Source organism: Nocardia sp. CDC153 (assembly GCF_035818515.1).
Classification (GTDB): Bacteria; Actinomycetota; Actinomycetes; order Mycobacteriales; family Mycobacteriaceae; genus Nocardia.
This window is the reverse complement of record NZ_JAYKYU010000003.1, coordinates 400,963-516,305: the sequence shown is the minus strand read 5'-3', so window position 1 is coordinate 516,305 and position 115,343 is coordinate 400,963. Positions and strand designations below refer to the sequence as shown.

The window sequence follows — 115,343 nt, the reverse complement described above, 5'->3', positions numbered from 1 at the left end:
CGCGGCCGGAGCTGATCCCGCTGTCCTACGCGCAGCAGCGCATGTGGTTCCTCAACCGCCTGGACACCGAGTCGGCCACCTACAACCTGCCCATCGCCCTGCGCATCACCGGTCCGCTGGACGTGTCCGCCCTGCGCGACGCCGTCGCCGATCTGGTGGCGCGGCACGAGGTGCTGCGCACCATCTACCCCGAGCACCGGGGTGTCGGGCACCAGGTGGTGCTGCCCGTCGACGCCGCCGACGCCATGCCGACGCTGCTGGTCGCCGAGGTCACCGAGGCCGAAGTGGCGCAGGTGGTTTCGGAGGTCGCCTTCGCGCCCTTCGATGTGACGGCGGCCCCGCCGCTGCGGCTGCGGCTGCTGAGCCTGGGCGCGCAGGACCACGTGCTGGTGTGCGTGGTCCACCACATCGCCGGTGACGGTTTCTCCGCCGGGCCGCTCACCCGCGACCTCATCACCGCCTACCTGGGCCGCCTGCAGGGTCGCGCACCCGACTGGTCGCCGCTGCCGGTGCAGTACGCCGACTACGCGCTGTGGCAGCGCGAAAGCCTCGGCGACGAGCGCGATTCCGGCTCCGTGCTGGCCCGCCAGTTCGACTACTGGCGCGCCACCCTGGCCGGGCTGCCCGATCAGCTGGAGCTGCCCACCGACCGGCCCCGCCCGGCGGTGGCCTCCGGCCGCGGCGCGGTGCACACCTTCGATATCGACCCGCACGTGCACGCCGCGCTGAACCGTGTTGCGCAGCAGCACAATACGACCCTGTTCATGGTGCTGCACGCCGCCTTCGCGGTGCTGCTGGCACGGGTGTCCGGCACCCGCGACATCGCCATCGGCGCACCCATCGCCGGTCGCGGCGAGGCCGCCCTGGACGAGCTCATCGGCATGTTCGTCAACACCCTGGTGCTGCGCACCGAGGTGGACCCGCAGGCCAGCTTCACCGAACTGCTGGCGGCCGTGCGGCGGACCGACCTGGCCGCCTTCGAACACGCCGACGCCCCGTTCGAACGCATTGTGGAACTGCTGGATCCGCCGCGCTCGCAGGCCCGGCACCCGCTGTTCCAGGTATCCATGACGCTGCAGAACATGGCCCCGGCGGTCTTCGAACTGCCCGGCGTCACCGTCTCCGACGTCGACCTGACCGTGCCGGTGGCCAAGTTCGACCTGGATCTGACCCTGGTCGAGCGCACCACCGCCGACGGTGTGGCACAGGGCATTTCGGCCGGGTTCACCTACGCCACCGACCTGTTCGACGCCGACTCCATGGACCGGCTGGCCGAGCGCCTGCGCCGGACCCTGGTCGCGGTCGCCACCCATCCCGAGCGGGCCGTCGGCGACTTCGACCTGCTGGCCGTGGACGAACGCCAGCGCGTGCTCTCCGACTGGAACGCCACCACCGTCGACATCGCCGCCGGGCTGCCGCGCGCCGCCACCTCGACGCTGGTGTCGCTGTTCGAGATCCAGGCCCTGCGCACCCCCGACGCGGTCGCGCTGATCAGCGGTGGGGAGCGGCTCACCTACGCCGAGTTCGCCGCCCGCGTGCACCGGCTGGCCCGCCGCCTCATCGCCGCCGGCGTCGGCCCGGAATCACTGGTGGCCGTGCACATTCGGCGCTCGGTCGACTTCGTGACCGCCATCTACGCCGTGGTGACCGCCGGTGGCGCGTACGTGCCGGTGGATCCCGATCAGCCCGCCGAGCGACTCGCGCACGTGCTCGACACCGCGAACCCGGTGTGCGTGCTGACCACCTCGCGCGATGCCTTCGACGCCGGGGACTACCCGGTGCTCGAGGTCGACACCGCCATCCTGGCGGGCTTCTCCGACCACCCGGTCAGCGATGTGGAACGCCGCGCGCCGCTGCACCCGCAGCATCCGGCGTACGTCATCTTCACCTCCGGTTCGACCGGAAAGCCCAAGGGCGTCAGCGTCTCCCACGCCGCCATCGTCAATCAGATGACGTGGATGCAGGCCGAGTACCAGCTCACGCCCGCGGACGTCTACCTGCAGAAGACCCCCAGCACCTTCGACGTCTCGCTGTGGGGCTACTTCATGCCGCTGCGGGTCGGCGCGACGCTGCTGCTCGCCTCCCCGGACGGGCATCGGGATCCGGCCTACCTCACCGATCTCATCGAGCAGTACGGCGTCACCGTCACCGATTTCGTGCCCTCGATGCTGAGTGTCTTCGCCGCGCAGGGCAATCCGGAGCGGCTGCGCACCGCGCTGCGGTCGCTGCGGCAGGTGTACGTGATCGGCGAGGCGCTGCCCGCCGAGACCGTGCGCGCCTACGGTGCGGTCAGCGACGCGGAACTGCACAATCTCTACGGCCCCACCGAGGCCGCGGTGTCCATCACCTTCCGCGAGGTCACCGGCGAAGTCGACCGCATCGTCATGCCGATCGGCGCCCCGGAGTGGAACAGCCGGGTCTACGTACTGGATTCGCGCCTGCACCCGACACCGCCGGGTGTGGCGGGCGAGCTCTACCTGGCCGGAGTGCAGTTGGCGCGCGGCTATGTGGCGCGCCCGGACCTGACCGCGGATCGTTTCGTGGCCAACCCGTTCGGCCGCCGCGGCGAGCGCATGTACCGCACCGGCGACCTGGTGCGCTGGGACCACAGCGGCGACACCGCCGAACTGGTGTACCTGGGCCGCACCGACTTCCAGGTGAAGTTCCGCGGCCAGCGCATCGAACTCAGCGAGATCGAGGCCGCGCTCACCGCGCACGACTCGGTCAGCCAGGCCGTGGTGGTGCTGCATTCGGCCGAGCACACCGGCGACATGCTGGCCGCCTACGTGGTGCCCGCCGCGGGCGAGGTGGACCGCGAGGCGCTGCGCGAACACCTGGCCGCACGATTGCCCTCGTACATGGTGCCGTCGGCGATCGTGGTGCTGGCGGAGTTCCCGCTCAACACCTCCGGCAAGCTGGATCGCAAGGCCCTGCCCGCACCGACGTTCGAGGCGCGGGCCTTCCGCGCCCCGGTCTCGGCCACCGAGCAGATCGTCGCGGCCGTCTTCACCGAGCTGCTCGGCCTCGGCCAGCCGGTCGGCCTGGACGACGACTTCTTCGCCCTCGGCGGCAATTCGCTGGTGGCCACCCAGGTGGTGGCCCGGCTCGGCGCGGCCCTCGACACCCGCGTCCCGGTGCGCCTGCTCTTCGACGCGCCGATGGTGCAGACCCTGGCCGCCGTGCTGGAATCGGCCACCGGCGGCGCCCGCGTCCCCGCCCTGGTGGCCGGTCCGCGCCCGGACCGGATTCCGTTGTCCTCGGCGCAGCAGCGCATGTGGTTCCTCAACCGCTTCGACACCGAATCGGCGGCCTACAACATTCCCGCCGCGGTCCGGCTCTCCGGCGCGCTGAACGTGGACGCGCTGCGCGCCGCCGTCGCGGATGTCGTTGCCCGCCACGAGATCCTGCGCACCATCTACCCCGAGGCCGACGGTGGTCCGGTCCAGGTGGTGCTCGCGGCCACCGACGCCACGCCCGAACTCGAGGTCCGGGAGGTCACCTCGGACGAGGTCGCGGGTGCGGTGCACGCGGTGGCATCGCAGCTGTTCGACGTCACCACCCAGGTGCCGCTGCGCATCACCCTGTTCGAGATCACCGACGCGCCTTCGGAATACGTGCTGGCCCTGGTGATCCACCACATCTCCGGCGACGGTTCCTCGGTCACCCCGCTGACCCGGGACCTCATGCTGGCCTACGCCGCCCGCTCGCTGGGCAGCGCGCCCGCCTGGCAGCCGCTGCCCGTGCAGTACGCCGACTACGCCATCTGGCAGCGCGCCCTGCTCGGCGACGAGCACGATCCGGAATCGTTGGCCGCCAAGCAGATCGGCTACTGGAAGCAGGCGCTGGCCGGGCTGCCCGACCAGCTCGACCTGCCCTCGGACCGGCCGCGCCCGGCCGTGCAGTCCTTCCACGGCGGGCGCGTCGACCTCGACATCGACGCCGAAACCCACCGCGCCCTGGCCGAACTGGCGCGCCGGGAGGGCGCGACCCTGTTCATGGTCGTGCACACCGCGTTGGCGGTGCTGCTGGCCCGGCTCTCGGGCACCGACGACATCGCCATCGGCACCCCGATCGCGGGCCGCGGCGAGGAACTGCTGGACGAGCTCATCGGCATGTTCGTCAACACCCTGGTCTTCCGGACCCGGGTGGACGCGGACGCGAGCTTCACCGACCTGCTGGCCCGGCAGCGCGAAACCGATCTCGCTGCCTTCGCGCACGCCGATGTCCCCTTCGAGCGGCTGGTCGAGGTGCTCAACCCGGTGCGCTCCACCGCCCGGCATCCGCTGTTCCAGGTCGGCCTGTCCTTCCAGAACCACAGCCAGGCGGCGCTCGAGCTGCCGGATCTGACCGTCGCGGGGCTGGAGATCGACACCGAACTGTCGCAGTTCGATCTGCACCTGATCGCGGCCGACCGGTACACCGAGACCGGTGAGCCCGCTGGCATCGTCGGCGGGTTCACCTATGCCACGGCACTGTTCGACAAGGCGACCGTCGAAGGCTTCGTGGCACGCTTCGTGCGCCTGCTCACCCGCGTGGCCGCCGCACCCGCCACCCCGGTCGGCGACGTCGAGCTGCTCGCCGTCGACGAGCGGGCCCGAATCCTCGGCACCTGGAACGAGACTCGCCACGACGTGGACACCCGCGCCACGCTGGCGACCCTGCTCGACCGGACCGTGCGCGACCACGGCGACCGGACCGCGGTGAGCGCGGACGGCGCGGGCGAACTCACCTACGCCGAACTCGACGCCCGCGTGAACCGGCTCGCCCGCGAGCTCATCGCGCGCGGCATCGGGCCGGAAGACCGGGTGGCCCTGGCCATTCGCCGCTCCACCGACCTGGTCGTGGCGATGTACGCGGTCACCAAGTCCGGTGCCGCCTATGTGCCGATCGACCCCGACCAGGCCGCCGAGCGGGTGGCCTACATCCTCGACACGGCCGCGCCCGCGTGCGTGCTCACCACCTCCCGCGACGGCTTCGAGATGCCGCCGCTCGAGGTGCTGCGCATCGACGAACTGGACCTGTCGGAGTTCCCGGCCGAGCCGGTCACCGATGCCGAGCGGGTGCGGGCGTTGACCGCCGCGAACACCGCGTATGTCATCTTCACCTCCGGTTCGACCGGTCGGCCCAAGGGTGTGGCCGTGCCACACGGCGCGGTGGTGAACCAGTTGCTGTGGAAGACCGCGGAATTCGGGCTCGGCGTCGACGACGCGGTGCTGCTGAAGACCGCCGCCACCTTCGACCTGTCGGTGTGGGAATTCTGGTCCGCCGCCGCGTGCGGCGGCCGACTGGTCATCGCCGAGGCCGACGGCCACCGCGACCCGGTGTACCTGAACGCGCTCATGGCGCGCGCCGCGGTGACCGTGCTGCACACCGTGCCCTCCATGCTGGACGCCCTACTGGCCGAATCGAATTCGGCCGCCGGGCTGGGCGCGCTGCGACGCGTGCTGGCCATCGGCGAGGCGCTGCCGGGCGCGCTGGCGCAGAAGTTCCGTGCCGCGCTCCCGACCGTCGAGCTGTTCAACCTGTACGGGCCCACCGAGGCCGCGGTGTCGATCACCAATCACGCGGTCACCGACGCCGACCGCCTCGCGGTGCCCATCGGCGCGCCCGAATGGAACAGCCGCGTCTACGTGCTCGACGCCCGGCTGCGGCCGGTGCCCGTCGGTGTGCCCGGCGAGCTGTACCTGTCCGGTGCGCAGTTGGCGCGCGGCTACTTCGGCCGCCCGGACCTCACCGCGGACCGCTTCGTGGCCGACCCGTTCGGCACCGGCGAGCGCATGTACCGCACCGGCGACCTGGTCGCGTGGAACGCCGACGGCGAGCTGGAATACCGGGGCCGCACCGACTTCCAGGTGAAGATCCGCGGCTTCCGCATCGAACTCGGCGAGATCGAGGCCGCGCTGTTGGCGCTGCCGCAGATCGCGCAGACCGCGGTGCTGGCCCGCTCCGACGAGCGCACCGGCGACCGGTTGGTCGCCTACCTGGTGCCGACGGGCGTGGATGTGGATGTGGCGCAGGTGAAGTCGGAGCTGTCGGCGGCACTGCCGTCCTACATGGTGCCGTCGGCGTTCGTGGTGCTGGCGGCCCTGCCGCTCAACGCCAATGGCAAACTGGACCGCGCCGCGTTGCCGGATCCCGAGTTCAAGGCCGCCGAATTCCGGTCCCCGGCAACGGATCTGGAGCAGACCGTGGCCGACGCCTTCGGTGACGTGCTCGGCGTCGACCGGGTCGGCGCGGACGACGACTTCTTCGCCCTCGGCGGCAATTCGCTGCTGGCCACCCAGGTCGCCAGCCGCCTGCGCGCGCTGACCGGCGCCGAGGTCCGGGTGGCGTGGTTCTTCACCGCGCCCACCGTCGCCGGACTGGCCACCCAGATCCTGGCCGCCCTCGAGGGCGAACACGACTACGACTCGAACTCCGAAGCGGGCCTGCAGGTCGTGCTGCCGATTCGGGCCACGGGCACCCGGACGCCGATCTTCTGCGCCCCGCCCATGTCCGGAATGTCGTGGACCTACGCCGGTTTGACGCGCTTCCTCCCCGAGGATCAGCCGCTGTACGGTCTGCAGTCGCCCGCCCTCACCGAGGCGGACTGGGACCCGAACTCGCTCGACGACATGGCGCGCCGCTATGCCGCCGAAATGCGGGCCATCCAACCCGAAGGCCCGTACCGGGTGCTCGGCTACTCGCTCGGCGGCAACCTGGCCCAGGCCATCGCCGCCGAACTGCAGGCCACCGGAGATCGCGTCGACCTGCTCGTCATCCTGGACGCCTACCCCGGCGCGGCGGCCGATTTCCGCACCGCCATCCTCGACGAGTTCGCCACCATCGGCGTCGGCCCCGAGGCATTCCCCGACGGCGACCTGCACAACCTCAGCGAGGAGGCGCTGGCCGCGCTGCACGCCGCCGTCCCGGCGGACCTGGGCGTGCTCACCCTGGACCGCCTGCGCCGCATCTACCGCGGCGCGGTGCGCAGCCTGGAGCTGGAAAACGAGTACCGGCCACGGCATTTCGACGGCCGGGTCGAGCTGTTCCGCGCCGAGTTCCGCAGTGCCGGTGTGCCGCAGGACAAGTCGGCCGCCGACTGGCGGCCCTACGTCGGCGGCACCGTCGAGGAATTCGCCGTCCCGGGCACACACCAGATGATGACCACCCCCGCCTCCCTCGCGATCATCGGACCGGTGCTGGCCACCCTCATCGACCGCGCCGACGCCGCCCCGGGCGACATGTCGGATTCGGCTGCCGCGCACCGCCTATCGGATACCGCCGTCAGCGGTGGGTCGATGCCCGCCGTCAGTGTGTCCGACCTCGACGAGAACGGTGCGATGAACGAACCCGGTGACACCCTGCCCGCGCTCATGGCCGCCGCCGTCGCGGCGAACCGGGACGGGGCGGCGATCGTGATTCGCGGTCGCGCCTTCACCTACGCGCAGCTGGACGGCGAATCCTCCCGACTGGCACGGCTGCTCATCGACCGCGGCGCGGGACCCGACACCCGGGTGGCGATCGTGCTGCCGCGGTCGGTGGCGCTGGTGCTCGCGGTCTGGGCGGTCGCCAAGTCCGGCGCGGCCATTGTCGCGGTGGATCCCGCGCACGCGGGCCGCGTCCGCGACAGCGGTGCCACACTGGGCCTGACCCTGAGCGCCGCCCTGGGCGCGCTGCCGCCGCTGACGGGCGGCAACGACTGGCTCGTGGTCGACGATCCGCGCATCGGCGCGGAGGTCGGATCCCTTTCCGACGCACCGATCACCGTCGCCGACCGCCGCGCACCCGTCACCTCCGACGGGCCGGCCTGGATCGACTTCCCGGCCGACCGGTACGGGGAAGTGGTGCTCAGCCACGCGGATCTGCACGCCATCGCCGCCCGGGCCCGCCGCTCCGGCATCACCCGCGCGGCACGCGCCCTGTACCTCGCGGCGGCCGACTCCGATCTGTCGCCGCTGGAACCGCTGCTGCCGCTCGGGTCGGCCGCCACCCTGGTGGTCGCCCAGCACCGGGCGTACACGACACCGGAACTCACCGACCTGATGACGCGCGAGGGCGTGACCCACGCCGTCATCACCGCCGACATCCGGGTCGGCCTGTACACCCCGGCCCTCCCGGCCGAGGTGATCGCCGCCGGGAACCTGACGGCCGAGCCCGTGATGGAGGTCGACTGGGCCACCACCCAGGTCCTGCCGGTCATCAAGCCCGAGGAGCTGGCGCGGGCCGTGAAACTGCACGACCCGGAGCCCGCCGCCGACCCCGAGCCGACCGAACCCGAGGCCGCGAGCTCGTGGCCGGATTCGTCCGTGGCTCAGTCGGATTCGGGTTCGGATTCGATTGCCGACCACCAGGGTGTGGTGGACGATATCGCAGGGTCCGGAACGGTCGACCCCGAGCCGGAACCGGAGCCCGCCGCGGCAGCCGAGTCTGCCGTTGCACCCGAGCCCTTCGGGGATCCGGTGCCGGTCGCCCCGGTGGAACCGCCTGCCGCGCACCGTGCCCCGGTGCTCCCGCTCGCGCAGGGCCCGAGACTCAGTGCCGTGGGCGAGGTTTCACCGCTGCCCGCCGGTGCCATGAGCCTGCTCGAGGTGGAGCCCTCCGGCATCTGGGTGCGCGCCATCACCCTCGATATCGCCGCGGGCATCTCCGGCACCCGGGTGCGTCGCTCGGTGGCCACCCTGCTGGACCGGCATCCCGGCCTGTGGGCCCGCCTGCGCCGCGACGGCGACTCGGTGGCCCTCGACATTCCGGCGCAGCAGCCGCGCGGCGCGGCCGTGGTGTGGCAGATCGACCCGAACGTGGAGGCCGTCGGCGACCCCATCGAGGCCGTGATCCACGCCGCCGCAGCCGAATTGGACCCCGAGAAGGGGTACAACATGCGCTTCGTGCTGGTCGAGAACGTGGCGGGCTCCGGTTCCGGCTCGGGGGCGGACGATCCGGAGGACCGTCCCGCGGCCGTGCTGGTGGTGGTCGCCAATGGTCTGGTGGTCGACGACACCTCGTGGCGCACCGTCATCGAGGACCTCACCGCCTCCTGGTCCGGCGGCCACGCCACCCCGCCCAGTGCCGACGCGCATCCGCTCGGCATTGCCCGCGCCCTGGCCGAACGCGCCCTCGACGCCGACACCGTCGACGAATTGGCCTGGTGGCGAAAGGCGCTCGCCGAGGTGTCGGAGGGCGTGTCCCCGGAGCGGGTGCTCGGCGCCGCCGATTCCGGTGGCCGCGGCCGCGTGTCGGTCTCCATCACCGGCGAGGGCGCGGCGGCCGTCGACGCCGTCGCCCGGCGCTACGGCGCGACCATCGACGATGTGCTGCTGGCGGCACTGGCCGCGACCCTGCTCGACCCGGACGCCGAATACCTGCGCGACACACTGGGTTCGGTGGTGCGCCTGAACGCCGACGGCCGCGTCGCCGGTGACCGGGCCGGGCTGCGCACCGTCGGCGCGTTCAGCACCGCCTACCCGTTCCCGCTGCGCCTCGAGGGTCTCGACCTCGCCGAGGTGCGCGGCGGCGGACCCGGCGCGGGCACGGTGATCGAACAGATCCGGGACCGGCTGCGCGAAGTGCCCTCGCAGGGTGTCGGTTTCGGTTTGCTGCGGCACCTGAATCCGGAGGCCGTCGCGGAGATCGCGGTGCTGCCGGTGGGCCGCATCGGTTTCCGCTACCGCGATCTGCGCCCGGCCCGGGTCTACCCGGAACCGGTCGCCGACGACCTGTACCTGGACGTCACCGTCGACACCAGCCAGGACGGGTTGATCGCCCGCTTCGATTTCGTCGGCGCGGTCCTCGGCCTCGAGCAGGTCAAACATCTCGTGGAGGGTTGGGTGCAAGCCCTGGGCGGGCTGGCCGAACACGGGCGCTGATCCGGCGACGCGCGGCGGGGCGCTGCTCTCGCCGCGCGACCGGGTCGTAACATTGACCGCTGTTGCGGCGACAGGATAGGCCGTATGGTCTGTCGGGGTTGGTATGCCACTGGAATATCCGGGCCGCGGGGTCGCCGACCAGCTGAATTCGACACGAGATGAAGGTGTGAGACATTGATTCGTCGACATGTCCGGAATGGGCGGCGCGGGGTGCGAGCCGCGGCCTTCCTCGCCGCCACCGCGGTTCTGACCGGCCTCATGACCGGAGTCGGCGGCGGTAGCGCCTCGGCCGACCCGATCATCGACGGGAAGAAGCTGCTGGCGGATCCGGTGTCGGCGGATGGTTCCAAGATCACCAAGGCCGAGATGAAGGACGAGCGGAACATTCGGCTCTACGTCTACTCCGCGGCCATGGGCGCCACCTACCCGGTCGATGTGCAGCGGCCCGCCGACGCCTCGGTCCCGCGCCCGACCCTCTACCTGCTCAATGGCGCGGGCGGCGGTCAGGACGACGCCTCCTGGGTCAAGAAGACCAATATCGTCAACGGCTTCCTCGGCGACAAGAACGTCAATGTCGTGCAGCCCATCGGCGGCAAGTGGTCCTACTACCAGGACTGGGACAATGACGATCCGGTCCTGGGCCGCAACAAGTGGACCACCTTCTTCACCGAGGAACTGCCCCCGCTGATCGACGCCGCCCTCGGCACCAATGGCGTCAACGCCACCGCGGGCATCTCCACCTCCGGCACCACCGTGCTGACCCTCGCCGAGGCCAAGCCGGATCTGTACAAGTCCGTCGCCGCCTACTCCGGCTGCGCGCAGATGGCCGACCCGCAGGGTCAGGAGTTCATGCGCCTGACCGTCGAGACCTGGGGCGGCGGCAAGCTCGAGAACATGTACGGTCCCTCGGATTCGCCGGAGTGGGCGGCCCACGACCCGGTCATCAATGCCGAGAAGCTGCGTGGCATCAACCTCTACATCTCCTCCGGCAGCGGTCTGCCCGGCCAGTACGACACCCTCAACGGTCCCTACGCCCTGCCCGGCGCGTACGGCCTGGCCAACCAGATCCTCATCGGCGGCGTGATCGAGGCGGGCACCAACTACTGCAGCCACAACCTCGCCAACAAGCTGAACTCCCTGGGCATCCCGGCCACCTACAACTTCCGGGCCACCGGCACCCACTCGTGGGGCTACTGGAACGACGAGTTCATCAACTCCTGGCCGGTCCTGGCCCAGGGCTTGGGCATCTAACCAAAAGTTCACGCGCGCAAAGCATGACGGCCCGGCACCGGAAAGGTGCCGGGCCGCTGCCGTTATGGGTAAGGTCACAGCTTGGTCGGTTGGGCTAAACAAAAAGTTTGGCCACCCGTAAACTTGAGGGGTGAGCACCAGCGTCGCCGAGAGAACCAGCCCGTTTCAGCGAGCGCGGTCGGCCACGCTCTTACTCGGGCCCGCCTTCGTCGCGGCCATCGCGTATGTCGATCCGGGCAATGTGGCGTCCAATATCAGCGCGGGCGCGCGGTACGGCTACCTGTTGGTGTGGGTCATCGTCATGGCCAACGTCATGGCCGGGCTGGTGCAGTTCCTGTCCGCGAAACTGGGCCTGGTCACCGGTAGGTCCCTGCCGGAAGTGGTGCGGGAGAAGGCGAGTCGGCCGATCCGGGTGGCCTATTGGGCCCAGGCCGAAACCGTCGCCGTGGCAACGGATCTGGCCGAGGTGGTCGGCGGCGCGATCGCACTGAACCTGCTGTTCGGACTGCCGCTCATGCTCGGCGGCGTCATCACCGGCATCGTCTCGCTGTTCCTGCTGATGATCCAGAACCGGCGCGGGCAGCAGCCCTTCGAACGCGTCATCACCGGGCTGCTCGGCGTGATCGCCATCGGATTCCTTGCCTCCGTGTTCATTTCACCGCCCTCGGCCTCGGGAGCCGTGGGTGGCCTGGTGCCGCGGTTCGAGGGTGCGGGCAGCGTGCTGTTGGCCGCCGCCATGATCGGCGCGACCGTCATGCCGCACGTCGTCTACCTGCACTCGGGCATGGCCCGCGACCGGCACGGGCATCCGGAGGCGGGCGCGCCGCGAAAGCGCCTGCTGCGCATCACCCGCTACGACGTCGGCCTGGCCATGCTGTTGGCGGGCGCGGTGAACCTGGCCATGCTGCTCATGGCCGCCAGCACGCTGCGCGGTCGCGACGGCGTGGACACCATCGAGGGCGCGCACGCGGCGGTGCAGCAGGTCCTCGGCCCGGTGGCCGGCCTGCTGCTCGCGGTCGGGCTGCTCGCCTCGGGGCTGGCGTCGACCTCGGTGGGCGCGTACGCGGGGGCCATGATCATGCAGGGCCTGCTGCACCGGCACATTCCGCTGGTGGTGCGCCGCGTCGTCACCCTGATCCCCGCGCTGGCGGTGCTGGCGCTGGGCGTCGATCCCACTCGCGCACTGATCATTTCGCAGGTGGTGCTGTCCTTCGGCATCCCGTTCGCGCTGATTCCACTGGTCCGCTTCACCAGCGACCGCGGCCTCATGGGCTCGAACGTCAACCACCGCATCACCACCGGCCTGGCCTGGCTGGTGGCCGCGGTCATCACCGCGCTCAATATCGTGCTGATCTACCTCACGGCCACCGGAAAGAGCTGAGCCGCCGGGTTATTCGGCGAAGACGGCCTTGCGCTTCTGCAGCATGGCCGCCGCGCCCTCGGCGAAATCGGCGGAGTCGAGCAGCTCGCACTGCCCCGTCTTCTCGGCGGCCAGGGTGAGGTCGAGCGTGGACAGCGACGCCACATTCAGCGCCCGCTTGGTCAGTTCCAGGGCGCGGCGCGGGCCGTGGGCGAGCTTGGCCGTGGCCGACTCCACCTTGGCGTCCAGGTCCGCGTCGGGGTAGACGCCCGCGATCAGGCCGTGCTCGAGGGCCTTTCGGGCCGGAAGCCGTTCGCCCAGCAGCGCCATCTCGGCCGCCAGCGGGCGACCGGCCGCCGCGGCCACCATGGCCGCCGCCCCGCCGTCGGGCATGAGACCGATATTGATGAAGGCCAGCAGCAGGTAGGAGTCCTCGGACAGATAGGTCAGGTCGGCGGCCAGCGCGATGGCCACCCCGATACCCGCGGCCGAACCCTTGACCCGGGCGATGACCGGGATCGGGGCGTCGACGATCGACTTGACCATGGCGTTGGCCCCGTCCAGGATCATCTCGTTCGTGATGCCGCGTGCGTTGTAGTCGTCCGTGGCCGACAGATCCGCGCCCGTGCAGAAGTCGTTGCCCTCCCCGGTCACCACGATGACCCGGATGGCCGGGTTCGCCGAGGCCGCGCGGACGGTGTCGCCGAGGCCGACCATGGTGTCGTAGGTGATCGCGTTCTTGCGCTTGGGATTGGTGAGGGTAATCCGCAGCACCCGCCCGTCCACAATCGCGGTGTAACCGTCCGTGGTCGCGATGTCTGGCCCACCCGTCGCCCCACCACCGCCCCTGTTGGAATCGCTCCGCGATGCAGCATTCATTTGGGCTCCCAGATATATCTGCGGCGGCGATGCCGCGAACAATGTTTCGCATTGCGAATTGTGGTTAACTTAAGGTCGTTCGTCCGGCACTGTCAACAGCCGGTGTCATCGAGAAGGAGAAACTGTATGGTCGCCGATCGCAGCGAGGCAGCCCTCGCTTCCGTGCGACCGGACGGTCAATCCGCGTCCACCGACGGCGAGGCCGGTCCCCGGCGCCGCCCCAAGAACCGCAAGGCCCAAATCGTGCGGGTAGCGGCGCGAGCCTTCGCCGAACGCGGCTATCACCCGGTCGGTGTGGACGAGATCGCCGCCGAGGTCGGCATCTCCGGCCCGGCGCTCTACCGCCACTTCACCAATAAGTACGCGCTGCTGGTGGCCGCCGCCGAAATGGGCGCACAGCAGTTGCTGGACGCCGCCAAGGCCGCCGACAATCCCGAATTGGAACCGGAACCGCGACTCACCGCGCTGATCCGCGGCATTGCCGAGTACACCATCGACGTGCGCCGCGAGGGCGGGCTGTACCGGTGGGAGCGGCGGTATCTGGAGCGCGCGGACCGGGCCCGGATCCGCGTCGTCTACACCGAGCTGCACGACACCCTGGCCGCCGCCATCGCCGAGCTGTACCCGGACGCCGATCCGGCCGACACCCAGCTGCGCGCGGCCGCGGTGCTCAGCGCCATCGGCTCCATCACCGCCCACCGCACCGCGCTGTCCACCACCCGGCTGGTCAATCTGATCACCGAGATCTGCTGGGACATCCTGCGCACCGAGCTGCCGCCCGCGCCCGCACCCGTCACCGGGGACCCGATCGTGCGCGGCCTGCCGGTCATCTCCAAGCGGGAGCAGTTGCTCACCGAGGCCATTCGCATCTTCGGGCGGCAGGGCTACCACGAGGCCAGCATCGAGGAGATCGGCGCGGCCGCGGGCATCAACGCCTCGAGCGTGTACCGCTACTTCGCCAGCAAGGCCGACCTGCTGGCCGCCGCGTTCAACCGCACCGGCGAGCGGGTGGCCATCGCCAACAACGAGGCGCTGGCCGAGGCCACCAGCCGCGCGGACGCGGCCGTGCGCATCGCGGACCGCTTCTCCCGCATGACCTTCGCCATGCCGGAGATCCTGCCGGTCTACTTCTCCGAATTCTCCAATCTGCCCGCCTCCGAACAGCATCGGCTGCGCTCGGTCCAGCGGCAGAACGTCCTGGAGTGGGCCAACCTGCTCGACGGCGACCAGGTCGAGGCGCGCTTCCGCGTCCACGCCGCCATCGCCCAGGTCATCGACGTCGGCCGCCGCATCCGCTTCGACGGGCGTCCGGAGAACCTGGCCCGGGTCAGCGCGCTCATGCGTTCGGTGCTGCTGGGCGCGTCGGCCGCCGAATGATCCGGGGCGGCAGCGGGTTTCAGACCCGGTGCCGCAGGCGGAACAGAGCGCGGGCCACGCGCAGGCGGCGCGGGTGCTTGTCGAAGGTGCCCAGGGTGATCTGGTCGGGCGGGTGCTTCTCGGTAATCGTCTGGGGGCGGGCGAATTCGCGCAGGGTCTGCGGGTCGCGGATGCGGCCGGGGCCGTTGACGCCGTAGACCGGGGCCGAATTGACGGTGACGAGTTCGCTGCGCAACTGCGCGGCGAACGCCGGGACGCTGCGCACGTCGCGCGTGAAAACGGCTACGGTGCGCGGTTTTTCGGCGGCATTGACCCGCTCGGCGGCCTCGTCCATGGTGGCCACGCGATTGACCACCAGCACCGGGCCGACGGCCTCGCCGGTGACCGCGGTGCTCACCTCCGGGACCTCGGTGAGCACGATCGGCTCGATATAGGGCTCGCGAATCGACTCCAGGCTGCCGACCACGAGCCGACCGCCGCGGGTGACCGCATCGCGAACCTGGCGGCGCACCACATCGATTCGGCTGTCCAGGGTCATCGGTCCGTAGGAGGCGCGGCGATCCGCGCCCGGCCGCAGCCGCCGAGCCTGATCGGCGACCAGCTCGAGGAACGGCTCGTACACCGACTCGGCCACGTACACGCACTGCACGCCCGCGGGCTGCTGACCCGAATTCGCCATCGCGCCATAGACGGCCGCCGCCGCGGCCGCGTCGAGCTTGGCGTCGACCTGCACCACCATGGATCCGCGGCCGCCCGGCTCGACGACCAGGGGAGTGGACGATTGCGCGGCCAGCGCGGTCACCTCCCGCGCACCCGCGCGCGAGCCCGCGTAGGCCAGCTTGTCCACGTGGGCGCGGCACAGCGCGGCGGCGGTCGAGCTGTCGCCCGTGACCACCTGCAGCACAGGCTGATTCGGGGCCAGGTGGTTCCAGGTGTCGGCCAGCCACGCGCCGACGCCCGGGGTCAGCTCGCTGGGCTTGAACACCACCGCATTGCCCGAGGCCATCGCGCCCGCGATCGAATTCATCGGGGTGAGAACGGGATTGTGCCAGGGACCCAGCACGCCGACCACGCCCAGCGGCAGATAGCCGACGGTGCCGGTGGGCGCGCGGCGCAGCGTCGCGCTCAGGCGGCGGGTGCGGCCCAGCGTCCGCTCGGCATGGCGCGCAACCCAATCCAGGTGTTCCACCGCCAATGTCACCTCGAGCGCCGCGTCCAGGCGCGGCTTGCCGGTCTCGCTCGAGATCAGTTCGACCAGATCGCGGGTGCCGCGGGCCAGGCTGCGCTTCCAATCCAGCAGCCAGCGCTTGCGTCCGTCGAATCCCAGTGCGGCCCACCATTGTTCGGCGCTGCGCGCGGACCGGACGGTACGGGTCACCTCGCCCGCGCCCATGCTGGCGTACTCGCCCACGACCTCCCCGGTACGCGGATCGTAGGACGTCAACAACTTGGAACGGCCCGCGCCGGCGCGCCCTGTTGTCGGCTGCGCCGACTCGGCCATGGTCAACCTCTCGTGGCCTGTGAATATCTCTCCCCGCCAAAAGACTATGGTTCGAGTCGCAGATGCGACAAGGTAGCGAAATCGCCGCATACCGGCCGGTCTGCGCCGGGAGCAGCGGCTATTCGGGAACCCATCGGTTTGTGACCAAGCGCACAGTTTGGAAATCGCTGCTTCGGCTAAGAAACACCCGCTCTTCGGATGCGCCGGTAACATCACGCCCGGCGGTGTGGATCATCCCTGCGGGCAATAGCAACCTTGTCCCGGAGATGTGGGGACCCGCCGCAATGGGGCGACATCGTTCAGCCCGACAGCCGATAGTGGAGAGTTGATGCCCAGCTTGGACAGACCGGAACCCGCAGCACCCGACGATCCGGCCGTTTACGTCGAAGACGTCCGCAAGTCCTTCGGCGACGTGCACGCGCTGCAGGGAATCAGCTTCACCGCCGCCCGCGGCCAGGTGCTCGGCATTCTCGGGCCCAACGGGGCGGGCAAGACCACCACGGTGAAGATCCTGTCCACCCTGCTGCGCCCCGACTCCGGCATCGCCCGCATCGCCGGACACGATGTCCGCGCCGATCCCGCCGCCGTCCGCCGGTCCATCATGATGACCGGCCAGTACGCGGCCCTCGACGAAAACCTCTCCGGCCGTGAGAACCTCGAGCTCTTCGGCCGCCTCATGGGCCTGCCCCGCAAGGCCGCCCGCCAGCGCGCCGACAACCTGCTCGAGGAATTCGACCTCACCGGCGCGGGCCGCCGCGCGGTGCGCCACTACTCCGGCGGCATGCGCCGCCGCGTCGACATCGCCTGCGGTCTGGTGGTCCGGCCCGAGGTGGTGTTCCTCGACGAACCCACCACCGGCCTGGATCCGCGTTCGCGCCAAGGCGTCTGGGACCTGGTCACCGCGCTCAAGAATCAGGGCATCACGGTCCTGCTGACCACGCAGTACCTCGAAGAGGCCGACGTCCTCAGCGACAACATCATCGTCATCGACAAGGGCACGGTCATCGCGGAGGGCACCGCGGACGCGCTCAAGGAGAAGACCGGCGGCAGCTACTGCGAGGTCGTGCCGCTGGACCCCAAGCAGCTGACCACCGCCGCCGACGCGCTCGGCGATCTGGTGCCCGAGGCGGTCCGCGCCGAACTCGCGGGCTCCGACCGGCTTTCGATCCCGGCCCCGGAGGGCGCGGTCACGCTGTCGGAGGCACTGCGCCGACTCGACAGCGCCGGGGTGCGGCTCGCCGACATCGGCCTGCGCCGCCCCTCGCTCGACGACGTGTTCCTCACCCTCACCGGACACTCCGGGACCAAGGAAACCGCGCAGCCGGAAGGCGCGGCATGACCGCCGCGGCCGAGGGCGTCGACCTCTTCGCCGGCGTACCGCCCGCCCGGCCCAACAACTTCGCGCAGTGGCGCGCGCTGACCGGACGCATCGTCTGGGTCATGGCCACCAAGGGCGAACTCGTCGTGGCGGTCATCGTGCCGCTGGTCTTCACCCTCGGCTTCTACCTGCCGCTGAAGTACGTCATGCAGTTCCAGGGCATCAACTACGCCCAGTTCGTCATGCCGATCATCGTGCTGCAGACCATGTCCTTCACCATGATGTCGAACGCGCAGCTGGCCGCGTTCGAGGCCATGACCGGACTCAACACCCGCATGCAGACCATGCCCATCGGCACCATGGTGCCGCTGCTGTCGCGGCTGTCCGCCGGATTCGTGCGCTCGGTCGTCTCGCTCATCGCGGCGCTGGGCTGGGGGCACCTGATCGGCTTCCGGTTCGTCGCCGGATGGGGACAGGCCGTGCTTTTCTGCGTGTTCTCCCTCGCCGTCGGCACCATTCTGGCCATCGGCGCGGACGGGCTCGGGTCACTGACCAAGAGCCCCGAATCCCTGAGCCAGGCGCTGACCCTGCCCACCCTCATCTTCGGCATGCTGTCGTGTGGCTTCGTGCCCGAGGCCGGATTCCCGGCGTGGGTGCGGCCCTTCGTGCGCAACCAGCCGATCTCGCAGTTCTCCTTCGCGCTGCGCGATATGGCCCAGCACGGGGTGAGCTGGCATGTGCTGTGGGTGCCGCTGGTGTGGTTGATCGGCGCGGCGGTCGTGTTCACACCGTTCGCGGTCTGGGCGAGTGTGAGGCGATCATGAGTGGCGCGGTGACGACCGAAGTGACCGAACGGGATTCGTGGGCGGGACATCAGCCGCTGCCGGTGGTGCAGGCGCGGTCGGAGCGCTCGTTCGCGGTCTGGGTGGAACAGAGCGGGATTCAGTGCAAGCGCATGCTCATGGGCTGGATGCGCGACCCCTCGACCACCATTCAGACGCTGGTCTACCCGGCGGCCACGCTGATCATGTTCCGGATCGTGCTCGGCGACTCCATCCACAAGGCCATCCAGGAGCCCGCGATCTACGGCTTCGTGCCCCTGGTCATGCTGGTGGCCGCCATGTCCGGATCCATCGTGAGCGCACTCGGATTCAAGGTCGAGAAGGCCAGCGGACTGCTCGGCCGGTTCCACACCATGCCGGTCCACCGCGCGGCCGGGCTGACCGGACGCCTGCTGGCCGAGGCCATCCGCGTGCTCATCACCTCGCTGTTCGTGCTCGTGGTCGGGCTGTGCCTGGGCTTCCGGTTCTGGTACGGGCCCGCCGCATCGATTGCCATGCTGGCGATTCCGATCCTGTTCGCCATCGGCTTCGCGGTCATGGTGACGGCGCTGGCCACGCTCACCGAGGGCGTCATGCTGGTGTCTATCATCGGCATCGTCAACACCCTGCTGATGTTCTTCAACTCCGGATTCGTGCCGGTCTTCGCCTACCCGGTGTGGCTGCAGAAGACGGTGCAGAACCAGCCCATGAGCACCGCCATCGACGCCATGAAGGGGCTGTCCTACGACGGGCCCATCGCGACGCCGCTGTGGAAGACGCTGGCCTGGAGCCTCGGCATGATCGTGGTGTTCGCCTATCCGGCGGTGCGCGGCTACCGGCGGGCGGCGGAAACCGGAGCGTAGCTCGGCCCGAAAATTCGCCTGGTGTGCGGGTTTTGGGTGGTTTGCCGAGCCCCGCTCGGGATGTGGTCCGGGTCACGTTAAGGTTGCCCCTATGGCTTACCTGGTTACCGGGGCAACTGGGTTCATCGGTCGATTTCTGGTTCCCGAACTCCTGAAACGCGGCGCGGACGTCCACGTGCTGGTGCGTCCCGGCGAGGACTCCGTGCTGCGCTTCAACCGCTGCCTGCGCGAATGGGGAGCGCCCGACCGGGTGCGCCCGGTGCGCGGCGACCTCGCCGCGCCCGGGCTCGGCATCGACTCGAGCTGGACTGCCGCACAGCGCGGTTCGATCGACCACGTCTTCCACCTGGCCGCCGGCTACGACAGCGTCGGCGCGGGCGGCGGGACGCGGCGGGTGGTGGAACTCGCGGCCGAGCTGGAAGCCGGACGGCTGCACCACGTTTCGACGGCGCGCATCGCCGGGGCGTGGGAGGGGCTGTTCACCGAGGACATGACCGACGTCGGGCAGCTGCTGCCCGCGCCCTACCAGCGCGCCATGCTGCGGGCCGAGAAGGACGTGCGCGAGCAGACCGCGGTGCCGTGGCGGATCTACCGGCCCTCGATCGTGATCGGCCACTCGCGCACCGGCGAGATCGACCGCATCGACGGGCCGTACTACTTCTTCCGGCTGCTGCGCATGGCCGCCCAACTGCCGCGCATCCTGCCGGTGGTCGCGCCCCGGCTCGGCGAAACCAATATGGTTCCGGTCGATTTCGTGGCCCGCGCGCTGGACCACATCGCCCACCGCCCCGGGGACGGGCCGTCCACCTATCACCTGGTCGATCCGCGCGAGCAGAGCGTCGCCGACGTGTTCAACCTCTTCGCTGACGAGGCCGGGGCGCCGCACCTCATCGAGGTCATGCCCAAACAGACCCTCGACGTGACGCTGCGCGTGCCCGGCATGGGATGGGCGCTACGGCAGGTCGGCATCCCCTCCGAGGTCATCGAGGACAGCGAATTCGCCTGCCGCTTCGACTCCCGCCACACCGCCGCCGCGCTCGCGGGCACCGATATCAAGGTGCCGCCGCTGGCCGCCTACGCCTCGATCATCTGGAAGTACTGGATCGAGAACTGGGTGTGATCTGGGTGTCGGGGCGCTCGTAATCCCAATCCAGCCAGCGGTTTCGGTTGGTCCAGCCGACCAGGTCGAAGCGCCAGCGGAAGGGCCAGGTGGTGGCGACCGTCATGAACAGGGCCGAACCCAGCGCCGAGTAGTCCTCGTGCGCGGACAGCAGGGCGCGCTGCTGGCGGGGCGGGCGGGTGAAGAACGCGTCGAACATGGCCTTGGACTGGGCGGTGGTCAACCGACCCAGACCGTAGACGCCGCGCATGCGCATCCAATGGACCAGCCGCGCCTGCCACGGCCACAGCGCCTCGATCGGATCGGTACCGTTCTGCACCGCAGCGAGCGCGGTGTCCACCAGCGACAGCGAATCGGCCACGCAGTACCCGGTGATCGGATGCATCATGCCGCCGCGCGAACCGAACGGAATCACCTGTCCGCGACCGGCTTTCGGCGGCAGCCCGTCCAGCGGATAGTGCGCCGCCTCGGTCGGCTCGTCGCCGCGCAGTCGAATCCCGTGCGCCGCCAGCCGATTCAGCGTGCGCCGCCGCAACTCGTGCTGCGGCATGCCGCCGCGCAGGCCGAGGCTGGTCTCCTCGAAGATCACCGTGCCGTCGCCCAGCGGCACCGAGTACAGGAACGACGGCGGCTCGTCCGGGCCCGCGCCGTTCTCGTCGCGCCAGTCCAGCAGCAGGCCCTCGCCCTCGGGCACCATGGGCGCGGCAATGTCCTCGTCCACGAAAATGCCGTGCGCGCTGGCGGTCCGCCGCGCTCCCGGCGCGGCCTGGCCGCGGGTGTCGAACACGGTCGCGGCCCGCAACTCGGTGCCGTCGGCCAACTCCACCCGATGCGCTTCCACGGTGCGCGCCCGACCGGTCACCACGGTGGCGTCGTCCAGCGGCAGCGCATCGAACAACCCCTGCTTCGACAGCACGCAATACGGCCGCGGAATCCGGTGCTCGGCCGACGTCCACACCGCCGGCGCCTCGATCCGGCTGGCAATCGCGCCCGGCCCCAACCATTCCGGCAGCTCGTCCACCCAGCACGAATAGGTCGGCCCCCACAGCCGCTTGGGCCGCGGATCCACCGCCACCACCCGCATCCCCGCCACCATCGCCCGATGCGCCAACGCCCGCCCCGTGGGCCCGAGCCCCACCACACACACGTCGGCGGCCCCGCCGACCTCCCGGCCACTCATACGTCGCATTCAAACAGCCCCGCCCACCCCACACCAGGCCGCGTCCCGCTTCGCTCCGCGGTGGTCCGCGGGCCCGTGCGCGGATACGTAGCTGGCTCGCGGCCGAAATCAGCTGTCGCGGGCGGCCGATCAGTAGGATTCTGTGAATTCGCGGCCGGGAACGGGTCGAGCCAGGAGGAGTCGATGAGCCAATTCGGGGCTCCGGGACAGCCACCCATGCGGCCCGCGCACATTCCCGGCGGCACGCCGCGCGACGACCGCCGCTACTGGTGGGTGCCCGCCACCGTCTCCACCGGCCTGTCCATCCTGGGCCTGATGGTGTGCTTCGCGGCCATGGTGCTCAGCGCCTTCGCGACCGACTCGTGCAACGGGCGCGATACCTGCCCGCAGACCTACGGTCACCTCGATACCGCCGAGCTGCTGGTGCTGTTCGGGGCGTTGGCGATGGTGGGGCAGTGGGTGCCCGCCTACTGGTCGCCGTGGGTGGTGCGGATCGGGCTGGCGATCCTGCCGATCGTGCTGATCATCGCCGCGGTGGCGACGTTCCTCACCACTCCGGCGGGTAGTTGATGACGGCAAGTCCGCTGCGCGGCAACGGACTTGCCGTTCTATGAGAACTAGGTAGGTCGGAACTCACTTGGTCGGCGGGGTGGCCGAGGGGGACGCGGGCGGGGTGCCGTTGGCTGAATTCGGCTGTGTCGCATCGGGCTTGGTGTGATCGCGGGCGTGCAGGATGCGGGTCGCGGTGATGGTGCCGTTGGATTCCTGGCCCTGCACCATGATCTGGTCGCCGACGGCGAACTGGGCGGCGGTCTCGCTCTTGGCCTTGGTACCGAATTCCGTTGTGGGGGAGATGGTCACGGTCTCGGTCCTGCCGTCCCGCTTGGTGATCATCCAGGAACCGGAGCCCTCGGTGGTGATCGTGCCGCCGACGCCCCGCGCGCCGTCGGCCCGATGCCCGCCCGGCCCCTGCTCCTGGTCGCCCTTGGCGGCGTGCTCACTCGACGAACCGCAGGCCACCAGGCCCAACGTGGCCGCGATGCCCAGCGCCGAGCCCACCAGGGCGAGGGTGAGGCGACCGGGCCGACGCCGCCCACGAGAGGGTTGGGAACCGTCCGCGGCAGGTATTGAATCTGTCATGGCGGCAACGCTATTGACGGTAGCTGTGAGGTCCCTCGGTGTCGGCTGGTGAGTCACTTCCAGCCCGGTGTGACCATCCGGTCCGTATCTACTTGGGTGTCACCCACGTGGTGATGTCGGCGTGCACGACCTCCACCCCGTCCTTGTCGTAGATCGAGACCGGCACCACCAGGTCCCGGCCCTCGGTGATCTGCTCGAAGTCGGGCACCTCCGGCAGCTTCGCGACCGCGCGCAGCCCCGAATTCGCCTTGGCCAGGTACTGCACGTTCATCGCCTTGGGAATCCACCGATGCGTCTGCGGCACGGTCGCCTCCGACAGCATCCCCATCGCCACCTCGGCCAGATTGCACGCCGCGATCGCGTGGAACGTGCCCAGGTGATTGTGAATCCCGAACCACTTCGGCGCGGTCACCTCGCACAACCCCGGCTCCAGCCGCACCACACTCGGCAACACCGTCCCGAAGTACGGCACCCGAGCCACCATCCCGAGCGAAAACAACGTATGCCCGATCCGATTGTCGGGAAGCTTCTTCCACCCGCGATACGTAGCGGTCTCTTTACCCATGCCCGCTATCTTACTCAGAAGTAAGTTCGCTGGAACAGAGGCCGGGCCGCTCGTACGGATCGGTCGGCGAATCGGTCATGACCTCGACTCGGCGCGCAAAACCAACCGGTTGCTTGTTAAATCGAACGGCTGCGCCGGGGGCGTGGCTGGGGGTCGGCGCCACACTTGTCGGCGGTCGGGGAAATCAGGAGTTCTCGAAATCATGCGTATTCGCACCGCGGTGGCCACCGTCGGCATCGCACTCGCGGGGGCGGCCGCCGCCACCGTGTCGGCCGGTTCCGCCGCTGCCATCCAGCCCGTCGTGGCACCGCAGAACGGCACCTACTTCGGCGTGGTGCTCAACCACGGCGAGACCCAGGCGCTGGCCAACAGCCCGATCCCGGGCTGGCTCGACCCGATCTACGAATCGAACGGCTGCAATATCCTCGACGTCGATTCGCGGCTGCCGCAGGACGACAACTACGTCTACGCCACCCTGCCGGACATCGTGAACGAGGCCGCTCGTGACCGCGGCGGCGTGATCGGCATGGCATGGGTCGCGCCCACCCGTCACTGCGGCGGCTCGTTCCTGGTGGTCGAGGGACTCAGCTGAACCTCGGCGCTCTTCGAATGGCCGGTGTGCGAGATCACTTCGCGCATCGGCCATCGCGCTGTTCACGCCCGGGTTGTCCGGGTCCGCGTCACCCGCTGTGAGCTGGGCCATCGGGTCCGGGGGTGGGGGAGGGGGCGATTTGAACTGCCCCCATGGCTCGAGGCATACTGTTCGGGTTGCCCACACCGGGTTGCGTCTTTTCCGTTGGATCAGCGCAGGTCGTGGGTGAGCAAGACCCAATTTTGCACCCCGCTGGATTGCGGCGTGGGTGCGTCCGGAACAATGTTCCGAGGCTTACAGGATTTTGGTCCGGGCCGAGGAATGAGCGGCGAGGCGACACGCCCGACCGCGTGGACCGGATGAACCATGACAGATGAACAGCGGCGATGGATCGGGCCCGAGGTGGGCCGGTCGTGTGGTGGCTGATGCGTCTTCGTGTGTTCGGGCTGTGCAAATGAGGGTGGTGTGAGAGCGAAAGCTCTTGGACCACAACGTAAGCGGAGAAAAGGACACTCAGCGTGGCGGGACAGAAGATCCGCATCAGGCTCAAGGCCTACGACCATGAGGCGATCGACGCGTCTGCGCGCAAGATCGTCGAGACGGTGACCCGTACCGGTGCCCGCGTCGTCGGCCCGGTGCCGTTGCCCACCGAGAAGAACGTGTACTGCGTCATCCGTTCGCCGCACAAGTACAAGGACTCGCGCGAACACTTCGAGATGCGTACCCACAAGCGGCTCATCGACATCCTCGACCCGACGCCGAAGACGGTTGACGCCCTGATGCGCATCGACCTGCCGGCCAGCGTCGACGTCAACATTCAGTGACGGGGACTTCGAATATGACTGACAACAAGACTCGTCCGGCCGCGGGCATCCTGGGCACCAAGCTCGGCATGACCCAGGTCTTCGACGAAAAGAACCGCGTCGTTCCCGTGACCGTCGTCAAGGCGGGCCCGAACGTCGTTACCCAGATCCGCACCCAGGAGCGCGACGGCTACGCCGCCATCCAGGTCGCCTACGGCGCCATCGACCCGCGCAAGGTGAACAAGCCGGTCTCCGGCCAGTTCGCCAAGGCCGGTGTCACCCCGCGCCGCCACATCGCCGAGCTGCGCGTCGCCGACGCCGCCGCCTTCGAGGTCGGCCAGGAGATCAACGCCGATGTCTTCGAGGCGGGCTCCTACGTCGACGTGACCGGCACCTCCAAGGGCAAGGGCTTCGCGGGCACCATGAAGCGCCACGGCTTCCGTGGCCAGGGTGCCTCGCACGGTGCGCAGGCCGTGCACCGCCGCCCGGGTTCCATCGGTGGTTGCTCCACCCCGGGCCGTGTCTTCAAGGGCATGCGCATGTCGGGCCGCATGGGTAACGACCGCGTCACCACGCAGAACCTCTCGGTCCACAAGGTGGACGCCGAGAACGGCCTGCTGCTGATCAAGGGCGCGATCCCGGGCCGCACCGGCGGCATCGTGATCGTCAAGAGTGCAGTGAAGGGTGGTGCCCGGGCATGAGCACCGAGACCAAGACCAACCTGACCCTCACGGTCAAGGCCGCTGGCGGCAAGACCGAGGGCACCGTCGAGCTCCCCGCGGAGATCTTCGACGTGACCGCGAACATCGCGCTGATGCACCAGGTCGTCGTGGCCCAGCAGGCCGCGGCTCGCCAGGGCACGCACGCCACCAAGACCCGGGGCATGGTCTCCGGCGGTGGCAAGAAGCCGTACCGCCAGAAGGGCACCGGCCGCGCGCGTCAGGGTTCGACCCGTGCGCCGCAGTTCGCCGGTGGTGGCACCGTCCACGGCCCGCAGCCGCGTGACTACTCGCAGCGTCTGCCCAAGAAGATGAAGGTCGCCGCGCTGCGTGGCGCCCTGTCGGACCGGGCTCGCAACGAGCGCATCCACGTGATCACCGAACTGGTCGCGGGCCAGACCCCGTCGACCAAGGTCGCCAAGTCGTTCCTCGCCGAGCTGTCGAACCGGAAGAACATCCTGGTCGTCGTCGGTCGCGAGGATGTCACCGCGTGGAAGAGCGTGGCGAACCTGCAGGGCGTGCACCCGATCGCCCCCGACCAGCTGAACACCTACGACGTCCTGAAGTCGGACGAGATCGTGTTCTCGGTCGAGGCGCTCAACGCCTTCGTGCACGGCCCGGCCGAAGCTGCACAGGAGGAGAGCAAGTGAGCACCATCGCCGATCCCCGCGACATCCTGCTCGCGCCGGTGATCTCCGAGAAGTCCTACGGGCTGATCGAAGAAGGCACCTACACCTTCCTGGTGCACCCGGATTCGAACAAGACGCAGATCAAGATCGCCGTTGAGAAGGTTTTCGGTGTCAAGGTCACCAGCGTCAACACCGCCAACCGTCAGGGCAAGCGCAAGCGGACCCGCTTCGGTTACGGCAAGCGCAAGGACACCAAGCGCGCGCTCGTGACCATCTCGGCCGACAGCAAGCCCATCGAGATCTTCGGAGGCCCGGTCGCGTAAGCGGCTGGAGCTCCAGAAAGCAGAGAAGAACTCATGGCAATCCGTAAGTACAAGCCGACGACCCCGGGTCGCCGCGGTGCTTCGGTCTCGGACTTCGCCGAGATCACCCGCTCGACCCCCGAGAAGTCGCTGCTGCGTCCGCTCACCAAGACCGGTGGCCGTAACGCGCAGGGCCGCATCACCACTCGTCACAAGGGTGGCGGCCACAAGCGCGCCTACCGTCTGATCGACTTCCGTCGACTGGACAAGGACGGCATCCCCGCCAAGGTCGCGCACATCGAGTACGACCCGAACCGCACCGCGAACATCGCGCTGCTGCACTTCGCGGACGGCGAGAAGCGCTACATCATCGCCCCCAAGGGCGTGACCCAGGGCACCCGCATCGAGTCGGGCCCGGGCGCGGACATCAAGCCGGGCAACAACCTGCCGCTGCGCTCCATCCCGACCGGTACCACCATTCACGCGGTGGAGCTGCGTCCGGGCGGCGGCGCCAAGCTGGCTCGTGCCGCGGGCATGTCCATCCAGCTGCTGGGTAAGGAAGGCGCCTACGCCGTCCTGCGTATGCCCTCCGGCGAGATCCGTCGCGTCGACGTGCGCTGCCGCGCCACCGTCGGCGAGGTCGGCAACGCCGAGCAGTCGAACATCAACTGGGGCAAGGCCGGCCGTATGCGGTGGAAGGGCGTTCGCCCGACCGTCCGTGGTGTGGTCATGAACCCGGTCGACCACCCGCACGGTGGTGGTGAGGGTAAGACCTCCGGTGGTCGCCACCCGGTCTCCCCGTGGGGCAAGCCCGAGGGCCGCACCCGTAAGCCCAACCGTCCGAGCGACAAGCTCATCGTCCGCCGCCGCGGCAAGAAGCGTTAAGGAGGAGGTCAGACATGCCACGCAGCCTCAAGAAGGGCCCGTTCGTCGACGAACACCTCCTCAAGAAGGTGGACGTCCAGAACGAGAAGGGCACGAAGCAGGTCATCAAGACCTGGTCGCGTCGTTCCACCATCATCCCGGATTTCATCGGTCACACGTTCTCGGTCCACGACGGCCGCAAGCACGTGCCGGTGTTCGTGTCCGAGAACATGGTTGGACACAAGCTCGGTGAATTCGCGCCGACTCGTACGTTCAAGAGCCACGTCAAGGAAGATCGGAAGAGCAAGCGGCGATGAGCACTGAAACTCAGAACCCGACCGCGCGCGCGACCGCGAAGCACGTTCGCGTGACCCCGATGAAGGCTCGCCGCGTCGTGGACATGGTCCGCGGCCAGCGAGTCGAGGACGCGCTGAACATCCTGAAGTTCGCGCCGCAGGCCGCCAGCGAGCCGGTCGCCAAGGTTGTCGCCTCGGCCGCCGCCAACGCGCAGAACAACCTGGGCCTGAACCCGGCGACCCTGGTCATCTCGACCGCGTTCGTCGACGAGGGCGCGACCATGAAGCGTTTCCAGCCGCGGGCCCAGGGCCGCGCGTTCCGGATTCGCAAGCGCACCAGCCACATCACCATCGAGGTCGAGAGCGTGCCCACCGCCGGCGCTGCCACTCGTAGCCGCCGGAAGGGAGGGGCAAAGTAAATGGGACAGAAGATCAATCCCCATGGCTTCCGCCTCGGTATCACCACCGACTGGAAGTCGCGTTGGTACGCGGACAAGCAGTACGCGGACTACGTGAAGGAAGACGTCGCGATCCGCAAGCTCCTCGCCAATGGCATGGAGCGGGCCGGCATCTCGAAGGTCGAGATCGAGCGCACCCGTGACCGTGTGCGTGTGGACATCCACACCGCGCGTCCGGGCATCGTGATCGGCCGTCGTGGCGCCGAGGCCGACCGCATTCGCGCCGAGCTGGAGAAGCTCACCAAGAAGCAGGTTCAGCTGAACATCCTCGAGGTCAAGAACCCCGAGTCGGACGCTCAGCTGGTTGCTCAGGGTGTTGCCGAGCAGCTGTCCAACCGTGTGGCGTTCCGTCGCGCGATGCGCAAGGCCATCCAGTCGGCCATGCGTTCGCCGAACGTCAAGGGCATCCGTGTGCAGTGCTCCGGCCGTCTCGGCGGCGCGGAAATGTCGCGCTCGGAGTTCTACCGTGAGGGTCGCGTGCCGCTGCACACGCTGCGCGCCGACATCGACTACGGCCTGTACGAGGCGAAGACCACCTTCGGCCGCATCGGCGTGAAGGTCTGGATCTACAAGGGCGACATCGTCGGCGGCAAGCGCGAGGTCACCGCGGTGGCCCCGTCCGGCCGCGACCGTGACGACCGCCCGCGTCGCGAGCGTCCGAGCCGTCCCCGTCGCAGCGGTGCCCAGGGCACCACCGCGACCAGCACTGAGGCCGGGCGTGCCGCGACTGCCGTCGCGGAGGCTCCGGCAGAGAACCAGGAGGGCTGACCTATGTTGATGCCCCGCAAGGTCAAGCACCGTAAGCAGCACCACCCGAAGCGCTCCGGTATGGCCAAGGGCGGCACCGCGGTTTCGTTCGGCGAGTACGGCATCCAGGCTCTGGAGCCCGCCTACGTGACCAACCGTCAGATCGAGTCCGCTCGTATCGCGATGACCCGCCACATCAAGCGTGGCGGCAAGGTCTGGATCAACATCTACCCGGACCGCCCGCTGACCAAGAAGCCGGCCGAAACCCGAATGGGTTCCGGTAAGGGTTCGCCCGAGTGGTGGATCGCGAACGTGAAGCCCGGTCGGGTCATGTTCGAGCTTTCGTACCCGAACGAGGAGACCGCTCGCGAGGCCCTGCGCCGCGCGATGCACAAGCTCCCGATGAAGTGCCGCATCGTGACCCGAGAGGAGCAGTTCTGATGGCTACCGCCAATCCGGCCGCAGAGCTCCGTGAGCTCGACAACGAGGCCCTCGTCGCGAAGCTGCGCGAATCCAAGGAAGAGCTGTTCAACCTGCGCTTCCAGATGGCGACCGGTCAGTTGCAGAACAACCGTCGCCTGCGTGTGGTCCGCCACGAGATCGCGCGCATCTACACGGTCATGCGCGAGCGCGAGCTCGGCCTGGCCTCCGGTCCTGAAGGCAAGGGAGACGCCGCATGAGCGACGTAAAGGGCCCGGCCAAGACGCCGGCCAAGCAGGAAGAGCGTGGCTCGCGCAAGGTGCGCATCGGCTACGTCGTTTCCGACAAGATGAACAAGACCATCGTGGTCGAGCTGGAAGATCGTGTGAAGCACCCGCTTTACGGCAAGATCATCCGCACCACCTCGAAGGTGAAGGCCCACGACGAGAACGAGATCGCCGGTGTCGGCGACCGCGTGCAGCTGATGGAGACCCGTCCGCTGTCCGCCACCAAGCGGTGGCGTCTCGTGGAGGTCCTGGAGAAGGCCAAGTAAGCCCGCTCCATGACTTGATCAAGTCATAGAACATTGGCCCGCTTCCCAGTAGGGAAGCGGGCCAATGTGTTTGAGGGGTAGAGGCTACCCGCTTCCCGATTGGGAAGCGGGCCTTTCCTATTTCTGAGTGTTTTTCTGTGGGTCGGTAGTCGCTATGCGGGTAACTGGACGAGTGTGATCAAACCGAAACACTGTATATCCAAAGGGAATTGGCGTGTCGCCCCGGTCAAGCGCTAACTTTGATGAGCTATGAGGGATGCTGCAACGACTTCTGGTGCCTGGCGTACGAATTCCGATGAGACGGTGACCTTCCGCGACGCTTCCGTCGCGTGGGCACTGGCCGCACATGAGGTGCTGGCCGAAACTGCTTCCGGCTACGGCCATTTCGTCACGGTGAACGAACTCGCCGAGCAGATCCAGGAGATGTCCGGCATCCGGACCAACGCTCCCACGCGCACCTGGATGGACGCCATCCTGCGCAAGGTGGCGCGGCGTTGCCACAATGCGGGCGAGCCCCCACTGACCGCCCTGTGCGTCAAGCAGAACCACAAGGTCAGCGAAAGCTACAAGTACGTCCTGGAATTGGCGCATCTGCCCATCCCCGCCGACCTCGAGGTGCACGCCGCCTACGCCCGCTGGCAGTGCTACGCCGCCTACGGCGCGGATATCCCCTCCGACGGCGGCATCCCGCCGCTGATCCCCCGGGGTGGCGGCGCGCCCCGCCGCGTCACCGCCGCCGGACCGGTCTCCACCCCCAAGCCGGACCCCGAGGCCCGCAAGGCCGTGTGCAGCTCGTGCTTCACCGAGCTGCCCGCCAACGGCGTCTGCTACTACTGCTGACGCTCACGCGTCCTTGTGACAGACGGCTTCGAGCATGATCCCATCGAAGCCGTTCCAGAACGTCGCGTAGTAGGGCGGCGGATACTGCGGGAATTCCCGTGGCGCGTGCAGGATTTCGTCCCCGCGCCCCGCCGCCCACGCGTGCACCCGCTCCACCGCCGCCCGGGTTCGCACCATGAACGCCAGATGCTGCAATCCCGGCAGCGCCCGTGCGTACCCGGGCGATTCCGCGGGATAGAAGAACACATACGTCCCGATCTTCCCGCCCGCGGGCCGATACGCGAACTGCGTCTCATCCGCCAGCAGCGGCTCGTAATCCAGCAGCGGCATCAATTCGTCGTAGTACTTCCGCGCACCCGCCAGATCGCTGACATTGATCCCGAGATGTCCGAGAGGCATCCCCCGAACCTATCGATTCGGGCCACCCGGCGCGAGCGCCCGAGACCCGTCGATCTCGGGGGCATCCGTGAATCAGCTACGCGCACCGAGGGATTCGACGGTGCGGACCAGGGGCGCTAGTTCGGGGTTGTGGGAGGCGGCCGCGAGGGCTTCGCGGAGTGCGGTGTCATTGGTGGGCCGGGCGGCTTCGAGCAGGGCGTGGCCGGCGTCGGTGACCTGGGTGTAGATGCCGCGGCGGTCGTCGGGGCACAGGTAGCGGGAGAGCAGGCCGCGGTCCTCGAGGCGGGTCACCAGGCGGGTGGTGGCGGATTGGGACAGGACGATGGCGTCGGCCACCTGCTTCATCTGGAGCATGCCGCCCTTGCCGTCGTGCTGGCGGGAGAGCACGTCGAGCAGGGAGTACTCGCGGACGCTGAGGCCGTGGGCCGACTGGAGGGCGCGCTCGACATGGGCCTCGATCTTGCCGTGCAGCAGGGACAGCGCGCACCAGCCGTGGGCGAGGGCGGTCATGGCGGGATCGGTGGCGGTCATCGCGTTTCCTCTGGTCGGAGGGGGACTCACACCAGGATAGACCACTTCCGCGATAGCCCGCGCTTGCAAGTAATCGGCGTCTGCAATTATTGTGGACGCACGTAATGCGCTCTTGCAACTCTTCTGCTCGGAAGGTGTACCCATGCCACTCGCGCTACTCGCCCTCGCCATCGGGGCCTTCGGGATCGGGACCACGGAATTCGTCATCATGGGCGTGCTGCCCGAGGTCGCGGGGGACTTCGGGGTGTCCATCCCGACGGCGGGCTGGTTGGTCACCGGCTACGCGCTGGGGGTCATGCTCGGTGCGCCGGTCATGACCGCGCTCGGCACCAAGGTCTCGCGCAAGCGGATGCTCATGCTGCTGATGGGCCTGTTCATCGCGGGGAATCTGTTGTCCGCGCTCGCTCCGGTGTTCGGGGTCATGCTGCTCGGGCGGATCGTGGCCTCGCTGGCGCACGGTGCGTTCTTCGGGATCGGGTCGGTGGTGGCCGCGGATCTGGTCGCGCCCGACAAGAAGGCCGGGGCCATCGCCATGATGTTCACCGGGCTCACCGTCGCGAATGTGGTCGGCGTGCCGCTGGGCACCCTCGTGGGCCAAACCCTGGGCTGGCGAGTCACCTTCGCGCTGGTGGCCGCGCTCGGCGTGGCCGGGTTGGCCGGTGTCGCGAAGCTGGTGCCGGATCTACCGAAGCCGGAGGGCGTGCACCTGCGGCATGAACTGGCCGCGTTCCGCAACATTCAGGTGCTGCTGGCCATGGCGATGACGGTGCTCGGATTCGGCGGTGTGTTCGCGGCGATCACCTATATCGCCCCGATGATGACCGAGGCCGCCGGGTTCGCGGACGGGTCGGTCACCTGGCTGCTGGTGTTGTTCGGCGTGGGCATGGTGGTGGGAAATCTGGTGGGCGGCAAGTACGCCGACCGTGCGCCCCTGCTCATGCTGGTCGCGCCGTTGGCCGGTTTGGCGGTGGCGCTGGGGCTGTTCACGGTGACCGCGCACGACAAGGTGGCCGCGACGGTGACGATCTTCGCCATCGGGGTGCTGGGTTTCGCGACCGTGCCGTCGCTGCAGAAGCGGGTGCTGGATCAGGCGCACGCCGCACCGACGCTGGCCTCCGCCATGAATATCGGTGCGTTCAATCTCGGGAACGCGATCGCGGCGTGGTTGGGCGGTGTGGTTATCGCGGCGGGATTCGGGTACACCTCCGCCAATTGGGTCGGTGCGGCGCTCGCGGTTTCGGCCCTGCTGCTGGCGTTCCTGGCGGAGGCGCTGCGGCGTCGGTCGGACAATGTTGCTGTGAATCCCGTTCCAGCAAACAATCTTTCGACAATTCCGACGAACGAGGCGTACCGTACCGTCCATTCTTGAGCGCTTGTCGGGCCCGCGCTAACCTCGGCGAAGTGTCCGGATTCGGGCACGGCTAATCGAGCGCGATCGGTGAGTTTGCATGCTCGACAACGTATTACGGCTCGCCATTATTGGAATGGGACCCCGGGGTCTGAATGTCTTCGAACGTGTTTGCGCCAATGCCCGACAGTTAGGATTCACGGCCGGTGTCGAGCTGGTCGTCATCGACTCCACCCGCGTCGGTACCGGCGCGGTCTGGCGTACCGGGCAATCCCCGCACCTGCTCATGAACACGGTCGCGGAGCAGGTCACCATATTCACCGATGACACCGTGGAGATGGCCGGGCCCGTGGAGCGCGGGCCCAGTCTCTACGAATGGTCGAATTTCCTGGCGAAAATCGGCAATTTCGCGGGGCTGCCGTCCGAGGCATTTCAGCAGGCGCTGCGCATCGCCCCGGAAACCTATCCGCCACGCGGCTACTACGGCCATTACCTGCGCTGGGCGTTCGAGCGCACCCGGGACCGCTACGCCGAATGGGTCCGGGTGCGCGAAATCGTGGCAACCGTCCTGGATGTCAGGGATGGTCCCGGCGGATTCCAGGAATTGGACCTCAGCACCGGCGAACGCCTGCGCGGCCTGCACGCGGTGGTCCTCACCCAGGGGCACCTGGCCGAGACACCGCCCGCGACCGCCGGTTCCCTCGCCGAGACCGCACATCGCCTGGGGCTGGCCTATATTCCGCCGGGCAATGCCGCCGACGTCGACGTGGACCGCATTCCCGAGCGCGAGCCGGTGCTCATTCGCGGGCTGGGTCTGACCTTCTTCGACTATCTGGCGCTGCTGACCGCGGGTCGCGGGGGCCGCTTCAAGGAGTCCGACAGCGGCCTGGAGTACATTCCGTCCGGCCGTGAACCGTTCATCGTCACCGGTTGTCGCCGTGGCGTACCGCATCACGCGCGCGGCGAACATCAGAAGGGCGTGGCCGGCCGCTACGAGCCGCTGCTGCTCACCGGCGATCGCATCGCCCGATTGCGCGAGCGCGCAAGGAGATTCGGCGATGTCTCCTTCCGCCGCGATGTCTGGCCCTATATCGCGAAGGAAGTCGAGTCGGTCTACTACACCCGCCTGCTCGCCGACCGGGTCAGCCCGCAGCGACTGACCTCCTTCCGCGACCGCTACCTCATCGCCCAACGCCCCGAGGACACCGAAGAACTGTTGAACCGCTTCGGTATTCCGCCCGCGGACCGCTGGGACTGGAACGCCCTGGCCGACCCCACCCGCGGCCGTTGCTTCACCGATCCCGCCGACTTCCACACCTGGCTGCTGGCCTACCTCGACGCCGACGTGCACCAGGCCCGCCTGGGCAATGTGCACGGCCCGATGAAGGCGGCCCTGGACGTGCTGCGCGATCTGCGCAACGAGGTCCGGCTGGTGGTCGACCACGGCGGCATCGCGGGCTCCTCCTACCGCGACGACCTGGATCGCTGGTACACGCCGATGAACGCCTTCCTGTCCATCGGCCCACCGGCGCACCGGATTTCGGAACTGGCGGCCCTCATTCGCGCGGGTGTGGTGCGGGTCGCCGGTCCGGGCATGCGGGTCCGGGCGGACGCCGGGCGCGAGTGCTTCGTGGCCGATTCGCCCCTGGTGGGCGATTCGGTGATGACGGCACGTTCCCTCATCGACGCCTGGGTGCCCGCACCGGACCTGCATCGCACCGCGGATCCCCTGCTGCGCAACCTGTTGCGCCGGGAGGAAGTGCGCGGCTACGTGATCGCCTCCCCGGACGGCACCCGCTACCGCACCGGCGGCCTGGCCATCGCGCCCGGCACCCATCACCCGGTGGACACGCTGGGGCGAATTCACCAGCGCCGCTACGTGTTCGGGGTGCCGACCGAGGCGGTGCGCTGGGTGACGGCGGCGGGTCCGCGTCCCGGCGTCAATTCGGTGACCCTGGCCGACGGTGACGCCATCGCCCGCGAGATCCTCACCGCCCACCGCTACGAGGGTCCCGCGACCGAACATCCCGGGGTGCAACGGCATTCCGAACTCGCCGATGAGTGTGAGAGGCACGTTATGACGCTGGAATGCGGCCTGTTGGCCCCGGTCGGGGTCGGCACACCGGTGGAGTCCCTGCTGGGCGACGACGCCTGGATCGAGGCCATGCTGGAGGTGGAGCTGGCGCTGGCGCGCGCCGAGGCGCGGCTGGGCATCGTGCCCGAGACCGTCACCGGCCATCTGGCGCTGGCGGTGCGCGAGCACGAGTTCGACGCCCGCGAGATCGCCCAGGCCTCGCGCGGGGCGGCCAACCCGGTGGTGACGGTGGTGGAACGCCTGCACGACGCGGTCGCGGACGTGGATCCGGTGAGCGCCAACTACGTTCACTACGGCTCCACCAGCCAGGACATCCTCGACACCGCGACCATGGTGATCGCCTCGCGGGTGCTGGCGGTGGTGATCGCCGACCTGGACACCATTGTCGGGTCGCTCGCCGAACTGGCCCGCCGCCACCGCACCACGCCCATCGCGGGCCGCACCCTGGCCATGCACGCGGTGCCGACGACCTTCGGTGCGAAGGTGGCGATCTGGATGCAGGGCCTGCTGGACGCGCGCGAGCGCCTGGCCCGCGTGCGCGCCACGCTCCCGGTGCAATTGGGCGGTGCCGCGGGGACTTTGGCGTCCTACATCGAATGCGCCCGCTGCGCCGATTCGGAGCTGTCGCAAGCGCCCGCCGGTGAGATCATGGAGCGCCTGACCGAAGAGTTCGCGCGGGAGCTCTCGCTCACCGTGAGCGCCACGCCCTGGCACACCGTCCGCACCCCGATCGCCGACCTGGCGTCCGCGCTGGCGCTGACCTCGGGCACGCTGGGCAAGCTGGCCGTCGACGTGATCTCCCAGTCCCGCAATGAAACCGCCGAACTGCTCGAACCCGCGGCCGCCGGGCGCGGCGAGTCCTCGGCCATGCCGCAGAAGCGAAACCCGGTGCTGAGCACCATGATTCGCGCGGCCGCTCTGCAGGTCCCGGCCCTGGCCTCGACCCTGTTCGGCGCGCTGCTGGCCGAGGACGAGCGCCCCGCCGGGGCCTGGCACGCCGAATGGCAGCCGCTGCGCGAATGCCTGCTGCTGGTCGGCGGCGCGGCCCACACCGCGGTCGAACTGGCCTCGGGCCTGATGGCCGACGCCGACCGCATGGCCGAGAACCTCGCCCTCACCGAGGGCCAGATCGTCTCCGAGCGCCTCTCGATCCGCCTGGCCCCGCTGCTGGGCAAGCCGATCGCCAAGAAGACCCTGCAAACGGCCTCCTTCGAGGCCCAATCCAGCACCCGCCCCTTGGTCGAGGTGCTGGCCGAATCCCCGGACATCGCCCTGCACCTGACCAAACCCGAACTGGCCGAACTCCTTCGCCCCGAAAACTACCTCGGCGCGGCCCCCGATCTCGTCGACCGCGTCCTGCGCAGGTTGTGAGGGAGGTGGTCTACTTGCCTTCGCCGAAGCGGTTCTTGGGCGGGCGGTTGGAGGCGGCGCGGCGGGCGGCTTCCTTCTCCTTGACCCGCTCGGCCTCCTTGCGCACCTCGACGAGGTTGTCGCGCTCGCGCAGCAGCCATTCCGGCGGGTCGGCCAGGAGGGTGTCGATCTCGGCGGCGGTGAGGGCGTCGGAGATGCCGTTGCGGGCCAGTCCCGAGTTGGAGATCCCGAGTTTGCGGGCCACCACGTCGCGCGGGAACGGACCGGTCTTGCGCAGTTCGGTCAGCCATTCCGGCGGATTCGTGCGCAGCTCTTCGAGCTGGGCGCGGGTGACGGGTGAGTTCCGGAATTCCTCGGGGGTTGCCGGGAGGTAGATGCCGAGTTTGTCGGCCGCGGTCAGCGGCTTCATGGTCTGGGGGTTCTTGTCCGGGCTCACCGATCAAGGGTATCGGGCGCGCGGGCGGAACCTGCCGACCGGTGCAATAACCTGGCTCCATGAGCCGGTTGGAGTCCATCGACACCACGCGCCTGCGCTGGTTCGTCGCGGTTGCCGAGGAATTGCATTTCGCGCGCGCGGCGCGCGGCCTCGGGATTTCGCGGCAGCGATTGAGCGGAACGGTCATCGAGCTGGAGGAAGAGCTCGGTACCCGGCTGTTCGTGCCGGGCGCGCAACCGACCCAATTGACCGAGGACGGCCGGGTGCTGCTGGGCGAGGCCCGGGAGCTGATCGCGGCCGCCGCGGCGGCGCAGCCGCAGGCGACACCGGCGGCGGCCGATCGGCTGCGCGTCGGTTTCGTCCCGGGCGTGACCGTCACCAAGTGGGAGCGCATCTGGGCCGAGCGCTTCCCCGACATCGCGCTGGAGCTGACCCCCATCCCGATGAAGGAGCAGGAGTCGGCCCTGCGCGCGGGCGCGGTGGACATGTGCTTCGTGCGCCTGCCCATCGACCGCGAGGGCCTGAGCGCCATCCCGCTCTACCGCGAGGTCCCCGTGGCGGTCGTTCCCAAGGACCATCCGATCGCCGCGTTCGATCAGATCGCCACCGCCGACCTGGCCGACGAGCGCCTGCAGGACGCCTCCGACCTCGACGATGCCGCCATGACAATGGAATTGGTGGCCGCGGTCAGCGGCGCGGCGATCGTCCCGCATTCCATCGCGCGCCTGCATCATCGCAAGGACCTCGTCTACCGCACGGTCACCGACGCACCGGAGACCGAGGTCGTGCTGGCCTGGCCCGTCGATCGCACGACGGAGTTGGTCGAGGAGTTCGTCGGCGTGGTGCGCGGTCGTTCCGCGCGCAGTTCCCGCTCGCCCTCGGCCCAGCAGGCGGAGCCCCCGAAGCGCAAGAAGCCCGCGCCCGCCAAGCAACCCGCGGCCAAATCCCGCCAGGGCGCGGTGAAGAAGCCGGGCAAGCGGCGCGGTCGGTAGCCGTCACCCGCGTCTCAGGGACGATCCGGGAAAACTTCAGGGTCGACTCAGGGTTGCGCTATACGTATACGTCTACTTATAGTGGCTGAGGACGCGATAAGCGGTCCGGGCACCCTGAGAACCGGTGCGGCACAGCGGAAAAGGACCCGCAGTGTCGTATTGAACAACCATGCCCATATGCGCATTCTCTGATGATTTGGAGCACCCCATGGACTTCGACAAGGAACAGCAGACCACCGCCACCAACGAGCTGGTCATCGACTCCCTCCCCGAGGGCATGCAGGAGATCACCCTGCGCGTCGGCCCCGGCGGCGGCCGCACCCAGCGCTTCGTGGGTCGGCTGCTCTCGCAGGCGCATCGGGTCACCACCGAGGGCAGCGAGACCATTCGGGTCTACCAGAGCCGCAAGGGCAAGCTGGTCGTCCACAGCCACATCATCGACTGGAACGACTTCGCCACCGCCACCAAACACGCTGCTCAGGAGAAGAAGGAGGAGTTCATCACCGCCAAGAACAACTCCGATTCCTCGGATTACTCGCCGATCATGAACTGGGCCAAGGGCTTTAAGAACTGGCGCGAGATGCTCGGTTTGGATGAGGATGGCTATGGCGACTTCACCCTCGACATCGTGGACTCGCTCGGGGAGTTGCGCGATCGGGTTCCGGCGAAGGTCTATCGGATTGTCGCGGATGTGGTCGAGAACCCGTCCACCCAGGTCCTCGACATCTGAATAGACATCTGAATAGCGCGGCCGAACCCTGAAAGGACTTCTCCCGCATGTTCTCCCGATTGGGGCGCTTCGTCGTCCGATTTCCGTGGCTGGTGATCGCCGCGTGGGTGATCGCCATTGTCGCGGTCGTCGCGTCCGCGCCGAAGCTCACCGCCACCACCGACCAATCCGACTTCCTGCCTTCGCATTACGAATCCATCCAGGCGATGGAGTTGCAGCAGAAGGCATTTCCGCACAGCGAAACCCCGGCTGCGCTCATCGTGTTCGAACGCTCCGACGGCGCTCCGATGACCGATGCCGACACGGCCGCGATGCAGGGCATCGCCGCCAAGCTGTCGGAGCAGGCGGGTCTGACCGGGCAGACGCCGACCATCAAGGACGTCACCGCGGTGCAGGCGGTGCCGCCGACCGAGAACCGGGCCGTCGAGGTGGTCGCGGTGCAGATGACCAAGGTCACCAGCCCCAACGACACCAAGCAGACCGATGCGGTGAAGGCCCTTCGGGATTCGTTGAAGCAGCAGGTGAGCGGCACCGATCTGAAGGCCGGCATCACCGGTACGGCGGCCCAGACGCTGGATCAGCAGGATTCCAGCAACAAGGGCCTGATCATCATCGGCATCGCGACGGTGGTGTTGATCCTGGTGCTGCTGCTGGTCATCTTCCGCAGCCCGATCATCGCGCTGCTGCCCATCCTGGTCATCTTCATCGTGGTGTCCCCGGTGGTGAACGGCCTGCTCGGAATCGTCAGCGACGCCTTCGATCTCAAGATCGACAGTTCGATCTCGTCGTTGCTGGTGGTGGTGCTCTTCGGCGTCGGCACCGACTACATCCTGTTCCTGATGTTCCGGTTCCGGGAGCGCCTGCGGGCCGGTGACGACGCCAAGACCGCCGTGGTCAATGCGGTCACCCGGGTCGGCGAGGCCATCACCTCGGCGGCCGCGGCGGTGATCATCGCCTTCGGTGCGCTGACCCTGTCCACTCTGGGCATGTTCCGCTCCATGGGCATCGCGCTGGCCATCGCGGTGGCGGTGACGCTGCTGGCCGGGCTCACCCTGATTCCCGCGCTGGTTTCGCTGTTGGGCACCAAGGTGTTCTGGCCTTCCAAGGCCTGGCAGGTCGAGCCGAAGAGCGCGCGGTTCGCGGCGGTCGGCAATGCGCTGGGCAAGCGCCCGGCGGTCTTCGCCGCCGCGTCGGGTGCGCTGCTGATCGCGTTGGGTGTCTTCGCCTTCGGCTTCAATCCGACCTTCGACCTGAGTTCGGGTTCGACCTCGGACAGCTCCGAATCCGTGGTCTACGGCAAGGAACTGCTCAAGAGCATGCCCGCGGGCAGCACCCAGCCCTCGCAGGTGTACCTGCAAAGCCAGCACGGTGCGTTGACCGCGGACGAGTTGAACACCTTCGGGGCTGCCCTGAAGGGCGTCAAGGGAGTCGGTGACGTGGGCCCGAAGCCCGCGCTGTCGGCCGACCAGACGGTGGCCGAATACCAGGTGACCCTTGCCGACAAGCCGGAATCCGACGCGGCCCTGAAGACCGTGAAGGGTCCGCTGCGCGATACCGCGCATGCGGCGGCCCCGGTCGGCACCTCGGCCGTGGTGGGCGGCATGACCTCGGTGTTCGTCGACTTCCAGCACGCCATGAACCGTGACTACACGGTGGTGTTCCCGGTCGCGGCGATCCTCATCATGATCGTGCTGGCCCTGCTGCTGCGCAGCCTGGTCGCGCCCTGGTACCTGATGGCGTCGGTATTCCTCGGCTTCGCGGCCACTTTGGGTTCCGCGGTGCTGGTCTTCCAACACGCACAAGGGAATTCGGGTCTGATCTTCACCCTGCCGTTGATCATGTACCTGTTCGTGGTCGCGCTCGGCACCGACTACAACATCCTCATGGTCGCCCGCCTGCGGGAGGAGGCTCGCGAGGGTCACGATCCGCATCGCGCCGCGGCCCTGGCGCTGCGCCACACGGGTCCGACGGTGGCGGCGGCCGGTGTCATCCTGGCGGGCACCTTCGCCTCGATGATGTTGGCGGGCAACACCGTGCTGACCTCGATGGGCTTCGCCATCTCGGTCGGCATCGCGATCGCGGCCTTCGTCATGGCGATGTTCTTCACCCCCGCGGTGACCGCCCTCATCGGCCGCCGCGCCTGGTGGCCCGGCCACGGCGGCGACGCCGACCAGCCGGTGAACTGGGACAAGGAGTTCGCCCCCGAGGATGTCGGCGCTCGCCACTGACGATCGGGCGGGGATCCCCGGCGATCCGCATCGATAACCGAACAGGTCGGCCCACTTCTCCGTTCGAGAAGTGGGCCGACCTCATTGCCGAGACAAGATCTGACAGAAACGTGTTTCAGTATTTTGGGCAAAGTGCCACGCGGGGATCTGGACGGCCGATACAGTTCGCCCGCGGGTGCATTACAGACTCGGTTCGGCGGGCTCGTCCCGCCGGGCCGTCCCGGGCCGACTGACCCAATCCTCTGTTCCCAGGTCAGTCGGCCCCCCTTTCCGTTGTTCTAATGCACGGTCACGTGCCAGACCACGGCCGCGGCCAGCGCGCCCGCGCCGTTCACCGCCCAGTGCAGTGCGATGGGCGCGAGCAGGCTCCCGCTGCGGCGACGCAGCCAGGTGAAGACCACGCCCGCCCCGGCGGTCGCGATCACGGCCAGCCCGATGCCGAGGATCTGCCCGGCCGGTCCGCTCCCGAGGAATCCGGACAGGCCCTTGTTGCCGCTGGTCAGTCCCAGTGACGAGGCGATGTGCCAGAGCCCGAAAAGCATTGACCCGGCGGCGAATACGCCCCGCGCCCCGGCCACCCGGTCCAGGGTCCCGTGCAGCACGCCGCGGAAGGCGAGCTCCTCCGGAATCGCGGTCTGCAGCGGAATCACGATCATGGACGCGATGAGCGCACCGGAGACCGCCGCGTAGCGGTCGTTGAGGAAGAACGGCCGGGTGATCGGCAGCGCCGCCCCGATGGCCACGGCCGCGAGCACCACGCCCACGGCGGCCAGCGCCCACAGCGATCCGCGTCGCCACTGCCGCGGCGAGAGCCCGAGCTCGGCCCAGCCGAGTCCGCGGCGGCGCACGACGGCCACCAGCACCACCGCGGCAACCGGCACCGAGAGGATGCTGGCCCACTTGTTGGTGAAATGCGCGATGAGGTTCGTGCCGATCAGCACGAGGACGACGACGGCGACATCCACATAGGCGTGCAGCTTGTGGCCGGGCGGGGTGGTCGGCTCCTCGATCGCCTGGTCCGTGCTGGTCGGGACCCGGACCGCGCCGTTATCGTTTCGAGACATCGACGCCAGTGTACGAGCGAATTCTTGGAAAGCGCTTCGATTGTGGTTAAGTCCGCTGCCCGGAATCCCGCCGCGCGGGTCAGCGCCCGAGCGCCCAACCCTCCGGATCGTCCCAGGCCTGCAGCGTGCGCGCGGTCTCGAACCGGCGCGGTTCGCGCGTGATCGGGTCGGTGAATTCCAGTGTCGAGGCCAGTAGCTGCAGCGGCCGCGTGTAATCGTCGACCGGTTTGTCGGTGAGTTCGGGATAGAAGTCGTCGCCCAGGATCGGAATGCCGAGTCCGTTCATGTGCAGCCGCAGCTGATGGGTGCGTCCGGTGCGGGGTTTCAGCAGGTAACGCCCCAGACCATCGCGGTGTTCGAGCAATTCGACGACGGTCTCGGCATTGGGCTCGCCCTCGGTCTCGTAGGCCCGCAGCACCTGGCGTTCCTTGACGATTCGGCTGATCACCGTGCCCGGCAGCGCGAGTTCGGGATCGAAGCGCGCGATGGCCTGATACTGCTTGTGCACCAGCCGCTTGTGGAACATGGTCTGATACGCCCCGCGCCGGGCCGGATTCACGATGAACAGCACCAATCCGGCGGTGACGCGGTCGAGTCGATGCGCCGGAACCAGGTCGGGCAGATCCAATTCGCGGCGCAATTTCACCAGCGCGGTCTGCAGAATGTGCTGCCCGCGCGGAATCGTGGACAGGAAGTGCGGCTTGTCCACCACCAGGATGTCGTCGTCGCGATGCACGATGCCGATCGGGAACGGCACCTCGGTCTCCTCGGGCAGGTCCCGGTGGAACCACACCGCGCCACCGGGCGCGTACGGCGTGTCCGGTGCGATGGGTCCGTCCAGATCCACGATGCCGCCCTCGCGCAACAGCTCGTCGATCCGTTCGGGGCGAACCCGCGGCAATCGCTCGACGAGGTGGTCGCGAATGGTCGCCCAGTCGCCGTCCTCGGGCAGCCGCAACCGGGCCGGATCCAGTCCGTGCCGCTTGGGAAGCGGGGGTTGCTGACGGCGTCTCACTCGCCAAACCCTAGTCCCCGGGTTTGTCCGGACCAGGGGGTACGGTTGGCCCACGCCCGGAATGTCTGGGTCCGAACGAGTGATCGGGGGTCTCGTGTATCCGAACGACCAACCGCCCCAGGGATACCCGGGCCAGCCCGGGCAGCCGGATTACGGACAGTCGCAGCCCGCCTATCCCCAGGCGGGGCAATGGGACTACGGCCAGCAGGGTCAGCCGGGCTATCCGCCCGGGTATCCGCCCGCGCCCGGTTACCCGATGGGCCCGCCGCCCCCGCAGGGCACCAACGGTCTGGCCATCGCGTCGCTGATCTTCGGTGTGATCGGTGGGTGTCTGTTGTCGATCCCCTTCGGCATCATCGCGCTGACCCAGATCAAGCAGCGCAATCAGAACGGCCGGGGGCTGGCCATCGCCGGCCTGATCGCCTCGGGGGTGTGGGCGTTGGTCGCGGTGTTGGTGGTTGCGGTCGGCGTGGCAACCGACTCGAAGAACTCCGCGAGCAGCGACAATTCGACTCGTACGGCGGCCGTGCCGGATTCGCCGACCTCCATCTCGGTCGACGATGTGAAGACCGGTGACTGCCTGCAGACCGTGGAGGAGGGCACCCACATTCGCCGGGTGACCATCCTGCCCTGCGATTCGCCGCACGATGCCGAGGTCATCACCCAGATCCATCTGACCGGTTCGTGGCCGGGCTCGGCGGACGCGTCCTCGCAGCAGGCGAACGATTCCTGTGAGCAGCAGCTCGAGACCATCCTCGGCAACAGCTCGATGTACGACCAGCTCCAGCTGTTCATCCTCTATCCCGCGACCGAGACGCAGTGGAACAAGTCCGGTGGCCGGGCGGCCTGCCTGGTGCAGGACGGCAGCGGCAAGAAGCTAACGGGGAAGGTGCCGCGGTAATCCGAAAGGCGTCGCGCCGACCGTCGGTATGGTCGCCCAGCAAAAGTTAGCCTAACCTATCTTCTCGCCGGTGCTCGTGGGGAGCATCGGGCGGACGAAGGTGGGAGGCGGACTGATGACGGTCGAGTCACCGCCCGCGGTCGAGGCGCAGGCCATCGACCCGGGCCCGGCGGCAGCCGACGGGGGAGGGCCGGACGCGAAGGCCGAGGCGAAGGCGCGGCGGCGGCGAGAAGCGCGGGCGCGCAAGGAGATGCTGGCTCCGGTCAGCGGCCCGCTGACGATCGCCGGGCTGATCGTGGCGGTGGCCTCGGTGTGTTCGGTGCTGCCGTTCCTGCTCATCGTGTCGGCCTGCCGGGAGCTGCTGCGGGACGCGCCCGACACCGAGCGGGTGTGGCGGCTGCTGCTTTTCGCCGTCCTGGTCCTGGTGGCCCGCGCGATCCTGCAGGCCACCGCGCTGACCTGGTCGCATGCCGTGGACGCGCGCTATCAGCTGAGCCTGCGCCGCCTGCTCGCCGACAAGCTGACCCGGGTGCCGCTGGGCTGGTTCGGGGCGCGCGGTTCCGCCGAGGTGAAGAGGTACCTCCAGGACGATGTGGAGGCGCTGCACTATCTGGTGGCGCACGCCCGGCTGGACTTCATCGGCTCGGTGACCGTGCCGCTGGTGACGCTGATCTACCTCGCCACGGTGGACTGGCGACTGACCCTGGTCCTGCTGTTGCCGCTGTTCGGGTACGCGCTGTGCATGCGCGCCATGCTGGACGAGCCCGGCCGCCAACGGCTTTCGGCCTACAATGCCGCCGAGCAGCGCACCCGCGCGGCCACCGTGGAATTCGTGGACGGTATCCAGGTGGTGCGGGCCTTCGGGCGGGCGGGCAAGGCGCACAGCGAATTCCGCGACGCGGTCGAGGAGCAGACCGAGCGGCTGCGACGCATGAAGATGCCGGTCATGACCGTGCAGTCGATCTCGGACACGGTCGTCTCGCCGGTGTTCGTCATGCTGCTGGTCGTGGTGGCGGGGCTCGCGGGTGTGGGCCTCGAGTGGCTGGACCCCCTGGATCTGCTGCCGTTCCTGCTGGTCGGTCTCGGCCTGGGCAGTTCGCTGCTGGGGCTGGGCTACGGCGCGCAGGCCCTGCGCACGGCCGGTGACGCCGCGCTGCGCCTGCACGAATTGCAGGCGACGCCCGAATTGGCCACAGGCTCGGGCGAATCCGAGATCCGGCGGGACGCCCCCGCCGGGCTGGTCCGCTTCGAGGACGTGAGTTTCGGCTACCGCGACGACCACCTGGTCCTGCGCGGCATCGACCTCGAACTCGCCCCCGGCACCATGACCGCCCTGGTCGGCCCCAGCGGCTCCGGCAAATCGACGCTGGCGAAGCTGCTACCCCGCTTCTACGACGTGACCACCGGCCGAATCACCATCGGCGGCCGCGATATTCGCGACATCCCGAGCGAAGAGCTGTATCGGACGGTCGGATTCGTCTTCCAGGACGTCCGCCTGATCCGCGGCAGCATTGCCGACAACCTCCGCCTGGCCCGCCCCGACGCCGACGCCGCGGCCCTGGAGCGCGCCGCCCGCGCGGCCCGCATCCACGACCGGGTTCTCGCCCTCCCGCGCGGCTACGACTCCGAGATCGGCGTGGACGCCATCCTCTCCGGCGGTGAGGCACAACGTCTTTCCATTGCCCGCACCCTCCTCGCCGACACCCCGATCCTGGTCCTGGACGAGGCCACCGCCTTCGCCGATCCGGAATCCGAGGCCGCAGTCCAGGACGCCCTCGCCGAACTGGTCTCCGGGCGCACCGTCCTGGTCATCGCCCACCGCCTGCACACCATCACCGGCGTCAACCGAATCCTGGTGCTACAGCACGGAACCCTGGTCGAACAGGGCGACCACGCCACCCTGCACACGGCCGGCGGCCTCTACCAACAGCTCTGGGAGATCAACGAGGCGGCACTCGCGGCCGTCGGCGGGACCGACCGGGAGGAGACCCGATGATTCGCAAGGTGCTGGGCTTCGTGCCCGCCGAATACGCCGCTCTGACACCGCGTTTGCTGCTCGCCATCGTGGCGCAGGCGCTGTCGCAGGCCGTGGCCTACGTGCTGTTGGTGCCCGTGTTGCAGGCGTTGTTCGACAATGATCTGGGCCGGGCCTGGTGGTGGACACTGTGGCTGGCGGTGGCGGTGCTGGCCGTCGTGGTTTTCGGCTATCTGCAGTCGGTGCTCGGGCTGCGGATCGGGGTCGGGATGCAGCACGGGTTGCAGACCCGGCTCGGGGATCGGTTGAACGCGGTGCCGCTGGGCTGGTTCGACGATCGGCACGCGGGGGAGTTGTCGCGGGTGGTGGTCGAGAATGTCCGCGAGGTGCAGGGGCTGGTCGCCTATCTGCTGGCGAAAATGCTGACCGGCGTGCTGGTTCCGCTCGGTGTGGCGCTCGGCATGCTCTTCGTGGATTGGCGCATCTCGCTGGCCATGCTGGTGGCGGCCCCGCTGCTGTTCGGGGTGAATCTGTGGGCCAACCGCTCCTATGTCACCGCCGACGAGCGCATGCACGACGCCGCCGGGGAGGCCAATGCCCGCGTGCTGGAATTCGCTCAGGCGCAACCGGTCCTGCGTTCGCTCGGCGCGGTCGGCGCGGGCAATCGCGCCCTGGACGCGGCGCTGGCCCGCCAGCGCAAGGCGGCCTCGGGCCTGCTCCTCGCGGCCGTGCCCGGTCTGATCGTGTTCTCCCTGGTGGTGCAGGCGATCTTCCTGGTGCTGGTCTACCTGGTGGTGGGCCGGGCCACCGACGGCGCGATCTCGGCCGCCGCGGCCATCGCCCTCATCGCGGTGAGCTCCCGCTTCATCGAACCCCTCACCCAGGCCGCGCAATTGGGCGGCGCGGTCCGCACGGCCGCGGCGGCCGCCGACCGGGTAACCGCGCTGCTCTCGGAACCCGCACTGCCGCAGCCGGACTCGCCGGTGGTCCCCGGTGCCCCGCGGATCGAGTTCGACGACGTCACCTTCGGCTACGGCCCCGACAAGCCGGTGCTGACCGATGTGTCCTTCACCGCCGAACCCGGCACCACGACCGCCATCGTGGGCCCCAGCGGCGCGGGCAAGTCCACGCTGCTGCGGCTGGCCGCCCGCTTTCACGACACCGATTCCGGGCGCGTCCGCGTCGGCGGCCACGATGTCCGGGACCAGCCGACCGAGACCCTGCTGAACCAGTTGGCCCTGGTGTTCCAGCACGTCTATCTCTTCGATCGCTCTGTGCTGGAGAACATTCGACTGGGTCGCCCCGACGCCACCGATGCCGAGGTGCTGCGCGCCGGTGCGGTCGCGCGGGTCGACGAGATCGCCGCCCGCCTGCCCGATGGCTGGCAGACCCGGGTCGGCGAGGGCGGCTCGGCCCTGTCCGGCGGTGAGCGGCAACGGGTCTCGATTGCCCGCGCCCTGGTCAAGGACGCCCCGATCGTGCTGCTCGACGAGGCCACCAGCGCGCTCGACCCGCAGAACGAGGCGGTCGTGGTGCGCGGTGTGCACGAACTCACGCGCGGCCGAACGGTTCTCGTGGTGGCGCACCGCCTGGCGACCATCGCGCACGCCGATCAGATCCTGTTCATGGACGGCGGCCGCATTGTCGAACGCGGCACGCACGCCGAACTGCTCGCCCTGGACGGCCGTTACGCGGCCTTCTGGAACGAACGCACGCGCGCCTCGGGGTGGCGTCTGGAGCCCGCGACGGTCTGACGGGTACACGAAAACCCGGGCATCCCATCGGGATGCCCGGGATTCGCTGTGCCTGGATTAGTCAGAGGCTGCAGGGCAGCATGGCGATACCGGCGACGGTGCACTCGGCTTCCCGGGTCAGCTTCCAGGTGCCGTCGATCTCACGCCAGGTGAGGGTGAAATTCCAAGGCTCATAACCCTCGATCGAGGTCTGCAGCCCGGCGGTCATGGTGTCGCCGGCGACGTTCACCGGTCCCTGCACCGCCCATTTGAAGCTCGGCGGGGCGGCGGCGATGACCGTGCCGACCTGATCGATCAGCGGCAGTCCGGCCTCGCCGGCCTCCAGTTCGGCGGCCCGCGCGGCGCGGTCCGCTCCGGTGTTCAGCACCAGTGCGAGCTTCGATTGCAGTTCTCCCACACCGGGATTCGCGGCCTTGACCGGCGCGACCACCGGCAGCGCGGAGGCGGGGGCAACGGTGGCGGCGGTACCGCCCAGGACGGCGGCCACGGCGACGGCGGCGGCCGCGACGCGACGCATGTTCTTGATCATTCGAGTTCCCATCGTTTTCGGTCAGGTGTCCGATCCACGGGCTTGCGCTGCGACCGGGACCCGACCAATATAAGGTAAGCCTATGCAAACATAAGACCCCACGGTTTGGAAGCGCGTCACCCGATCCCCTTCCCCGATCGGCCTTTTCGGCCCGTCCGCCGTGGGGGTAGCTGCACAGTGGCTGCCATCACAGTCGGGCTGTCATCGCAGTCGGTCGGAGAGCAGGAGCATCAGTGGACACACTTCTCGTGGTCGGAGCCGGTCCCAAGGCGATGGCCGTGGCCGCCAAGGCGCACGTGCTGCGCGCCCTCGGACTGCCCGCGCCCCGCGTGGTGGTGGTCGAATCCCATGCGGTGGGCGGCAACTGGCTGCCCTCCGGCGGGTGGACCGACGGCCGCCACCGCCTGGGCACCAGCCCGGAGAAGGATGTCGGCTTCCCGTATCACTCGAATTGGGCGCGCGGTCGCAATCGCGAGATCGACGCGGCCATGCGGGCCTTCAGCTGGACCGCCTACCTGGTCGAGCACGGCACCTACGCCGAGTGGGTCGACCGCGGCCGACCCAGCCCGCAGCATCACCTGTGGGCCGACTACCTGCAGTGGGTGGCCCGCACATCCGCCGTCGAGATCGTGATGGGTTCGGTGCGAACGATTTCCGCCGCCGCCGACGGGTGGCTGGTCACGGTCGTCGACGCCGACGGCGCCGAGAGCACCCTGGACGCCGACCGCCTCATGATCACCGGCCCCGGCAACAGCCGTCGCGCGCTCGCCGACCATCCGCGGGTGCTGAGCATCGCGGAGTTCTGGGATCTGGCCGCCAAGCGCCGCCTGCCCGTCTCCTCTCGGGCCGCGGTCATCGGCGGCGGCGAGACCGCGGGCTCGGCCATGGACGAACTCGTTCGCCACGATGTGCTCACCGTCTCGGTCATCTCGCCCAAGGCCACCATCTACACGCGCGGCGAAAGCTATTTCGAGAACTCGCTGTTCAGCGATCCGGTGAAGTGGCCCGCGCTCAGTATCGAGGAGCGCCGCGACGTCATCCGCCGCACCGATCGCGGTGTGTTCTCGGTGCGCGTGCAGGAGAGTCTGCTCGCCGACAGCCGCGTGCATCACCTCCAGGGCCGGGTGGTGCGGGTGGCCGCCCGTGACGAGGCGGTAGCGCTGACCCTGCGCAATGAGACCCGCCCCGATCAGCTGCACACCTTCGACCTGGTGGTGGACGCCACCGGCGGCGAATCGCTGTGGTTCCTGGACCTTTTCGACACCGACGCCGCGGACCTGCTGGAACTGGCGGTCGGCGGACCGGTCGATCAAGCGCGCCTGGAGTCGGCCATCGGCTACGACCTGGCCGTCTCCGGTCTCGACGCCAAGCTCTACCTCCCGAACCTGGCCGCGCTGGCGCAGGGCCCCGGCTTCCCCAATCTGAGCTGCCTGGGCGAACTTTCGGACCGGGTGCTGGCCTGTGCCCCGGACAAGGTGCGTCGCTCCGCGGCGGTGGGCGTGGCCCACACTCGCGCAGTCCAATAGGTTAGGCTTAGCTTACTTCGAGCAAAGGTTAGGTTCGGTTAGATGCGTATCGTCTCGTTCGGCTTCCAGACCTGGGGCCGGAAAACCCTGCAGGCCCTGATCGATTCGCGCCACGAGGTGGTGCTGTCGGTCACCCACCCGGCCGCGGCATCCACCTACAAGGCCATGTGGTCGGATTCGGTGGAGGAACTGGCCCGGGAGCACGGGATTCCGGTGCACGTCACCGAACGGGCGGACGCGGCGACCATCGACCTGGTCAAGCGGGCCGAGCCGGACGTCATCGTGGTGAACAGCTGGTACACCTGGATGCCCGAGGAGCTCTACAACCTGCCCCCGCACGGCACCCTCAACCTGCACGATTCCCTGCTGCCCAAGTTCACCGGGTTCTCGCCGGTGCTGTGGGCGCTGATCAGCGGCGCGGCCGAGACCGGGCTGACCGTGCACCGGATGGACGCGGGCCTGGACACCGGCGACATCCTGGTGCAGAAGCGACTGCCCATCGGCCCGGACGTCACCGGCACCGAATTGGTGCTGGCCGGAATGGAACTCATTCCGGATGCCGTGCACGAGGCGCTGGACGCGCTGGAGAACGGCACGGCCGTGTGGACGCCGCAGGACAAGTCCGAGCGCACCTACTTCCACAAGCGCGCCGACCGCGACAGCCGCATCGACTGGTCCTGGCCCGCGGTGGATCTGGAGCGTTTCGTGCGCGCGCTGTCCGCGCCGTACCCGCCCGCCTTCACCTACTACCGCGGTGAGCGCATCGAGGTGCTGGCCGCCCGGATCGCCGAATTCCGTTGCGGCGGAACGCCGGGCCGCGTGGTGGTGCTCGACGGCGGCGCGGCCGTGGTGTGCGGCCCGGACGCGTTCCGGGGCGGCAATCCGGCGCTGGTCCTCACCCGGGTGCGCACCGCCGACGGAGTCGAGCGCGACGCGGCCGAATTCTTCTCGCGCGGCGGCTATCTGACCGATTCGGCGGAGTAGGAGTTTCAGCTCATGGCAGCAAGTCTCGGATGGGTCCGGCAGTTCCACAAACCCGCGTCGGCCGATCTTCCACCCCTGTTGATCTGCCCGCACGCGGGCGCGGGCGCGTCCAGCTACCGGGCGTTCTCGAAGGTCTTCAGCACGCGGTTCGATGTCGTCGTCTTCCAGTACCCGGGTCGTCAGGATCGGGCGCGGGAGGCCGCGCTGGCCACCGTGCCCGAGATCGCGGCCGGTGCGTACGCGGATTACGTTGCCTCCGAGCATGATCGCGGGCTGCCCCTGACGGTGTTCGGGCACAGCATGGGCGCGATGGTGGCCTTCGAGCTGGTGCGGGTGGCCGAAGCGGCGGGCCGCGAGGTGCGGCTGCTGGCCCCGTCGGCGGCGGTGTCGCCCGGCCGGGCGGCCGAGTTGCCCCCGCATCCCACCGAGGACGAGCAGATCCTCGATCACCTGGGCCGACTCGACGGCACCGGCGCGGATGTGCTGGGCAGCCGTGAGGTCATGCGCATGGCGCTGCCGGTGGTCAAGGCCGACTATCGGGCCTTCGACGCCTATGTGTGCGCACCGGATGCGAAGGTGCGGGCCAGAATTCAGGTGCTGGGCGGTGCGGAGGATCCCTTCGTGACGCCGCGCGATCTGTACGGCTGGGCCGACCACAGCGCGCAGGAGATCGATGTGACCGTCTTCGACGGCGGGCACTTCTACCTCAACGAGCACACCGCGGGCATTGCCGAACTGCTTGCCCCGTCGCTGAAATCGGTCGGGTGATCGCGGTGGCGGACGCGGATCCCATTGTCATCGCGGGGATGGCGATCGAAGCGCCGGGCGGCGTGGACACGCTGCCCGCTTACTGGTCGGCGCTGTCGCAGGCGTGCGAGCTCATTGGAGCGTTCCCGCGTGATCGGGAATGGCCGCTGGAGCAGGTGCTGTCGTTGCATCGGGTCGAGGGTTGGAGCCGGGTGCCGGATGCGGGCGGATTCCTGGACGGAGCAACGGAATTCGATCCGCTGTTCTTCGGGATCACCCCGCGCGAGGCCGTCTCCATGGATCCGCAGCAGCGGGTCGGTATGCGGGTCGCGTGGCGGGCGCTGGAGAACGCGGGCATCAATCCCGGGTCGCTGGACGGGGCCGAGGTCGGCTGCTTCATGGGGGCGTCGGTCAACGAGTACGGGCCGGTGTCGGCCGCGGTCACCGACTACAGCGGCTACCGGGTGACCGGAACCGCCTTGGGCGCGGTGGCCGGACGCATTTCACACGGTCTCGGTTTGATCGGGCCGTCCATGAGCGTGGATACCGCCTGTGCGTCGTCGCTGACCGCGCTGCACCTGGCCGCCAACGCGATTCGCAATGACGAATGCGAGTGGGCGCTGGCCGGTGGTGTCTGCGTCATGGGTTCGCCCGCCGCCTTCTACGAATTCTCCAAGAACAACGCGCTGGCCGCCGACGGCCACTGCCGCGCGTACGCCGCGGACGCGACCGGAACCCTGTGGGGTGAGGGCGCGGGTGTCGTTGTGCTGGAACGGGAATCGCGGGCTGTCGCACTCGGGCATCACGTCTACGCGCGTGTGCTGGGCACCCGGGTCAACCACAATGGCAAGGGCGCGCCGCTGGCCGTGCCGAGTTCGACTGCGCAGCGGCGGCTGATCGATTCGACCCTCCGGGCGGCGGGCATCAGCGCCGACGCCGTCGGCTTGATCGAAGGTCATGGCACGGGGACGCCCGTCGGAGATCCCCTCGAATTATCCGCTCTCGCAGCCGCTTACGGCGCGCCCGATCGGTCTTCGGGCCCGCTGCTGGGTTCGGTGAAATCCAATATCGGCCACGCCCAGGCGGCCTCGGGCATGCTCGGGCTGATCAAGGTGGTGCTGTGCGGGCAGTACGGGCAGATCGCCCCGACCCTGTTCGTCGACAACCCCACCGACCGGCTCGACTGGGCGGCCACCAGTCTGCGCCTGGCCACCGAACTCACCCCGTGGGAGCCGCGCGACGACGTCCGCTACGGGGCCGTCTCCTCGTTCGGTGTCGCGGGCACCAATGCGCACGCCGTGCTCGCCATGCCTGTTCCGGAGAGCCTCGCCATGCCTGTTCCGGAGAGCACTGAGCCTGTTCTGGAGGATCTCCATGCCTGACTACCGCCTCCCGGACGGCACCGTCCCGGTGCTGCTGTCCTCCGAGACCCCCGACGGGTTGCGCGCGGAGGCCGCACAGCTGGCCCGCTACCTGTCGGAGCGACCGGAGGTGACGCCGGATCGGGTGGCGGACATGCTGTTCCGCACCCGGACGGCGCGTCGCCGCCGCGCACTCGCCATGGTGTCCGGCCGTGCCGAGCTGCTGGCCGCGCTCGACGCGATCACCGCGGACGCCGATCACGCGGCCGTGGTGACCGGTCCGGGCGCGGCCACCGCGCGGCGGATCGGGTTCGTCTTCCCGGGACAGGGCAGTCAGCGGCCCGGCATGGGCAAGCTGTATTACGGCCTGTCCCCGGCCTACCGGGCCGAGGTCGACGCCTGCGCCGAACTGCACCGCGAGCACTACGGCCACGCCCAACCGCTGCACTACCTGCTCGGCGAGGACGGTCGGTTCGAGGACACGGTGTGGGAAGTCCAGCCCGCCTTGATGTTCCACATGACCGGGCTGGCCGCCATGTGGCGGGCGGCCGGTGTGGAGCCCGCCGCCGCCATCGGCCACAGCCAGGGTGAACTGGCCGCCGGCTGGGTGGCGCGGGTGATGACGCGGCGGGATGCCGTCATGGCCGTCACCGAGCGGGCGCGACTGGTGGAACGCATTTCCCCGCGCGGCTATTCGATGGCGGTGCTCGGCATGGACCGCGAGGAGGTGGAGGCGCTGCTGGCCCGGCACTCCGGCTGGGCCGAGCTGTCGGTGGTGAATTCACCTCATATCCTGGCGATTTCGGGTGACCGGGCCACCATTGTCGATATGGTCGCCGCCGCGCAGGCACGGGGGAAGTTCGCCAAGGAGATCCAGGTCGCCTACCCGGCGCACACCTCCATCGTCGCGGAACTGCGCAGCGACTTCGAAGCCTTCCTCGGCGAGCAGATGAGCGCCCCGACCTTCTCCGCGGGCGAGATCCCCTGTTACGGAGCGACTCTGGGCGCGGCGATCACTCCGGACCTCGAACACGAGCAGTACTGGTTCTGGAATCTGCGTAATCGCGTCCGCTTCGACCGCGCCATTGTCGCGGCCGCCGTGGACGGCATCGACACCTTCGTCGAGGTCGCCGAACACCCCACCCTCCAACTCGCCGTTCAGGAGAACCTCGGCCTGGTCCCGCAGGACCCGGCCCTGCCGCCCCGCGACTTCCGCGTCCTGGGCACCTCCCTGCGCACCGCCGACAGCCTCCGCGACTTCACCCGCAACCTGGCCACCATCGCCGTCGCGGACCTGGGCTACGACTGGCAGTCCCTGCGCACCCCCGACAGCGCGGGCACGGTGACCCTGCCCCTGCGCGACTTCCCCCACACGGTCATGAACCCGCAACGCCTGTGGGCCACCTACGAAACCCCTGCCGGACAACCGATTCCGGAATCCACCCACCGCTACCCCCACCGGCTGGCCGAAACCTGGGTCCGCCTCGACAAGCGCTCCCTGGTCCCCCCGCGCGACCTCTTGGTGGTCGACCACACCGGCCGCTGCCCCGAACTGGCCGCGGCCCTCTGCACCGCCGCCCACAACCATGGCGGCTCAGCATACGTGTTGGACGGCGACAGCCCGCCGCGCGAGATAGGACCTGCCTCGGGTGTCGCGGGGGCAGCCGCTGCCGAGGCGACCGCCGCCCACCGCGGGGGCCGCCCAGCGGGAGTGCAGGGCAGCCCCGCGCGGCCTCGTGCCTCTGGGAACTACGACACCGTCGTGATCCTCATGCCGGAATTGCCGGAAATGGATGCATCGGCGGCAGTGGAGCAGGCCGCCGGATTCTTCGCGAATCAGGCATGGCTGCCCGACCTGGCCGGTGTCCGGGACTGCTGGCTGGTCACCGTGGGTGGGGAGCAGGTCGTCGCCGATGATCCGGTGCCGCACCAGTTCCACGGTGCGGTCACGGCCGGGTACCGGTGCCTGGGGATGGAATCGTTGGGCATTTCCTTCCGGCGCGTGGATCTCGCTGTGGGACATTCGGATGCGAGCCAGGCGGCGGCGCTGGTGCGCGCGGTGCATGTCAAGAACGAGCCGGAGCTGGCCCTGCGTGACGGGGCGGTCTACGCCAAGCGGCTGGAAGTCGATGCCGCGCAACCGGGTCCGGCCCGCGACAGCGATCTGTCGCACGTGGTGATCATCGGTGGCACCGGCACGCTCGGCGTGGAATTCTGCGCCTACTACGCGCACCGCGGTGCGGGGCGTATCACCTTGCTCAGCCGCTCCGGTGAGACCGACGCCGTCACCCGCCGACTGCGTCCGATCCGCGCGCTGACCGATGCCGAGATAATCGTCGAAGCGTGCGATGTCACCGATGCGGAATCGGTCACGGAATTGGCTGCCCGACAGCAGATTCCGGCCACCGTCCTGGTGCACGCGGGCGTCAACTATGTCCGCGCGGAACTGGCGGATGTCACGGCCGAGAAGTTCCGCGAAATGGCCGGTTCCAAGATCTACGGCACCGAGCACATGCTCCGCGCCTGGCCCCGCACCACCGATTGCAAGATCATCCTGTGCTCCTCGGCGGCAGCCACTTTCGGTGGTCGCGGCCAAATCCTCTACGCCACCGTCAACCGCATGCTCGACGTGCTGGCCCAGCGCCTGCGCGCCAAAGGCATCGACGCGGTGGCCATGCAATGGGGCCTCTGGGACCTCGAAGGCCCCTTGCACGCCGTCGGCACCGGCCCGGTCCAGGCCGCCGGTGTTACCCCCATGCGCGCCGCCGACGCACTCGAGCTCGGCTTCGCCCAGCACGCCGACCATCCCGGTGCGGAGAACCGCCTGGTCGCCGCCGCTGACTGGAACGACGTCCAGGCACTCATGACCGCCATCGGCCAGGGCCCGCTGCTCGACGATGTGGTGGCCGCTGCCGCCACGGAAGAGATGGCCCGCGCGGCGAATTCGGCCGTGGGCGGCCTCACCGCCGACTCGCCCGCTGGGATCTCGGTGCCGACCGCCGCCGCACGGGCGCTTGGCGGCGTGAGCCATCCCGGTGCGGTCTCAGGGCCGGACGGTGCCACTCCGCATTCGGCTACAGCCGCGGGATATTCGGATTCGGGCGCGCGGCCTCCGGCATTCGGGCCACCGGGTTCCGCCGCGGCTGTGCAGGTGGGAGTGGGCGGTGCGGGTCTTCCGGTGGCCGCCGGGGGCGAATCCGCCGCCGTGGCTGCCGGGTATTCGGCCACCACCACTTCCGAGTCCGGTGCCGCGAATCTGGCGGAGTTGGTGCGGCGGGAGCTGGGGAAGGTAATGGGCGCGGAGACCGATGCGTTCGATTCCTCCGTGCCGCTGGTTGCGCTCGGGCTGGATTCGTTGCAGGCCTTGGATTTCCGTAAGCGGGTGCAGGTCGAGCTGGAGCGGGATCTGCCGGTGGCGGCGATTCTGGGCGGCGCGTCGCTGGACGACGTGGTGCGGCTGATGGCCGGTACCCGGGCGTAAGTCGCCGACACACACTTTTCAGGAGCGAGACGAGACATGGTCAACGATGCCGAGACCCTGCTGGCGCGACGCAAGGAGCTGCTACGCAGGCGGATAGCCGAGAGCGGCGTCGCCGCGGCGGCCGCCGCACCCGCCGCGGCCCCGCGCGCGACGGCGGGGGAGCGGCACCCGCTGTCGGATGGACAGCGGCGCATGTGGTTCCTCCAGGCCCGCGACCCGGGCGACACCACGCTCAATATCTGTGTGGCGTACCGGCTCTCGGGCGACCTGGACGGTGAGCGCCTGCACCGCGCGGTCCGCACCGTCGCCGATCGGCACGACATTCTGCGCACCACCTACGGTCTCGGCGAGGTCGGCGAGCCGTATCAGCTCGCGCACGCCGATCTCGCTCCCGGCTGGGCGACCCACGATCTGTCCGAACTCCCCGAGCCCAGCCGCGCCCGACGGCTGGAAGTGCTGGCGCGCAGGGAATTCGGCCGCGCCTTCGACCTTTCCGCCGAATCCCCGTTGCGGTTCGCGCTGGTCCGCCTCGCCGCCGACGAGTTCGCGCTGATCCTGGTAGCCCACCACATCTGCTGGGACGACGACTCCTGGGCCGTGTTCTTCGCGGAGGTGAACGCCGCCTACCGTGCGGCCGAACTCCCCACGCTGGCAGGGCAATTCGTGGACGTCGAGGTCTTCGGCACCGAAGCCGCCTCCGAGGCGGACCTCGACTACTGGCGCAATGCCCTGCGCCCGCTGCCCGACGCACTCGAACTGCCCGGCAAGAGCGGCGATTCCGGCTCCAACCAGGCTGGTCGCTCCGGCCAGGCGGAGCGTCGCACCCTCGCCCTCCCGGACGGCCTCCTGCCCCGCATCGATGCCTTCGCCCGCGAGCGTTCGGCGACGCCGTTCATGGTGCTGCTCGCCGCCTACGCGGCCGTCGTGCACCGCTACACCGCCGCCGCTGACTTCCTGGTCTCGGTACCGGTCACGGTGCGCCGCACCGCGATCGCCGAATCCCTCATCGGCTACTTCGGCAACACCCTGCTCCTGCGCGCCACCCCGACCCCGCGCGACAGCTTCGCCGCCTGCACCGACACCGTCCGCGACACCTGCCTGAACGGTTTCGCCCATCAGGGCGTCGGCATCGATCGCGTGGTGCGCGAGGCCAATCCGGACCGCCTCGGCGGCAAGGACGGCCTCGATCAACTGGTGCGCCTGGGCTTCAGCGTCCGCAAGAGCGCGGGCGGATTCGCCCTCGACGGTGTCGAGGCCAGCCTGCTCGAGCTCGGCAGCGCCGTCACTCAGCTGCCGCTGAGCCTGGCGGTCGTCCTCGAGCCGACGGGCGCGTACCTGGAGGCCGAGTACCAGATCGACCAGCTCGAGGGCGCACTCGTCGATCAACTGCTCGGCCACTACGTGCAACTGCTCGGCGCGGCGCTCGACGAACCGGACAGGCGCATCGGCGATCTCGACATCCTCGGTGCAGCAGGCGCCGCCCGTATTCTCGAGCTCTCCCACGGCGCGCTCGTCGAAACCCCGGCCGCCACCCTGGTCGACCTGTTCCAGGGCCGCGTCGCCGCCGCGCCCGAATCCATGGCCGTGATCGCCCCCGATTCGGCCGTGGAACTCACCTACGCCGACCTCGACCGCCGCGCGAATCGCCTGGCGCACTGGCTGATCGGCCAGGGCCTGGGCACCGAGGACCTGGTCGGCCTGCGCCTGTCCAATTCGGTGGAATTCGTGGTCGGCATGCTCGCCGTCCTCAAATCCGGCGCGGCCTACCTGCCCATCGATCCGGCCTACCCGGACGATCGCATCGACTACCTGGTTGCCGACGCCCGCCCCCGCATGGTGCTGGGCCGCGTGGAGCTCGACGCCGCCGAACTCTCGGCCGCCGACCTGCCCGACCACGCCCCGACCGACGCCGACCGCCAGCGCCCGCTGCGCCCCGGCAATCTGGCCTACGTCATCTACACCTCGGGCTCGACCGGCAAGCCGAAGGGCGTCCCGGTCCCGCACGGTGCGATCGCCGAACACCTGGACGGCTTCGTCGCCGAATGGGGCATGACCGCCGAAGACCGGCTGCTGCAGTCGTCCTCGGTGAGCTTCGACGCCTCGCTGCTCGACATCTTCGTCACCTTCACCGCGGGCGCGCGCCTGGTGGTGCCGAAACCCGATGCCTTCCGCGACATTCCGTATGTGGCCGAGGTCATCTCCCGCTGCGGCGTCACCGTCCTGCACATGGTGCCGTCCATGCTCAGCACCTTTCTGCTGCTGCCCGAGGTGAGCCAGTGGCGGGCCCTGCGGCACGTGCCCGTCGGCGGTGAGGCGCTGCCGGGCGAGGTGGCCGACAAGTTCGCGGGCATCTTCGACGCCGAACTGCGCAACCACTACGGGCCGACCGAGGCCGTGGTGTGCGCGACCCACCAGGACGTGCTGGGCCCGCAGGGCACCCGCATCGTCCCGATCGGCACCCCGAACCGGAACGTGTACGTCTACCTGCTCGACGAGGCGCTGCAGCTGGTGCCCGACGGTGTCGTGGGCGAAATCTATTTGGGCGGCGAGCAATTGGCGCGCGGCTATCTGAATCGCGCGGGACAAAGCGCCGAGCGTTTCGTGGCCGACCCGTTCGGCGGCCGCAGTGGACGGCCCGGCGGGCGGCTCTACCGCACCGGCGACCTGGCCCGCCGCAATGCCGACGGCGAGATCGAATTCGTGGGCCGCGCCGACGAACAGGTGAAGGTGCGCGGCTTCCGCATCGAACTCGGCGAGGTGGAGGCGGTGCTCGGCGCGCATCCGAGCGTGGGCCACTGCGTCGTCGTCGCCACCGAGGACCCGGCCGTCGGAGCCATGCTCGCTGCCTACGTGGTGCCCGCCGCGGGGGAGACCGTCGATCCCGAGCAGGTGCGCGCGCATGCCGCCGCGACGCTGCCGGAGTACATGGTCCCCGCCGCCGTGGCGGTCATCGACGAGATCCCGCTCACCGTGCACGGCAAGCTGGACAAGCGGGCCCTGCCCGCGCCCCGGCGCGAGATCGTCCGCACCTATCGGGAACCCGCCACCGACACCGAGATTCGGCTCGCCGCCCTGTTCGGGCAGCTCTTCGATCGCGACCGGGTCGGCGCGGACGACTCCTTCTTCGAACTGGGCGGGCACTCCCTGCTGGCGACCCGGCTGATCGTGCTGATCCACAGGGAATTCGGCGTCGAACTCGATGTCCGCGCCCCGTTCGACACCCCGACCGTGGCGGGCCTGGCCGCGCTCATCGAGAGCGCCCCGGCCGCCGAGGTGCGCGCCGAGACGCCGAGCCTGGCGAAACGCGCCCGGCCCGACCGGGTTCCGCTGTCGTTCTCGCAGCTGGCCATGTGGTTCCAGCGCAAGCTGGAGGGCCCGAGCTCGGTCGGCAATATCCCGTTCGCCATGCGCGTGGACGGGCCCCTGGACATCGCGGCGCTGACCGCGGCGTTGGGTGACGTGGTGGCCCGGCACGAGGCGCTGCGCACGGTCTTCCCCGAGGACGGTGGCGTGCCCTACCAGTCGGTGCTCCCGGCCGGTCCCATCGACGTGCTGGTCACCGTGCTCGACGATCCGGACCGCCTGCCCGACGAACTCGCCGAGGCCGCCGCCTACCGCTTCGCGGTGGAATCCGAACTCCTGGTGCGCCCCAAGGTCTTCGTGCTGGACCGGAATTCGCACGCCATCTCGCTGCTGGTGCATCACATGGTGGCCGACCACTGGTCCTTCCGCACCATCCTGGCCGACCTGGCCACCGCCTACCGCACCCGCATCGAATCCGGCAGCGCACCCGACTGGGAGCCCCTCGCCCTCGACTACGCCGACTTCGCGCTCTGGCAGCGCGAACTCGTGGCCGCCGACCAGGAGCGCATCGACTACTGGCGCGACACCCTCACCGGACTGCCCGACGAGATCAACCCGGCCCACGACCATCCGCGCCCGGCCGTCCTCGGCAAGAACGGCAGCATGACGGCATTCACCGTCCCGGCCGCACTGCGCCGCCGCTTGAAGGCGCTCGCCGAGGCCACAGGGGCTTCCGAGTTCATGCTCTACCAGGCCGCCGTCGCCACCCTGCTGCACAAACTCGGTGCGGGCGTGGACATTCCGCTGGGCACCCCGGTCGCGGGCCGCTCCTACCCGGTGGCCGCCGACCTGGTCGGCCTGCTCGCCAATATGGTGGTGCTGCGCAACGATCTCTCGGGCGATCCGACCCTGCGGACCGTGCTGGAACGCTCCCGCGCGGTCGCCCTGGGCGCGTACGCCAATCAGGACGTCCCCCTGGAACGCGTGGTCGAGGCGGTCAACCCGCCCCGCTCCCGTTCGCGAAACCCGTTGTTCCAGGCCATGATGCACTTCCGCGAGGAGGACTGGGCCGCGACCGGCGCGGGTTTGGGCGATGCCGAATTGTCGGTGCTCCCCATCGAATTCGACATCTCCCTGCTGGACCTGAGCATCAACTTCTTCGCCGATACCGATGGCGGTTTCGACGCCAGCGTCATCGTCAATACAGACCTGTACGAGGCGACCACCGGCACGCTGCTCGCCGAGCGCATGCTGCGCGTGCTGACCGCCTTCGCCGACGACCCCGACCTCGCGCTGAGCGAACTGGACGTGATGCCCGCCGAGGAGCGCCGAAAGGTACTGGAGCAGTGGAGCACCGGTCCGGCCGCCGAAGTCTCGGGATTCACCGCCCTATCCGACCGGATCCGCGCCATGCCCGCTGAGCGCCCGGCCATTCTGTGTGGCGACGAAGGTCTGACCTACGGGCAGCTTTCCGACGCTGTCGAGGTCGACGCCGTGGTCGCGCCTTCGGCGGGCCGCGAACTGGCCGTGGCGGTGACCCGGCTGCTCACAGCGCATTCCATCCCAGAGGTGGCAACAGGAGCCGAGGCGGGCGATGTCCGGCTGATCGCGGCGGCATGGGGAAGTCCCGCGTTCACCGCAGAACTGCTGTCGGCGCTCGCCTCGGGCGCGACGGCGATTGTCGCCGACGACGCGCAGAGCCAGGACCCGACGGCGCTGGTCGACTTGATCCTGCGACACGAGCCGACCCGTGTCGCCGCCGATCCCGGCACGCTGGCGCGCTTCGTGCACACCGGCGTGTCCATGCTCCCGTCGGTGCGTCACTGGGAGGTGCTCGGAACTACCTGGCCCGCAGCACTTCCCGATCTGCTGCCCGCCCTGTCGTCCGGTTCCACAGCGAGCTACGCGTATCTGGTGCCCGGATACCCGGGCGTGGTCGCGCGCGGCAGGCTGACCGATACGGCGACCGCCGTCCCCGCCGTCGGGGCGCGGGTGCTGGTTCTCGACGACCACCAGCGCCCGGTACCGCCGGGCGTGCCGGGCACGGTCCACGTGGCGGCGAACCATGAAGGGTCGACCGCCGCACAGGATCTGGTCGCCGACCCGGTCCACCCCGGCGCGGTCTTGCTGCGGACGAGGGACCGGGCGCGGTGGACCGTGGGCGGCGAGCTGGAGTTCGCAATCGAACGGGAGCGTCCCGCGCAGCGTGCGGCCACTACCGCGGGTGCTGGCGAATTCTCCAGTGCCGCAGCAGGTCAGGAGACCGAGCCGCAGTTGCGAGCCATTCTGGCCGAGCTGCTGGAGCTGGAGATCGACGAAGTGTCGGGCGAGGACAACTTCTTCGCGCTGGGCGGGGACAGCGTCATCTCCATTCAGTGGTCGGTGCGGGCCAACCAGATCGGGTTGCCGATGTCGCCGCAGCAGGTGTTCGAGTGCATGACCATCGCCGAATTGGCGACCGCCGTCGACGCGGCCGTGGCGGCGGGCGTGACCACGGCGGATATCGCTGCCGCGGCGGGTGCTTCGGCGTCCGAGATGACCGCCACCTTCGGCAGTCCGGCACCGGCGGAAACCCCTGCGCCGCAGTCGGTTCCCGCCACCGACGCCCACAGTCACGCGGCCATGAGTGTGTCCGGGCTGAACCAGGATGCCCTGGCCGCGCTCGGCGCGGCCTGGAAGGGCGCGCAGTGAGAGAGGACGCCATGACCGTCGACCGGTCCAAGCCCGCCGAGATCGAGGACGTGCTGGCGCTGAGTCCGCTTCAGGAGGGCCTGTTCTCGCTGGCCCGCCTGGCCGGGGACGGCGTCGACCTGTACACCATGCAGTTCGTCATCGATATCGGCGGACCCCTGGACGCGGTGGTGCTGCGGCGCAGTGTCGAGGCGCTGCTGGAACGGCACCCGAATCTGCGGGCCGCCTTCTGGGATCGCGATCTGCCCAAGCCGGTGCAGATCGTGCCCACCTGGGTGGATCTGCCCTGGGCCGAGATCGACGCCCGCCCGGAGGAATTCGACGCCATCGCCGCGGCCGACCGCGCCCGCGCCTTCGATCTGGGCAAGGGTCCGGTCCTGCGGGTCACGCTGGTGAATCTGCCCGGCGCGCGCCGCCGCATGATTCTCACGACCCACCACATCCTCATGGACGGCTGGGCCGTCGCGGTGTTCTTCCGCGAGCTCATCGCGGTCTACCAGGCCGGGGGAGTGGCCGACGCGCTGCCCGCCCCGCGCCCCTACCGCGACTACATCGGCTGGCTGGCCGCCCAGGACACCGCGGCCGCCACCCGAGCCTGGGCCGACTACCTGAGCCCGCTGTCCGGTCCGCTCATGCTCGCCGACGCCGGTGCGGCCGCGGTCGGCACGGTCATCCCGCAGCGCACCCGGCACTACCTCGACCCCGACGACACCGAGCGCCTCATCCGCTGGGCCCGCACCAACGGCCTCACCCTCGGCACCGCCGTCCAATTCGCCTGGGCCGTCGTGCTTTCCCGCCTGACCGACCGCCGCGACCTGGTGTACGGCACCACCATCTCCGGCCGCCCCGACTCCCTGCCCGGCGTCGAGACCATGATCGGCCTGTTCATCAACACCGTCCCGGCCCGCGTCCTCCTCGACCGCACCGCCACCATCCGCGAACAGTGCCGCACCCTGCAACGCGAGCAGGCCGCCATGCGCGACAACGGTTTCGTGAGCCTCTCGCACATTCAGCGCACCGCGGGCCACGGCCCCCTCTTCGACGTCCTGTTCGTCTTCGAGAACGCTCCCATCGGCGCGGCCACCGACCCTATGGTCACCGGCGACGGCACCCGCTTCCTGCCGGTGGCCATGGAAAGCCTTGTCCACTACCCTCTTTCGGTGGTCTCCCACCTCGAGGACAACCGCCTGGTGGTGGCCCTGGAAGCCATCCCCGAAGCCCTACCCCACCTCCCCATCCCCGACCTCGGCGCGCGCATCCTCGCGGTCCTGCGCCAACTCCCCGACCACGCCGACTCCACCCCGGACGCCCTCGATGTGCTGCTGCCCACCGAGCGGGCGGAGTTCACCGCCGCCTCGACCGATGAGGACACCGACAGCGTGGTGGACCTGTTCCTCCGACAGGTCGAAACCACGCCCGACGCAACGGCATTGAGCACCGCGACGGCGCACTACACCTATCGCGAGCTGCACGAGGCGGCCGGACGGCTGGCGACCGAACTCGCGGCGCGGGGCATCGCGCCGGAAACCGTGGTGGCCCTGGCGCTTCCCCGCTCCGCCGACTCGATCATCGCGATCCTGGCGACCCTCTACACGGGAGCCGCCTATGTCCCCGTGGATGTCTCGGCCCCGACCGCGCGCATCGCCTCGATCCTGCGGCAGGCGGCTCCGGCACTCGTGCTCACCACCGGTGCGACCGCGCCGCTGCTGCATGCCGCTGCCGACCTTCCGGAATTGGTCATAGACGATGCGGCGACGGCCGAACACATTGCCACCCAGCGGGTTTCACGGCCGCGCGCGGTGCATCGCGACAGTTGCGCGTATTTGATCTTCACGTCGGGTTCGACCGGTGAGCCGAAGGGTGTCATGGGCACCCGCGCGGCGCTGGCCAGCTACTTCGCCGACCATCGCGATCGCGTCTACGCGCCCGCGCGGACCCGACTGGGCCGGGCGCTGCGCATCGCGCACGCGTGGTCGCTGAGTTTCGACGCGTCGTGGCAGCCCATGATCGGATTGTTCGACGGGCATGCGGTGCACCTGTTCGACGAGACCGAGATGCGGGATGCGCAGGGGCTGGTCGAGGGAATCATCCGGCATCGGGTGGACATGATCGACACCTCGCCGTCGATGTTCGCGCAGCTCGCGGCGGCCGGTCTGGTGGATGGGGATCACCTCACCGTGCTCGCGCTCGGTGGTGAGGCGATCGGTCCGGCACTGTGGGAGCGGCTGCGGGCGCTGCCCGACACCGCCGTCTACAACTGCTACGGGCCGACCGAGACCACGGTGGAGGCGGTCGTCGCGACCGTGAACTCCGGTGGGTTGGAGGAGCTTTCGCAGGCGGGGTCGGTGCCGGTCATCGGGCGTCCGGTGGCTCGGATGGCGGGGTATGTGCTGGATTCGGCGCTGCGGCCGGTGCCGCGCGGTGTGGTCGGCGAGCTCTATCTGACCGGTGGGCAGCTGACCCGAGGCTACGTCGGGCGGGCGGCACAGACCGCGGATCGGTTCGTGGCGAATCCGTTCGGAGCGGGCAACCGCATGTATCGCACCGGAGATCTGGTGCGGCAGTTGCCCTCCGGTGAGATCGCCTATCTGGGGCGCGCCGACGATCAGGTGAAGATTCGCGGCTATCGCATCGAGATCGGGGATATCGAGTCGGCGCTGCTGCGGCTGCCCGGTGTGCGGGAGGCCGCCGTCGTGGTGGTCAACCGCCCGAGCGGACCCACGCTGGCCGGCTTCGCGGTGGCCGACGAGTCCGACGGAACCGCGTTGCGGGCACGACTTTCCGAGCAGCTGCCCGCGTACATGGTGCCCGCTCGCATCGAGCTGCTGCCCGCCCTGCCGGTCACCGGCAACGGCAAGCTCGACGTGCGCGCCCTCACCGCCGCCGGACTGTCCCTACTGGAGTCCTCGGGGCCGGGCACCGCGCCGCGCACCGATACCGAGCGCGCCCTCTGCGCGGCGTTCGCGTCGGTGCTGGGCGGTCGGACCATCGGTATCGACGACGACTTCCTCGCGCTGGGCATCGACAGCATTGTCGCCATCGCGCTGGTGGACAAGGCGCGACGGGCGGGGCTGCCGGTCAGCCCGGCCATGGTGCTGGCCACGCCGACCGTGCGCGATCTGGCGGCCGCGGTGGATGCCGAGACGGCCCGGCGGGATTCGGCGGACACGGTCGCGGGTCCCGAGTACGGGGAGGTGCCCGCCACGCCGATCATGCGGTGGATGGCCGAGTTCGGCGGCTACCGCCGTCTCACCCTGTCCACCCTGGTCACGCTCCCGACCGGAATCGACACCGCGCGACTGGAAACCGTCCTGCAAGCCCTGATCGACGGCCACGAGATGCTGCGCGCTCGACTCGACCACTCCGAGTCCGGCCCGGTCCTGGTGACCCGGGAGCCCGGCGCGGTGTGCGCCGCCGATCTGCTCACCGAGGTCACCGTCGACGGCGATCTGGGCGCGGCCCTGGAGGTCCGCTCCCGCGCGGCCATCGACCGCATCGACCCGGAGGCGGGGATCATGCTGCAGGCGGTGCGATTCCGCCGCCCCGCGGGCGATGTGCTGCTGCTGACGATCCACCACCTCGCCGTCGACCCGGTGTCCTGGCACATCGTTCTCGGCGATCTGGCCGACGCCTGGCAGCGGGTGGAAGCCGGTGAGACACCGTGTGTCACAGCGGAATACACGTCCTATAGGCGCTGGAGCCAACTGCTGTCCGACCGTGCCCCCGGTCGGGATGTGCAGTCCCAGCGCGAGTTCTGGGCCACCCAGCTGGCGGGCGGTGACGCCCCGCTCGGCCGCCGCCGGCCCGATCCGCGCACCGACACCTGGGACTCCTACCGGATCACCCCGGCGTTCACCGACGCCATCGCGACCAGGGACCTGCTCGCCGTCGCCGCCCAGGGTGACCGATCCGCGGGCTTGCGCGAATTGCTGCTCACCGCACTGGTGCTCACGCTCGACACCTGGCGGTCCGACCGTGGTCAGGACACCTCGGCGGGTGCCCTGGTCGCCTTGGAGGGGCACGGCCGCGAGGACGCGCGGGTGTCGCCCGAGGCCGACACCTCCCGCACCGTCGGCTGGTTCACCAGCGTCTATCCGCTGCGGCTGGCCGCCGGTACCGGCATCGACGTGAATCGTGCCGAAGCCGACCCGGCCGCCGCGGCGGTGCTGTTGGAAACCGTTGCGGCACAGGCGCACATGGTGCCGAACAAGGGCCTCGACTATGGCTCCCTGCGCTACGGCGGCACCGCTCCGGAACTCTCGGCCGACGCCGAACCGCAGGTGCTCTTCGACTATCTGGGCCGCATGGACCTGACCGCCGGAACCGACGGCCCCTTCGCTCCCGTCACGGACCTGGCCCTGCACCAACGGCTTCCGATCGCACCCGAACCGGACATGCCGCTGCGCTACGCCCTCGACCTGATCGCGGCCATTTACCCCGGCGCGGAAGGTCCGCAGCTGGTCACGCTCTTCCGGTGGAGCGCTGAGCTTTTCGAGGAACAGGACATCGAACGCCTCGGTGAGATCTGGCAGCGGGCGGTCGCCGCGCTGACCGTCGCGAGCGCCGCGCTCAGCCCTGCCTAGACCGCTCAGCCCCACCTAGACCTGTAACGAATGAATACCAGGATGGAGAACCCGGTGTCGCAATCCACCACGGACGCGGCCATTGTCGTCGAATCCGTCGAGAAGTCCTTCGGCGCGGTCCACGCCCTGCGCGGTATCAGCTTCAGCGCGCCCACGGGCAGCGTGCTCGGCGTGCTCGGCCCGAACGGCGCGGGCAAGACCACCACCGTCTCGGTCCTGTCCACCCTGGTCCGCCCCGATGCGGGCCGCGCGCTGGTGGCCGGGCACGATGTGGTCCGCGAGGCCGACGCGGTCCGCGCCTCGATCATGCTGACCGGCCAATACGCGGCCCTGGACGAAGTACTCACCGGCCGCGAGAATCTGGTCCTGTTCGCCCGCCTCATGGGCCTGCGCACCAAGCAGGCTCGACATCGCGCGGACGAACTCCTGGAACGCTTCGACCTCACGGCCGCCGCCGACCGCCGCGTCGGCCAGTACTCCGGCGGCATGCGCCGCCGCATCGATATCGCCTGCGGCCTGGTCCGCCTGCCCAAGGTGGTCTTCCTCGACGAACCCACCACCGGCCTCGACCCCGTCAGCCGCCAAAGCCTCTGGTCGCTGGTCCGCGAACTCAAACAGCAGGGCGTCACCATCCTGCTGACCACCCAATACCTCGAGGAAGCGGATGCCCTGAGCGACAACATCATCGTCGTCGACAAGGGCACCGTCATCGCCGAGGGCACCGCCGACCAACTCAAGGCCCGCTCCGGAGCCAGCTACTGCGAGGTAGTCCCGGTCGAACCCTCCGACGTCCCCGCCATCGTGACCGCCCTCCAGGGCCTCGGCGACATCACGGTCGCCGAATCCGCCGACCGCGTCGCCCTCCCCGCCCCGAACGGCGCAACCACCCTCGCCGAGGTCCTGAACCGCGTGACCGCCGCCGACATCGCGCTCATCGACATCGCCCTGCGCCGCCCCTCCCTCGACGAGGTCTTCATCGAGCTGACCCGCCCCCAACCGGCGGGAGCCTCCGCATGAGCGACGACACCAATCGCGCGGCGCTATCGGTGGCGGAGGAATTCCGCGTACCGGCGCATCTGCAGTGGAAAGCATTGAGCGGCCGCACGATTCGGGCGGCGGTGCGGGACGGTGATCTGCCGTTCGGGTTCGCCGCGCCGATGATCTTCTTTCTGTGCTTCTATGTGCCGCTGCGGCGGTCGATGGAGGCGGGCGGGCTCGATTACGCGCAGTATCTGCTGCCCGTGATCGTGTTGCAGGGGATGTTCTTCACCGCCATGTCGGCCGGGGATCGGGCGGCGCGAGACACGTTCAGCGGCATGGGGACTCGGCTGCGGTCGATGCCGGTGCGGCCGTGGGTGCCCATGGCCGCCCGCATGTCGGCGAATCTGGTGCGGGCGGTGGTTGCCATCGCGGGTGCGCTGGTGATCGGGTACGTGTTCGGATTCCGGTTCCACGATCCGGCGGGTGCGCTCGGATTCGCGCTGCTGGCCTTGGCTTTCGCCGCCGCGGTCGTGATCGGCGCGGACACCCTCGGCGTCGCCACCGGCAAGCCCGAGATCGGCGCGTCCGCGCTGCTCGCGCCCCAGCTGCTGCTGATCATGATGTCCACCGGATTCGTACCGGCCCAGGCCTTCCCGGGCTGGATCCAGCCCTTCGTCCGCAATCAGCCCGTCTCCCAGGCGGCCGCCGCGCTGCGTGGCCTCGCGGATGGCGAATTCCCTGCGGCCGTGGCCATTTCGGCGGTGTGGTGCGCCGCCCTGATCGTGGCCTTCGCCGCCCTGTCCGTACTCGTGGAAAGGCGACGCCCGTGAAGACCCTGCTGGATCAGACGCTGGTCGAAGCCGGTCGCCTCATGCGCCGCTGGCCGCGCGAACAGGAGGTCCTGACCAGCACCCTCATCCTGCCCGTCCTGCTGCTGCTCATGTATGAGCTGGTGCTGGACAAGGTCCTGACGAATACCTCTGGCGCGGCGGCGATTTACGGCTTCGTCCCCATGATCGCCATCACCGGTGCGATGTACGGGGCCATGGGCACCGGCCTGTCCCTGCACGCCGAACGGCAGAGCGGCCTGCTGCGCCGCTTCTGGGTCCTGCCCGTCCACCGCTCGGCGGGCCTGTTCGGGCGACTGCTCGCCGAATGCGGCCGCACCCTGACCGGAACCGTCGTCATCGTCGCCCTCGGCGTGGCGCTGGGACTGCGCTTCCATCAAGGGTTCTGGGGCGCGATCGGATCCATCCTGATCCCGGTCCTGCTCATCCCCGGCTTCGCCACCATGGTCATCACCGTCGGCGTCGGCCGCCTGGGCGACAAGGTCGTGCAACTCTTCGCCGCCATCACCTTGCTCGGCATGTTCTTCAACTCCGGCTTCGTGCCCGTGGAGAACTACCCGGGCTGGTTGCAGCCGGTGGTCCGCGCCCAGCCCATGAGCTGCGCCATCGAGGCCATGCGCAACCTCACGCTCGGCGGCCCGATCGCCACCCCGATCCTGCAGACTCTCGCCTGGTCCGCCGGTCTCGCAGCCGTTTTCGGCGCACTGGCCGTCCGCGGCATCCGCTCCGCCGCCCAGAGCTGATGCCGCGGCCCGCCCGGATCAGTGCGTGACCAGCCGCCAATCGTCGGGCAGATTGGTGGCCGTGACGTGGTCACCCTCCACTGCGATATCGACCACCGCCCCGCCGAGCCGCAGATCGGTCAGCTCGATCCGGCCCCACCGCGCGGGCAGATGCGGCAGCACGGTCAGGGTGCGGTGCGGGACATCGGGATCCAAGCCCAGGAACGAGCGCACCAGCAGCAGCGGGGCCGCGCTCGCCCACGCCTGCGGGGAGCAGGAGGTCGGGTAGGGGACCGGGGCGGAGAACTTGGATCGTGGGAAGCCGCAATACAATTCGGGCAGTCGTCCCCCGAACGCCGCCGCGGCGTCGAGGAGTCCGTCGGACAGGCGGTAGGCCAGATCGAGGGCCCCGGGAATGTGGCGGTAGCGCAGCAGACCCGCGACGGCGATCGCGGTGTCGTGCGGCCAGACCGAACCATTGTGGTAGCTCATCGGGTTGTACGCGCCCATGCTGGAAGCCAGTGTGCGCAAACCGAATCCGGTGTTCATCTCCGCGGAGGCGAGCTTGCCGATGACGGCGGCGGCATGCTCGTCGGTGACGATGCCCGACCACAGGCAGTGCCCGATATTGCTGGTGAGCGCGTCCAGGCGGCGCTTGTTGCCGTCCAAAGCCACGGCGAACCAGCCCTTTTCGGGCAGCCAGAAGGCCTCGGCGAACTTGGTGCGCAATTCCGCCGCCCGATCCCGCAGATGCCCGGCCGTCGTGGTGTCCCCGAACTCCTCGGCCAGATCCGCCCGCGCCTGCAGCGCGGCGTACACGTACCCCTGCACCTCGCACAGCGCGATCGGCGGTTCCGGCAGCCGCCCGAGTGCGTCGTTGATGCCGTCGAAGCTGTCCTTCCAGCCCTGATTGATCAGGCCGCGATCGGTGGCGCGCTGATACTCCACGAACCCGTCCCCGTCGCGGTCCCCGTAGTCGGCGATCCAGGCCAGCGCCGCATCGGCGGCGGGCAGCAGCGCGTGCACCGACTCGCTGTCCGCGCCCCACCGGCGCGCCTGCGCCAGCAGCATGACGAAAAGCGGTGTGGCGTCGATGGTTCCGTAATACGTCTCCCCGCCCAGCACCGCGCCGCTGGCGGGCCCGCGCCGCATCTCGTGCATGATGCGGCCCGGCTCCTCCTCGGTCATGGGATCCACCCGTTTGCCCTGCATCTCGGCCAACTGCTGCAGCGTGCCCACCGCCAGCCCGACATCCAACGGCAGCGCCATCCATGCCGTGAGCAGCGAGTCGCGCCCGAACAGGGTCATGAACCAGGGCGCACCGGCCGCCACGAACGGGCGGCCGCCACGCGAATCGTCGTGGATCTGCAAAGCGCCCAAATCGCTTTCGGTGCGTTCGAGCACCCAGGTCAGCTGCGGATCCGCCGCGGTGATCTTGGTGGCGGTATCCCGCCAGGCCGCGATCTTGCGACCCGGCTCGCTGGACTCGTAGTGCTCACCCGGCCGCATCGGCGAGTGAATCGGCTGATTGCCCATGGTGGGCTGGCACACCAGCTCGGTGCGCCAGCGCCCGCCCGCGGGCACCACCGCCCGCCACGACAGCGAGCCCGGCAGCACCAGCGGCGTTTCCGACGACGACACCGCCAATCCCCGGGCGCGGTCGGAGCGGTCGTTGAGCAGCAGCTCCACATCCGCCACGATCACCTCGGCGCGGGCGTTGCCGCCGCGGCCCTCCTTGACCGCGAACAGGTCCACGAAATCCGCGTCCACATGCAGTTGCAGGTCCACGGCGGTGGTCTCGCGGCCCAGGTTCTCGACCGTGATGGTCTCCCGGAGCCCGTCGGCCACCAGCCGCTCCCGCACAATCAAAACCGTACTGTCAGCTGCGCCGGCCCGGGGGGACCGGCGCAATATGAACCGGGCGGTGAACGCCTCCGGACTCAAAACCGACAGCGGCTCCGGCCGCTGCCCATCCAACCGCAACTCCCAGCGCGACAGCACCCGCGCGTCCCGGAAGAACAGGCCGTAGGCCGTCCCCTGCTCGATATCGCCCAGGTGGTCGGACAGGCAGAACGTGCTGCCCTCCACCAGGGTCACGGCGGCCCCGGTCCAACCGCCCACACTGGGCTCACCGGCATTCAACGCGTTCGGAACGCCGGTGGCCGAGCTCGGAGTGTCACTGTTCATGTAGACCCTTTCGCCGGGGCACGCGCCGCCGCCGCGGCGGCGCCTTCGGAGTGGAACCGCTGTCGGACACAGGTTTACGGCCCGGCGTCAGCTCGCCGCCGGTCAAGGCGTCTGGATGCCCGGTATGCGAGGTGCCGCGGCCGGTCAGGGTGGACGCCGTCGCGCGGCCGGGACCGGTGCCCGCCGCCCGCGCGGGAATCGCGGTCGTGTTCTGGTGCGCCGGAGCCGATCCCCAGGTGTGAATGGTGATCCGCGCGGTGCGCCGCGGCCGGTGCTCGCGCACCACCTTTCGATAGATCTCCTCGTAGCCGCGGCCCAGGGTGTCGGCCCCGAAATGCGCGGCCACATGCTCGCGCATCTTGTACGGGTCGTAGTCGCGCACCTCGGCGATGGCCTCGGGCAGCTCGCTCGGATCGTCGCAGACGCGACCGGTCACACCGTCCACGATCACCTCGGCGACGGCGCCGCCGCGCAACGCCACCACCGGCGTCCCGCACACCATCGCCTCGATCATGACCATGCCGAACGGTTCCTCCCATCGCACCGGGAACACCAGACATCGCGCCTTGGACAGCAATTCGCGTTTGGCCGCGGCATCGGCCATTCCGAACATGTGATCGCGTTCGGTGAGCAAGGGCCGGACCGCACTCTCGAAATAGCGCACCTCGGGCGGCTCGGCGCACTTGCCCGCCAAGACCAACGGGAGACCCGCCGCGTGCGCGGCCTCCAACGCCAGGTGCGGGGCCTTGGTCTCGGTGAACCGGCCCAGGAACAGAGCGTAGTCCTCCTTCTCCGTGCGGAAGGGCCAATCCTCCACCCGCAGGGCGTTGTGAACACGGCCCGCCCAGTGCAGGTCCGGGGCCAGGGCGCGCTGGCGGTCGCTGATCGCCACCAGGTGGGCGTCCTCGCCGAGTTCGCGGTAGTACATGTAGGGATCGCCGTCGACCGGGCCGTGCACGGTCACCACGGTCGGCAGGCCGAGGTCACGGTAGACCGGCATATTGAGCGGGCCCGCGAAGGTGTGGTCGTGGACCAGGTCCAGCCCCTCGGTCGCGGCCAGCTGCTCCAGGGCGCGCCGCGCCTTGAGGGCGTGCACCACCTCCGGGAACGGATCGCCGAGGCGCTCGGATTGCGCGCGGTCCCACAGCGATTGGAACTCGCCCTTGGTGCCGTTGACACCCGCGCCGAGCAGTGTCACGCGGTGTCCGCGCTCCACCAGTGCATCCACCAGGTCGGCCACCACGGCCTCGACCCCGCCGTAGGCCTTCGGCGGAATGTCGAAGTACGGCGGCACCACCATCGCGATGCGTAGGCGGTCGGGCTCGACCATTGGGAATTCGACTGCGGCATTTGCCGGAACGGGCATTGGGAATTGCGCGCTCATCACGCCCCTCCTTCCAGGGACACAACCGTCGACGCCCGGATACTGGGACGCCGACCCTGGCCGAGGTCGAAGGAGATCGAACAGCGCTGGTGCCGCGCGACATCGGCTCGGCTCACACGCACCCGGGAGTCTGGGGGTGTGTGGTGAGTCGAGCGGAGGTCCTCAGCACGCTCCGAGTTGAACGCCTGGTGATCGTCGCGCCGACCGGTGCCCGGGCCGGGTGTGGGAATGAACGATCGGCGTGGACGACTCCAGCACCGGTGGTGAGGTCGTCACCGTCGGTTGGTCACGGTGACACCAAGGCCCGTTGGCACCCCGAGGCGTCGTCGCTCTCGGCGGCCAATTGGGTGATTCCACAATATCGCCGAAATTCACGCGAATAGGGCGGTTCGAGGTGTTCGGGGGTTTCTTCCCACAAAGTTCGATGCGAAGCTTGCAAATCGGAGGTTCGGAAACCGTTTCAGGCGGCGGCGTACCCGTCGGTACCGGAAAAATTCGATTCAACGGACCGGTCGGTCGAATCGGAAGGTTGTGCGGGAGCGGCGGATTCGATCATGTCGAGCACCAGCCAGCCCTCGGCGGTCCAGCCTCCGTGCACCTCGGTGCGCACCAGACGACCGCCCGGCACGAACGGGTCGTCGACGAAGCCGTCTGCGAGACCGTCCAGTTCGAGCGCCAGGGCCGAGCCGCCGGCGTACACCCGACCGGACCGACCGGGTGGTACCAGGCGCAGCGACTCGTCGAGCACCAGCAACCGCGCACCCGGGATGGGACGCACGCGACCCGATCCGTCAAGGGGGCCACGCGCCGCCACACCCGCGTATTCCGGTGTGGTGTAGGCGAATCCGGCGCAGGAACCGGGGGCCAGCTCGCGCAGCAGGGTCGAAAGCGCTGCCGGGCAGTCGTTTCCGAAGACATCCCAGCGCCGCACGGTCGGCAGCGCGGGGGAGGGCAGGTAGGCCAGGCCCGCGAGCGTGCCCGCGTCGGCGACCACGTGGGTCGGGGCGGACAGGGCGATGAGCTCGGCCAGCGCGGTCGCGTCCGCCCGCTGGGCGGCGGTGGCCAGCACCAGGGTCGCACCGTCGGCGAGCGCGGCCAGCAGTTCCACGGCGGCGTCGGTGGTGTCCCACCGGGTGGCGAGCAGGCGCACGTCGGGGGAGCCGTAGGCCCGGTCGATCGAGCAGGCGCGCTGATCGGCGGCCACCGCGCGGCGGTCATCGGCCGCCGCGGCCACCGCGACCGGCTTCATCCCCGTGCCCCGCGGACCCAATCCGGCCAGTACCGCGCCGAATTCGGCGGCCGCGGCGATATCGCAGAGCACCCGGGCCAGATCGTCGAGGGTGGGTCCGGCGGTTCCGGTGACGCCGCCGTCGAGACGTTCGTAGAGTTCGGCGTAGGTGAGGATGTGGCCACCGCAGCGCACCGCGGTCCGCAGCGACGGCACGCGGCGACCGCATTCGATGAGCATGGAGACCGACGGCACGTCGTACAGTTCGACGCCGTTGGCCCATTCGTCCACGAGCCGGTGACGCTCGACGGCGGACAAGATTTCCGGCACCGCACGCTCCATCGTTCCAAACCCCCGGATTTCAACTTATGCAACCCTAACCTAATCGACCGAGAGCACGATAGGCCACCCCGATCGGGATCGAATCGGCGACAGCCGTCCCCAACCTCGCGTGAAATTAGGCTAGGCTCACCTTCCGCTCGGCCGAACGGGCGGGCATCGGCAGACAGGAGAGTCACGATGAAGTCGGCGTTCCCGGTGTCCGGACCAGCGCGTGACGGACGATCCCGAACCCTGCGGGCCGCCGTCGCGGCGCTCGTCGGGGTGCTCGCGATCGGCCTGTCGGCCTGCGGCGCGAAGAGCGACGACACCTCGGCGGGCGGCGGCGAACCCGTCACCATCACGCACGCGCTCGGCCAGACCACCGTGACCGGCACGCCGAAAAGGATCGTGGCCCTGGGCAATCAGTGGCTCGACACCACCCAGGCCCTCGGCGTCACCCCGGTCGGCTACATCGACAACATCGCGGTCCTCAGCAAGGGCGCGCCGCCCTGGGAGCCCGCGGCCCTGTCCGGCTCGAAGGCCCTGCAGACCACCGGCAACCTCGCCGAACAGGTCGCCGCCCTCGATCCGGACCTCATCCTGGCCGACCCGTTCATCGCCGACGCCAAAACCTACGGCGATCTCTCCAAGGTGGCCCCCACCCTCCCCGCCCTCGGCAAGGAAACCATCACCCCTTGGCCCGACCAGGTCCGCGCCCTCGGCCAGGTCCTCCACAAATCCGAGGCAGCCGACAAACTCATCGCCGACCTCAATGGCCGCATCGACACCATCGCCCACGACAACCCCGGCCTGAAGGGCAAGACCTTCACCAGCTCCTGGCTCGCGGGCCCCTCCCAACTCATGGTCCTCACCGACCCCAACGACGGCTCCAGCCGCCTGTTCACCCAACTCGGCATGACCATCCCCCCGGCCCTGGTGGCCCAGGGCGGCACCGGCGGCCGCCTGGCCCTCTCCCCGGAACGCCTCGACGAGCTGACCGCCGACCTCCTCCTCGCCGGCTACTCCCCGGGCATGGACGAGAAGTACCGAGCCCTCCCAGGTTTCCCCGACCTCCCCGCCGTCAAGAAGAACGCCACCGTTTTCCTCACAGTCCAAGAAATCAGCGCCATCAACCAACCCACCCCCCTCTCCCTGCCCTACCTCCTCGACAAACTAACTCCCGCTTTCACCAACGCCGCCAAATAGCTCCGGGCGGAGCGGTTATGCTCCAAGGAAAGTGCCCACAATGTGGGCACACGGCTCGCGACGTCGAGGAGGAGCTGTGAGCGCTGCGCTCGATTCCGATCCGACGTTCGGCCGCGGCCCCTACACTCCGGATGATCTGCACAACAGCCCGGAAGAGGGGAAGGGCTACGAGCTGTGGAATGGGTGGCTGATCGAGAAGATGTCGCCGTCGGGGCGTCACAATCGGATGGGGCGGGGACTGCGGCGACTGTTCGCCGATGCTGCCCAGCGTGCTGGCGCTGACGTCTTCGTCGACGGCGGTGAGTACGAGTTCCAATTCCCTACTGCCGTCCGTAAACCCGATGCCTTCATTCTCGAGGGTGCCGCCGAACGCGAGCTAGCCGACTCCGATGGCCTCTACCTCAATCCCTCCGATCTGTACCTGGTGGCCGAAGTTGTTTCACGCCGAAGCGGCAGCGAGGCGCACGATCGAAAGGTCAAGCGTGAGGAGTACGCCGCCGCCGGAATCCCGCAGTACTGGATCGTTGACTTCCGCCCTGCCCTGACGATCCAGGTGCTCAACCTGGAGAACGGCCACTACGTCGACGGCCCGCGCGTCACCGGCGACGAACTCCTCGTCGTGGAACAACCTTTCGAGATCTCGGTAACCCCGGAAACCGTGTATCTCCTCGGCCGCTGACTGATTCGTCATACCCAACTGAGATGATCCATCGCATGACGACCGGGGATGATGTTCGGGCCGTGGCACTTTCACTGGCCCGCACCAAAGAGGGCTTCGAGTGGCAGATGCCCACCTTCCGCGTAGCGGGCAAGCTCTTCCTAACCCTGCCCGAGAACGAAACCTCGATGGCCGTCCGCTGCCCGATCGCCGACCGCGACGAGCTGGTCCAGGCCGAGCCGGACAAGTTTTGGATCGCGCCGCACGAGGCGATGAACGCGTGGGTGCGGGTTCGGCTGGCGGCCCTGGACGACCTCGAGGAGTTGGAGGCGATCGTGACGGACTCCTGGCGGCAGGCCGCACCCAAGGAACTGACGGAGTCCAACTGACGATTGCCGCATTCACCCTGCGGGTCACAGGTCATGACGAATACCGGTCATGGGATTGATCCCGGGGCCGAAATCCATTGGGTCGGTTGGCCGGTCACGGCTCCCAGGAACAGAGTGGCCGTGGCCGATAGTTCTTCTTGTCGAGTAGATAGTCGAAGTCACCGCGTTCGGCCATCGCAACCAGTTCCGCGAGCGCCTTGGCCCGTCGGGTCTTGGTCGCGGCCTCCGCAAGCGGAAACTCGCCGAACAACTCGTCGCCGCTTGGCACACACCTCGAGGATTGATCCCCGTCAGGGGTCCAATTCGGCTGACAAGCCCCTACAACGCGCCGAAGGCCCCCGCCGGGACGGATCTCGGTGGGGGCCTTGGGGTTTGGTATTACGCGGTCACGAGGACCGGTAAGTCACCAGGACGACTTGTGGACGCCCGGGAGTTCGCCGCGGTGGGCCATCTCGCGCAGGCAGACTCGGCACAGGCCGAACTTGCGGTAGACGGCGTGCGGGCGGCCGCAGCGCTGGCAGCGGGTGTAGGCACGCACCGCGAACTTCGGCTTGGCGTTGGCCTTGTTGATCAGAGCCTTCTTAGCCATGGATCAGTTCTCCTTGAACGGGAAGCCGAGGTGCTTGAGCAGGGCGCGGCCTTCTTCGTTGTTGGTGGCGGTGGTCACCACGGTGATGTCCATACCACGCGGACGGTCGATCTTGTCGACGTCGATCTCGTGGAACATCGACTGCTCGGAGAGACCGAAGGTGTAGTTGCCGTGGCCGTCGAACTGCTTCGGCGAGAGACCGCGGAAGTCGCGGATACGCGGAAGAGCGATGGAGATCAGACGGTCCAGGAACTCCCACATGCGGTCGCCGCGCAGGGTGACCTTCGCGCCGATCGGCATGCCCTCACGCAGCTTGAACTGCGCGATGGACTTGGTGGCCTTGCGGATCTCGGGCTTCTGGCCGGTGATCAGGGTGAGGTCGGCGACCGCACCGTTGATCAGCTTCGCGTCACGGGCGGCGTCGCCGACACCCATGTTCACGACGACCTTCACCACGCCGGGGATCTGCATGACGTTGGCGTAGTCGAATTCCTGCTGCAGCGCGGGCTTGATTTCCTCGCGGTAGCGGGTCTTCAGGCGCGGCTGCACCTTGTTCTCGGTAGAAGTCATCTCAGATGTCCTTCCCGTTGCGACGGGAGATGCGGACCCGCTTGCCGTTCTCATCGGTGCGGTAGCCCACGCGGGTCGGCTTGCCGTCGGAGTCGACGACCATCACGTTGGAGGCCTGGATCGGCGCTTCCTGGGTGACGATGCCGCCCGAGCTGGCGCCACGCTGGTTCGCGGAATTCGCGACGTGCTTCTTGATGCGGTTCACGCCCTCGACCAGGACCTTGCCGGTCGCCGGGTAGGCCTGGATGACCTTGCCCTTGGCGCCCTTGTCCTTGCCCGAGATCACGATGACCGTGTCGCCCTTGTGCACCTTCATAGTTAGAGCACCTCCGGGGCCAGCGAGACGATCTTCATGAAACGCTTCTCACGCAGCTCACGGCCGACCGGGCCGAAGATGCGGGTGCCACGCGGATCGTTGTCCGCCTTGATGAGCACCGCGGCGTTCTCGTCGAACTTGATGTACGAACCATCCGGGCGACGACGCTCCTTGACGGTGCGCACGACGACGGCCTTGACGACCTCGCCCTTCTTGACGTTGCCACCGGGGATGGCGTCCTTCACGGTGGCGACGATGATGTCGCCGATACCGGCATAGCGACGCGACGAACCACCGAGAACGCGGATGCAGAGGATCTCCTTGGCACCCGTGTTGTCGGCGACGCGCAGTCGCGACTCCTGCTGAATCACTTCAGCTCCTCCTAGACCTGGACGAAATGCACGCCGGATTGCCGACCCGACGGGCATGGTCAGTTGCCCTTCAAACGCGCGCCTGCCAGCGGTTTTTCACCAAGCTGGAGATCAACCACTGTGGGTTCGCGGCCGAAGTGCGGGGCAGAGCTCCCGCAGGCAACCGGTCAAGTGTAGCGAAGCCCCAGGTCGGACCCAAATCGGGGTGAGCGGACACACGGCGGGCGCGGATTCAGGTGTTCCTCAGCGAGGTCGGTTAGCGTCGGCGCGAGCAACGTACGAGCTATCCCGATTATCCGGTAGAGGAGATTCGCGTTGTCCGAGCGTCCGGCTCTCGACCGCCGCAAGTTCTTGATCGCGTTGGGCCTGGTTCCTACCGTGGCCGTGCTGACCTCCTGCAATAAGGACGACAAACCCAAGCAGCTGATCGGGCCGGACATGTCCGGGTCGAATCCGGCGATCCGGCCGCAGGACGATCTGTACCGGTTCGTCAACGGGAAGTGGCTCGACGAATACCAACTGCCGCCGGACAAGGTCTCCTTCGGCACCTTCGCCGAGGTGCAGGAGCGGGTGCAGCAGCAGCTCAAGGAGATCATCGAGGGGATCCACAACCCCAAGCCCGGCTCGAACGAGCAGAAGATCCGCGATATCTACGACGCGCGGATGGACAAGGACGAGATCGAGAAGCTCGGCATGACGCCGCTGCAGGATCTGTTCGATCAGATAGACAAGGCCGCGGCCAAGCCGGATCTGGCGAAGGTGATGGGCGGACTGCCCGGTGTCGGGCTGATCGGTCTCGGCGTGGGACCCGACCCAAAGGACTCCAATGCCTATCTGCCGTCGGTCTCGCAGGCCGGGCTCGGGCTGGATCAGCAGTACTACAGCGACCCCAAATACGCCGACAAGCTCGCCGCGTACCGGACCTACATGCAGCGCATCGCCACGGGGGCGGGGTTCGCGGACCCGGCGGCGCTGGCGAACCGGGTCGTCGACCTCGAGACGCGGATCGCCGGATTCCATTGGGACAATGTCAAACTGCGCGACACCGACGCCACCTACAACCTGAAGAGCTGGGCCGAGTTGACCGCGCTCGGACCGCAATTCGATTGGGATCCTTGGCTTTCCGGCACCACCGACCGCCCCAAGAGCCTCTTCGACCGGATCGACGTGGGCGAGCCGTCGTTCATCACCGGCGCCGCCCAGCTGTGGGCCGATGTCGATATCGCCGCCTGGCGTGAGTATTTGAAGCTCGGGCTGGTGCGCGCCTTCGCCACCTACCTACCCAAGGCCATCGCCGATCCGAACTTCGACTTCTTCGGCACGCAGATGCAGGGGCTGAAGCAACGGCCGGAGCAGTGGAAGTCGGCGGTGCTCACCGTGAACAACACTGTGGGCGAGGCGCTCGGAAAACTGTACGTGGACAAGCATTTTCCGCCCGAGGCCAAGAAGCGGGCGCTGGAGATGGTCGGCGATCTGCGCGCCGCCTACAAGGAGAACTTCCAGAATTCGACGTGGATGTCGCCATCCACCCGGCAGGCGGCCATCGCCAAGCTCGAGAAGATCGATGCCAAGATCGGCTACCCGGACAAATGGGAGGACTACTCCAAACTCACCGTCACCCGGGGCAAGCTCATCGAATCCCTGCGCGCCTCGGACGCTTTCGAGACCAAGCGCATGTTCGATCGATTGGGGACGCCGGTGGACAAGTCGGAGTGGGGCATGCCGCCGCAGACGGTGAACGCCTACTACAACCCCAGCGGCAACGAGATCGTGTTCCCCGCCGCGTTCCTGCAGCCGCCGTTCTTCGATCCGGATGCCGAACCCGCGGTGAACTACGGCGCGGGCGGCGCGGTCATCGGCCACGAGATCGGGCACGGATTCGATGACCAGGGCTCCAAATACGACGCCGACGGCAATCTGAAGGACTGGTGGACCCCCGAGGACAAGGCGGCGTTCCAGGCCAAGACCCAGCAGCTCATCGACCAGTACAACGCGCTGGTGCCGGCGGGACTGCCGCCGGACCAGCACGTGAACGGCGAGCTGACCGTCGGTGAGAATCTGGCGGATCTGCGCGGACTGGAGATTTCGCTGGCGGCCTACCGCATGGTCGAGAAGCGCAACGGGACCGCCCCGCCCGACTACAAGCCGATGTTCGAATCCTGGGGCCGGACCTGGCGGACCAAGATGACGACCGAGGCGCTGGAGAATCAGCTCGCCAGCGATCCGCATTCCCCGGCGGAATTCCGGTGCAACCAGGTGGTCAAGAACCTCGCCGAGTTCTACGCCACCTATGACGTCAAGGAAGGCGACAAGGAGTATCTGCCGCCGGACCAGCGCGTCACGCTCTGAGAGTCGGCTCGAGCGAGTTCACAGGTGCGCGACACCCCGCGCGGGGCTGCCATCCCCGGTAGCCTCGCGTCGGTATTCGCAGCTTCGGGGAGAGGTAAGTGCCTGTGACATCGTCGGGTCGTCCGGCCGGTTTCGACCGTCGCCGTTTTCTGATCGCACTGGGTCTCGCGCCTGCCGTCGCCACGCTGGCGGCGTGTTCGAATGATTCGAAGAATACGGTCACCTCGACCCAGCTCACCGGCCCCGACCTGTCCGGTTCGGATGCGACCGTGCGTCCGCAGGACGATCTGTACCGATTCGTCAATGGCAAATGGCTGCAGGACTATTCACTGCCCGCGGACAAGGTGTCGTTCGGCACCTTCGACGAGGTCGGCGATCGGGTGCAGGGCCAGTTGCGCGAGATCATCGAGGGCATCAAGGACCCCAAACCCGATACCGCCGAGCAGCAGATCCGCGACCTGTACGACGCGCGCATGGATGTGGACACCATCGAGAAGCTGGGCATGACGCCGCTGAACGAGATGTTCGCCGATATCGACAAGGCGGCGGGCAAGCCGGAATTGGCGAAGGTGATGGCCCAGCTGCCGATCGGCGGTCTGATCGGGCTGGGCGTTTCGGTGGACCGGAAGAACTCCAGCGCGCACATCGCCTCGGTCGGGCAGTCCGGTATCGGATTGAGCGAGCAGTACTACCGCAAGCCCGAATACGCCGACAAGCTGGCCGGATACAAGACCTTCCTGGAGAAGATCGCAACCGGCGCGGGTTTCCCGGATCCGGTCGCCATGGCGGGGCGGGTGCTCGATCTGGAGACGAAGATCGCCTCCCACTTCTGGGACAACATCAAGCTGCACAACACCGAGGCCAGCTACAACAAGATGTCGTGGAACGACATGGTGGCGCTGGCGCCGCAATTCGATTGGGACCCCTGGCTTTCCGGCAATACCGATCGTCCCAAGAGCCTGTTCGCGACGGTGATCGTGGCCGAGCCGTCCTTTATCACCGGCGCGGGACAGCTGTGGCACGACGTGGATATCGCGGTGTGGCGGGAGTATCTGAAGCTGTCGGTGGTGCGGGAGTACGCGCGATTCCTGCCGCAGGCGATCGCCGACGCCAATTTCGAATTCTTCGGGACCGTGATGAGCGGGCTGCAGCAGCGGCCGGAGCGGTGGAAGTCCGCGGTCTCGACCGTGGATTCGAATCTGGGCGAGCAGCTCGGAAAACTGTACGTGGCCAAGCATTTCCCGCCCGAGGCCAAGCAGCGGGCGCTGGATATGGTCGCCGACTTCATCGCCGCCTACAAGGAGAATTTCACCAACTCGACCTGGATGTCGCAGCCGACCAAGGACGCCGCGCTGGTCAAACTGGACAAGATGGGCGTGAAGATCGGCTACCCGGACAAGTGGGAGGACTACAGCGGTCTGAAGATCACTCGCGGGCAGCTCATCCAATCCCTGCGCGCGGTCAATGTTTTCGGCGCGAAGAAGATGTTCGACAAGCTGGACAAGCCGGTCGACAAGACCGAGTGGGGCATGACGCCGCAGACGGTGAATGCCTACTACCAGCCGGTCAACAATGAAATCGTCTTCCCGGCGGCGTTTTTGCAGCCGCCGTTCTTCGACGCCAATGCCGAGCCCGCCGTGAACTACGGCGCGGGCGGGGCGGTGATCGGCCACGAGATCGGGCACGGGTTCGACGATCAGGGCTCCAAATACGATGCCGACGGCAATCTGAAGGATTGGTGGACGCCCGCGGATCGCGCCAAGTTCGAGGAGCGCACCAAAAAGCTCGTCGACCAGTACAACGGGCTGGTTCCGCAGGGGCTCGATCCTGCGCACCACGTGGACGGCACCCTCACGCTGAGTGAGAACGTCGCCGACAATCGCGGTCTGCAAATGGCTTTCGCGGCGTACCGCATCAATCAGAAGCGCGCGGGCGTCGAGAATCCGTCCTATAAGGACATGCTCGAGGCCTGGGGACGCAACTGGCGGTCCAAGCAGACCACGCAATACACCGAGAATCTGATCGCCAATGACAGCCACTCGCCCGATGAGTTCCGGGCCAATCAGGTGGTGCGGAATCAGGCCGAGTTCTACGCCACCTTCGAGGTGAAGGAGGGCGACAAGCTGTTCCTTGCCGAGGATCAGCGCGCCACCTTCTGAGCCGGTCTTCCGATTCGGCTCAGACGGCCAGCGGCGGCGGTGTGACGACCCGACGCGCGGGCGGGTGATAGGCCCGCCACGCGGCGGCGAGACGTTCGACCGCCGCCTCCAGCACGGTGTCCGGGTGGCGGAAGTGCAGGCGGATGTGGTGGTCGCTGCCGCCGCTGGGATCGAGGCCGGATCCGGCGAGGATGGCGATGCCGTGGCGCACGGCGGTCTGCGCGAACGAGGTGCCGTCGCCGTAAGGCAGTCGCACCCAGAGGGTTTGGCCGCCCTCGACCGGCGGGACCTCCCACTCCGGTAGCGCGGCGGTGAGTTTCGCGCGCAACAGGTCGTGGCCGGTGCGCAGGCGGGTGGCGCGCCGCGGGGCCGTGGTGTCGATGCACGGGATCAGGGTGGTCGCGGCGAGCTGGGCGGGCAGGTTTCCGCCCAGGTCGTGGACCGCGCGCAGCCGGGTGAGGCGGGCGATCACCGGCTCCGAGGCCCGAATCCAGCCGACGCGCAGCCCGCCCCAGATGTTCTTGCTCAGCGAGCCGATGGAGATGACCTCGTCCGCGTCGGCGGCCAGGGGCGGTGGAACCTCGACGCCGGGGAAACCGAGATCGGCGGTGATCTCGTCGGCGATGAGCGGAACATCGTGCGCCGCAGCCACTTCCGCGATCCGTCGGCGCTGGAGCCCGGAAAGAACAGCGCCGGTGGGGTTTTGGAAGGTCGGTGTCGCGTAGGCGAGCACCGGCCGGTGGGTTCGCAGCGTCGCCTCGAAGCCGGCGAATCCGATCGGCAGCGTGGTGAGCACGGCCGCCTCCTCGTGGAAGGCTTCCAATGCGCCCGGGTAGGTGGGTGTTTCGACCAGCACCCGATCCCCCGGCCGCACGAGCGCCCGCGCCAGCAGCGACAGCGCCTGCTGGCCGCCATTGGTGACGAGTATCCGTTCGGCCCCGGTCGGCGCGCCCAGCCGCGTATACCGCTCCGCGATGGCCGCCCGCAACGGCGGATAACCCGCTGGGTGGTAACCGATTTCGGCCGTCATGCCCGCGAGCACCGGCACCATCTCGGCGTAGGCCTGGGTCACCTCCTTCGGCGGCGCTTCCGGCGCGGCGCAGGCCAGCGAGATCACATCCGCCTGCGGCTCCAGCAGATTCAAGAACATCGGCGCACTGGTGGTGTCGCTGGTCGGCTCGACAACGCCACCGGCCACCCGCGTTCCACTCCCGCGCCGCCGCACGATCCGACCCTCGGACTCCAGCAGTTCGTAGGCCGCGATCACGGTATTGCGCCCCACCGCCAACTGTTTCGCGAACACCCGATCCGGTGGCAACACCGCCCCCGCCGCCAACTCCCCGTCATCGATCAACTGCCGAAGCCGCCCCGCCAACAGCACATACAACGGCCCCCGCCCCGACGACCACCGCCCCAACCGCTCGGTCACCTCAATTGGATCCATAATGGAACCAATTCTCCCCGATTGGCCCTGCTCTCACCACCCTCCGACCCCGACGATTGTCCCCATGACCGAAACACTCACCGCCGCATCCATCCCCGCCACCCTCGCCACCCTCCCCGGCCCCTTCCAGCAGCGAGAACTGGCCCGAGTCAACGACTCCGTCATCCGCGTAGCCCAAATCCACGGCGAATTCCCCTGGCACCACCACGACGAAGACGAACTCTTCCTCTGCTGGGACGGCACCTTCCGCCTCGAACTCGAAAACCACGCCCCCGTAACCCTCACCCCCGGCGAGCTTTTCACCGTCCCGCGCGGGGTCCGTCACCGCCCGGTAGCCGACGAGCCCGCCCACGTCGTCCTGATCGAACGCCCCGAAACCACCCAATACGGCAACTGATCACCGGAGATCCGCCGCACGCGCCGCTGCGGTGGATCGGTCCCTCGATCCACGTATTGCCGCACGCTCGGCAGTGGCCAGCGCTGCGCCACGGCATCGACCAGGGCGATCGAGATGGCCAGTGCGGCAATCCCAACGGCTGCCTTGCGCACTTCAGTCCCGATGTGTCCTTCGGCGTTTCACGGGGTGCGACCGTACAGCTTCGATAGGCCGCATCGGGCGCGCCTCGCGTTCCTCGTCGCGGAGTCCGAGTAGTTGGGTGAGCGCACCGCAATCGCCACTGGTGTGGCCGCGACCAGGCGTGCACTCGCCATGGCGCGCGAGCAGCGCGCGCAGTTCCAGATCGGTCAGCGGTCGGGTCATCGGGATCCTGTAGTGCGAAACCATCGAATACACACCGTCACCCGGCTCGGTGTCGGCCGTGTTGGCGGTGTCGGTTGTGAAGGGGGACTCGGGCGAGGTGGTGGCCGCCCACGACGAGGAGCGCGTCACTCGGCGTGGGCGGAGTCGGGGAGCGGTCATCGGTGATGCCCCAGTAGATCGTCGCGACAATGAGCAGAACCGACAGCGCGGCGAGAACCAAAGACCAGATATCCAAAGGCATTACAACCATCTCCTCATCGATGGTGTTAGCGGAGAGCGGATTCGGTGGCGGCTTGGATGCGCGCTGTCCTCGCCTGCGCCCAGTAGACACCTCGAAATGCCTGTGCGAAAAGTAGAATGGCTAGATTGCGTGAGATCCACCGGAATTACATGAAGGAACGTTTCATCGCGAATCAACCCAGATAGCGAGAGTAACGAAATGACTGGATCTACCATTCCCAGAAGGGCATTCGGTCGCTTTCTCCGTACGCTTCGCGAACGGTCGCAAAAGAGCATGCTGACAGCCGGTTTGGCGATCGATGTTTCGCCGCCGACAATCCTGCGGTTGGAGGATGGATTGCCGTCGAAGGTTTCCACACCACAGATCGAAAAGCTGCTCGACGTCTATCAAGCGACGTCCACCGAGCGCGCAGAGGCACTCGAGATGTGGGACGTGGTCAAACGGCAGGACAAGTTGGCCAAGGCGCAGGGGCAGAGCAAAGGCTGGTGGCAGGGGTACAGCGACGTCTACAAGACCTACTTCGATCATTACCTGCGACTCGAGGCGGCCGCGACATGCCTGACCTCGCATCAACTCGTACTTGTGCCGGGCCTTCTGCAAGCTTCGGAATACCGTCGCGCGATCATCAGGGCTACCGTCCCCGACATGTCAGCGGTCGATACCGAACGTCTGCTGGAACTGGCCGCGCGTCGGCAACAGCGCCTTATCGACGATGATCTGAACCTCGTTGCGCTGCTGTCGGAGTCGGTGTTGCTGCACCAACCCGGTGGCTCGAGCGTCTTGGTCGGTCAGCTGCTTCATCTCGCCGAAATGAGTGAGCGGCCGAACGTGTCGGTGCGGGTCGTCCGCCATGGCGCGGGCATGCATCCCGGGCTGATAGTCCAGTCGTTCACACTTCTCGAATTCCCGTCTATGGCAACCAAATTGGTCGAGCCACCGGTTGTCTACGCCGAAGGCGCGGAAGGTGCTCTCTACCTCGAGCGAACCGACGTGATCGATCGCTATCGACAGGCCATAGCTGGGATGGGAGCGGTAGCGTTGAGTGAGGAAGCCACCAGGGATCTGGTGTGGAAAATGGTGAGGGAGCGCTCAGCATGACCGAGATGCCGCCAACGGGTAAGTGGTTCAAGTCCAGTCGATCCGCCCAAGCCAATGAGTGCGTTGAGATCTTCCTCGCCGACGGGCGCGTTGGAATCAGGGACAGCAAGGACCGTGGCTCGGAGCTGTGGTTCCGCGCCGACCAGTGGGACACCTTTCTCGCCAGCGGCGTCTGGCAGCGCTGATCCGCTCGATTGGTCGTTGCCGCACCGGCACGACGGCCAGCCTCAGTCGTCCAGCCGCTCCTCGCCGAACACGGCGTCGATCTGCGCGCGTTCCTCGGCACCGCTTCCCGCATCCGCGAAGCGGGCAAGAAGGGATTTGAGCTCGGTCGTCGTGATGGCCCGATTCATGCTGCAATCATGGCGGCCGATGCTGTGCGTCGCTACATCAATTCACGGGCAGGCGGATAGGGCGGCGTCTTTGGCGTTGAAGTAGCGGTCTTGGGCGGACATGAAGTTGTCCTCGTTGCCGGTGCCTTGGCCGAGGTTGGTCCATTCGGTGGCGAATGCTGTTGCGGCTTGGGAGTATTCGGTCAGGGTGGAGGTGAAGGCGGCGGGGGTGGGGGCGGTGGAGAGGGCGTCGCCTACCTGTTTGGCGGCGGCGTTGAGGGCGGTGGCGGCGTCGGTGATGGCGGGCAGGGTGGCCTCGGCGGAGGCGTGTTCGTTCAGGCGTTGTTTGACGGTCTCGAGTTTGAGGCTGGCCTCGACGGCGGCGGAGAAGAAGGCGCTGCAGACCGAGTTCTGACGGCTGGCCGCCTGTGCGGAGGTGGCGGCGGCCGCGGAGCTGGCGGCCACCGATGAGCGGTAGGCGGTGACATCGGCCTCGTTGGCGACGCCTTGGCCGTCGATGACGGTCGTGCACCCGACCGCCGCCAGGCTCGCGCCTACGGCCGCGACGGCGAGCAGCGTCCCGATTGTCCGTTCCAGCGTTCCCATGACACGTTTCACAGCTCCTCCTCGGCCCCCCGATTTGGTGGCTGATCTGCGGTTGTCTACACTAGACCGGTTGCTCGGGCACAGCTGTGTCCATTCGCGCCTGGCGCGGGTGGCGTTGCTCCGGGCGCAAGTGCTCAATCCGGTCGGGCAACCCCGGCTGGACCGCCCCTATTTGTCGTAGGCCCACGACCGCCCTTTGACGGTGCTGAATGGGAACCGCGGCGAGAGAGGTAACGGTCGAACATGACCATGACCGATCCCATCGCAGACTTTTTGACCCGTCTGCGCAACGCCAACTCGGCGTACCACGATCAGGTGAAGGCTCCGCACTCGAAGCTCAAGGCGAACATCGCCGAGATCCTCAAGCGCGAGGGCTACATCGCCGACTACCGCACCGAAGACGCGAACGTCGGCAAGACCCTGATCGTCGACCTGAAGTACGGCCCCTCGCGTGAGCGCTCCCTGCAGGGCGTCCGCCGCGTGTCGAAGCCGGGTCTCCGGGTTTACGCGAAGTCCACCAACCTGCCCAAGGTGCTCGGCGGCCTCGGCGTGGCGATTATCTCCACGTCCTCCGGTCTGCTCACTGACCGTCAGGCCAAGCAGCAGGGCGTGGGCGGCGAAGTCCTCGCCTACGTCTGGTAAGGGAGGTAGGAACAATGTCGCGTATCGGTAAGAAGCCGATCCCGGTTCCCGCCGGAGTCGAGGTGACCATCGACGGCCAGAACATCACCGTGAAGGGTTCCAAGGGCACCCTGTCGCACGTGGTGGCCGAGCCGATCACCGTCACCAAGGCCGAGTCGGGTGAGCTCGAGGTGGTTCGTCCCAACGACGAGCGCCAGAACCGCTCCCTGCACGGTCTGACCCGCACCCTGATCAACAACATGATCATCGGTGTGACGCAGGGCTACGAGAAGAAGATGGAAATCTTCGGCGTCGGTTACCGCGTGCAGGCCAAGGGCTCGAACCTCGAGTTCGCCCTGGGCTACAGCCACCCGGTCCCGGTCGACGCCCCCGAGGGCATCACCTTCGCGGTGGAGTCCCCGACCAAGTTCTCGGTGTCCGGCATCGACAAGCAGAAGGTCGGCCAGATCGCCGCGGTGATCCACGGCCTGCGTAAGCCCGATCCGTACAAGGGCAAGGGCATCCGCTACGCCGGTGAGGTCGTTCGCCGCAAGGTCGGAAAGACGGGTAAGTAAGCCATGGCACAAACCGAAAAGCAGAAGGCCGCTCGTAAGCCGATCGGCACCGACGTCTCGACCGCGCGTCGTCTGTCCAAGGCGCGTCGTCACTTCCGTCTGCGCAAGAAGATCGCAGGCACCACCGAGCGTCCGCGCCTGGTGGTCAACCGCTCCTCGCGCCACATCCACGCTCAGCTGATCGACGACACCGTCGGCAAGACCATTGCCGCCGCGTCGACCATCGAGGCCGATGTGCGTGCCGTCGAGGGCGACAAGTCCGCCAAGGGCGCCAAGGTCGGCGAGCTCATCGCCGCCCGCGCCAAGGCTGCCGGTGTCGAGGCGGTCGTGTTCGACCGTGGTGGTCATGACTACCACGGCCGCATCGCGGCGCTCGCCGACGCCGCCCGTGAAGGTGGGCTGAAGTTCTGATGATCAACACTGCGAACGAAGGGAACGTCTGATGCCGGGACGTCAGCGGCGTGACGGCGGAAACGGTCCCGCCGGACAGAATGGTGGCAACAACGACCGCGATCAGCGCGGTGGCGGTCGCGACCGCCGCGGCGGCAACGATCGTCGGGACAATGCCGCCGAGAAGAACCAGCTCGAGCGCGTCGTCGCGATCAACCGCGTCTCCAAGGTCGTGAAGGGTGGTCGTCGCTTCAGCTTCACCGCCCTCGTGATCGTCGGTGACGGCAACGGTCTGGTCGGTGTCGGCTACGGCAAGGCCAAGGAAGTTCCCGCGGCCATCCAGAAGGGTGTCGAAGAGGCTCGCAAGAACTTCTTCCGCGTTCCGATGATCGGCTCCACGGTCACCCACCCGGTTCAGGGTGAGGCCGCGGCCGGTGTCGTCATGCTGCGTCCGGCTTCGCCCGGTACCGGTGTGATCGCCGGTGGCGCCTGCCGTGCCGTGCTGGAATGCGCTGGCATCCATGATGTTCTGGCCAAGTCGCTCGGTAGCGACAACGCCATCAACGTCGTGCACGCCACCGTCGCTGCCCTCAAGCAGCTGCAGCGTCCCGAAGAGGTCGCGGCCCGTCGTGGCCTGCCCCTCGAGGACGTCGCTCCTGCGGGCATGCTGCGTGCGCGCGCGGGACAGGGAGTCTGATATGGCACAGCTGAAAGTGACCCAGGTCAAGTCCAGCATCGGCGCCAAGGCGAATCAGCGCGAGTCGCTGCGCACCCTCGGGCTGCGCAAGATCCGCCAGTCCGTGGTGCGTGAGGACAACGCGCAGAACCGCGGCCTGATCAACGTCGTGCGCCACCTCGTTGTTGTAGAGGAGGTCAACGCATGACCATCAAGTTGCATCACCTGCGTCCTGCCCCCGGTTCCAAGACCGAGAAGACCCGTGTGGGTCGCGGTGAGGGTTCCAAGGGCAAGACCGCGGGCCGCGGTACCAAGGGTACGAAGGCTCGCAAGAACGTCCCGGTCCGCTTCGAGGGCGGTCAGATGCCGATTCACATGCGTCTGCCCAAGCTCAAGGGCTTCACCAACCCGTTCCGCACCGAGTACCAGGTCGTGAACGTCGGTGACATCGCCCGCGTGTTCCCCGAGGGCGGCACCATCGGCAAGGCCGAGCTGGTCGCCAAGGGCCTGGTTCGCAAGAACGAGCTCGTGAAGGTGCTCGCCGAGGGCGAAATCGCTGTGGCCGTGCAGGTTTCGGCGGACAAGTTCTCCGGCTCCGCCAAGGAGAAGATCGTCGCGGCCGGTGGCACCGCCACCGAGCTGGCCTGACGGTAACCTGAAGTAGCAATGACACCGGGCGAGTCGCGAGCTCGCCCGGTGTCGCTGTTAAAGTTCAAGTGTTGTCTGCCAACACCGTCATGGTTCTCGGCGTTCCCATCGCTGAATCCGTGGCCTGACCCATGTCGTTAGCCAGGAGGATCTGTGCTTTCCGCCTTCGTGTCGGCTTTCCGGACCCCGGACTTACGGCGGAAGATTCTCTTCACGCTGGGACTGATCGCGCTCTACCGGCTCGGTGCGTCGCTGCCCTCGCCGGGCGTCAGTTACAAGAACGTTCAAGAATGCGTCAATCTGGTCAACGGCGGTGACTCCGCCGGTATCTACCAGCTCATCAATCTCTTCTCCGGTGGCGCGCTGCTGCAGCTGTCGGTGTTCGCGATCGGCATCATGCCGTACATCACGGCGAGCATCATTATTCAGCTGCTGACCGTCGTCATTCCGCGGTTCGAGGAACTGCGCAAAGAAGGCCAAGCGGGTCAGAACAAGATGACCCAGTACACGCGCTATCTGTCTGTCGCGTTGGCCGTGCTGCAGTCGACCGGTCTGGTCGCGCTCGCCTCCCGCGGACAGCTGCTGCGTGGCTGCCCCAAGGACATTCTCGACGACACCTCGATCTTCGGCATGATCATCATCGTGCTGGTCATGACCGCGGGCGCGGCCCTGGTCATGTGGTTCGGCGAGCAGATCACCGAACGCGGCATCGGTAACGGCATGTCGCTGTTGATCTTCGCGGGCATCGCGGCCCGTATCCCCTCCGAGGGCAAGATGATCTACGACAGCCGCGGCTGGATCACCACCACCCTGGTGGCGTGCGCCGCGCTCGTGGTCATCGTCGGCGTCATCTTCGTCGAGCAGGGCCAGCGCCGGATTCCGGTGCAGTACGCCAAGCGCGTGGTCGGCCGCAAGATGTACGGCGGGTCCTCGACCTATCTGCCGTTGAAGGTGAACCAGGCGGGTGTCATCCCGGTCATCTTCGCGTCCTCGCTGCTGTACCTGCCGAACCTGTTGGCGCAGTTGACCCAGAAGTCCTCGGGCAACCCGGCCAAGTGGCAGGAGTTGATCCAGAAGTATCTGGTCAACCCGAGCAACCCGGTCTACGTGGGCATCTACTTCGCGTTGATCGTGTTCTTCACCTACTTCTATGTCGCGATCACCTTCAATCCGGAGGAGCGCGCGGACGAGATGAAGAAGTTCGGCGGCTTCATTCCGGGCTACCGTCCGGGCAAGCCGACCGCCGACTACCTGAACTACGTCCTGAGCCGAATCACCCTCCCCGGCTCCATCTACCTCGGTGCTGTCGCTGTTCTGCCGAACCTGCTCCTCGGGATCGGGGCCTCGGGCGGTGTGACCAACCTGCCGTTCGGTGGTACCGCGGTGCTGATCATTGTGAGCGTCGGCCTCGATACCGTGAAACAGATCGAGAGCCAGTTGATGAACCGAAACTACGAAGGGTTCCTGAAGTGAGACTCGTACTGCTCGGACCGCCCGGTGCCGGTAAAGGCACCCAGGCCGAACTGTTGTCGGAAAAGCTCGGTGTTCCGCACATCTCCACTGGAGCCCTGTTCCGCACGAACATCAGCCAGCAGACCCCGCTGGGCCGCGAGGCGCAGCAGTACCTCGACGCCGGGAACCTGGTTCCCTCCGACGTGACCAACCGCATGGTCGAGGCCCGCATCGCCGAGCCGGACGCCGTCAACGGCTTCATCCTCGACGGCTACCCGCGCACCGTGGATCAGGCCGAGGCGCTCGAGAAGATGCTCAAGGAGTCGGGCAAGGAGCTCGACGCCGTGCTGTCCTTCGTGGTCGATGAGGACGTGGTGGTCGAGCGCATGCTGGCCCGCGGCCGCGGCGACGACACCGAAGAGGTCATCCGCAACCGCATGCGCGTCTACCGCGAGGAGACCGAGCCGCTGCTGGACCACTACGACGGTTCGGTCGTGTCGGTCGAGGGCGTCGGCGAGATCGACGAGGTCAACGCGCGTGCGCTGAAGGCGCTGGGTCGCTGAATGGTCTTCGGCCGCAAGAGCAAGCGGGTGGTGCCCTTCCGCACCTCCGGTGAACTGGACGCCATGGCGGCGGCCGGCGCCATCGTCGGTCGCGCGCTGGTGGCGGTGCGGGCCGCCGCCAAGCCCGGGGTCTCCACCCTGGAGTTGGACGAGGTGGCCGAGTCGGTGATCCGTGAGGCCGGGGCCATCCCGTCCTTCAAGGGCTACCACGGGTTCCCGGGTTCGATCTGCTCGTCGGTGAACGACCGTGTGGTGCACGGCATCCCGACCAAGGACGAGATCCTGGTCGAGGGCGACCTGGTGTCCATCGACTGCGGCGCCATCCTCGACGGCTGGCACGGCGACTCGGCCTGGACCTTCGGCGTCGGCACCATCATCGAGGCCGACCGCCTGCTGTCGGAGGCCACCCGCCTGTCCATGGAGGCGGGCATCGCCGCCATGCTCCCCGGCAACCGCCTCTCGGACGTCTCGCACGCCATCGAGCAGGGCACCTACGCCGCGGAGAAGCTGCACGACCGCAAGTACGGCATCGTCTCCGGCTACGGCGGCCACGCCATCGGCCGCGAAATGCACATGGACCCCTTCCTCCCCAACGAGGGCGCCCCCGGCAAGGGCCCGGAACTCCGCGTCGGCTCCGTCCTGGCCATCGAGCCCATGCTCACCCTCGGCACCACGGAAACCCATGAGCTGGACGACCATTGGACCGTCGTCACCGACGACGGCTCCCGCGCCGCCCACTGGGAACACACGGTAGCCGTCACCGAAGACGGCCCCCGAATCCTCACCCTCCGCCCGGAATAACCCCCGCCCAACGCTTTCCGCACCCGCCCGGCCTGCGCCGAGGCGGGTGCGGTCGTTTGCGCCGGGTTAGGATCGACGCCGCGTCGATTGTGGGAGGGGATTGTGTTGACGGGTGTGGGTGTCTTCGGCCCGTATGCCGGAATCGCTGCGGCTCCGCCGGGATCGCGCCTGGCGGTCACGATCTCGGACCGGGATCGTTGAACGTCTCGCTCCTCATCTCGGCCCCCGACGGTTCGCTGCAGACGCTTTCTATGGCCCGGCGACAAAGGACGGTGACGGCGTCATCGTCGTGGATCTGGCGGCCCAGCGGGTGACGGGTCTGTTCGCGGTGCCGACGAACGGAATGGTCCGGATGGCAGTGGATTTCGCCGCGAATACCGTCGTGATGACCGACAACGGCACCACGTACCCCGTCGATCTGGTGACCGACGCGCTCGTCGCCAAGGTCGGGGGCAGTGATTTCGGCGCGGTCGCGGTGGATCCCGAGCGGCACCGGGCCTATGTCGTCGAAAACAGCGGGGAGGGTTACCAATTGCGGGTCGTCGACACCGCGCGGCGCACCGACGGGACACCGTTCCGGACCGGCATGAAGTCGCTGGTCGGCTCGGCGGTCGATCCGCAATCGCACGTCGTCTACGCCCTGGTGGGCGACTCGGTCCTGTTCATCTCGGCCCCGGAGTGAGTCTTGAGACATGCGGTTCGCTCATGGTGGGTATGCGTGATTCTCGCTGTTCGCATGTCTGGGGCCGTCGTAGCGTCGATCGCATGAGCAGCGTGGAGAACAAGGAATTCATTCGAGCCGTGTTCGAGCAGATGGCCCTGTGTAATGGGAGGGCGCTCACCGACGCCATGGGGGACGAGTGTCGCTGGGTGTTTCCGGGGAATTGGTCGTGGTCGGGTACTTGGGCACCGAAAAATGTTGTGGTGCATGAGCTTTTGCGGCCGTTGATGGCGCAGTTCGTTGATGGGTATCGGATGGAGGCGGATCTGATTCTGGGCGATGGGGATCGGGTGGTGGTGCAGGCGCGGGGGTACGGGATCACCCGGGCGGGTGGGGAATACCGGCAGACCTACTGCTTCCTGTTCACCGTGGTCGAGGGGCGGATCGTCGAGGTTGTCGAGCACTGCGATACCGCGCTCGTGGAGGGGCTGCTGCGGCGGGTGGTGCGCGCTGCTTGATACTTCGGGCGTGGCACCCGGGAGGGGGGCTTGGGTCTGGTTCGATGGGGGCATGGCGGACAAGGTTGTTCTCATCACGGGCACTTCCAGTGGGATTGGGCTGGCGGTCGCCGGCGCGGCGGTCCGGGCGGGGTATACGACGGTGGCGACGCTGCGCGATCCTGGCAAGGCCGGGGCGGTGCTGGACACGGGTGCGGATGTCCGCCGCCTCGATGTCACCGATCCGGCCTCGATCGCCGAGTGCATAGACGGCGTGGTCGCCGACTATGGCCACCTGGACGCGGTGGTCAACAATGCGGGGGTCTCGGTGGTGGGCACCGTCGAGCATTTGCCCATGGCGGATATCCGCCGCGCTATGGAGGTGAACTTCTTCGGTGTGGTCGAGGTGACCAAGGCCGCCATGCCGCACCTGCGCGCCTCGAAGGGCCGCGTGGTGACGGTGACCAGTGTCGGCGGCGCGGTGGGCCAGCCGTTCAACGAGGCCTACTGCGCCGCGAAGTTCGCGGTCGAGGGTTTCATGCAGAGTCTGGAGCCGGTGGCTGCCACGGTCGGCGTCGGCGTGAGCGTCATCGAACCCGGCGCGGTGACAACGGAATTCGTCAACAACGCGGCCGTCGACATCCCCGCCGCCATTGCGGCCGCGGGCCCGTACGCGCCCGCGTTGGAGGCCTACATCAACCGCACCCGCGGGGCGTACAGCACCGCCCAGACCGCCGACGAGGTCGCCGAGGTGGTGCTGTCGGCCCTTACCGCCTACCCGGTCGTGTTCCGTTGGCAGACTTCGGATTTCGCCCGCTCCTTCGTCGCCGACAGCCTCTCGGATCTCGACGGTTCGATTGTCGCGGGCCTGACCTCCAAATGGGTGCGCTGACGCCTCGGCTCAAAACGGCGGAGCGGCTCAGAACCGAATATGCCTGATGGCCACCCGCGCTCGACGGAGCTGGGTGCGCAGCGGCCCATCGGTGTTCGGGGTCAGCGTGAGCCCGGAGGCGGCGGCAATCCGATCCGCCACCTCGCGCACCGCGATCTCGTCGGTGTGGATGTGTTCGGCGAATTCGGGTGCGGCCAGCGCGTCCAGACAGCGGTCGACCTGGGCGACGGCCCAGCGCTCGGGCCGCAGCCCGGCCCACTCGCGCTCCCGCAGCCGCCGCACCACGGTCTCGGGCCGGGCCATGAGCGCGAAATGCCGCACGTCATGGCCCATTTCGCGCAACCGCCCGACCGTCTCGGCGAAATAGGCGGGCTCGACCACGGTCATCGGCGCGATCACCGGCCCGTCGTGTTTGCGCAGCACCAGATCGAGCGTCTCGACCACGCCCTGCCGCCAGGCCGTCAGCTCCTGGAAGTCGGGCCGCAACTCCCGCGGGATCACCCGGTGCAGCCCGAATCCGACCTCCTCGGGATCGCACACCACGCTCCCGGGCAGTCGCCGATGCAGTTCGAACGCGGTCTGCGTCTTGCCCCCGCCGAACGGCCCGTTGATCCACAACAGCATGCCCGCCACCCTAGCCGCGACGGTATTGCCGCAGTTCAGGCTTCGAGCATCAGGGTGACGGGCCCGTCGTTGACGAGTTCGACGTGCATGTGAGCCCCGAACCGTCCGGTGGCGACGGTCGCGCCCAGCTCGCGCAGGGCGGCGGCGAAGGTATCCACCAGGGGCTCGGCGACCGGTCCCGGCGCGGCGGCGTTCCAGGAGGGGCGGCGGCCCTTGGCGGTGTCGGCGTAGAGGGTGAACTGGCTGATCACCAGGATGGGCGCGGACAGATCGGCGGCGGAGCGTTCACCGTCCAGGATGCGCAGGCGGAACAGCTTGTCGGCCAGTGCCTTCGCGGTGGCCTCGGTATCGGTGTGGGTGACACCGACCAAGGCGACCAGCCCCTGGGGTGCACCGTGCGCGGCCGGATCGATGCGCCCGACCACCGCGCCATCGACGCTGACCTGAGCCGATCTCACACGCTGCACCAGTATTCGCATGATCATCGATCTTCCCAGATAGCCGACTCGCGCCGACTTGGCTACCCTGGTCCCGCCGCGCATGCCCCGAATTTCCTTGTGCGCCATTGGGAGTTCACGACAGTAGGCTGTGCTGGCACGGATAGCGGAAAACTGGGCGGAGCGACAGTAGTTACCGATGGCAGACGATAACAAAGACAAGACAGCCTGGCCGGGACTCAAGCAGTTGGCGGACGCGGGGACGCTGAAATACGACCCCGGCGCGGCGGAACAGGGCGCACAGTATGTCGCCACCCTGATCGGCCAGCTGCTGGCGCTCAAGAAGGTGGCCTCGGGGGCCGGTCTCGATTCACTGCCGGATATCGGCACCCTGACCTCCGGCCACCTGATGGCCCACGCCTACAACGCGGCGGGCACCGCGCTGTTGAACGTCTTCGACACCCACGTCGCCATCCTCACCGACATGGGTCTGACCTTCGAGGCCGCGGGCCGGGCGTATCTGACCGCAGACCACGCCTCGGCGGACAACTTCCGGTACCAGCACACCCCCATGCCGACGACGGCCGCCGACATCAAACTGGATCCGCCGGGCAAGAAGAGCGCCGACGATATCGATGACGGCACCGACTTCCCGGACGACCTGGACAAATTCCGGAAGGATTCCGGCAAGACGAAGGCCGGTGTCGACCCCCATCTCGAGGCCAAGAAGTCGTTGCAGTGGAAGGACCTGTACGACCTCGGCCAGGCCATGAAGCCCGCCGCCTACGCCAGCGCGGGGGATATGTGGGTGTGGCTGAGCGGCCAGATCGACAAGTTCGTGGGCGACTTCAGCAACAATATCCAGAGCCTCAATGGCGAGTGGACCAGCAGCGTCCCGGGCGCTGGTGTCGATGCCGCGCAGGCGGCGGTGAAGCGTTACTGCGATGACCTGGCCCCGATCGTCGATGTCACCAAGACCACCGGCGATCTGCTGAACTACACCGCCGAGTGGATGACCTGCACCGCGGAGGACATGCCGGACACGCCGGAAGACCCCGACGACTGCGACGGCCCAGACATCGACGACTACCGCGACGACTGGCAGAGCGACTACCACGATCCGCTGCAGAACACCGCGGCGACGCTGCCGGTTATCTGCGGACCGACGGTCCTGCCGAAGACGGATAAGCCGGGAGACAAGCCCGGCGATAAACCGGGGGATAAGCCCGGGGACAAGCCGGGAGATAAACCCGGGGACAAGCCCGGCGACAAACCGGGGGATAAGCCCGGGGACAAGCCGGGAGACAAACCCGGCGACAGCCCGGGCGACAAGTCCGGCTCCGGCGGCGGTCCGTCGAGTTCCGGTGGCAGCCCGTCGAGTTCCGGCGGCACGCCGCATCCCTCGGCGAATATTCCCCCGCTGGAGGACAAGAAGGATCCCAACGCCAACAACCCGAAGGCGAACGACCCGAACGCCAAGAATCCCAACGGCACCAACCCGAACGGCACCAATCCCAACGGCACCGATCCGAACGGCACGAACCCCAATGGCACGAACCCGAATTCGTCGGTGCCGCGGGCAGGCAGCACCTCCGGTAGTTCCGGCCAGGATGGCCTGTCCAGTCTGACCAGTATGCTGAGCTCGCTGATGAGCGCGGCCTCGACCGGTGTGCAGGGCCTCTCGTCGCTGGGATCGGTGCTGCAGCAGCTCGGATCGAGCCTGGGCACCGGCGATATCGCGAAGCTGGCCGAGGCGCTCGGGGTGCCGCAGGACACGGTGACCAATGCGCTCGCCTCGCTCGAGCAGTCGCCCGACAAGCTGACCGAGCTGAAGCAGCTGCTCGGCCTGGACCCGGCCGCGGCGACCACCACCACCCCGCAGCCCGCCGCGGGCCTGCCGGGCGATGCCACCACCCCGGCGGGCGGGGCCGCGATCCCGTCGGCACCCGGGCAGGTGAACGCGATCCCGTTGGCACCGCAGGATTCCGGGCAGGTGAACGCGATTCCGTCCGCGCCGCCGGGTTCGCCCTCGTTCACCAACCTCTTCGGTCGCGCGGGCCTGGACGGCGAGCTCGCCCAGCCGGTGCTCGGTGTCGCGGCCGCCCCCGTGGTGACCGAGGGCGCGACCGCCGGAGCTGAACCCGCCCCGGTGGACTTCGTGGACGCGCTCTCGCACACGCTCGAAGCCCATGTCCCGGTGATCGAGTCATGAAATGGGAGCTCACCGATCTCGAATTCCAGGCGCTGTGTGACCGCTATCGGGGTGGCCGGATGCCCCGGCCGTTCCGGTTCACCAGCCGTATCGTGCTCGAAGACGACTACGAGCGGGAGATGTTCGAGACGCGCACCCGACTCGATGCCGAATTGGGCCCGGGCTTCGGTGTGGAATTCGAGACGATCGCGAATCCGGAAGTGTGGGTTGGCATTCAGGCCTGGATCGACACCGATTTCCGCAATCCGGCCACCCGCCTTCGGCTGGCGGGGGCGCGCCGGGGCCGCCGCGCCTTCGTGATCAAGCAGGAGCCCGCCGAATCCCTGGAACACTGCGGGAACATCACGCTGCTGGAATGCGAACCGGAGGCGATGCCCGCGCTGCTGATCGCCCAGCTGCCGCCGCGGGAGGCGGGCTGGCGGCCCGCGGTCTCGATCGTGAAGGAACCGCCGCCGCCGGACCTCTATGCGAGCTCGGCATCTGCGGCCTTCGACAGTTTCGAGGACACCACCGAAGCGCAAAGTCTGGCTTTCCTTTCCACGCCGGCCGAACTGACCGGCGCGGTGCGGGTGGTGCAGGGCCGGTCGAAGTACGGCCCGCGCGGCCGGGCGAAGGCGACATTGGTGTGGCGCGATCTGGCGGACGACGGCCGCTACCTGATCGACGTGGATCCCGAGACACCTATCGCCGTCGGTGTGGACGCTCACAAGTTCAGTTCGTATCTCGCCGGGTGCATCGACCGGATCCTGCAACAGATGGAGTGGCGTGGCGATTACGACGAGTGACCGCGGGGCGGTGCGGCGGGACGCCGCGTAACAACCGAATCTGCACTCCGCGTTAACTTTACGTCAACTGGCTGGCCGCTCATGGCTGTCAAGGTCAACAGCATGAGCGGTCGGCTGGAGTCCTACCACGATCTACTGGTAACCGCTTCGCGGAAGACCGGCGATGTGCGGGATGGCATTCAGGGCGTCGTGGACGCTCTCGTTTCTCGCACCGAGGCGCTGGGGGAGCCGTGGGGCGGCGACAGCCTGGGCAGCCAGTTCGCCAATGGTGAACAGGGATACCTGGCCAGCAAGAAGAACATCGTCGACGGCACCAAGAACATGGCCGGCACCTTCGGGAATTTCTCGAAGTCGCAGCAGGATTCGGCGGACGAGCTCGAGAAGACCGAGCAGGCCAATGCCGAGGCGTTCGGAGGCCAGTCGCAGCAATGAGCAACGAGTATCAGAAGGACGATCTCGCGGCCATTCTCGACGGTTTCGCCGACGAGATGCGCACCATCGTCGAGCTGCAGCGCCAGCGCGCGGCCCTGACCGCCTCCGCGACCGTGCGCGGCAAGCGAGTGACGGTCACGGTGAACGCCGACGGCACCGTCATCGAGACCCGATTCGGTTCCGGCATCGAGGAACTCGACTATCCGGAGATCGCCAAGGCGGTGACGGAGGCGGCCAAACAGGCAGCCGCGGAGGTGGCGCGCCAGAGTCGCGAAATCATGGCACCGGTGTCGCAGAACCGGCATCGGCTGCCCAAGCTGGCCGACATCATTCCCGGAATGCCGGATCTCAGTGAGGCATTGGCGATTCCCGATGCGCCGGTCGTCTCGACCGCGCCCCCGAAATCGCCGGAGCGACTCGGCGGATTCCAGGAATCCGTTTCCGATTCGGAGCAGCCGCGCCGAGGCGGAGCCACCGATTCCGGATGGTGATGCGAATTCGCCGGGTGAGGTAGCCGCGGATGGCACTCTACCTGCCCCCTGAACTCGATTGGTTGGGCTGGCTCGTCGGGGTGGAATGGCCCGAGGGCAACGAAGACCGGATGTGGGAGCTGGCGACCCACTGGAAAGAGGCCGCCGAGGGTCTGCGCGCTCAGGTGTCGAAGATGAACGACGCCAAGTACGCGACGCTGAGCGCGTACGTGGACGGCGACGGTCGCGACGCGATGGCCAAGATCTTCGACAATATGGCCGGCGTCGGCGGTAAGCAGGACGGCAACACCTCCATCCTGGACTTGGCAGGCTTCTACGACCAGATCGGTGATTCGGTGCACGACACCGGAACCGAGATCGAGTCGACCAAGCTCATGTTCTATTCGTCGCTGGTGATTCTGGCGGCCGAAATGGTGGCGGCGTGGGTCTTCCCGCCCACCGCACCGGCCGCGGAGGCGGCAGCGCAGGCCGCCACCCGGGTCGCGGTGCGCATTATCGCCAAGCGGGCGCTCGCGGCCATCGAGCGACAGGTCGCGAAGCTGGTCGGCTCGACGCTGGCGAAATTCATGGTGCGGCATTTCGTGCTGGATGCCGGGCTGGGCCTGCTGCAGGAAGTGGGCATCGAGGAGTACCAGAAGGCGGTCGGACACCGCAAGGACCTGGACTGGAACAAGATCGCGGTCACCGGGATCAGTTCGGCCGCGGGTGGCATCGGGGGCGGCAAGGTCGGCAAGCTGCTGGGCGAGCGGTTCGAGAATTCCATGATGAGGCCGTTCCTCGCCGCGGGCATTACCGGTGTCAGCGCTGGATTGGCCGGTGCGGGAACGGGATTCCTGGCCGGTACCGTGACGCAGTTCGGCCTCGACGCGTTCGAGCACGGTATGGGCGATGCCTGGAAGAACATGGGCAACGCGTTCACCCATTTCGATCCGCGCATGCTGACCGGCGGCGGGTTCAACGGCGGGGTGTCCGGACTGAATCACACTGCCGCCACCAACTTCTGGGAGCCACGCGTCGCCCGCATGCGGGCGGGCGTATCGACGGATCTCCCGAACGTCGGTTCGCGGCCGGACATGACCGCTCCGGGCTCCTCCGGGCACGCCGGTGGCGGCGACGCCGGCGGTAACCTACATTCGACCGGATTCGCCGGTGACACAGGGGATTCCGGCGCGGGTGTCCACCACGGCGGCGATGGTAGTTCCGCGCATCCGCAGAATCAGGATGTCGGCGGCATGAGCGGGGACAGCCGCGGGCAATCCGACCGCGGTACGCCCGAGAGTGAGCAGTCGGCGGGACCCGCCGATCACAGCCAGCCCGGACCGCGCGAGCCGCACGCGCCGGCCGATCTCGGCACGGCGGGCGAGCCGCAGGGTACCCAGGCACACGCGGGCACTCCCGAAACCACCGGCGCGCCGGAGTCGGGCGTCCAGGCGGGCCGGCACGAAAACCCCGCCCCCACAGTCGATTCCGGTGCCAGCGGGTCCGGCCCGGTGGCGCAGAACAACGGTCCCGCGCCCCAGTCCACCTCGACTCCAACCGCATCCGACTCGCGCCCCGTCACATCCGACTCGCGCCCCGTCGCGTCCGATTCGCGCCCTGCCGCGGCGGCTCCGGCCGCTGACCAGCGCACGACCCAAGCCGCTGCGGATTCGAGTTCCCGCACCTCCGCACCCACGTCGGAGGTGGGCGCTCGCGATGCTTCCGCCCCTGCAGCACAGGCTGATTCGAGCACGACGGCCTCCGGTACGACCGCCGACTCCGGCCCTGGCGAGCATCCGGCCCACAGTATGATGGCGACCGCGGCGCAGGAGTCGCCGGCGGGGGCGGCCCCGGCCGCCGCACCGGCGGACAGCCCAATCGCCGCGGCATCGACCGGCCCCGCCCCCGCCGCCTCGACCGGATCGGCCCCGACCGCCTTGAACGGATCGGCCCCCTCGGTCTCCAACGGCAACGCGCCCCTCGGGGCAGCGGACCGGCCCACCGTTCCCGCCGCCGCGTCCCCGGCCGGGAACGCTCCGGCGGGTGCCGCGCCGACCTCGTCACCGCATCACGGCGGCTCGACTCCCGAACCCCGCACCGCGACCCCCGACCCTCGCCCAATCCCGACCCGCGCGGGCGAAGCCACCGGTCTCCGTGCCGACACCGCCCGCCCGGAAGGCGCTCGCCCGCAATCCGGTACGGATGCCCGCCCGCAATCGGGCACGGATGGGCGGCCGCAATCGGGCACCGACGCCCGCCAGCAATCGGGTACCGACGCCCGTCAGCGAGAGGGTACCGACGCTCGTCCGGACGGAACCGCGCCTCGTTCGACCCCGGAATCCACGGCCCCCCACGACCCCGCCGCCCTCGACGAGCCGGCGACCCACGCCGCCCCCGGCGAGAACGAAGGCCGCACCGCCGAGACCCTTGCGGATCCCCACGATTCGCCGCAGCGTGACACTGACCCCGCGGCACCCGCCGAGCCCGAAAATCGCGCCGGTGAAGCACCGGCCGCCCACCCGGAGACGACCGAACCGGCAGCTCCCCGGGAAGACTCGGCCGCCCGCACGGACACGGACCCGTCAGCCGCGCAGTCGGATTCGCGTCATTCCGGTGACGAACACTCCTCGCCTCGCGACGATTCGGCACCGCCCGCGGACACCACGCCGCCACGCGACGAACAGTCGCAACGGTCGGACTCGGACACAATCGCCGACGAGTCCGGTCCCAGGTCGAACGACTCCGAACCCCGCCCCGACACCCCATCGCCGCACGAAGAGACCACCCCGCGCGACGAGACGACGCCGCGCGAAGGCAACCCGCCGCGCGACGAGACGACGCCGCGCGAAGGCAACCCGCCGCGCGACGAGACGACGTCGCGTGAAGGGAACCTGCCGCGCGACGAGACGACGCTGCGCGAAGGGAATCCGGCGCGCGATGAGACCGGTTCGCGGCCAGAGGAATCCGTGCCGCACGAGAGTGATGTCCGCCCACGGTCGGAGGAGACGCCGCTCGGTTCCGAAGGCCGCGCCCGCGGCGACGAGGTGGCACCTGCGGACAGCGAGAATCACTCGCGCGGTGAAGAGGCCGGGCACGAGCCGGTGGATCGCGTTGCGAACGAGCCGGATTCGAGCCGAGCCGATGCCGAGCCCGGGAAGGCGCGCCGCGTTGATGAGCCGGAGTCGGCGGTCGCCCGCTCGGAGCCGGCCCTCGAAGACGATGCGCCGCGTACTGATCATCCGGAACCAGCTGAACCAGTGCATGATTCGTCCGAGCCACGACGGCCGGCAGAGCATCCCGGTGAGACGCCGGAGCGTCCGCGTCCCGCCGATGCGCACCCGGACACGGAGTCGCCCAAGGCGGGTGAAGCCGCACACGATCGCGACCGCGATGAGCGGCCCGGCCACGGTGCGCCGGAGGATGGCCTGCTGGTCGCGCCGATTCCCGTGGGAGACCATCCAATTCCGCATGCCGGTGAGGGCGAGCGCCGGGCTGCCGGTGGCGAAAGGTCGCGCGAGAACGCCGGGGCGGGGCCCGCTGAACGTCCCGCACCGGCGGGTCGGCGCGCGCCGACCGATGGGCCCGGTGAGCGGCGTGCCGGGCCGCCGGAGCGCGGTGACGGCACCACGAAGCATCCGGGAAACGTGCGGGAACCGCAGGAGCATCCGGCGTCGGAGCCTCCACCTCGCGGCACCGATTCGGCTGGGCCGCAGCCGGACCGCACCACCGCGGCGAACCCGCACCCGAACCGCGGTCGCAGCGGCGAGCTGGCCCTGAAGCTGCTGCGCCAGCTGACCGGCAACGATTCGATCCGGGTGCCGGAACGTCCGGTCGGCCCGGAGGGCATGTCGGCATCGCGGGTGGTCTCCATGGCGGGCGGCAGGCTGCGCGGCTATGAAGGCCATGAGGCGATCGCGGATCGGCTGCGGGAGTTGGGTCCCGGGGCGTCGGCGCTGGTCGTCGACCGCTACGCCGGTCCCGCCGATGAGCACGGCGTGGGCGCGCACGCGTATCTGCTGGTCAATGACGGTGGCAAGATCGTCGTGAAGGATCCGGCGACGGGCCGCGAGCACGGCTTCCCCCCGGAGGTGCCCGGCGAGACCCGGAGCACGCACGCGATCCTGTTCAAAGACGATGGCACCGCCGTGGAACCCCTCAGCGAGCGCACCCGCCAGGGACTGGACCCGGTCCGCGCGCGTCGCGGACGTCCGGGCGTGCCCACCCAGCCCGACGATATGCGTGCCCGGATCGAGCGCGCGCACCTGATGGCCAATCACGAGGTGCGAAAGGCCATCGAGAACCTGCACAAGGTGACGGGTCTGCGGGTTACCGAATCCGACCTGGCCGCAGGCAAACTCGCCGATACGATGCGGGATCTCGAGGGCCGCGCGACCGGCAAGCCGAAGGGCGACCCGCAGGCCGCCCTCGACCGATTGCGCACCGCCGCGGAGAAATACCACGGCATGGAGGACCTGAAGCGGGCGGTCATCGCGGCCGACCTGGCGCAGGCCGCCGAGCGAGCCCATGCGGCCGACCCGGCGCATCCGGACGCTCCCGCCCGAACTCCGGATCCGGCTCACACACCCGATCCGGTCGCGGCGGCGCGGGCGTTCGAGCGGGAGGTTACCGAGGCGATCAGGTCCGGCGAGGCGTCGGTGGAGGTGATCAGCGAGGGTGCCCTGAAGAGCGCCGAGCGGGTCGAGTTGGTCACCTTCGAGGACGGCACCGAGCTGATTCGCAAGGTGGTCACCAATCCCGCGCACGCCGACGCGGAGGAGCTCGCGTCGCTGGTCGGCCGGGCCGTCGGGGTCGAGGTGCCCCGCGTCTACCGGGACCCGTCGAACGAACACATCATCTACATGGATCTGATGCCGGGCGATACCGCCGCGTATCACCATGAGACGGAACCGAATCCGGCATTGCTGTATCACGGCACGCCCGAGGGTCTGCGCATGGGCTTGTTCGATGCCCTGCTGGCGATTCCGGATCGCAATCCGGGCAACTGGATGGTCAGCCCCGACGGCCACCTCATCGGCATCGATCACAGCCTGGCCTTCGGCAACGATCCCCGGGCCCGCAATCCGATCAGCCAGTTCGCCCGCCAGTTCGCCGAACCCGGCCCGAACCGCGAAACGGTCTGGCACGACCACGAACTCACGCGTTCCGAGGTCGCGGAGATCCGCGCGCGCGTGGACGCCCTGGCCCCCGAGTTCGAGCGTGCCGGCCGACCCGACTGGCACCAGGCCATGCGAGAGCGCCTCGATCAGATCGAGCAGCACGCCCGCCCCGACGAACCCGCACGCCCGGAGAACGTGCCACCCGCGGAATGGGCCAGGGTCGCGGCGGACGCCACCGGGATCGACGCGTACCCGGTCGACGAGTGGACGAAGATGTCGCCGTCCGAAGTGGCCCGGGAGCTGCATCAGCGCTGGAACATCGACGTGGTCGGCTTCGACGACGGTACGGTCCATCCGGCTGTCGCGCAGGAGTTCGCCCGCGCCATCGACGATATGCTCGGGCGCTATCCGGTTGGCCGGAATCTCGAGCGGGTCGAGATCAAGGACCTGGGCGACAACCGCCTGGCCCAGGTCGATCCGGGCGTCGACCGCTCCACGCCCGGCAATTACCTGTTGAACGCCAAGGCGATCCAGCTGAACGCGAAGCACGCCGGCAGCCTCGCGGATTTCCACGCCATCACCCATGACCCGGGCGGGTTTCACCCACCGAATTCCGCCAGGCGTCCGGTGTACGCGACGATCGTGCACGAGTTCGGCCACGCCTTGGATTTCGAATCCGGGAAGCCGTCCCCCGATAGCTACCGACGTCCGTCCGATGACGCGCTGCAGGTCCTGCGGGACTACTTCGAGACCACTCGCCCCGATCTGGGCCGGGAAGAGTTCCGGGCCGCGTTCGAGGAATTCCTGGGCCAGCTCAGCGGCTACAGTCTCTCGGCCAAGGATGAGCACGGGAATCCCGGTCCCCGTCCCATGGATCAGTTCGAGCCGGTCGAAGCCGTCGCCGAGGCGTTCATGGACGTCGAATACAACGGTGAGCGCGCCTCCGAGCCCGCGAAGGTCCTGTACTGGCACCTGATGGACGAGATGGCGACCTACGGCCGCAACCCGGACTCCTTCCACGTGCCCCCCGACGCGATCTCCCGGCCCACCGGTCCGGCCCGGATCGAGGAGCCGGAAACGGTTGTCGCCGAGGAAACCAAACCGGTTGTCGCCGAGGAGAAGCCGAGTCCGGACGAATCCACGACGGTCGTCGCGGACCCGCGGATCGAGTTCGCCCGTGGGAGTGAGGAATCCACCGCCGTCACCCCCGAGCCCGAGGGTCCCGCCGAGAAGCCCGCCGCGGGAGACGCCGGTGCCGGTTCCGGGGGCAAGGAGCCGCCGGTCCCGCCGCACGGTGCCGAGCCCGAACCGGAGCCCGAGCCGAATCCGGCGGAGGGTGGGAATCCCACGCCCACTGGCGAAAACACCGTACCCACCGCCGAGGCTCCGACCGTGGAGTTGCCGCTGCCCGAGGGCGAGCACCAGCCGCCCGGGGGCGAGCCGGGGCCGGAGCGTCCGGATTCGGTGAATCCGGCGGTCGCGTCACCGACCTTGAAGGCGGTCACCGACTACCTGTCCGACGCGCCGCTCGAACACAATGCGCGCCAGCGCACGCCGGAGGAGCTGGCCTATCTGGCGCGTTTGGCGGATGCGCTGGGCATGGCCGAGCCGCTGTCACGACGCCCGGATGCGCTGGCCTCGTTGCAGGAGCTGGCCGAGATGGCCAGGGCGCGTGGGTTCTTCGGCGATCCGGAGACCGGCACACCGCCGGGCTCGATGCGAGATCCGCGCGACTTCCGGCCGCTGACCACCGACGAACGGTACGGCGGTGAGGAGTACTGGCGATCTGAGGTCGACCCGCGTGAACTGGCGGCGATCGAGGCGGAGTTCCGCGACCTGGGGATCGCCGACCGCCTGAGCCAGGCCGACGCGGCCGAGGCCGCCACCGCCCGAGCTGCCCTGGAGCAGAACACATCCGGCTTCACCGGCGGGCGGCCCGACATCCCGCTGGAGCCGTGGTCGGATCCCGCGCACCACACCGGTGAGCCCCGCGCCCTGACCCTGGACGAGCTCCGCCGCGACATCGCCGCGCGCCTCGGGCTTTCCGACGCCGATATCGCGAAGGATCGTCTGCCCGAGACCGCGGGTGAGCTGCAGTACCGGAATATGTTGCGCGCCGGCGGTATCGAAGCACTGGACGAGGCCGCGGCCCGCCATGACGCGGCGACCGATCCGGAGCATCGGGCGCAGCTGGCGCAGGTCCGCGACGAGTGGGCACGCCTGCTCGGCGTCGACCCCGAGCGGCTCGCACCCGAGCACCGGGCGGAGACGATGGCGGAGCTGCGCGCCGAAACCATCCGCCGCGCAACCGATATCGCCGATCTGATGGCGGCGACCTACCATGAGCCGGATCCGTCCGCACCGCAGCGGCTGGTGCTGGAAGCCGGTGGCGATCGTGTCCACGTCACGGTCCGCACCGACGCGGACGGGGTGCGGCATCTGGAGCCCGCGACTCGGCCGGCGCTCCCCGGCGACCGGCTCCCGGCCGCCCGGCAGCCGGTGCGACCGCCGTTCCTGCGGCGGCTGTGGGACTTCGTCCGGGGTGGGTTCACCGATCAGAATCCGAAGTACGCCTCGGGTTCCGGCCTCGACGGCAAGGGGCAGAAGGAGATCATCCACGAGGTCGGCGGCTGGCTGCACAACGACTTCCTGGAACATCTCGACATCAACCCGGCCCGCCTGGGCAAGGAGTTCGCGACCTTCTGGAAGCAGCGCGAGGAGCTGCCGTTCTTCAACCGGCTGACCGCGCGGGTGGCGGATACCGCCTCGGAACTGGTGCCGATGCGCACCCGCGACGGCGAATACCAGCCCTGGCTCAGCGAAGTGGATCCGGCCACGGCGGCGCGTGCCGCCGAAGACCTGCGCCTTGCGGGCATCTCGAACGAGGACCCGGCGCCCACCGCGCGGACCGAGGCCGAGCCGGTCACCGATCCCGCCGCGGTCGACCAGCGAGAGCATCTGCCGCAGTTGCCATCCGGTGGCGAACACGCCCCGAATTCCGCTGAACCCGGTGGCGGACAGCATGATCCGGCGACCGACCCGCAGCACGAGTCCGGCGGTTCGCGCGATGTGCTGCCGAAGGCCCTGGCCGACGGCCTCGACCTGCGCGATCAGGCGCTGCAAGAGGTGCTGAATCAGGCTGCGCGACAAGGCATCGACCTGCGTGCCGCCGATCCGCCGACGCTACGACGCCTGGTCGACGAGGCGACCTATGTGCTGTTGCGCCGGGCGGGCGCGGTGGAGGCCCTGTTCGAGGTCGCGCAGCGCTACAACGTGGAGGACGCGCGCGTCCCCTTCAGCCGCAGCATCAACTTCTTCGACAAGGATCCGCTGGGCCGTTTCCTGCGCGAGTTGGTGCACAGTGATCCGACGCGCCAGGACTGGGCGATCACCAGGCTCGCCCGCAAGATCGGCCTGATCGGCCCGGACGACCCGCATTTCACGGCGCTGGAATGGGCCGGCAGCCCCAATGGCGGCGAACCGGCCCGCAACTTCGACGACCTCTCGCCCGAGGAGCTGACCACGCGCAAGGAGGGCGTGCTCTTCGACAACGCCCTGATGCGCGATCAGATGCGGGAGGAGCGCTCGAACTGGGCACAGCTGCTCGGTGTCGGACTCGATGAGCTGAGCCCGGAGCGGTTGCCGCACACCGTGGCCGAATTGCGCATGGCGATACGCGAACACGCCGACCAGGTGGCCGATCTCGGTCGCGCCGTGGACGAATACCTGCACGCCGATGCCGAGGTGCGCAAGACGGCGCAGGACATCGCCGATGACGCGGCCCGCGTCTTCGTGGCCGAGCACGGCGGCGCGACGCTGGACCGCGGGATCGCGGTGCTGCCCGGAGACCCGCCCCGACTGCAGGTGATTTCTGCGAGCGGCGATCACGAACAGGTGCTGGCCACCTACCTGGCCGAGCATCCCGAGGTCGGCCGTCAGCTCAATGACGGGCAGCTGGGGCTGGACTTCCGCCTGGTCACCATGGATGACCAGGGGCGCTTGCACGTGGTGGACGAGCACACGCCCGAGGTCCGCTTCCACGAGCCGGAACTGGGCGGCGAGAAGATACCGGCCACCACGGTGCGCGATCATCCGACCCAGCCGTGGCGGGTTGTCGAGGAGCGCACTCCCGCGACGCCGACCCCGCATGAGACGCCCGAACCGCTGCCGCGCACGCTCGATGAATTGCGCACGGCGCGTGACGAACTGGCGAAGAAGCTGGCCGTCTACCGCGAGGACCTCACCCCCGACAAGCTGGCCGACACCATCAAGGCCATGCAGCTCGACAACGCGCTGCGGGCCGCGCAGATCGAGGGCATGGCGGACTTCATCCGCAGCAGTGACGGCATCGCGTCGTTCCACGACCTCAACGGCGCGTTGCAGCAGCTCGCGCATCGCTTGAACCTGGATCCGTCGGAGTTGAGTCCGCGGCGCATGGCCGAGGCGCTGGCGGATCCCGGCCTGCGCAATGTCCGCCGCCTGCAGGCGGTTCAGGATCTGGTCGAGTACGCGGCGGGGGTGCGCGGCGTGGACGAGGCCGCGGCGCTGGCCGCGCGGGACCGGCTGGCCGAGCGTCTCGGTGTCCGGCCCGAATCGCTGTTCTCCGACAAGTACGACAAGAAGGCCGATCGGTTCGGGCCCGATCCCAAGAGCATCGAGTCCGCGGCCCTGTTGCGGGCCATCAACGACATGATGCACCGGTCGGCGGAACGCCCGGAATTGCTTGCCGCACTGACCGAATACGCGGACAGCCTCAGCGCGATCGATCCGTATCACCACGAGATGCGATTCGATCCGGCGTCGGATCCGCGGGTCGCCGAGGGCGAACTGCCGATTCACGACCCGGACGCGGCCGCGCTGCTGCGTACCTTCAACCATGAATTGATCGGTGAGGCACCGCGTTCGGATCAGCTCTCCCATGCCGGTGAGGTGTGGGCGCGGCTTCAGGGTCTCGAGCTCGGAGACGATCCGAAGCGCCTGGCCAAGGCATACGAGGCCTACCGGGACGGCAAGATCGAGAAGTTCGAGCGCCCCACCGACGCCGAAACGCGGGCGACCGTGGCGGAGCTGCGTGCCGAAGCGCGCGCTCGGGCACGGGATATCGAGGCGCTGCGGCGACTGGCGGAGGAATACAACGCGGTGACCAACGCGGTGGAGCCCGAGCGCCCACCGGCCCGCCCGGCCGACGCGGCGGCCGAACTCGACAGCGCGCGAACCGATCTCGAACGCGCGGGCAAGGGTCGCGACTACGCGCTGTCCCGCATCACGCACCCCGACGCCCACGAGCCCCACCTCGACGGCGCTCCCGGTCGCCGGATCGGCCCGCAGGATCTGACTCCGCAGCGGCTGGCGTCCACCATCGAACACCTCGAGCGACTGCCCATGCCGGATGCGGTGCGCCCCGGCCATGAGGCCCGTATCGCCGAATTGCGTGCCGCCGCCGAGCATTACAACGCCACCGAGGCGCGGGTGCGCGCGGCGGAACACGAGCTGAACCGGTCCCTGATGGCGGGGGCGCGGCCCGGTGAGGCGCCGGTGGAGACCCTGCGCCGGGAACTCGATCAGGCGTTGCGCGATCGCGATCGGGCGATGCGGGGAGTGCGGGTCGAGGCCTCGGATCTGACACCGGAACGCTTCCGCGACGCCCTGGACGAGGCGACCCGGTACGCGCGCACGCCGGAGCAGCACGCGGAGATCGGGCCGCGCATCCAGCGCTTGCACGATGCGGCGGTGCGCGTGCATCAGATCGAGGAGCTCATCGCCGGTCACGAGGCGGCCGCCGCGGCGCGGGCCCGCGCGGCCGAGTCACCGCTGGACGCCGCCCGGCGGGAATCGACCGCGGCGCAACGTGAACTCCGTGCGGCCCGGACCGAACGCGATCTGCTCATGAATGCTCCGAAGCCGAATGGCGCGGAGGAATTCGCGGCCCGCGACACCGCGTTGCGGGCGGCCCTCGATCGGGTCGATCGGGCCCAGGCCGCCGCCGATCGCTGGTCGGCGGAGCTGAAGCGGTTGTGGGCCGCGCACACCCGCGCCGCCGTCACCCCGCACGAGGCCGCCGCCCGCGCGCGTGACGAGGCTCGAGCCGCACTTCAACAGGCGATTACCGAATTCCGTGCCGCGACGCGCTTGAACGTGGCCGAATCCGATCTCGTTCCCGCCCGGCTCGATTCGACCATCGACGAACTGCAGGGCAAGACCGCCCTGCAGAACGGCCCCGGCAGCGCCACGGCGTTCGAGGACCTGCGCCGCGCCGCCGAGAACTCCCATCACGCCGATGCCCTGGCCCGCTGGGTCGAGGACAACGTCCCGCACCCCACCGACCCGAACTCCGGTCCCTCCGGCCGCGAGGCCACCGAGCGGGATCCGGGCGGTCCCGAGAAGGGTGAGCCGAAGCCACCCTCCGGTGCGGAAGACGAGCGGGAGCCGAATCCGTCGTCCGAGCCGGAACACGCTGGCGGCGACGGTGATTCGATCGACGAGTCGCTGCTGCGGCCGAAGTCCGATCCGAACGATCCGGACACTTGGTTCGATCGCATGCAGGCCGAGCAGGCCGACTGGTCGGCGCGAATGGAGGCGAAGCACGCGCGGTGGCTGCACGAGATCGCCGATCGGATGGTGCCGGGCAGCACCGAGGAGCGCTTCGCCCGGTTGCGCGCCGAGAACGCCGACCTGCTGGCCCGCATTGCCGCCGATCGCGCCGACTGGTACTGGGAGATGGCCGGTGGCCGCCCCGACGAGGGGCCCGCCGCGCCGCACGAGGGTGATCCGGGCGAGGAACCCCCCACACCCACCGGCTCCGGTTCGGGCGGCGACAATCCGCCGAACCCGCCCCACGGCAACCACGAGTCCGAGCCCGAGGGCAACGGAAGCACCCCATCCGCTCGCGAAGGCGAACCGCTACCTGGCGATGAGCAAACCCCTTCCAGCGGTGAGAAATCCAATCCCGCGGGCGGCGAGCAGCCGCAGAGCGTGCGCGAGGCGGCCGAGCCGCAGGGCGAGCACCGGACCACCGAGCCGCAGGGCGAGCATGAGGCGACCGTGCCCAATACGGTGGAGGAGCCGGTGGCCTCGAACGAGGCCGAGGCGGGGGTCGGTGTGCACGAGGCCGAGACCCAGACCCTCGAGCTCACCCACCCGGAGCAGCAGGCCGAGGAGCCCCCGGCCTCGGTGAACCCGGCCCATGTCTCGCCGACACTGCGGGCGATCGCCGATTTTCTGGCGGATGCGCCGGTCGAGCACAATGCCCGCCCACGCCTCCCGGAAGACCACGACTATCTGCGTCGCCTGGCGGAGGCACTCGGCATGTCCGAGCCGCTGTCGAGGCGGAAGGACCCCCTGGCGTCACTGCAGGAACTGGCCGAAATGGCCAAGGCGCGCGGCTTTTTCGGTGATCCGGAGACCGGCGACCACCCGACTCCCATGCGGAACCCGGAAGACTTCCGCCCGCTCACCGTCGACGAGCGCTACGGCGATGAGGAGTACTGGCGGACCGAGGCCGAGGAGCCGCCGGAGCCGCCGCGCAACGAGGCCCCGCCCGGCGAAGCACCCTCCGGTACAACGCATTCCGGTGCGCCGGAGCACCTTCCGCTGGACCCCTGGTCGGAGCCCGCGCACAACCGGGACCCGGAACCGCGGGCCATCTCGCTCGACGAGCTCCGTCGCGATATCGCCGAGCGCCTGGGGCTTTCGGACGCGGACATCGCGAAGGACCGGCTGCCGGTGACGGCCGGTGAGCTGCAGTACCGGAACATGTTGCGCGCCGGTGCGATCGAGGCCCTGGCCGAGGCCGCGGCACGCCATGATTCGGCCACCGACCCCGGGCAGCGCGCGCGGGCGGCGAAGGTGCGCGACGAGTGGGCGCGGCTGCTCGGGGTCGATCCCGAACACCTGGCTCCGGAGCACCGCGCCGCGATGCTGGCCGAGCTGCGTATCGAAACCATCCGGCGCGCAGAGGATGTCGCGGATCTGGTGGCGGCCACCTTCCACGAGCCGGATCCGGCGGCTCCGCGACGCCTGGTGCTGGAGGCCGACGGTCAGCGCATCCATGTCCTGGTCCACGAGCACCCGGACGGAACCCCGCGACTGGAGCGCACCACCCGTCCGGCCCTGCCCGGTGACCGTGCGCCCGAGGTGCCGGCGGAGCCCCGGCGGCCGTTCCTACGCCGTCTCTGGGATTTCGTGCGCGGCGGATTCATGGATCCGACCCCGAAGTACCCGTCGGGCTCGAGCCTGGACTCCAAGGCCTTCGCCGAGTGGGAGAAGGGCGCGGCCGTCTGGTTCCACAACGACAGCTTGGTCAAGCCGAACGACGACAGCAATCCGTTCCGCCCCGTCAAAGAGGTTGTGACGCTGTTCAAGTCGCGGGAGCGGTGGCCCTTCCTGAAGAACGCGAAGATCTTCGGCTGGGAGCTGATCGGCAAGGTCCACGAGGTCAGTGGCGTGTCGGAGCCGATGCGCACCCGCGACGGCGAGTACGAGCCGTGGTTGACCGAGGTCGACGAGCACGTGCTCGCGGAGGCGAACGAGCGGCTGCGATTCGCGGAACTGCCGGTCGGCGCCGAGCAGCGCCCCGAACTGCCCGCCGGTGAGCGACCCGCCCACGAGCTGACCGCCGGGCCGCAGACCCCACACGAGGCGGAGCCGCAGACCCCGCACGGGGCGAAGCCGGAGGCTCCCCGGGAAGCCCTGCCCAAGTCCTACGCCGACGCGCTCGACAATCGCGACGCCGCGTGGCGGGAAGTGGCGAAACAGGCCGCGCGACAAGGCATCGACCTGCGCACCGCCGACCCCGCCACCGTGCGCCGACTGGTCGAGGAGGCCAACTACATTCTGGTCCGCCGCGCCGGTGCGGTGGAGGCGCTGGCGCTCGCCGCCGACCGCTACAACGCGCAGGACGCGCGCATCCCGTACTCCAAGCAGATCAGCTTCTACGACAAGGATCCGCTGGCCCGCCTGCTGCGCGAGCTCATGGCCAGCGATCCCGTCCGCAACGATCCGAACCGGAAGATCGGCTTGTGGACCCGCGTCGGCCGCAAACTGCATCTGCTGGCGCAGGATTCGCCGCCGATCACCTTCGTCCACTGGCAGCCGGTCGGCAACAACGAGGAATCCACCCCGCACTTCTGGGATCCGTCGCCCGAGGAGCTGCTGAACGTCAAGGAGGGCGTCCTCTTCCAGAACGCGGTGCTGCGCGATCAGCTTCGCGAGGCGCGCTCGAACTGGGCCCAGCTGCTGGGCGTCGGCCTGGACGAGCTGACCCCGGAACGGTTGCCCCACACCCTGGCCGAGCTGCGCATGGCGGTACGCGAGCACGGCCGGCAGCTGGCGGATCTGGCGCACGCCGCCGACGACTATTTCCACGCCGAGGCGGAAGCGACCGCGCGCGGAACCGAGATCGCCGACGACACGGCCCGCTCGTGGGTGCGCGAGCAGGGCGGTGCCAGCCTCGAGCACGGCATCGGCATTCTGCCGGGCGATCCGCCGCGCCTGACGGTGATCCGCGGCGACACCGATCACTTGCAGGTGCTCGCCGGATACTTGGCCGAGCATCCCGAGATCGGTCATCAACTCAACGACGGCCGGCTGCGCCTCGACATCCGCGGCGTCGATTTCGACCAACAGGGTCGCCCGTACGTCTATGACGAGACCGCCCCCGAGGTGCGTTTCCACCAGTTCGAGGTGAACGGCGAGCCGACCTCGGTATTGCTGGCCCGCGACAGCGCCGCCGACCACTGGCAGCTGGTCGAGCGCCCGCACGATCCCGCCGTGCCGCCGGTCGAGCCCGAGCGGCCCACCCGAACCGTGGACGAATTGCGCACGGCGCGTGACGAACTGGCGAAGAAGCTGGTCGTCTACCGCGACGATCTCACACCCGCGGAGCTCGACCAGGCCATCAAGGCCCTGCGCCACGCGAACGCACTGCACGCCGCTCAGATCGAGGGCATGGCGGACTTCATCGCCACCGCCAAGGCCATCGAGTCGTACCACGGCCTCAACGACCTGTTGGACAAGCTCGCGGGCCGCCTCGGCATCGATCCGGCCGAGCTCACGCCGCAGCGGCTGGCCGAGGCGATGGCCGATCCGGGCGTGCGCAAGGTCCGCCGGCTGCAAGCCGTCGAGGACCTGCTGGAGTACGCGAAAGCCCTTCGCGAGGTGAGCGATGAGAGCGACAAGGCCGTCCTGGCGGCCCGCGACCGGCTGGCCGAACGGCTCGGTGTCGATCCCGAGCAGCTGTACGCCGA

The 115,343-nt window shown here is 68.6% G+C and carries 87 protein-coding genes and 2 pseudogenes (2 of these 89 only partly in view); 65 read left to right on the top strand and 24 right to left on the bottom strand.

Going from position 1 to position 115,343, the window contains the following annotated elements; translation table 11 throughout:
* The 3 genes and pseudogenes from VMT65_RS19015 to VMT65_RS19005 form a co-directional block, all read left to right on the top strand.
* Nucleotides 1–9,845 (top strand): annotated as a pseudogene (locus tag VMT65_RS19015) (amino acid adenylation domain-containing protein); its annotated part reaches 5,035 nt to the left of the window's first position; the annotation flags it as partial.
* Between the two features lie 258 nt (nt 9,846–10,103).
* Entirely contained in the window at nt 10,104–11,096 is a 993-nt protein-coding gene (locus tag VMT65_RS19010; protein ID WP_326310297.1) for an alpha/beta hydrolase, read from the top strand.
* Between the two features lie 130 nt (nt 11,097–11,226).
* Nucleotides 11,227–12,477 (top strand): Nramp family divalent metal transporter, encoded by a 1,251-nt coding sequence (locus tag VMT65_RS19005; protein ID WP_326309636.1) that lies wholly within the window; start codon nt 11,227–11,229, stop codon nt 12,475–12,477.
* Nucleotides 12,478–12,486: 9 nt separating this feature from the next.
* Here the strand turns inward: VMT65_RS19005 and VMT65_RS19000 are convergent, their stop codons facing one another.
* On the bottom strand, nt 12,487–13,230 hold the full coding sequence (locus VMT65_RS19000) for an enoyl-CoA hydratase-related protein (RefSeq protein ID WP_326309634.1): 744 nt from the start codon (nt 13,228–13,230) through the stop codon (nt 12,487–12,489).
* Nucleotides 13,231–13,461: 231 nt separating this feature from the next.
* Here VMT65_RS19000 and VMT65_RS18995 point away from each other — a divergent pair, with 231 nt between their 5' ends.
* Entirely contained in the window at nt 13,462–14,712 is a 1,251-nt protein-coding gene (locus VMT65_RS18995; protein WP_326309633.1) for a TetR/AcrR family transcriptional regulator, read from the top strand.
* Nucleotides 14,713–14,731: 19 nt separating this feature from the next.
* On the opposite strand, the gene VMT65_RS18990 is transcribed toward VMT65_RS18995, so the two are convergent.
* On the bottom strand, nt 14,732–16,213 hold the full coding sequence (locus VMT65_RS18990; protein WP_326309632.1) for an aldehyde dehydrogenase family protein: 1,482 nt from the start codon (nt 16,211–16,213) through the stop codon (nt 14,732–14,734).
* A 328-nt stretch (nt 16,214–16,541) separates the two neighbouring features.
* Between VMT65_RS18990 and VMT65_RS18985 the strand changes: the two genes are divergently transcribed.
* The 4 genes from VMT65_RS18985 (at nt 16,542) to VMT65_RS18970 (ending at nt 20,335) form a co-directional block, all read left to right on the top strand.
* Nucleotides 16,542–17,552, top strand: a complete 1,011-nt coding sequence (locus VMT65_RS18985; RefSeq protein WP_326309630.1) for an ATP-binding cassette domain-containing protein — start codon at nt 16,542–16,544, stop codon at nt 17,550–17,552.
* Nucleotides 17,549–18,355 carry an ABC transporter permease gene (locus VMT65_RS18980; RefSeq protein ID WP_326309629.1) on the top strand — a complete coding sequence of 269 codons (807 nt, stop codon included), beginning with the start codon at nt 17,549–17,551 and terminating at the stop codon, nt 18,353–18,355. Before VMT65_RS18985 ends, VMT65_RS18980 begins: the two co-directional genes overlap by 4 nt.
* Nucleotides 18,352–19,215, top strand: a complete 864-nt coding sequence (locus VMT65_RS18975; RefSeq protein WP_326309628.1) for an ABC transporter permease — start codon at nt 18,352–18,354, stop codon at nt 19,213–19,215. The genes VMT65_RS18980 and VMT65_RS18975 overlap by 4 nt, the downstream gene beginning before the upstream one ends.
* Before the next feature lie 91 nt (nt 19,216–19,306).
* Nucleotides 19,307–20,335: an SDR family oxidoreductase gene (locus tag VMT65_RS18970; RefSeq protein ID WP_326309626.1), complete on the top strand. Its 1,029-nt coding sequence runs from the start codon at nt 19,307–19,309 to the stop codon at nt 20,333–20,335.
* Here VMT65_RS18970 and VMT65_RS18965 read toward each other — a convergent pair.
* Complete coding sequence (locus VMT65_RS18965) at nt 20,301–21,515, bottom strand: lycopene cyclase family protein (RefSeq protein WP_326309625.1); 1,215 nt, start codon at nt 21,513–21,515, stop codon at nt 20,301–20,303. The two genes, VMT65_RS18970 and VMT65_RS18965, sit on opposite strands and share 35 nt — an antisense overlap.
* Before the next feature lie 183 nt (nt 21,516–21,698).
* Between VMT65_RS18965 and VMT65_RS18960 the strand changes: the two genes are divergently transcribed.
* Nucleotides 21,699–22,085, top strand: coding sequence for a hypothetical protein (locus VMT65_RS18960; protein ID WP_326309624.1), 387 nt, complete (start codon nt 21,699–21,701; stop codon nt 22,083–22,085).
* A gap of 63 nt (nt 22,086–22,148) precedes the next feature.
* On the opposite strand, the gene VMT65_RS18955 is transcribed toward VMT65_RS18960, so the two are convergent.
* Complete coding sequence (locus VMT65_RS18955) at nt 22,149–22,655, bottom strand: DUF5666 domain-containing protein (protein WP_326309623.1); 507 nt, start codon at nt 22,653–22,655, stop codon at nt 22,149–22,151.
* Nucleotides 22,656–22,743: 88 nt separating this feature from the next.
* Nucleotides 22,744–23,220: a hotdog fold domain-containing protein gene (locus VMT65_RS18950; RefSeq protein WP_326309622.1), complete on the bottom strand. Its 477-nt coding sequence runs from the start codon at nt 23,218–23,220 to the stop codon at nt 22,744–22,746.
* 202 nt (nt 23,221–23,422) lie between these two features.
* Here VMT65_RS18950 and VMT65_RS18945 point away from each other — a divergent pair, with 202 nt between their 5' ends.
* The 13 genes from VMT65_RS18945 (at nt 23,423) to VMT65_RS18885 (ending at nt 30,443) form a co-directional block, all read left to right on the top strand.
* Nucleotides 23,423–23,812, top strand: a complete 390-nt coding sequence (locus VMT65_RS18945) for a hypothetical protein (RefSeq protein ID WP_326309621.1) — start codon at nt 23,423–23,425, stop codon at nt 23,810–23,812.
* A gap of 518 nt (nt 23,813–24,330) precedes the next feature.
* Complete coding sequence (gene rpsJ, locus VMT65_RS18940; RefSeq protein ID WP_003938093.1) at nt 24,331–24,636, top strand: 30S ribosomal protein S10; 306 nt, start codon at nt 24,331–24,333, stop codon at nt 24,634–24,636.
* A gap of 14 nt (nt 24,637–24,650) precedes the next feature.
* The gene (rplC, locus tag VMT65_RS18935; RefSeq protein WP_326309620.1) at nt 24,651–25,316 is read left to right on the top strand and encodes a 50S ribosomal protein L3; all 666 of its coding nucleotides are present in this window, start codon (nt 24,651–24,653) and stop codon (nt 25,314–25,316) included.
* Complete coding sequence (gene rplD, locus VMT65_RS18930) at nt 25,313–25,984, top strand: 50S ribosomal protein L4 (RefSeq protein ID WP_326309619.1); 672 nt, start codon at nt 25,313–25,315, stop codon at nt 25,982–25,984. Before rplC ends, rplD begins: the two co-directional genes overlap by 4 nt.
* Nucleotides 25,981–26,286, top strand: a complete 306-nt coding sequence (rplW, locus tag VMT65_RS18925) for a 50S ribosomal protein L23 (protein WP_019045018.1) — start codon at nt 25,981–25,983, stop codon at nt 26,284–26,286. The genes rplD and rplW overlap by 4 nt, the downstream gene beginning before the upstream one ends.
* Before the next feature lie 33 nt (nt 26,287–26,319).
* Entirely contained in the window at nt 26,320–27,150 is an 831-nt protein-coding gene (gene rplB / locus VMT65_RS18920) for a 50S ribosomal protein L2 (RefSeq protein ID WP_326309618.1), read from the top strand.
* A 14-nt stretch (nt 27,151–27,164) separates the two neighbouring features.
* On the top strand, nt 27,165–27,446 hold the full coding sequence (gene rpsS, locus VMT65_RS18915) for a 30S ribosomal protein S19 (protein WP_019931198.1): 282 nt from the start codon (nt 27,165–27,167) through the stop codon (nt 27,444–27,446).
* Entirely contained in the window at nt 27,443–27,844 is a 402-nt protein-coding gene (gene rplV / locus VMT65_RS18910; protein WP_326309617.1) for a 50S ribosomal protein L22, read from the top strand. Before rpsS ends, rplV begins: the two co-directional genes overlap by 4 nt.
* Nucleotides 27,845–28,651, top strand: coding sequence for a 30S ribosomal protein S3 (gene rpsC / locus VMT65_RS18905; protein WP_040804208.1), 807 nt, complete (start codon nt 27,845–27,847; stop codon nt 28,649–28,651).
* Between the two features lie 3 nt (nt 28,652–28,654).
* Nucleotides 28,655–29,071, top strand: coding sequence for a 50S ribosomal protein L16 (rplP, locus tag VMT65_RS18900; RefSeq protein ID WP_181582972.1), 417 nt, complete (start codon nt 28,655–28,657; stop codon nt 29,069–29,071).
* The gene (rpmC, locus tag VMT65_RS18895) at nt 29,071–29,310 is read left to right on the top strand and encodes a 50S ribosomal protein L29 (protein WP_120741277.1); all 240 of its coding nucleotides are present in this window, start codon (nt 29,071–29,073) and stop codon (nt 29,308–29,310) included. Before rplP ends, rpmC begins: the two co-directional genes overlap by 1 nt.
* On the top strand, nt 29,307–29,603 hold the full coding sequence (rpsQ, locus tag VMT65_RS18890) for a 30S ribosomal protein S17 (RefSeq protein WP_039776446.1): 297 nt from the start codon (nt 29,307–29,309) through the stop codon (nt 29,601–29,603). The genes rpmC and rpsQ overlap by 4 nt, the downstream gene beginning before the upstream one ends.
* Nucleotides 29,604–29,906: 303 nt before the next feature.
* A complete protein-coding gene (locus tag VMT65_RS18885) occupies nt 29,907–30,443 on the top strand; it encodes a hypothetical protein (RefSeq protein ID WP_326309614.1) in 537 nt (178 codons plus the stop codon).
* A 3-nt stretch (nt 30,444–30,446) separates the two neighbouring features.
* On the opposite strand, the gene VMT65_RS18880 is transcribed toward VMT65_RS18885, so the two are convergent.
* On the bottom strand, nt 30,447–30,842 hold the full coding sequence (locus VMT65_RS18880) for a VOC family protein (RefSeq protein ID WP_326309613.1): 396 nt from the start codon (nt 30,840–30,842) through the stop codon (nt 30,447–30,449).
* Nucleotides 30,843–30,914: 72 nt separating this feature from the next.
* Nucleotides 30,915–31,373: a MarR family winged helix-turn-helix transcriptional regulator gene (locus VMT65_RS18875; RefSeq protein ID WP_326309612.1), complete on the bottom strand. Its 459-nt coding sequence runs from the start codon at nt 31,371–31,373 to the stop codon at nt 30,915–30,917.
* A 142-nt stretch (nt 31,374–31,515) separates the two neighbouring features.
* Here VMT65_RS18875 and VMT65_RS18870 point away from each other — a divergent pair, with 142 nt between their 5' ends.
* Together VMT65_RS18870 and VMT65_RS18865 are read left to right on the top strand one after the other, a co-directional pair.
* Nucleotides 31,516–32,742: an MFS transporter gene (locus VMT65_RS18870; protein ID WP_326309610.1), complete on the top strand. Its 1,227-nt coding sequence runs from the start codon at nt 31,516–31,518 to the stop codon at nt 32,740–32,742.
* Between the two features lie 79 nt (nt 32,743–32,821).
* Nucleotides 32,822–36,187: a 3-carboxy-cis,cis-muconate cycloisomerase family FAD/NAD(P)-binding protein gene (locus VMT65_RS18865; protein WP_326309609.1), complete on the top strand. Its 3,366-nt coding sequence runs from the start codon at nt 32,822–32,824 to the stop codon at nt 36,185–36,187.
* 10 nt (nt 36,188–36,197) lie between these two features.
* On the opposite strand, the gene VMT65_RS18860 is transcribed toward VMT65_RS18865, so the two are convergent.
* Nucleotides 36,198–36,623 (bottom strand): DUF5997 family protein, encoded by a 426-nt coding sequence (locus VMT65_RS18860; RefSeq protein ID WP_326309608.1) that lies wholly within the window; start codon nt 36,621–36,623, stop codon nt 36,198–36,200.
* Between the two features lie 59 nt (nt 36,624–36,682).
* Here VMT65_RS18860 and VMT65_RS18855 point away from each other — a divergent pair, with 59 nt between their 5' ends.
* From VMT65_RS18855 to VMT65_RS18845, 3 genes are all read left to right on the top strand, one after another.
* The gene (locus VMT65_RS18855) at nt 36,683–37,615 is read left to right on the top strand and encodes a LysR family transcriptional regulator (protein WP_326309607.1); all 933 of its coding nucleotides are present in this window, start codon (nt 36,683–36,685) and stop codon (nt 37,613–37,615) included.
* Between the two features lie 208 nt (nt 37,616–37,823).
* Nucleotides 37,824–38,345: an EXLDI protein gene (locus tag VMT65_RS18850; RefSeq protein WP_326309606.1), complete on the top strand. Its 522-nt coding sequence runs from the start codon at nt 37,824–37,826 to the stop codon at nt 38,343–38,345.
* Nucleotides 38,346–38,392: 47 nt separating this feature from the next.
* A complete protein-coding gene (locus VMT65_RS18845; RefSeq protein WP_326309604.1) occupies nt 38,393–40,573 on the top strand; it encodes an MMPL family transporter in 2,181 nt (726 codons plus the stop codon).
* Between the two features lie 278 nt (nt 40,574–40,851).
* On the opposite strand, the gene VMT65_RS18840 is transcribed toward VMT65_RS18845, so the two are convergent.
* Nucleotides 40,852–41,637 (bottom strand): CPBP family intramembrane glutamic endopeptidase, encoded by a 786-nt coding sequence (locus VMT65_RS18840; RefSeq protein WP_326309603.1) that lies wholly within the window; start codon nt 41,635–41,637, stop codon nt 40,852–40,854.
* Nucleotides 41,638–41,716: 79 nt separating this feature from the next.
* Nucleotides 41,717–42,652, bottom strand: a complete 936-nt coding sequence (locus VMT65_RS18835; RefSeq protein WP_326309602.1) for an RluA family pseudouridine synthase — start codon at nt 42,650–42,652, stop codon at nt 41,717–41,719.
* Between the two features lie 79 nt (nt 42,653–42,731).
* Between VMT65_RS18835 and VMT65_RS18830 the strand changes: the two genes are divergently transcribed.
* The 3 genes from VMT65_RS18830 (at nt 42,732) to VMT65_RS18820 (ending at nt 47,282) form a co-directional block, all read left to right on the top strand.
* The gene (locus VMT65_RS18830) at nt 42,732–43,553 is read left to right on the top strand and encodes a DUF4190 domain-containing protein (protein WP_326309600.1); all 822 of its coding nucleotides are present in this window, start codon (nt 42,732–42,734) and stop codon (nt 43,551–43,553) included.
* 115 nt (nt 43,554–43,668) lie between these two features.
* Nucleotides 43,669–45,549, top strand: coding sequence for an ABC transporter ATP-binding protein (locus VMT65_RS18825; protein ID WP_326309598.1), 1,881 nt, complete (start codon nt 43,669–43,671; stop codon nt 45,547–45,549).
* Entirely contained in the window at nt 45,546–47,282 is a 1,737-nt protein-coding gene (locus VMT65_RS18820; RefSeq protein WP_326309596.1) for an ABC transporter ATP-binding protein, read from the top strand. The genes VMT65_RS18825 and VMT65_RS18820 overlap by 4 nt, the downstream gene beginning before the upstream one ends.
* A 61-nt stretch (nt 47,283–47,343) precedes the next feature.
* Here VMT65_RS18820 and VMT65_RS18815 read toward each other — a convergent pair whose 3' ends face one another.
* Nucleotides 47,344–47,811 (bottom strand): hypothetical protein, encoded by a 468-nt coding sequence (locus VMT65_RS18815; RefSeq protein WP_326309595.1) that lies wholly within the window; start codon nt 47,809–47,811, stop codon nt 47,344–47,346.
* Between the two features lie 233 nt (nt 47,812–48,044).
* Here VMT65_RS18815 and VMT65_RS18810 point away from each other — a divergent pair, with 233 nt between their 5' ends.
* Genes VMT65_RS18810 through VMT65_RS18765 form a run of 10 tightly spaced genes read left to right on the top strand, consistent with a single transcriptional unit; the run spans nt 48,045 to nt 69,059 of the window.
* On the top strand, nt 48,045–49,337 hold the full coding sequence (locus VMT65_RS18810) for a SidA/IucD/PvdA family monooxygenase (protein ID WP_326309593.1): 1,293 nt from the start codon (nt 48,045–48,047) through the stop codon (nt 49,335–49,337).
* A 42-nt stretch (nt 49,338–49,379) separates the two neighbouring features.
* Nucleotides 49,380–50,321: a methionyl-tRNA formyltransferase gene (locus tag VMT65_RS18805; RefSeq protein WP_326309592.1), complete on the top strand. Its 942-nt coding sequence runs from the start codon at nt 49,380–49,382 to the stop codon at nt 50,319–50,321.
* A 12-nt stretch (nt 50,322–50,333) separates the two neighbouring features.
* Entirely contained in the window at nt 50,334–51,089 is a 756-nt protein-coding gene (locus VMT65_RS18800) for a thioesterase II family protein (protein WP_326309591.1), read from the top strand.
* The gene (locus tag VMT65_RS18795) at nt 51,089–52,450 is read left to right on the top strand and encodes a beta-ketoacyl [acyl carrier protein] synthase domain-containing protein (RefSeq protein WP_326310296.1); all 1,362 of its coding nucleotides are present in this window, start codon (nt 51,089–51,091) and stop codon (nt 52,448–52,450) included. The genes VMT65_RS18800 and VMT65_RS18795 overlap by 1 nt, the downstream gene beginning before the upstream one ends.
* The gene (nbtC, locus tag VMT65_RS18790; protein WP_326309590.1) at nt 52,443–55,910 is read left to right on the top strand and encodes a nocobactin polyketide synthase NbtC; all 3,468 of its coding nucleotides are present in this window, start codon (nt 52,443–52,445) and stop codon (nt 55,908–55,910) included. Before VMT65_RS18795 ends, nbtC begins: the two co-directional genes overlap by 8 nt.
* A gap of 36 nt (nt 55,911–55,946) precedes the next feature.
* The gene (locus VMT65_RS18785) at nt 55,947–61,904 is read left to right on the top strand and encodes a non-ribosomal peptide synthetase (RefSeq protein ID WP_326309589.1); all 5,958 of its coding nucleotides are present in this window, start codon (nt 55,947–55,949) and stop codon (nt 61,902–61,904) included.
* Between the two features lie 11 nt (nt 61,905–61,915).
* Nucleotides 61,916–66,487, top strand: coding sequence for a non-ribosomal peptide synthetase (locus tag VMT65_RS18780; RefSeq protein WP_326309588.1), 4,572 nt, complete (start codon nt 61,916–61,918; stop codon nt 66,485–66,487).
* Nucleotides 66,488–66,517: 30 nt separating this feature from the next.
* Nucleotides 66,518–67,504 (top strand): ATP-binding cassette domain-containing protein, encoded by a 987-nt coding sequence (locus VMT65_RS18775; protein WP_326309587.1) that lies wholly within the window; start codon nt 66,518–66,520, stop codon nt 67,502–67,504.
* Nucleotides 67,501–68,298 carry an ABC transporter permease gene (locus tag VMT65_RS18770; protein WP_326309586.1) on the top strand — a complete coding sequence of 266 codons (798 nt, stop codon included), beginning with the start codon at nt 67,501–67,503 and terminating at the stop codon, nt 68,296–68,298. The genes VMT65_RS18775 and VMT65_RS18770 overlap by 4 nt, the downstream gene beginning before the upstream one ends.
* Nucleotides 68,295–69,059: an ABC transporter permease gene (locus VMT65_RS18765; protein WP_326309585.1), complete on the top strand. Its 765-nt coding sequence runs from the start codon at nt 68,295–68,297 to the stop codon at nt 69,057–69,059. Before VMT65_RS18770 ends, VMT65_RS18765 begins: the two co-directional genes overlap by 4 nt.
* Before the next feature lie 18 nt (nt 69,060–69,077).
* Here the strand turns inward: VMT65_RS18765 and VMT65_RS18760 are convergent, their stop codons facing one another.
* The 3 genes and pseudogenes from VMT65_RS18760 to VMT65_RS18750 form a co-directional block, all read right to left on the bottom strand.
* The gene (locus VMT65_RS18760) at nt 69,078–71,225 is read right to left on the bottom strand and encodes an amylo-alpha-1,6-glucosidase (RefSeq protein WP_326309584.1); all 2,148 of its coding nucleotides are present in this window, start codon (nt 71,223–71,225) and stop codon (nt 69,078–69,080) included.
* A 259-nt stretch (nt 71,226–71,484) separates the two neighbouring features.
* Nucleotides 71,485–72,555, bottom strand: a pseudogene (locus VMT65_RS18755) (glycosyltransferase family 4 protein); the annotation flags it as partial.
* A 514-nt stretch (nt 72,556–73,069) separates the two neighbouring features.
* Nucleotides 73,070–74,167: an AMP-binding protein gene (locus VMT65_RS18750; protein WP_326309583.1), complete on the bottom strand. Its 1,098-nt coding sequence runs from the start codon at nt 74,165–74,167 to the stop codon at nt 73,070–73,072.
* 189 nt (nt 74,168–74,356) lie between these two features.
* On the opposite strand from VMT65_RS18750, the gene VMT65_RS18745 reads away from it, so the two are divergent.
* The 3 genes from VMT65_RS18745 to VMT65_RS18735 all read left to right on the top strand — a co-directional run bounded on the left by VMT65_RS18745 (nt 74,357) and on the right by VMT65_RS18735 (nt 76,411).
* Nucleotides 74,357–75,364, top strand: a complete 1,008-nt coding sequence (locus VMT65_RS18745; RefSeq protein ID WP_326309582.1) for an ABC transporter substrate-binding protein — start codon at nt 74,357–74,359, stop codon at nt 75,362–75,364.
* Between the two features lie 76 nt (nt 75,365–75,440).
* On the top strand, nt 75,441–76,043 hold the full coding sequence (locus VMT65_RS18740) for a Uma2 family endonuclease (RefSeq protein WP_326309581.1): 603 nt from the start codon (nt 75,441–75,443) through the stop codon (nt 76,041–76,043).
* Nucleotides 76,044–76,078: 35 nt separating this feature from the next.
* Nucleotides 76,079–76,411, top strand: coding sequence for an MmcQ/YjbR family DNA-binding protein (locus tag VMT65_RS18735; RefSeq protein ID WP_326309580.1), 333 nt, complete (start codon nt 76,079–76,081; stop codon nt 76,409–76,411).
* Between the two features lie 94 nt (nt 76,412–76,505).
* Here VMT65_RS18735 and VMT65_RS18730 read toward each other — a convergent pair whose 3' ends face one another.
* The 5 genes from VMT65_RS18730 to rplN all read right to left on the bottom strand — a co-directional run bounded on the left by VMT65_RS18730 (nt 76,506) and on the right by rplN (nt 78,257).
* On the bottom strand, nt 76,506–76,679 hold the full coding sequence (locus VMT65_RS18730; protein WP_326309578.1) for a hypothetical protein: 174 nt from the start codon (nt 76,677–76,679) through the stop codon (nt 76,506–76,508).
* A gap of 135 nt (nt 76,680–76,814) precedes the next feature.
* The gene (locus VMT65_RS18725) at nt 76,815–77,000 is read right to left on the bottom strand and encodes a type Z 30S ribosomal protein S14 (RefSeq protein ID WP_029923637.1); all 186 of its coding nucleotides are present in this window, start codon (nt 76,998–77,000) and stop codon (nt 76,815–76,817) included.
* A 3-nt stretch (nt 77,001–77,003) separates the two neighbouring features.
* The gene (rplE, locus tag VMT65_RS18720) at nt 77,004–77,570 is read right to left on the bottom strand and encodes a 50S ribosomal protein L5 (RefSeq protein ID WP_326309577.1); all 567 of its coding nucleotides are present in this window, start codon (nt 77,568–77,570) and stop codon (nt 77,004–77,006) included.
* A gap of 1 nt (nt 77,571) precedes the next feature.
* Nucleotides 77,572–77,886 (bottom strand): 50S ribosomal protein L24, encoded by a 315-nt coding sequence (gene rplX / locus VMT65_RS18715; protein ID WP_040804283.1) that lies wholly within the window; start codon nt 77,884–77,886, stop codon nt 77,572–77,574.
* Nucleotides 77,887–77,888: 2 nt separating this feature from the next.
* On the bottom strand, nt 77,889–78,257 hold the full coding sequence (gene rplN / locus VMT65_RS18710) for a 50S ribosomal protein L14 (RefSeq protein WP_033090674.1): 369 nt from the start codon (nt 78,255–78,257) through the stop codon (nt 77,889–77,891).
* Nucleotides 78,258–78,572: 315 nt separating this feature from the next.
* On the opposite strand from rplN, the gene VMT65_RS18705 reads away from it, so the two are divergent.
* Entirely contained in the window at nt 78,573–80,606 is a 2,034-nt protein-coding gene (locus VMT65_RS18705) for a M13 family metallopeptidase (protein WP_326309573.1), read from the top strand.
* Nucleotides 80,607–80,704: 98 nt separating this feature from the next.
* Complete coding sequence (locus VMT65_RS18700; RefSeq protein ID WP_326309571.1) at nt 80,705–82,765, top strand: M13 family metallopeptidase; 2,061 nt, start codon at nt 80,705–80,707, stop codon at nt 82,763–82,765.
* A gap of 19 nt (nt 82,766–82,784) precedes the next feature.
* Here VMT65_RS18700 and yczR read toward each other — a convergent pair whose 3' ends face one another.
* Nucleotides 82,785–84,209, bottom strand: coding sequence for an aminotransferase-like domain-containing protein (gene yczR / locus VMT65_RS18695; RefSeq protein WP_326309570.1), 1,425 nt, complete (start codon nt 84,207–84,209; stop codon nt 82,785–82,787).
* A 64-nt stretch (nt 84,210–84,273) separates the two neighbouring features.
* Here yczR and VMT65_RS18690 point away from each other — a divergent pair, with 64 nt between their 5' ends.
* The 3 genes from VMT65_RS18690 (at nt 84,274) to VMT65_RS18680 (ending at nt 86,493) form a co-directional block, all read left to right on the top strand.
* Nucleotides 84,274–84,606 carry a cupin domain-containing protein gene (locus VMT65_RS18690; RefSeq protein WP_326309569.1) on the top strand — a complete coding sequence of 111 codons (333 nt, stop codon included), beginning with the start codon at nt 84,274–84,276 and terminating at the stop codon, nt 84,604–84,606.
* An 802-nt stretch (nt 84,607–85,408) separates the two neighbouring features.
* Nucleotides 85,409–86,308, top strand: a complete 900-nt coding sequence (locus VMT65_RS18685) for a helix-turn-helix domain-containing protein (RefSeq protein WP_326309568.1) — start codon at nt 85,409–85,411, stop codon at nt 86,306–86,308.
* Nucleotides 86,305–86,493: a DUF397 domain-containing protein gene (locus VMT65_RS18680; protein ID WP_326309566.1), complete on the top strand. Its 189-nt coding sequence runs from the start codon at nt 86,305–86,307 to the stop codon at nt 86,491–86,493. The genes VMT65_RS18685 and VMT65_RS18680 overlap by 4 nt, the downstream gene beginning before the upstream one ends.
* Before the next feature lie 42 nt (nt 86,494–86,535).
* Here VMT65_RS18680 and VMT65_RS18675 read toward each other — a convergent pair whose 3' ends face one another.
* On the bottom strand, nt 86,536–86,661 hold the full coding sequence (locus tag VMT65_RS18675) for a hypothetical protein (protein ID WP_326309564.1): 126 nt from the start codon (nt 86,659–86,661) through the stop codon (nt 86,536–86,538).
* 42 nt (nt 86,662–86,703) lie between these two features.
* On the bottom strand, nt 86,704–87,258 hold the full coding sequence (locus tag VMT65_RS18670) for a hypothetical protein (RefSeq protein ID WP_326309563.1): 555 nt from the start codon (nt 87,256–87,258) through the stop codon (nt 86,704–86,706).
* 231 nt (nt 87,259–87,489) lie between these two features.
* Here VMT65_RS18670 and rpsH point away from each other — a divergent pair, with 231 nt between their 5' ends.
* The 12 genes from rpsH to VMT65_RS18610 all read left to right on the top strand — a co-directional run bounded on the left by rpsH (nt 87,490) and on the right by VMT65_RS18610 (nt 95,022).
* Complete coding sequence (gene rpsH, locus VMT65_RS18665; RefSeq protein ID WP_326309562.1) at nt 87,490–87,888, top strand: 30S ribosomal protein S8; 399 nt, start codon at nt 87,490–87,492, stop codon at nt 87,886–87,888.
* Nucleotides 87,889–87,902: 14 nt separating this feature from the next.
* Complete coding sequence (gene rplF, locus VMT65_RS18660; protein WP_326309561.1) at nt 87,903–88,442, top strand: 50S ribosomal protein L6; 540 nt, start codon at nt 87,903–87,905, stop codon at nt 88,440–88,442.
* 3 nt (nt 88,443–88,445) lie between these two features.
* Entirely contained in the window at nt 88,446–88,853 is a 408-nt protein-coding gene (rplR, locus tag VMT65_RS18655; RefSeq protein WP_326309560.1) for a 50S ribosomal protein L18, read from the top strand.
* A gap of 31 nt (nt 88,854–88,884) precedes the next feature.
* Nucleotides 88,885–89,529, top strand: coding sequence for a 30S ribosomal protein S5 (gene rpsE, locus VMT65_RS18650; RefSeq protein WP_326309558.1), 645 nt, complete (start codon nt 88,885–88,887; stop codon nt 89,527–89,529).
* A gap of 1 nt (nt 89,530) precedes the next feature.
* Nucleotides 89,531–89,716 carry a 50S ribosomal protein L30 gene (gene rpmD / locus VMT65_RS18645; protein ID WP_326309557.1) on the top strand — a complete coding sequence of 62 codons (186 nt, stop codon included), beginning with the start codon at nt 89,531–89,533 and terminating at the stop codon, nt 89,714–89,716.
* The gene (gene rplO, locus VMT65_RS18640; RefSeq protein WP_326309556.1) at nt 89,713–90,156 is read left to right on the top strand and encodes a 50S ribosomal protein L15; all 444 of its coding nucleotides are present in this window, start codon (nt 89,713–89,715) and stop codon (nt 90,154–90,156) included. Before rpmD ends, rplO begins: the two co-directional genes overlap by 4 nt.
* Before the next feature lie 153 nt (nt 90,157–90,309).
* Complete coding sequence (gene secY / locus VMT65_RS18635; RefSeq protein ID WP_326309555.1) at nt 90,310–91,629, top strand: preprotein translocase subunit SecY; 1,320 nt, start codon at nt 90,310–90,312, stop codon at nt 91,627–91,629.
* Nucleotides 91,626–92,171, top strand: a complete 546-nt coding sequence (locus VMT65_RS18630) for an adenylate kinase (protein WP_326309554.1) — start codon at nt 91,626–91,628, stop codon at nt 92,169–92,171. The genes secY and VMT65_RS18630 overlap by 4 nt, the downstream gene beginning before the upstream one ends.
* Entirely contained in the window at nt 92,172–92,972 is an 801-nt protein-coding gene (map, locus tag VMT65_RS18625) for a type I methionyl aminopeptidase (RefSeq protein WP_326309553.1), read from the top strand.
* Between the two features lie 352 nt (nt 92,973–93,324).
* Complete coding sequence (locus VMT65_RS18620) at nt 93,325–93,654, top strand: hypothetical protein (protein WP_326309552.1); 330 nt, start codon at nt 93,325–93,327, stop codon at nt 93,652–93,654.
* A gap of 83 nt (nt 93,655–93,737) precedes the next feature.
* A complete protein-coding gene (locus VMT65_RS18615; protein ID WP_326309551.1) occupies nt 93,738–94,151 on the top strand; it encodes a nuclear transport factor 2 family protein in 414 nt (137 codons plus the stop codon).
* Between the two features lie 52 nt (nt 94,152–94,203).
* A complete protein-coding gene (locus VMT65_RS18610; protein WP_326309550.1) occupies nt 94,204–95,022 on the top strand; it encodes an SDR family NAD(P)-dependent oxidoreductase in 819 nt (272 codons plus the stop codon).
* 27 nt (nt 95,023–95,049) lie between these two features.
* Here VMT65_RS18610 and VMT65_RS18605 read toward each other — a convergent pair whose 3' ends face one another.
* Both VMT65_RS18605 and dtd read right to left on the bottom strand, forming a co-directional pair.
* On the bottom strand, nt 95,050–95,646 hold the full coding sequence (locus VMT65_RS18605; RefSeq protein WP_326309549.1) for an AAA family ATPase: 597 nt from the start codon (nt 95,644–95,646) through the stop codon (nt 95,050–95,052).
* A 35-nt stretch (nt 95,647–95,681) separates the two neighbouring features.
* Nucleotides 95,682–96,125: a D-aminoacyl-tRNA deacylase gene (gene dtd / locus VMT65_RS18600; protein WP_326310294.1), complete on the bottom strand. Its 444-nt coding sequence runs from the start codon at nt 96,123–96,125 to the stop codon at nt 95,682–95,684.
* Nucleotides 96,126–96,282: 157 nt separating this feature from the next.
* On the opposite strand from dtd, the gene VMT65_RS18595 reads away from it, so the two are divergent.
* From VMT65_RS18595 to VMT65_RS18575, 5 genes are all read left to right on the top strand, one after another.
* Nucleotides 96,283–98,295 carry a hypothetical protein gene (locus VMT65_RS18595; RefSeq protein ID WP_326309547.1) on the top strand — a complete coding sequence of 671 codons (2,013 nt, stop codon included), beginning with the start codon at nt 96,283–96,285 and terminating at the stop codon, nt 98,293–98,295.
* Complete coding sequence (locus tag VMT65_RS18590) at nt 98,292–99,080, top strand: ESX secretion-associated protein EspG (RefSeq protein WP_326309546.1); 789 nt, start codon at nt 98,292–98,294, stop codon at nt 99,078–99,080. Before VMT65_RS18595 ends, VMT65_RS18590 begins: the two co-directional genes overlap by 4 nt.
* 102 nt (nt 99,081–99,182) lie before the next feature.
* Nucleotides 99,183–99,512, top strand: a complete 330-nt coding sequence (locus VMT65_RS18585) for a hypothetical protein (RefSeq protein ID WP_326309545.1) — start codon at nt 99,183–99,185, stop codon at nt 99,510–99,512.
* On the top strand, nt 99,509–100,003 hold the full coding sequence (locus VMT65_RS18580) for a YbaB/EbfC family nucleoid-associated protein (RefSeq protein ID WP_326309544.1): 495 nt from the start codon (nt 99,509–99,511) through the stop codon (nt 100,001–100,003). Before VMT65_RS18585 ends, VMT65_RS18580 begins: the two co-directional genes overlap by 4 nt.
* 29 nt (nt 100,004–100,032) lie before the next feature.
* On the top strand, nt 100,033–115,343 hold the 5' portion of the coding sequence (locus tag VMT65_RS18575; RefSeq protein WP_326309543.1) for a WXG100-like domain-containing protein. Its footprint extends 3,298 nt past the window's final position; only the first 15,311 of its 18,609 coding nucleotides appear in the window; the start codon lies at nt 100,033–100,035; its stop codon lies off the right edge, out of view.

Excerpts from the sequence above, each read along its gene's own strand:
- VMT65_RS18685 (WP_326309568.1), top strand. The coding sequence starts at position 85,409 with ATGACTGGATCTACCATTCCCAGAAGGGCATTCGGTCGCTTTCTCCGT.
- VMT65_RS18845 (WP_326309604.1), top strand. The coding sequence starts at position 38,393 with ATGTTCTCCCGATTGGGGCGCTTCGTCGTCCGATTTCCGTGGCTGGTG.
- VMT65_RS18680 (WP_326309566.1), top strand. The coding sequence starts at position 86,305 with ATGACCGAGATGCCGCCAACGGGTAAGTGGTTCAAGTCCAGTCGATCC.
- VMT65_RS18585 (WP_326309545.1), top strand. The coding sequence starts at position 99,183 with ATGAGCGGTCGGCTGGAGTCCTACCACGATCTACTGGTAACCGCTTCG.
- rplE (WP_326309577.1), bottom strand. The coding sequence starts at position 77,570 with ATGACTTCTACCGAGAACAAGGTGCAGCCGCGCCTGAAGACCCGCTAC.
- VMT65_RS18775 (WP_326309587.1), top strand. The coding sequence starts at position 66,518 with ATGAATACCAGGATGGAGAACCCGGTGTCGCAATCCACCACGGACGCG.
- rplB (WP_326309618.1), top strand. The coding sequence starts at position 26,320 with ATGGCAATCCGTAAGTACAAGCCGACGACCCCGGGTCGCCGCGGTGCT.
- VMT65_RS18965 (WP_326309625.1), bottom strand. The coding sequence starts at position 21,515 with ATGAGTGGCCGGGAGGTCGGCGGGGCCGCCGACGTGTGTGTGGTGGGG.
- rplP (WP_181582972.1), top strand. The coding sequence starts at position 28,655 with ATGTTGATGCCCCGCAAGGTCAAGCACCGTAAGCAGCACCACCCGAAG.
- VMT65_RS18735 (WP_326309580.1), top strand. The coding sequence starts at position 76,079 with ATGACGACCGGGGATGATGTTCGGGCCGTGGCACTTTCACTGGCCCGC.
- VMT65_RS18870 (WP_326309610.1), top strand. The coding sequence starts at position 31,516 with ATGCCACTCGCGCTACTCGCCCTCGCCATCGGGGCCTTCGGGATCGGG.
- VMT65_RS18825 (WP_326309598.1), top strand. The coding sequence starts at position 43,669 with ATGACGGTCGAGTCACCGCCCGCGGTCGAGGCGCAGGCCATCGACCCG.
- VMT65_RS18975 (WP_326309628.1), top strand. The coding sequence starts at position 18,352 with ATGAGTGGCGCGGTGACGACCGAAGTGACCGAACGGGATTCGTGGGCG.
- VMT65_RS18580 (WP_326309544.1), top strand. The coding sequence starts at position 99,509 with ATGAGCAACGAGTATCAGAAGGACGATCTCGCGGCCATTCTCGACGGT.
- VMT65_RS18980 (WP_326309629.1), top strand. The coding sequence starts at position 17,549 with ATGACCGCCGCGGCCGAGGGCGTCGACCTCTTCGCCGGCGTACCGCCC.
- VMT65_RS18990 (WP_326309632.1), bottom strand. The coding sequence starts at position 16,213 with ATGGCCGAGTCGGCGCAGCCGACAACAGGGCGCGCCGGCGCGGGCCGT.
- VMT65_RS18760 (WP_326309584.1), bottom strand. The coding sequence starts at position 71,225 with ATGAACAGTGACACTCCGAGCTCGGCCACCGGCGTTCCGAACGCGTTG.
- VMT65_RS18960 (WP_326309624.1), top strand. The coding sequence starts at position 21,699 with ATGAGCCAATTCGGGGCTCCGGGACAGCCACCCATGCGGCCCGCGCAC.
- rpsC (WP_040804208.1), top strand. The coding sequence starts at position 27,845 with ATGGGACAGAAGATCAATCCCCATGGCTTCCGCCTCGGTATCACCACC.
- VMT65_RS18840 (WP_326309603.1), bottom strand. The coding sequence starts at position 41,637 with ATGTCTCGAAACGATAACGGCGCGGTCCGGGTCCCGACCAGCACGGAC.
- VMT65_RS18865 (WP_326309609.1), top strand. The coding sequence starts at position 32,822 with ATGCTCGACAACGTATTACGGCTCGCCATTATTGGAATGGGACCCCGG.
- VMT65_RS18595 (WP_326309547.1), top strand. The coding sequence starts at position 96,283 with ATGGCAGACGATAACAAAGACAAGACAGCCTGGCCGGGACTCAAGCAG.
- VMT65_RS18745 (WP_326309582.1), top strand. The coding sequence starts at position 74,357 with ATGAAGTCGGCGTTCCCGGTGTCCGGACCAGCGCGTGACGGACGATCC.
- VMT65_RS18620 (WP_326309552.1), top strand. The coding sequence starts at position 93,325 with ATGGCAGTGGATTTCGCCGCGAATACCGTCGTGATGACCGACAACGGC.
- rplX (WP_040804283.1), bottom strand. The coding sequence starts at position 77,886 with ATGAAGGTGCACAAGGGCGACACGGTCATCGTGATCTCGGGCAAGGAC.
- VMT65_RS18880 (WP_326309613.1), bottom strand. The coding sequence starts at position 30,842 with ATGCCTCTCGGACATCTCGGGATCAATGTCAGCGATCTGGCGGGTGCG.
- VMT65_RS18995 (WP_326309633.1), top strand. The coding sequence starts at position 13,462 with ATGGTCGCCGATCGCAGCGAGGCAGCCCTCGCTTCCGTGCGACCGGAC.
- VMT65_RS18785 (WP_326309589.1), top strand. The coding sequence starts at position 55,947 with ATGGTCAACGATGCCGAGACCCTGCTGGCGCGACGCAAGGAGCTGCTA.
- VMT65_RS18725 (WP_029923637.1), bottom strand. The coding sequence starts at position 77,000 with ATGGCTAAGAAGGCTCTGATCAACAAGGCCAACGCCAAGCCGAAGTTC.
- VMT65_RS18820 (WP_326309596.1), top strand. The coding sequence starts at position 45,546 with ATGATTCGCAAGGTGCTGGGCTTCGTGCCCGCCGAATACGCCGCTCTG.
- rpsH (WP_326309562.1), top strand. The coding sequence starts at position 87,490 with ATGACCATGACCGATCCCATCGCAGACTTTTTGACCCGTCTGCGCAAC.
- yczR (WP_326309570.1), bottom strand. The coding sequence starts at position 84,209 with ATGGATCCAATTGAGGTGACCGAGCGGTTGGGGCGGTGGTCGTCGGGG.
- VMT65_RS18950 (WP_326309622.1), bottom strand. The coding sequence starts at position 23,220 with ATGGGTAAAGAGACCGCTACGTATCGCGGGTGGAAGAAGCTTCCCGAC.
- VMT65_RS18615 (WP_326309551.1), top strand. The coding sequence starts at position 93,738 with ATGAGCAGCGTGGAGAACAAGGAATTCATTCGAGCCGTGTTCGAGCAG.
- rpsS (WP_019931198.1), top strand. The coding sequence starts at position 27,165 with ATGCCACGCAGCCTCAAGAAGGGCCCGTTCGTCGACGAACACCTCCTC.
- VMT65_RS18945 (WP_326309621.1), top strand. The coding sequence starts at position 23,423 with ATGCGTATTCGCACCGCGGTGGCCACCGTCGGCATCGCACTCGCGGGG.
- VMT65_RS18855 (WP_326309607.1), top strand. The coding sequence starts at position 36,683 with ATGAGCCGGTTGGAGTCCATCGACACCACGCGCCTGCGCTGGTTCGTC.
- rpsE (WP_326309558.1), top strand. The coding sequence starts at position 88,885 with ATGCCGGGACGTCAGCGGCGTGACGGCGGAAACGGTCCCGCCGGACAG.
- rplC (WP_326309620.1), top strand. The coding sequence starts at position 24,651 with ATGACTGACAACAAGACTCGTCCGGCCGCGGGCATCCTGGGCACCAAG.
- VMT65_RS18805 (WP_326309592.1), top strand. The coding sequence starts at position 49,380 with ATGCGTATCGTCTCGTTCGGCTTCCAGACCTGGGGCCGGAAAACCCTG.
- VMT65_RS18770 (WP_326309586.1), top strand. The coding sequence starts at position 67,501 with ATGAGCGACGACACCAATCGCGCGGCGCTATCGGTGGCGGAGGAATTC.
- VMT65_RS18985 (WP_326309630.1), top strand. The coding sequence starts at position 16,542 with ATGCCCAGCTTGGACAGACCGGAACCCGCAGCACCCGACGATCCGGCC.
- VMT65_RS18690 (WP_326309569.1), top strand. The coding sequence starts at position 84,274 with ATGACCGAAACACTCACCGCCGCATCCATCCCCGCCACCCTCGCCACC.
- rpmC (WP_120741277.1), top strand. The coding sequence starts at position 29,071 with ATGGCTACCGCCAATCCGGCCGCAGAGCTCCGTGAGCTCGACAACGAG.
- VMT65_RS18610 (WP_326309550.1), top strand. The coding sequence starts at position 94,204 with ATGGCGGACAAGGTTGTTCTCATCACGGGCACTTCCAGTGGGATTGGG.
- rplF (WP_326309561.1), top strand. The coding sequence starts at position 87,903 with ATGTCGCGTATCGGTAAGAAGCCGATCCCGGTTCCCGCCGGAGTCGAG.
- rplD (WP_326309619.1), top strand. The coding sequence starts at position 25,313 with ATGAGCACCGAGACCAAGACCAACCTGACCCTCACGGTCAAGGCCGCT.
- rplV (WP_326309617.1), top strand. The coding sequence starts at position 27,443 with ATGAGCACTGAAACTCAGAACCCGACCGCGCGCGCGACCGCGAAGCAC.
- VMT65_RS18970 (WP_326309626.1), top strand. The coding sequence starts at position 19,307 with ATGGCTTACCTGGTTACCGGGGCAACTGGGTTCATCGGTCGATTTCTG.
- VMT65_RS18800 (WP_326309591.1), top strand. The coding sequence starts at position 50,334 with ATGGCAGCAAGTCTCGGATGGGTCCGGCAGTTCCACAAACCCGCGTCG.
- VMT65_RS18675 (WP_326309564.1), bottom strand. The coding sequence starts at position 86,661 with ATGAATCGGGCCATCACGACGACCGAGCTCAAATCCCTTCTTGCCCGC.
- VMT65_RS19010 (WP_326310297.1), top strand. The coding sequence starts at position 10,104 with ATGACCGGAGTCGGCGGCGGTAGCGCCTCGGCCGACCCGATCATCGAC.
- VMT65_RS18780 (WP_326309588.1), top strand. The coding sequence starts at position 61,916 with ATGACCGTCGACCGGTCCAAGCCCGCCGAGATCGAGGACGTGCTGGCG.
- VMT65_RS18875 (WP_326309612.1), bottom strand. The coding sequence starts at position 31,373 with ATGACCGCCACCGATCCCGCCATGACCGCCCTCGCCCACGGCTGGTGC.
- VMT65_RS18590 (WP_326309546.1), top strand. The coding sequence starts at position 98,292 with ATGAAATGGGAGCTCACCGATCTCGAATTCCAGGCGCTGTGTGACCGC.
- VMT65_RS18605 (WP_326309549.1), bottom strand. The coding sequence starts at position 95,646 with ATGCTGTTGTGGATCAACGGGCCGTTCGGCGGGGGCAAGACGCAGACC.
- rplO (WP_326309556.1), top strand. The coding sequence starts at position 89,713 with ATGACCATCAAGTTGCATCACCTGCGTCCTGCCCCCGGTTCCAAGACC.
- nbtC (WP_326309590.1), top strand. The coding sequence starts at position 52,443 with ATGCCTGACTACCGCCTCCCGGACGGCACCGTCCCGGTGCTGCTGTCC.
- VMT65_RS18815 (WP_326309595.1), bottom strand. The coding sequence starts at position 47,811 with ATGATCAAGAACATGCGTCGCGTCGCGGCCGCCGCCGTCGCCGTGGCC.
- rpmD (WP_326309557.1), top strand. The coding sequence starts at position 89,531 with ATGGCACAGCTGAAAGTGACCCAGGTCAAGTCCAGCATCGGCGCCAAG.
- VMT65_RS18850 (WP_326309606.1), top strand. The coding sequence starts at position 37,824 with ATGGACTTCGACAAGGAACAGCAGACCACCGCCACCAACGAGCTGGTC.
- VMT65_RS18955 (WP_326309623.1), bottom strand. The coding sequence starts at position 22,655 with ATGACAGATTCAATACCTGCCGCGGACGGTTCCCAACCCTCTCGTGGG.
- map (WP_326309553.1), top strand. The coding sequence starts at position 92,172 with ATGGTCTTCGGCCGCAAGAGCAAGCGGGTGGTGCCCTTCCGCACCTCC.
- dtd (WP_326310294.1), bottom strand. The coding sequence starts at position 96,125 with ATGCGAATACTGGTGCAGCGTGTGAGATCGGCTCAGGTCAGCGTCGAT.
- rpsQ (WP_039776446.1), top strand. The coding sequence starts at position 29,307 with ATGAGCGACGTAAAGGGCCCGGCCAAGACGCCGGCCAAGCAGGAAGAG.
- rplR (WP_326309560.1), top strand. The coding sequence starts at position 88,446 with ATGGCACAAACCGAAAAGCAGAAGGCCGCTCGTAAGCCGATCGGCACC.